The organism is Flavobacterium sp. (assembly GCF_043780635.1).
Taxonomy (GTDB): Bacteria; Bacteroidota; Bacteroidia; order Flavobacteriales; family Flavobacteriaceae; genus Flavobacterium.
Map to the genome: position 1 here is coordinate 1 of NZ_JAYWCK010000069.1, position 97,106 is coordinate 97,106.

Sequence of the window (97,106 nt, forward strand, 5' to 3'; positions counted from 1 at the left end):
GCAATAATCATTCGCGCCACCCAGAAAAACAAAATATCTGGACCGGTAACTAAATCATTCGTTGGATAATAATATTTGAAATCTTCGTTTTCAGGGTCCATAATTCCACCAAAAACAGACATTGGCCAAAGCCAAGACGAAAACCAAGTGTCGAGTGCGTCAACATCTTGTTTTAAGTCGGAAGTTAGAAGTTGGGAGTTAGAAGTTTTTTCTTTGGCTAATGCCAAAGCGTCTTCAATGTTCTCAGCGACAACGAAATCTTCCTTTCCATCGCCGTAGAAATAGGCAGGGATTTGTTGTCCCCACCACAATTGGCGCGAGATATTCCAGTCACGAATATTATTCAACCAGTGTGCATACGTATTTTCAAACCGTTTTGGATGCAATTTAATTTCTCCGTCAACCAAAACAGATTTTATAGCCGGTTTTACCAAATCTTCCATTTTCAAGAACCATTGGTCTGACAAACGAGGTTCGATTACGGCTTTGGTTCTTTCGGAAGTTCCTACTTTGTTTAAGTAAGCTTCCGTTTTTGCCAAAGCTCCACTGTTTTCCAATTCGTGAGCAATTTCGGCACGAACAACGAAACGATCTTTTCCTTGATAATGCAATCCAAAACTATTCAAAGTAGCGTCTTCATTGAAAATATCGACAATCTCCAAATTGTGTTTTTCGCCCAACGCTTTGTCGTTCATATCGTGAGCAGGAGTTACTTTCAAGCAACCGGTTCCAAATTCGATATCAACATATTCATCTTCGATAATTGGAATCACACGACCGCAAATGGGCACAATGGCGCTTTTGCCTTTTAAATGAGCAAAACGTTCGTCATTTGGATTAATACAAATAGCGGTGTCACCAAAAATAGTTTCGGGACGCGTTGTAGCTACTGTCAAAAAGTCTTCACTTCCTTCGATTTTATATTTTAGGAAATATAATTTTCCTTGTTGTTCTTCATAAATTACTTCTTCGTCAGACAAAGTAGTTTTGGCTTCCGGATCCCAGTTTACCATTCGATACCCGCGATAAATCAAGCCTTTGTTGTATAAATCCACAAAAGAACGAATCACGGAAGCTGACATATCAGGATCCATCGTGAATTTTGTTCTGTCCCAATCGCAAGAACAACCCAATTGTTTGAGTTGTTCCAGAATTACGCCACCATATTTGTCAGTCCACTCCCAAGCGTGTGCCAAAAACTCTTCGCGTGTTAAATCATTTTTGTTGATTCCTTCAGCTTTCAGTTTGGCGACTACTTTGGCTTCCGTTGCAATAGATGCGTGATCTGTTCCAGGAACCCAACAAGCGTTAAACCCTTTAAGACGTGCTCTTCTGATCAAAACATCTTGAATGGTGTTGTTCAACATATGCCCCATATGCAAAACTCCAGTTACATTAGGAGGAGGAATTACAATGGTAAATGGTGTTCTGTGGTCCGGTTCCGAATGAAAATAATTATTCTTCATCCAGTATTCATACCACTTATTTTCAATGGTTTTGGCGTCAAATTGAGCAGGAATTGTCATAAAAAGCAACTGTTACAACCAAAATTTAGCTTTGGTCTGATTTTTGTAATTCTAATTGGGAACAAAAGTAAATAATTAAGTACAGTATAAAAAGGGAAATAAAAATTTGTCTCTGTAATTAAAAAAAGTATATTTACTTATAAAAAATTTTGAAATGAAAAAGATAATTACTTTAATAGCAATTGTATTGTTAAGCAGTATTAGTTTTGCCCAAAATGGTCCTAAAATTGAATTTAAAGCAAAAGACAATACAATAGATTATGGTACCGTTACCAAGAAAAACGACAATGGTGTTCGCTCTTTTGAATTTACCAACACTGGAGATGCTCCTTTGATTATTAGCAACGTTCTTTCAACTTGTGGTTGTACAGTTCCAACAAAGCCAAATGAGCCAATTATGCCAGGGAAAACAGGGAAAATAGATATTAAATATAATATGCAAGCAGGTCCAATCAGAAAAACCATTACTGTCGAATCGAATGCAGTAAATTATGAAGGCGGAAGAATTCCTTTGAAAATAAAAGGTGACGTTATTGCTGAATAACACTAAATAAAGTTAAAAAACGCTTCTTGATTCACTTCTAGAAGCGTTTTTGTTATAATACATTTAGCAATTGAAATTTAAACTTTAGAATTTGGCTATCCCTTTCTACTTCAAAGTTTATCCAATTTTCTTCTTCAGATTTCAATAACGAATTTATTTTTTCCAAAGTAAATTCATATCCAGGCTTATCATTAATCTTGACGATTATATCTCCTTTTTGTAACCCACTTATTGCAGCCGGAGAATTCTTTCGAACATTTGCGATTATATAAATAGGTTTTAAAACAAATTTGTATTTAAAATTATTATCTGCATTATTTCTTCTAACTTCAACTGCATCACCTACTATTATTGGAACAGTTTCTAAATGCACCGTTTCCTGAACCCATTGCAAACCGTAATGTTGCAATTCGACACCGCTTTTATTATAACTAAATGGAGTATTGAAATTACCGTTTTTCCTTAAAAACATCTTTTGGTTTGGATAATCAAAAACTATGTAAAATCTTTTTAAAATTTCTGACCCTACGGAGCCTGCACGATCCTTCACCATCTTAACATTTTTTATCGAAGTCGAATCCGGGAAAGCAATAATGGGATTATGAAAATCGAATTTTGAAAGTGTAAATTTTGTTATCTGTGCTCTTTTTCCCTCAACGTCGCCGCTAAACCCTTTCCCAAGATAATCATCAAAATTTTTCGTTGGTATTTTTATTGATTTTTTAATATTTTCGAAGAGCCAAATTGCATCACTATTGCCTATGTCTATTAATAACTTTACCGGAATTTCGATGGAATTTACAACTATACTGCTAGCAATATAGGGTTTTGATCTTTCGATAGTGATAGGAACCGTTTGGAATTCTTTTTCTACTCTTTTTCTGTTTTTTTCATTATCCCTATAAACTGTAATTCGTTTTTTTATGTAATTGATTTCCACTAAATTATTTTTCAAAAAATTATACCCAATAATGCCATTCACGGGAATTCCTATGTGAGATGATAAGTTAAAACTTTGGTCTAAAACGATGTATAACAGGTGATTTGGAGATTTCAACCCTTTTACTTCCAATATATTGTTGGTAGATTTCAATCCCTCAATTGATTCTTCGCTTCCCAAACCTCTCAAGGCTATTTTTTCTACATTAGAAAAACTGACCTCTTTCTTGTCTTCCATACTAAAAAGAATCGTTTCTTCTACACCGGAATCCAATAAGAAGTTCAACTCAACTCCATTTACCTTTATGGGAACAAAAGCTAAATTATTGATGAATTTGAAAGGAATAATTACTTTATCAACCCCTTTTCCGAGCACGAAACCTTCCTGTCCCAAAACAGGAAAGCTAATTAGAAATAAGGAAAATAAAATAACTATTTTTTTCATTGTAAATCGTTCCTATAAAATTACTGAAAATATCAATTATAAATATTTATTTGACAATAATTACACCCTTTAGTTACATTAATTTTAAAAAAAATCGCAAATTTGCATCTCAATAAATGAAGCTATGCCAAAAATATCAAACAAAGGCAAACAAATGCCTGAATCTCCTATACGAAAACTAGTTCCCTATTCAGAAATTGCAAAGAAGAAAGGACACAAAGTATATCATTTAAACATTGGTCAACCTGATATAAAAACCCCTGAAGTTGCCCTAAATGCTGTGAAAAATAACAACGTTAAAGTATTGGAATACAGTCATTCTGCTGGTTTTGAAAGTTATAGAAGAAAATTGTCACAGTATTATATTGCTCATAATGTAGCCGTAAATTTAGAAAATATAATTATCACCACAGGAGGTTCTGAAGCTTTGTTATTTGCTATGGGAACTACAATGGACTATGGAGATGAAATCATTATTCCAGAGCCTTTTTATGCTAATTATCTAGGTTTTTCAACTGCCTCCGGTGTTACTGTAGTTCCGGTAATTTCAACCATTGAGACAGGGTTTGCTTTGCCTCCAATTGCTGCTTTTGAAAAATTAATTACCCCAAAAACTAAAGCTATTCTTATTTGCAATCCTGGAAATCCAACGGGATATTTATATTCGAAAGAAGAAATTATACAACTGGCCGCTTTGGTCAAAAAACACGATTTATTTTTGATTTCAGATGAAGTCTATCGTGAATTTACTTATGATGGTGATGTTCATTATTCTGTTATGAATATTGCCGGTCTTGAAGAACATACCATAATGATTGATTCCGTTTCTAAACGTTACAGCATGTGTGGTGCCAGAATTGGCTGTATTGTTTCAAAAAATAAGGAAGTAATGACGACCGCGATGAAATTTGCACAAGCGAGATTAAGTCCGCCAACATTTGAACAAATTGCCAGTGAAGCCGCTCTTGATACCCCACAAAGCTATTTTGATGAAGTAATTTCGGAATATCGAGAACGCAGAGACACGCTTATTGATGAGCTAAACAAAATTGATGGCGTAATAGTTTCTAAACCAAAAGGTGCTTTCTATTGTATCGCTCAACTTCCTGTTGACAATGCCGACGATTTTGCTCAATGGCTTTTAGAGAGTTATGATTTGAATGGCGAAACCGTAATGGTTGCTCCAGCAGCAGGGTTTTATTCGACTCCGGGAGTTGGAGTTAATCAAGTGCGAATTGCTTATGTTTTGAAAAAAGAAGATCTAATCAAGGCTGTACAAATCTTAAAAGTTGCAATTCCAGTTTATAATTCGAAATAGAAAAATTCAAAAAACCGAACTATACATCGATTACAATTTATCAGATTAATTATTAAACCCTTTAGAAATTCTTTAGCTTTAATTAATTATCTTTGCACCCTATATATTACACACAATAATTGTAACTTTTAATGATAAACAACGAAGAATTTCAGGACGAAATAGGAAACAATCATATTAGTTCCTCTGCAAAAAATCCTGTAAGAGACGATGCTTTTGATATTTCTGATGATGAAAAAATTGAAAGAATAAAAAAAGATGTTGAAAATATTCTGAAAACTCTTGGAATGGATTTGACAGACGACAGCTTAAAAGGAACTCCAAATCGAGTAGCAAAAATGTTTGTGAAAGAACTTTTTGGAGGGTTGAATCCTGCAAAAAAACCAGGTGCATCCACTTTTGAAAACAATTACAAATATGGTGAAATGCTTGTTGAAAAAAACATCACGGTATATTCAACTTGTGAGCACCATTTATTACCAATTATCGGAAGAGCTCATGTAGCCTATATATCTAGTGGTAGAGTTGTTGGTCTTTCAAAAATAAATCGAATTGTTGAATATTATTCTAAAAGACCTCAGGTTCAAGAGCGTTTAACAATGCAAATTGTTCAAGAGCTTCAAATCGCGCTTAACACCGAAGACGTTGCCTGCATCATCGATGCAAAACATCTATGTGTTAATTCGAGAGGAATAAAAGACATTGAAAGTAGTACTGTGACCTCAGAATTTGGAGGTAAATTTAAAAATGAGCAAACTCGCAGAGAACTTTTGGAATATATTAAGTTAGATACAAAATTCTAATTATTGTTTAATTGGTGATTTCCATAATCGTCAAAATTACAAATCATAAATTTTATGCCTTTATACAAATCCCAAACCTTAAAAATATACAATACTCTTTCGGGAGAAAAAGAAATTTTCAAGCCAATCCATGAAGGAAATGTCGGAATGTATGTTTGTGGCCCAACGGTTTATAGCAATGTACACCTTGGAAACGTAAGAACTTTTATGTCTTTTGATGTAATTTTCAGATATTTTTTACATTTAGGTTACAAAACACGTTATGTTAGAAACATCACAGATGCAGGACATTTAACTGATGACGGAAATGTAGAAAACGACCGTTTTGTAAAACAATCTCGGCTAGAAAAATTGGAGCCAATGGAAGTTGTGCAAAAATATACTGTCGATTTTCATCAGGTTTTAGAAAAATTTAATTTTTTAGCCCCTACAATCGAACCTACAGCTACTGGCCATATCATTGAACAAATAGAACTTATCCAAAAACTAATTGCCGATGGTTTCGCATACGAAACTCATGGTTCTGTATATTTTGATGTTTTTGAATACAATAAAAAAGGATTCAACTATGGTGAATTGAGTCATCGCAATATTGATGAATTGTTTGCCAATACCCGTGATTTAGACGGTCAAAACGAAAAGAAAAATCCTCAAGATTTTGCTTTATGGAAAAATGCTTCACCGGCACATATTATGCGTTGGAACTCTCCTTGGGGCGAAGGTTTTCCTGGATGGCATCTAGAATGTACTGCGATGAGTACAAAATATTTAGGAGAACGATTTGATATTCACGGAGGTGGAATGGATTTAAAATTTCCACATCACGAATGCGAAGTGGCTCAAGGGAAAGCATGCAATGGGACTTCTCCAGTAAATATTTGGATGCACACCAATATGCTTACAATGAATGGTTTGCGAATGAGCAAATCGACTGGAAATTACATATTACCAATGGAATTGCTTTCAGGAGAAAATTCTTTTTTTGAAAAGAAATTCCAACCTAATGTAGTCCGTTTTTGTTTCTTACAAGCTCATTATCGAAGTGTTTTAGATATTTCAAACGAGGCAATGTTAGCAAGTGAAAAAGGATTAAATCGATTGCTAGAAGGTGTAAATTTGCTTGCAACTATTCAGCCAAATACTACTTCTTCCTTTTCAGTATCTGAATGGATACAAAGTTGTTATGAAGCAATGAGCGATGATTTTAACACTCCTATTTTAATTGCCAATTTGTTTGAAGGCATTCGCTTTATTAATTTATTAAATGATAATTCGGCCGCACTTACATCTGAAGATTTGCAACTATTTAGCAATTTGATACAATCTTTTGTTTTTGATGTTTTGGGTCTAAAAGATGAAAAATCAGTAGAGAGCAACAACGAAAAACTAGAAGGTGTAGTCAATATGCTAATTGTCATGCGAAATGAAGCCAGAGCCAATAAAGACTTCGCAATGTCAGACCAAATAAGAAATCAATTGATTGCTTTGGGAATTCAATTGAAAGATGGTAAAGAGGGAACTACTTTTAGTGTTCAGTAATTCGATAGTGGATTGTTACTATAAAAATTATGTTATCAAAAATTCTTATATTCCCTTTTGTATTTTTGGTTCGGTTTTATCAAACTGCGATTTCCCCTTTTACACCATCAGCTTGCAGATTTGAACCTACTTGCTCGAGTTATATGATTGAAGCATTACAAAAACACGGTCTATTTTATGGTGGTTTTTTAGGAGTAAAAAGAATTTTGAGTTGCCATCCTTGGGGTAAAACAGGATATGATCCTGTTCCACCAAAGAAATGCAATCACAACCATCAATAAAAAATATTGAAACTCAAAACAAAAAATGTATTTTTACAATAAATATAAAAAATAATGACACACGCATTAAACATAGTTTGGAATCCATCAGAAGGAATTGATTTAGGTTTTTTTGTAATTCGTTTTTACAGCCTGATGTTTGTGATTGCTTTTGGACTGGGTTGGTACATTATGAAAAACATATTCGAACGTGAAAATGAACCTATAGATAAACTGGATTCATTATTTATTTGGATAGTTTTATCCACATTGATTGGTGCTCGATTGGGTCACGTTTTGTTTTATGATTGGGAATATTATCGCAATCATTTATTAGAAATATTTTTACCATTCCGCTTTACTCCAAATTTTGAATTTACAGGTTACCAAGGATTGGCAAGTCATGGAGCTGCAATATCCATAATAATCACAATGTATTATTTCAGCAAAAATATATTGAAGAAACCTCTGTTATGGATTTTAGACAGAATAGTTGTTCCAGTATCAAGTGGAGCTATTTTTGTGAGATTAGGAAATTTTTTCAATTCAGAAATTGTTGGAAAAGAAACTGATTCACAATTTGGAATAAAATTTATTAGAGACTATTTCACGCCAAAAGATGCCGTAAATGCAACCCAATTAACTACTCCAAAAGAAGCATATCACGCCATTGCCACTGACCCTAAATATGCTGAATTACTTTTTCAGGTTCCGGCTAAACATCCAGCGCAATTATATGAAGCTTTTTGCTATATTTTTGTATTTGCCATTTTGTTTTTCTTGTATTGGAAAACAAATGCTAGAGAAAAATCAGGTTATTTATTTGGTCTTTTTCTAGTGCTTTTATGGACCGTGCGCTTTGTTGTGGAGTATGTAAAAGAAAGTCAAGGTGGTTTTGAAAGTGCTTTGGGATTATTTTCAACAGGACAATGGCTTAGCATCCCATTTATATTAATCGGATTGTATTTTGTATTTACTGCTGAAAAACCTGTCCACTTATAGATTTACGATAACAAAACTCAATAAAAAAAGCTTCCAAAATTGGAAGCTTTTTTATTTTATCTCTTCAAAGAAAAATGTGATTTGTATTTTTTGACAATACTTTGTTCAACATATTCTACAGTAAACCAATAATCGTCTGCAGGCATTGGCTGACCAATATACGTTCCGTCCCAACCAGGGTCTTTAGGACTAATATCTTTCAATAATTTACCATATCGATCAAATATATAAATTCTTGCATTCAATTGATCGCTAAGAGTTGGAATATTCCACATTTCATTATGATTATCACCATTTGGAGTGAAATATTTAGGATAGCCAATCACCAAAACATTATTGTCAGTCAACTCACTACAACCATTTATATCCTTTACGGTAATAGAACGAATTCCTGAAGCTACATTTTCGAAAACTGGACTAGTTTGAAATGGTCCAGAATCCATTTGATATAAATAATTAGCCCCAACTGGATCTGTTACTGTGACTATTTGATTTTTTGCAAAAGCTTCTGTAACTGTCCAATTCAAGTTTAAAATTGCGTTTGAGGAATTTACAGTAACATTTATTGTTTTATTAGTTGGTGTACAAGGTTGACCTAGAGTTGGAATAAAAGTAAAAGGAAAAGTCCCTATCCCTAATATTGATGTATCAACTGTATTGGTGGGACTCCAAGTTCCAGTAATTCCATTATTTGATAAATTACTTAAAATAAGTACTGGATCTCCAGAACAGATTGAAAAATCGGTAAAATCAGGTTCTATGGGTTCTACCGATAGACTCAATTTTGTAGTCAATGCACAAGGAAATGAAATTGGGTCTGGAGTAAAAGTATATGTTGTTGTACCCATTGTTGAAGTATCAACTGGAAAGGGGCTCCAGGTTCCAGTTATAAAAGGACTATTAGTTGAAGTTGTGGGTAAAACTACAATATCATTTATGCAATAGGTTGTTGGTATTGCAAATGTTGGTGTAGTCATTGTAACACAAGGTAAACTACAAGTTTTGGAATTTACTGGGACGCAAGGAAATCCGACGACAGAAATAATAGTTACAGTAACAGATTGACCTGGTAATACATTAAATATTTCGACTGATGAATTGTTTGCATTTCCAAGAACTGATGGGCCTCCTTGGATAGAATAACTATAGTTATATGCATTAGCAGGATGATTTAGAATGTTTGCCCAATCAAAATATATCGAATTTAATTGAGTTTTGTTGTAAACGCAATCAATAAATGAAATAGTTTGATTATCATTAGCAACCACATCCACTTTAATTGGAGTTCGAGGAGTACTTTCAACACCCAAAAGAGGTGTTTCAGTAACATAATACGTTGTTGTTCCCACAGTCGTGGTGATTGGCGTAGGCGCTCCTGGTAATGCCACTCCCCCAGTTAATGCTGTATACCATTTCAGGGTTGCACCAACTACCGAAGGTGTAGCTGTTAATGGAACTGCAACACTAAATTGACATAAATATACTGGAGTAGTTACTATAGGAGCGGCAACAAGACTCATACTTGCATTACCGTTGATACTGCTTTTAGCTAAAACATTTGTATTCAAAAAAGCAGTTATCAAAAACAGAAAGACGAAAGACCTGAAAAAATTTTTCATAATTATAGGTTTTAGGTTGCTTTAAAATCTGGGGGAATTATAGCAATATTTCGTAAATATATAAAATTTGACTCTTCAACAAAACTAATTATATAATTATTGTCCACTTAGAAAAAAAATATCCTATAATAGAAAAGTTTTTGTACAAAAAAAAGACCCGAATAAAATTCGGGTCTTTCGTATAATTTATATAAAATCTAATCCATTTTAAACATTATGCTCACGTTCAATTTTTTTATGCTCTTCTTCAGACATTGTATCACACAAAACAGGAGTTGCAATAAACAATGAAGAGTAAGTTCCCACGATAATACCTATAAGCATTGCGAAGATAAATCCACGTATTGAATCACCACCAAAAATAAACATAATCAATAACACCATAATCATTGTTAATGACGTATTAATAGTTCTAGACATTGTGCTATTAATAGATTGGTTTACAATGCTATTGAAATTTCCTTTGGCTTTTTTACCATCCAAAAATTCACGAACCCTGTCAAATACAATTACGGTATCATTCATCGAATAACCTATAACAGTAAGAATCGCAGCAATAAAGTGTTGGTCTATTTCCATACCAAAAGGCATAAATTTATAACACAAAGAGTAAATTCCCAATACGAAAATAACGTCGTGTATTACAGCCGCAATCGCACCTAAACTGTATTGCCATTTTCTAAAACTGATTATCAAATATAAACCTACTATAAGCATTGCACCAAGTACTGCCCAGTATGCATTAGTTTTAATATCTTCGGCAATTGTTGGCCCTACTTTCGAGGCTAGTAAAACACCTAATGTTTTTCCGTCATAGGCATTTACAAATTTATCATACGTTAATCCTGCAGAATAGTATTTTTTTAAATTATCATACAACAATTTGTTCACTTCTTGATCTGCCTGTATTCCGTGCTCTTGTACTTTATATTTTGTAGTAATTTTTAATTGATTGTCTTTACCAAAAACCTTTACTTCGGCACTACCATCAAAAACTTTTGCTAATTCTGCTTTTACTACTTCAGCTTCAACAGGTTTTTCAAAACGAACTTGGAAGGTTCTTCCTCCAACAAAGTCGACACCTTGATCCAACCCATTTGTAGCTAATGAATAAATACTCACGATTGTTACAAGTGCAGAAAATGCATAGGTCCATTTCTTAATTTTCAAGAAATCGAAGTGGAAATTTGTAAAGAAATTTTTAGAAAAATTAGTTACAAATGACAATTTATTATTTTTGCTTATAGTCCAATCAATAAAGATTCTTGCAATAAAGATTGAGGTAAACAAAGAGGTAATGATACCAATTAACAATGTAGTTGCAAATCCTTTTATTGGTCCTGAACCAAAAATAAACAACACACCACCAGTTAAAATGTGGGTAACGTTTGCATCTACAATAGATCGCATAGCCCCTTTCCATCCGTAGGATGTTTTTACAGCCTCTTCAAGTGATTTTCCGGAACGTAGTTCTTCTTTTGCTCTTTCATAAATAATGATATTCGCATCTACAGCAGTACCCATTGTCAAAACAATACCAGCAATACCTGGCAAAGTCAACACAGCACCTAAACTTGCCAAAATTCCGAACAAGAATAATAAGTTGACTGCTAATGCAACATTTGCATACCAACCTGCTTTTCCATAATAAATCATCATCCAAAGTGACACTAACAACAACCCTAAAAGAGCTGAATTAGTGCCATTATCAATCGCTTCCTGACCCAAAGATGGCCCAACTACATCTGACTGAACAATATCGGCCGCTGCAGGAAGTTTACCCGCTCTCAATACATTGGCTAAATCTTTGGTTTCTGAAATTTCAAAAGAACCTGAAATTTCTGATCTTCCTCCTGAAATTGGACCGCTAGAAACACCTGGTGCAGAATACACAATATTATCCAAAACAATGGCAATATTGCTTTTTTGAGTAAAAGCTCTTCCAGTTAATTCTTCCCAAGCTTTTGCTCCTTGACCATTCATTTGCATCGTCACAGAAGGTTTTCCCAATTGGTCGAATGAATCTTTAGCATCAGTAACAACACCGCCACCCATTGATGCCATATTGTCTCTATTTCCTTTTAAGGCATATAATTCAACAGCATCGATTTCTTTTCCTTTAGGATCTTTAAGTGTGGTTGGTTTTCCCCAAACAAATTTTGCATAACGCTGATCTGCAGCCAATAAAACTCTTATGTCGGCTCTTCTTAAATAACCCCCAACAACTGCAGTATCTTTTGGTGAAAATAAACCCAAAACTGGTCCACCACCTTGTTGAATAATTTTATCAAGTATAGGATTGTTCCCTTTTTTAGTAGCAGATGAATCTTTTTTATCAGTTAATAAAGCACTCAAAGTATCTTTAACAACTGCTTTAACCTCTGGAGTTTTGATTTCGGTTTTTTTCAAGGCTTCATTTGCAGCCATCAAAAAATTACCAATTTCATCTATTTTGTAGGTTTCCCAAAATTGAAGTTGAGCCGTGCTTGATAATAATTTTTTAGCACGATCCACGTCTTTTGCACCTGGAAGTTCCACAAGGATACGACCTGAATTTCCTAATTTTTGAATATTAGGTTGAGTTACACCAAATTGATCTATACGTTTTCTTAAAACTCCAAAAGCACTATCAACTGATTCGTCTACTTTTTTACGAATTACTTTTTGAGCTTCAGCATCGGTCATTTGAAAATCAATTCCGCCTTCACCTTGCATAGTTCTGTTTGCAAAAATATCTGGAGAAGCAAGTTTTACAGTTCCTTTAGAATTGGCATCAAATGCTTCGAAAAAGGCATCAATATAGGCTTGATTTCCTCTTTGGTTTGCAGTTGCATCAGCTAACGATTTATTGAAAACCGGGTTTTTAGAATTATTAGCTAATCCTTTCAAAACATCTTTTACAGATATTTGCAATATCACGTTAATACCACCTTCTAAGTCAAGACCTTTATTGATTTGCTTGTCTTTTACTTCATTGAAAGTAAAATTGGTAAATCCAAGATTGAAAACATTTTCTTTTCCTATGGAATCCAAATATTTTAATTCTTTCTGAGGATTTCCATTAGCAAACGTTTTTGCATCGTTTTTGACTTTGCTAGAAACGAAAGTGAACGAAAGTTGGTAAATGCTTACCAATGCAAATAGAATTGCGAAAAATTTAATAAGTCCTTTATTCTGCATTATTACTAAAAATTAATTGTTTATTGTATTTTTTTTTGGTTTCAACCCTTGTAAAATAAGACATAACCTCTATTTTTGGCTAAAAATAAAACATTATGATTTATCTCATCATTTTTTGACCGAGCAAATATATAATTAACGCAAAGATTAACCAATTTATTTATTGATTAATGTCAAAAAAAAGACTGCAAAAGTGCAGTCTTCTCTATTTTATACCGAAATTATTATGCTAAAACCGATTTTAGGTCAGCATTCATATTTCGAACTGCATCTGCACTTTTGGCGAAAGCCGCTTTTTCAGCATCACTTAATTTAATATCAAGGATTTCTTCAATTCCGTTTTTACCGATGATACAGGGAACGCCGATACATATATCGCTTTGGCCATATTCACCTTCTAACATAACAGAACAAGCAATCATTTTCTTTTGGTCATTCAAGATACTATCCACTAAATATGCTACTGAAGCTCCTGGTGCATACCAAGCTGATGTTCCTAAAAGTCCAGTTAAAGTAGCTCCACCTACCATTGTGTCAGCAGCAACTTTAACTAATTCTTCTTCTGAAAGGAATTCAGAAACCGGAATACCATTATAAGAAGCCAATCTTGTCAATGGAATCATTGTTGTATCTCCGTGACCACCGATAACCATTGCAGAAATATCGTTAGGTGATTTGTCTAATGCTTTTGACAAATAATATCTAAAACGTGAGCTATCAAGTGCTCCTCCCATCCCTATAATTCTGTTTTTTGGCAAACCTGTAGCTTTCAATGTCAAGTATGTCATTGTATCCATAGGATTTGAAACTACAACAATAATTGCATTTGGAGAATGTGTCAAAACATTATCAGCAACTGTTTTTACAATTCCTGCGTTGATGCCAATTAATTCTTCACGAGTCATTCCTGGTTTTCTTGGAATCCCAGAAGTAATAACAACTACATCGCTATTCGCTGTTTTTGAATAATCATTGGTTACACCAGATACTTTGGTATTAAAACCTGTATTGGTAGCACATTGAGAAATATCCATTGCTTTACCTTCGGCAAAACCTTCTCTAATATCTAATAATACTACTTCACTCGCAATTCCTCTATAAGAAATCGCATCTGCGCAAGATGCTCCCACATTTCCCGCTCCTACTATTGTAACTTTCATTTTATGTTGTTTTGTTGTTGTTTTTTATTTAAAGCTAATCCCGCTATCCGTTACAATCCACGCAAAAAAGCGTGGGATTTTCACTACTATCGGGGCTAGGGCATTCTTTTTTAATTAAGCATCAATATTGGCATAAACTGCATTTTTCTCGATGAATTCTCTTCGTGGTGGTACTTCATCCCCCATTAGCATAGAGAAAACTCTGTCAGCTTCGGCAAGGCTATCAATATTTACCTGACGTAAAGTTCTGAAACCTGGATTCATTGTGGTTTCCCATAATTGCTCCGCGTTCATCTCTCCAAGACCTTTATAACGTTGAATTGCTGCGCTTCCGCCCATTCTTGCATTAGCTTGATCACGTTGATCTTCAGTCCAGGCGTATTCTTTTTTGGTTCCTTTTTTCACTAAATATAAAGGAGGAGCTGCAATATATACATGTCCTTCTTCAATCAATTCTTTCATAAAACGGAAGAAGAATGTTAAAATCAAAGTAGAAATGTGACTACCATCGACATCGGCATCACACATAATAATTACTTTATGGTAACGCAATTTTGAAATATTCAAGGCTTTACTATCTTCTTCTGTTCCAACAGTTACTCCAAGTGCCGTAAATATATTTCGAATCTCTTCGTTTTCAAACACTTTGTGATGCATCGCTTTCTCCACATTCAAAATCTTACCTCTTAAAGGCAAAATAGCTTGAAAAGCACGGTCACGACCTTGTTTTGCTGTTCCTCCAGCCGAATCTCCCTCGACAAGATAAACTTCACATTTTGAAGGATCTTGCTCAGAACAATCGGATAGTTTTCCTGGCAAACCGCCACCACCCATTACGGTTTTGCGTTGTACCATTTCGCGTGCTTTTTTGGCAGCGTGACGAGCCTGGGCAGCAAGAATCACTTTTTGAACAATTATTCGAGCATCATTTGGATTTTCTTCCAAATAATTTTCAATCATTTCGCTCACCGCTTGACTTACCGGTGCAACTACTTCCCTATTTCCTAATTTTGTTTTGGTCTGACCTTCGAATTGTGGTTCTGAAACTTTTACCGAAATAATAGCCGTAAGTCCTTCACGGAAGTCATCTCCGGCAATTTCGAATTTCAATTTATCCAACATTCCAGAAGCATCTGCATATTTCTTCAAGGCTCTGGTTAATCCAGTTCTAAAACCTTGTAAGTGCGTTCCTCCTTCGTGAGTATTGATGTTATTTACGTAGGCAAAAATATTCTCAGTATAACTCGTATTGTAAATTAAGGCAACCTCAACCGGAACTTCCCCTTTTTCAGAATTCATTGAGATTACGTGAGAAATAATTGGTTCCCGATTGGCATCCAAATAACGAACGTATTCTTTTAAACCTTCAGTAGAATGGAAAATTTCTGAAACAAAATTTCCATCTTTATCCAGTTCTCTTTTATCCGTAAAAGTAATTGTTATTCCTTTGTTAAGAAAAGACAATTCACGCATTCTTGACGATAAAGTATCGTAAGTAAAGTCAACTGTTTGAGTGAAAATAACTGGGTCTGGATAAAAAGTAACTATAGTTCCTCTTTTAGTAGTTTCGCCAATTTGTTTTACAGGATAAAGAGATTTTCCTCTTTCGTATTCTTGCTCATAGACTTTTCCGTCTCTGTGAACTGTAGCTCTCAAATGTTTAGACAGTGCATTCACTACAGATACCCCAACACCGTGCAATCCACCAGAAACTTTATAAGAATCTTTGTCGAATTTTCCTCCCGCACCAATCTTAGTCATTACAACTTCAAGTGCTGAAACACCTTCTTTTTTATGTATATCAACTGGAATTCCACGTCCGTTGTCTTCAACGGTAACTGATCCATCCTCATTAATATCCACTCTAATGGTATCACAATAACCACCCATTGCTTCATCAATGGAGTTATCTACAACCTCATAAACTAAATGATGTAGCCCACGAACACCTACATCTCCAATGTACATTGAAGGGCGCATTCTTACGTGCTCCATTCCTTCTAATGCCTGAATACTATCTGCTGAATAATTGTTCTTTTTAATTTCGTCGCTCATATGAATTTACTCTAAAAATGTATTTTTTGTATAACACGCAAATATATAAAAATGCGAGTGAATTTAAGGACAAAATAAGGTTATAAGTTGGTAAGTTATTAACAAAAGAGTGTCAATTTCGATAGTAATGACAATAGAAAAAATCAATTTCTAAAGAAGAGAAACTAACCTAAAAAAACAAATTCCCAAAATAAACATTTAAAATGCCGTTTTGGAAATTTGAAAAATGAAATAATTCCAATTATTATTTAAAATTTACAACTTACAAAGTGTATAAGTTAATTTTAAATACGGAATTGTTAGGCTGTTACTAGACTGAAAATAAGGAGTTTCCGAAGAAGTGTAAACTCCAGCTATTAATTTTAATTTATCCCTACTATAACCTACAGCATAAATCATCGGTTCATATTGAAATGTTCCAGAATTTATATAATGTCCAGCCACATTGCCATTTGAATCATAAACAAATGTTTCTCCAGAATAATTAGTCCCTCTGTTAAACAATGAAATACCAACTCTTGCAAAAAGTTGACTTTTTTCATTAATAGGAAAATAATAATCGACATAAAAATTATAGTCCATAATCATCGTTTTTTCAGCTTTTTTAGCTCCTCCAGAAATATCTCTATTGTACATCAAAAAATTATATCTAACAGAATGCTCAAAGTTTAAACTCAAGTTCTTTAATGCAAAATAACTTAAATTATAATTAAATGCAGCACCTGTATTTTGGATATCTATTTCAGTATAAACATTATTTAATGACGAAGCTGCTCCATTATATTTTGGTGTTATTCTGTATTCTGACCCAACCCCCAAAAACAGCTTTCCTTTTCTATTTTCCAAATGATATAAAGTAGAGTTATTATTTTCCTGTGCCAAAGCAAATAGAGTAAAAAACAACAAATAAATTTTAATAAGTTTCATAAGATAATAGTTTATATTTGGAATTTAAATCACATCAAAACTAAAAAAAAAAACACTTTTAATTAATTTTTTGTATAATTTTTCTTAGTTTATAATGAGAATAAATAAACGTATTGTAGTTTAAATCTTAAGATTTAAGACTAAAAAAAAAGCTCTCAAATTGAGAACGTTTTTAAATGGTTTAAGATAATATAATCCAATCTATTTTCTCATAATCCTCACATTCATTTCTTCCACCTTTTTATCTGATAAAAGAGACGGTGCGCCAAATAATAAATCTTCACTAGAACCTGTTTTTGGAAAAGCCATAACCTCTCTAATAGATGCTTTTTTCTCCAAAATCATCATCAAACGATCGATTCCCCAAGCAATTCCTCCGTGTGGTGGTGCGCCGTATTGAAAAGCTTTGTACATAGTTCCAACACTCTTCATCATTTCTTCTTTATTGTAACCCATATTTCTATAAGTTGCTTCCAGAATTTCCGATTTATGTGCACGAACTGAACCTCCACCAATTTCGTAACCGTTTAAGATTATGTCGTATTGTTGTGCGATAATCGTTCCTATTTCTTCATCAACACCATTCATATGCTTTTGCAAATCATAAATGGCTGGCATCGAGAAAGGATTGTGTGTAAAGGTCCATCTTCCTTCATCCGTTTTTTCAAACATTGGAAAATCAATAACCCAAGCCGGACGTAATTCCTTCGGATTAATTAAGTGCAATATTTTACCCATTTCTTGGCGAACGGCATCCAAAGCTTTGTTAGCCGTTGCATAATCTGCCGCCGAGAAGAAAACGATATCCCCTACTTGCGCATTGGTAACTTTTATAATTCCTGCAGCAATATCTTCCCCTAAAAACTTAATAATTGGAGATTGTAACTCATCTTCATTTACAATAATATAAGCCAATCCACCTAAACCGTGCTGTTGTGCAATTGCAGTAAGGTTTTCGATTTGACCTTTAGACATACGTTTGTTTCCTTGCTCTTTAGCAGAAACCTTGATACATTTTACAATTCCACCTTCTTCAATAGGTTTACTAAAAACTTGGAAAGTGGTTTCTTTTACAATATCTGTAATGTCTTGCATTTTTAAGCCATAACGCAAATCGGGTCTGTCACAACCATAGAAATCCATAGCATCTTTGTAGGTAATCACTTCAAACGGACGCAAAATCCATTTGTTGCCATATATTTTCTTAACCACTTCATTAAACATTTTTGTGTTTAAATCTATAATTTGTTGCATACTGGCGTAAGCCATTTCCATATCCAATTGAGTAAATTCGGGTTGACGATCTCCACGAGAGTCTTCATCTCTAAAACAACGCGCAATTTGGAAATACTTTTCATAACCACTTACCATCAACATCTGTTTGAACTGCTGTGGCGCTTGTGGAAGCGTATAAAACAAACCTGAACCTTTACGAGTAGGAACAATAAATTCACGTGCTCCTTCATCGGTTCCTGCACTTAAAATTGGGGTTTCAATTTCTAAAAACTCTTCCTCATCTAAAATGTCACGCAATAATTTAATTACTTTATGACGGTTTACAATCGCTCTTCGTACTTCTTCATTTCTATGATCTAAGAACTTGTATTGAAAACGAATTGCTTCGTTTGTTTTTGCCGCTCTTTTGATTTCAAAAGGCAATGTTTTCGATAAGTTTAAAATCTCCAATACCGAAGTTTCCAATTCAATTTTACCGGTACGTAAACCTGCATTATAATCATCCTCATGACGTCCAACAACAATTCCAGTTACGGAAATAACAGATTCTGGTTTCAATTTCACTAACTCATCAATGTTAGGAAATGATTCCCTACTGATTCGTACTTGAAAAATTTCATAACTTGAATCACGCAAATCAATAAACATTAATTCACCGTGGTCCCGAACACTAGCAACCCAACCCGACAACATCACTTCTTCTTGAATGGTTGAATCGGATAATTGTGAAATTTTATGCGTTCTATAGGTATCTTTTATAATAATAGGAATTTCAGGAAGTGATTCTTCTTGAATTTCTTTATTCTCTATAATTGTTTCTGTGGAAACCTTTTCAAATGATTGCTTATTTTCTAAAACAGCAGCAGCTCCTAATGTATCTAAAATAATTTGGCGAATTACTTTTCCATTGGCTCCTTTTCCAATTATTGCCAAAACCTTACCTACTAAAATACCAGCTTTTCCTTGGTCTCCAGCTTTAATATCATTGGCAACAGCCTCATTTTCTGAAATTACGGTTGCTATAACTTCTTGAATTTTATCTTCTGAAATAGTATTGTCTTCAAAGTACTTGTTGTAGTCAAAAGTTCGATCTTTTAAATAACCCGTAATTCCATTTTGAACCAGAACCGCTGTGATTTTCTCCGCTTTAAATAATTTGAAAATTTCTATTAAGTGATCAATATTATTGATTTTAGCATAGTCCTCAGCCTTTATATTGTTAGCCAATGTTTTAGCAACAAACGAAGGGTCTTTAATTTCTTTATTTATAGTTATAAATATTTGTGAACGCAACTTATCTGCAGTAAAAAATTTAGCGTCTTGAGGCAAAACACCGCCGTTTATCAAAATAGATTCCACAGCGTAAGGCAAGGCACTTGTATCGACTTTAATCGCTTCAATCTCCGCTTTTATGTTTACAAAAGGCAAATCCGGTTCCGAAATAAAACGATAATCCGCTTCAAATTCTTTTTTACGCATTACTTTGGTTTGCTTCAAATCAGCATCCCACAAAACCGTAGTCTGGTCAGGTCTAAATTCTTTATGCTCAATATAATAATTGAATTGTTTTTCTACTTCTTCTTTCAAAGCTTCGACCATAAACTTAAACGAATTCAAGTTTTTAATCTCCGTTCTTGGATTTAATTCATAATGATGTTTTTTGCGTAAAGACACAGAAACATCCGATTTGAATTCTCCTTTCTCCAAATTCGCTTCAGAGATTCCTAAGTTTTGAACAATCCGTTGAATGTATTGCGCGTAAGTTGAAGCGTCTTCAATATTTCTAATACAAGGATCTGTAACAATTTCGATCAATGGAACACCTGCTTTGTTAAAATCGACTAAAGAAATCTTCTTTTCGTGCATCAACTTTGCAGCATCTTCTTCAATATGAACCTGGGTTAAATTCACAGTAAATTGAGAACCATCATTTCTATAACAAGACACTTGTCCGTCGGGAATTATTGGATTGTGAAATTGCGTGATTTGTATATTTTTTGGATTGTCTGGATATTCGTAATGTTTTCTATCCCATGATATTACTTCATTACTAAATGATGAACCCACCGCTTTTCCAAAATAAATAGCCTTTACAATTGCTTCTTTATTTAATGCGGGTAAAACGCCCATTTGTCCAGTACAAACCGAACATATATTTTCGTTAGGTGTTTCAATTTCTTGATTTGGACAAGAACAAAACAACTTGGTTTTGGTATTCAATCGAACGTGAGTTTCCAGTCCGATTACCAATTCTAAATCGTGGGCTTTTATAGCCGCAGTTAATTGCTCCAATTCCATTATATTGTATCTTTTAAGAAGTTTGCAAATTGCAACACTAATTCATCATTATTTTTTGCTGCCGTAATCTGCAATCCTGTACTTGTTCCTTGTGGCACGGTTAAAGTTGGCAATTGCCCTAAACTAAAACCAACTGTGTAAGCATCTGATAAATACATAGCCAAAGGATCTTTTAAACTGTCTCCAATTTTAGGCGGAGTGCTTGGTGTAACTGGTGATAAAATAATATCAACTTCCTTAAAATCTTTACTGAAGTTCTCCGAAATTTGATCCCTTAAAGCTAATCCTTTTAAATATATTTCATCTGAAAAACCTTGTGATAATACTTGGTTTCCACCTACAATTCTACGTTTTGTTTCTTCTGAAAAGTTTTCAGAACGGGTAACAGCATAGGTTTCGATTAAATTCTCCGCTTCAATACGGTTTCCGTAGTTAGTTCCGTCTAAACGAGATAAATTAGAAGCAGTTTCCGCCATTGCCAACGTATAATAAGTTGAAACTAAAATATCCGATTTGAAAAAATCCAATTCTTTTACCGCAATTCCTTTGGTTTTCAGTTTTTCGATAGTGGCTAAGAAATCGGCTTTTATTTGACTATCAATTGCATCACTTTCAATAAAGTTTTTGAAATACCCAATTGTTTTCACAGCTGAAGCTGCAATTGCTTCTTCACTTATTTCTGTTGAAGTAATTGAAGTTTGATCTTTTAGATCTTTTCCACTTATTACATTTAACACAATTCGAATATCTTCAATCGATTTTGCCAATGGACCCACGCAATCTGTAGAAGACGCATAAGCCATCAATCCAAATCGAGAAATCCTTCCGTAAGTTGGTTTAAAACCGTAAATATGATTGTATCCAGCAGGCTGACGAATAGAACCGCCCGTATCGCCACCAATAGAAAACGCAGTATATTCTTTGGCAACATTAACCGCAGATCCACCGCTTGAACCTCCTGCAACTAATTCTGGATTGATAGCATTTTTTACAGCTCCAAAAATGGTGTTTTCACTTGAAGAACCGTGACCAAAACTATCACAGTTTTCTTTTGCTAACGGAATAGCACCCGCATCCAATAATTTTTGAATTGCAGTAGCCGTGTAAGGTGATTTATAGTTTTTTAACAAATCAGAACTTGCCGTAGCATAAGTTCCTTGCAACATATATACATCTTTAATTCCAAAAGGAATTCCTTCTAACAAACCTATTGTTTCCCCATTTGCAATTTTAGCATCCACTTTAGCAGCTAAATCAAGTGCCAAAGTATCTAACAAAGAATTTACAGAGTTGTAAGTGTTTTGCTTAAGTAAATCTAATTTTTCTTGTACCAAAGCGGTGCAAGTTATTTGTTTTGACACCAATTGTTGGTGTATTTTTTTTATTTGAGAATCCATTTTTTTATCCTTCTATAACTTTAGCAACAACTAAAAAACCATTTTTCTTGTTCGGGAAGTTTTCCAAAATTATTTGTTTCTCCATAGCCGAACTCTCTATCACAACATCATCTCTTAAATTACTCACAGACACACAATTATGATTGACATTATTTGCAGCATTATTATTTGTTGGAATTGCATTTTTAATCACCTCAAATAATTGGTTCACGGACTCTGAGGGCTGTGCTCCTTTAATACTCGACAAGATGTCGACTGTCATTGTTTTGTTCATAATTTCGTTTCGTTTTAAAGTCAAACTTTTAAGTCGGCAAAATTACGAAAGTTTTATGAGGGAATGATGTTTTATTTTAATGATTTCGACAGTATTTTGTGAAAGAAGATATCAATTTAACATTATGTTTGAATTGATTTTTGATATTGGAAAACTATTTTGAAATACTAGTCTGTTCAAGAAAAGAGGGCACAGATGATAGGGATTTCTATTCAATACTCTCAATCAAATACTTCGTTCCATTAATTTCAAACGAAAATCCAATTTCATTTCCCATTAATTTATTTCCCAAAGGAGATTGGGGAGAAAGTGCTATTACATTAATTTCTTCAACCGCAATTTTAGGAAGTGCTGCACTCAAATAAAGATAAATTCCATTGGCTTTGACCAAACTTCCGACGATGATGGTTTTGGCAATTGTGGTTGAGTCAATTTTATCTAAAATAGCTTTTTGAGTAAGAACTTCTTTCAATTTGTGATTGAGTTTTTCCTGCTCGATGTGCATCATAGACAAAGCCGTTTCGTGTTTGTCACCGGCCGAACCTTTGGCATCATTCTTTGAATCTTCGGTCAAAGCTACAATCATATCCTTGAAAACATCAATTCTGTCTTGGACTAGTTGGAGATAATGCTGGTGTATTTTTTGTTTGAAAGTCATATTTTTTTGCCACGAAGACGCTAAGTCGCAAAGAAAAAGAAAATAATATTTGTTTTATCACAAAAGAACAAATAAAACTTTGCGCCTTTGTGGCTTTGTGGCAAGATCTAAAAATCAAATTTATAATTCGCGCCTAAAACTACCTGAAATCCCTGAACCGGATAATCTAACCATTTTTGATACGATTTGTTCGTAATGTTATTGGCTCTTAAAAAAGCAGTTAATCTGTCACTGTATTTGAATCCTAAATGCGCATTTACATCAAAATAACTGTCTAATGTAATTGGACTTGGAGCCACAACATAAACTATATCCGTGTTCAATTTTTGATCTTTTCTTTCTCCAACATAAAACACATTTGCACCAGCATACCATTTTTTGGTGATATTGAAATCAATTTTTGCGTTCAACTTTATTGCCGGTAAATTCCAGGCTTCAGCTTGAAAATTATTTGCATAACTACTAAAAGTTCCATCAATTCCAAATGTCACATCATCTGAAAAATCGGCTTTTAATTCCCCATAAAAACTCACGGTTTTCATGTCATCATAAACCACTTGGAAGGAATTCCCAAAAGCATAATCTTCATTAGTGTTATTTTCGGTAAAATCATTGCTTTTAAACAGCGCTCTATTTCTTTCATTTACATAAGAACCACGAATATTATAACTCACACTATTGGTCAATTTTCCTTTCAAACCGGCAAAAATATCATATTGTTTATCTGTTGGCGTAATGTTCAATGTAGGTGATAAATAAGGATTTGCACTAACAAAATCCATATAGGTATTCTGTTCCAAATTCCCTTCTGCTCCAGCATAAAAAATCATCAAATCACCCACCACTTTATAGGAAGCATTAATCTGTGGATAAATTAAAAATTTATCGTTTTTACCTTCTTTATCCATACTGTAAAACAGGCCAACACCAATATTCAAAGTCAAATCGTCTTGTTGCATTGCAAAACTTGGAGCAATTCCAAAATTAGTATATCCGTATTTTATAGGATTTGTGTTCCAATATTCTTTTTTGAAGCTTCCGCCAACATAATCCACAATAATATTCGTTTTTATTGCCTTGTCGCTGATGTTGAATTCCAAAGAAGGTTTCACAAAAAATCTATTTTCTGAAGAGCCAAAAGCATCCGAAAAATGATTGAATTTCACACTCGCTTCTTTTATAATGTTTTCATTAAGCTCAATTTTACTGCCCAAATAAATGCTGTTATAGCTTTGCTGCGGATTTATTCCGTTTACCAAATTAGCTCTGTCATTTGACGTTAATGAGCTGCCAAAACCTACTGGCAATCCGAACCAATTGTAAATTTGATTTTGGTAACCCAAATCCAAATTCCAAGATAAATCATTTTCGTGAATTCCATAAGTCAAATCAATCGAAGTGTCATAAAAAGAATCGGTTAATTCTACCCCTTTGATTCCACCTTGTGACGAAAGATGACGAAACATTCCGCCCACATAATTAGTTGCACCGAGATCTTGATTCACGAATAGTTCCGCGTTGAATATTCCGTAGTTTCCACCTCCAAAAGTGGCGTAATTATTAAACAAATGAACTGGTTTTTCTTTTTCAACAACTTCAGCTTTTCCTTTAGATGGTGTAAAAGTAGATGCTACCGGAAAAGAAAAAATATTGTATTTTATGGTTTCTTTTTTGACATTTCCTTCGTCGTCAAGAACGGGAGTTTCTTTTACCTTGAAGGCATCAGAAATTGTTGGCGTGTATGGTTTTACCACATTTACGACTTCTGTTCCAATGTTTTCTCCCTTCTTTTGGGCGAAAGAAAATTGGAAAGTTAGAAATAAGGCAAAGGCAATTATGTTTCTGAAATTGATTTTCATATTTTGTTTTTTGGAACGCCGATAAACGCCGATTTGCTAAAGCAAAGACACGGATTTCAACGGATTTTTATTTAATTTGTTATCGATGAATTCGTTTTAGATTCTTCATTTTTAATGCTGTCCAATTCTATTTGTGCTTCTGAAACTACATCTGGGAAATCAGTGAAATTTTTTATTACATTGTCCAAAATATAAGTCGCTTGAAAGCTGTCTTTCAATCCATAGAAATTCTTCGCCATCAGAACCAATCCTTTGGCACCGAAATATTTATAACTGGAATAATTCTTAGCCAATTTCTGAACTACCGTGTTTGAAGCTTCAAATTTCCCATCCTTATTTTTGAAATAGGCATCATAATATAAGGCTTCCGCAGCTAACTCTCCTTTGGCAATGGTTTGCAATTTGGCATAAGCGGAACGAGCTTTGGTTTCATCACCCGTTTGAATAGCCGCTCGAGCAATGATAATTTGCGCATCACTTTTTACATTATCGTCGGTTTTAGGGTTAGTCAAAACTTTCTCGGCATATACAACTGAATTGTCGTAATCCTTTTTATCGTAATAACATTTCATCAAATTAGACTGTGCAAAAGTTTTGTTTTGAGGAAAATCAGCTTCGTTTTCCAAACGTGACAACACCGGAATCGCTTTGTCGTAGTTATCATTTTTCAAGAAAATTTGCGCCAATCTCGCCAAGGATTGCTCCGTAAATTCACTTCGAGGTTGATCAATTACAAATTCATAATTAGGAATTGATTTACTTTCCTGAGCATCAGAAAAATAAGATTGGGCAAGATAGAAATTAGCTTTTAAGGAGTGAATGCCATTCGGGAATTTGGAAACATAACCACTAAATCCAGAAATTGCTTGCTTGGTATTGTTTTGCAAATATTGTTTTTCGGCAGCTTCATAAGTGTCATTATCCAAATCTGCATCGGTAACGGCAACAAAATCAAGAGTTCGAACCCAATTCGCATATTCATCTACTTTACCATTGTCAACATAAATCAATCGAGCAGTTGCAACAGCTTCCAATGCCTCGGGAGTTTTGGGAAAATCAGCGGCGACTTTCTTGAATTTTGTCAAGGCTTGTTCGTCTTTATCTGCATTATAATACACCAATCCTTGACGCAAAATTGATTTAGAAGTGTATGAACCTTTCTTGAATTCGGTGTTTAAACGGTCGTAGGTTTTTATGGCTAGGTCTTGTTTATTATCGGCAACATAGGTATTTCCTAGCTCGAACAAAGCATCGTCTCTATATTCTGATTTTGGATACAATTGTAAAAAAGCATTGAGTTCTTCAATTTTTCTGTCATTTTTAGAGACGAATCCGTAACAAATTGCCTTTTGAAAATAAGCATAATCCGCATCTACACTTTTCAATTCGATTACCTTATTGTAAGCTTCTAAAGCTGAAGTATATTTAGAAGTAACAAACCTGCAATCTGCCAAACGCAAGTACGAATCATTCAATCGCACTTTGTCGTCTTTCACTTTTGCAATTTGATTGTCAAAATAATCTCCCGCTTGGTCGTATTCCTTCAATTTGAAATAGGCATAAGCAACGTTGTAATTGCTGTTTTTATATTCCGGTGTTTCTTTGGCTGCAGCCATACCCATAAATTGTTTGTAACTCAAAACCGCATTTTTAAAATCGTCCAAAACATATTCGGCTTCACCTTTCCAAAATGTGGCTCGTGCCGAAAATTTGGCATCCTTTTGTTCGTCTAAAGAATTCGAAAATAGCGTTGCTGCTTCCTGATATTTTCCATCGGTATATAATTCCAATCCTCTATAAAAAGTGACTTTTTGGTACGCCAATTTATTTTCGGGTGATTTATTCTTTTCCAATAAAACCAAGGCTTCCTTGTAGTTTTTTGATGAAATATAGGAATCTATCAATAGTTTTTCTACCTCGGATTTGCTGGCGTTATTTGGATATTTTTTTATAAAACCTATCAAAACTGCTGGAGTACTTTGGTAAGAATTTCCAATTTCGTAGCTCAATTTTGCATAATTCAAACTTGCATCTTCTTGGATGGCAGGGTCAAAACTCATTTCGGAAGCGTTTTTGAAAGCATTCAAAGCTTCTTGCTTTTTGTTTAAATTCAAATAACTTTCGCCCAAATGATAATAGGCATTTTGTGCCACAAAATCCTTACCGGCAATGATTTTATTGAATTGGGAAATGGCATTTTCGTAATCTTTTTGCATATAATAGGCATAACCCAATTGGTAGAAATCGGTATTGTTCCATCTGCCTTTTTTGCCTTTATATAATGTTAAATACGGAATGGATTTATCGTATTGTTTCAAATTAAAATAGCTTTCGCCAATAATTTTATTCAATTCCGACTTTTCAACAGGATTTGATTTGTCCATCGCTTTCAAGCCTAAATCAATCGCTTTTTGAAAATTACCTAGCTTGAAATTCATATCAGCTTGGTAATAGGACAATTTCTCTTTGTATTTTTCTTCACCTGAAACTTCGTCAAAATATTTGGTAGCTTGCTTGTAATCGTCTCCTTCATAAGCCATAAAACCCAAGTAATACTTGGCTTGCGAACCATATTCGACAGAATTTACCACTTTATTCAAATAGCCTGTGGCTTCTTTTTTATTTTTGGAAACAAAAAAACTATAGCCTTTCTGAAAGTTAAATTTATCTCTGTCGTTCCCACTCAAATTACCTTCATCCACTTTATCAAACCATTCCAAAGCTTGAGGATAATTTCCTTGAGCAAAGTAAAACTGCGCTACTCCAATATAAGCCTGGTTTTGTTTCCTGCTCGTGGGATAATCTGATACGAAACGCTCCATCAATACATCTGCACCGGCTTGATTAGTTCTAATAGCACAATTGGCGATATAAAAAGAACAATCTGAGAGCAGTTCTTCATTGGCCGTAGCCGATTTAACTTTTTCGAAAATAATTTGGGCTGAAGCATATTGGGCTTCATTATACAACGAAATTGCTTTGTCGAAATCTTTCGAATCGTGTGTATAAATTGCTGATTTTTGAGCCGAAATGGATAGGGATTGAACAAAAAATACTAAAAAGAAAAGCCAGAAAAATTTACGCATTGTAGTTTTGGTTTAATAATTCAAATGTATCATATTCTATAAGCTATAACGGAACGCTATTCGCTTTTATTATGAACATCTTTTTAAACAATTTAGAATTGGATTTTGTAATTTCATTTTGCAAGTAATTATTTAAGAATGATAATTTTAGTAATTCTCTTATATTTGGATAAAATTTATTTTGAATGCCGCCGTTATCTTGTTACTTTTACACCATAAACAAAATCTCAAATGTCACAATCTGTACTGTCTTTAAAAAACGCAACAATTTCTCAAGATGAAAAAATTATTTTATCAAATATAAATCTTGAAGTAAAGCACGGTGAATTCATTTATATCATTGGGAAAACAGGCTCTGGAAAAAGTACTTTTATGAAGGCTTTATATGCTGATTTGCCTTTGGCTGAAGGTGAAGGAAGGATTGTAGACTTTGATTTGGCCACTTTAAAAGAAGACGACATTCCGTTTTTGAGAAGAAAAATAGGTTTTGTTTTTCAAGATTTTAAATTACTTCCAGATCGTACCGTAAAAGACAATATGTTATTTGTTCTGAAAGCAACCGGATGGACAGAAAAGGAAGAAATACAACATAAAATTGATGAAGTTTTAGATAAAGTTGGGATGAAAGCCTATGCCGATAAAATGCCTCATCAACTTTCTGGTGGCGAACAACAACGAGTTGCCATTGCACGAGCTTTACTTAACAATCCCGAATTTATTCTTGCGGATGAACCAACAGGGAATCTTGATCCTCAAACCAGCGTTGAAGTTCTAGAGGTTTTGAAAAAAATAAATGAGTTGGGAAAAACAGTAATTATGGCCACTCACGATTATGCATTATTGATGAAGTTTCCATCCAAAACACTCAAGTGTGAAGATACCAAACTTTTTGAAGTGGTTCAAAAAACGATCTAATGATCTCGATACTCATTCCAATATATAACTATGATACTTTTCCTTTAGTTTCGGAATTATACAAACAATGTTTGGAATGTAAAATAAATTTTGAAATTTTATGTCAAGACGACGCCTCAAATCAATTCTTGAATGAAAATCAAAACATTAACAGTATTGAAAATTGTAATTTTTCAAGAAACAATTCAAATTTAGGAAGAGGAAAAAATATCAATTTTTTAGCAGAAAAAGCCAAATTTGAATGGCTGCTGATTATGGATTGTGACACTTTCCCAACCGAAAATGATTTTATCCGCAACTATATTTCCCAAATAAATGAAGACGAAAAGGTTGTTTATGGCGGAATCGAGTACCAAAAAGAAAAGCCAGCAAATGACAGATTATTGAGATGGATTTATGGCAATGCACGAGAATCGCTTTCGGCAGAAAAACGAAATACTAATCCTAACGGAAACGCACTGACATCTAATATTTTAATCTATAAAAATGTGTTTGTCTGCAATAAATTTGATGAATCAATCACTAAATATGGTTATGAAGATTTAGTTTTTTTGTCTGATTTGAAAAAAAAAGGGGTTTTAGTAAAACACATTGATAATCCAACCTATCATCTGGGTTTGGAAACCTCAAAACAGTTTTTAGATAAGACGAAAACAGCTTTGAAAAATTTGAAGTTAATAACCAAATCGAATCCTTTAGACAGCTCAGAAAGTAAAATTTTAAGGATATATCGTTTTTTAAAAAGATTTTATCTTGTTGGCTTTATCACATTTTTATTCAAAAAAACAGAAAGAAAAATAGAACAGAACTTGCTTTCCCAAAATCAATCATTATTACTATTTGATTTGTATAAACTGGGTTATTTTTGTTCTTTAAAGAATTAAATTATTTCTGATAAACACCAAAAATCGCATCGGAATGTGATTCCAGTTTTACGAATATATCTTCTTCTTCTAAAAGATTTTTAATAAGTGTCTTTGTTTCTGGCTCCTCATTTAAAAAATTATGAGAAATTCCTTTTAACAAAATATGCAGAATATTCCAACCCAAATTAGTTTGCTCTAAAATTTTAAATTTACTTTTCAAACCAGGAACTATTGCTTCTGAATCTATTGCTTCTGAAGGATCAACAAGGAACATCCGTATAATTCCAGGCTTATATACCTTCCTCTTCTTTGAAGAATTATTAATCAATAATTTGTACTTTTTTGGTAATTTTTCTAGCAATTGATTTGCTTTATCAAGTTGCTTTTTAGACCATTGCAATCTATTTGGGCCGACATATTCAAAAACAACTAAAATTCCATTTTCTGATAATAACGGTTTTACATAATTTTCTAGAGTATCCTCTACATTTTCAAAATGATGTAAACTTGACGAAAATAAGATTAAATCGTAGGAGTTGTTTTTGAACTCTATTTTTTTAAAGTCGCCAGATTGATAATTTATTTTGAAATTATTTTCTATAGCTAATCTCTGAGCATTTACAACACTTTGATTAGAAAAATCTATGGCGTCAATTTGCGAAAAACAGAAATGTTTTGCGAAATTTCTTTCATGTAACCCTTCGCCGCAGCCCACAGAAAGCATTCTTAAATCTTTTTTATCGGACAGGTATTTATTAAAAACATAATCTTCATAAATCATTTCTGGATTGCCGGATATTTTTAAATTCCAAGATTGCTGAATTTCCGGAATTAACCAAAAATCTGATGTCGATTCAAAAGCATCCCATTTAGATTCAATTCTCGATTTCGGGAGGATTTTAAATTTTTTAAAAAAATACGCAACACTTTTTTCCCGAACTTTATGATAAATATCCAAAAAATCGCCAAATGATATATAATGTTGCATAAAACTAATTAAGTTAGTGTTTGTTTGTGATTTCAAAAAACAACTTATTCCATTGCGCCATAATATCCTCCAAATTATATTTCTGAACAGATAAAACTGCGTTTTTTCCTAAACGTTTCATATTGTTATTGTCACTAATTAATTGGATAACACTTTCGGAAAACACATCTATATTGTGATTTTCAATTAACAATCCATTTTCATCATTGAATATTAATGATCTTGGCCCACAAGGACAATCAAAAGCTATACAGGGTAATCCACAGGTCATTGCTTCTAAAAGTGCCATCCCGAAACCTTCAAATCTTGATGTCATAAGACATAAACTTGCATTTTGATATTTTTCAACAATGTTTATAACTGGTTTGTGAAAATTTACCTTAGATTCAATATTTAATTCTTGAGCCATTATTTGATAACTCAAATTTGTTTCACTTTCTCCATAAATATCTATAGTCCATTCTGGATGAATTAATACTACTTTTTGCCAAATTAAAAGCAATCGGTCAATCCCTTTTTCATAGGAATGCCTTGCAACTGATATAGCTCTTTTAGTATTTAAGCCAGAGGTCTTATCAGTAGTAAACCATATTGGGTTGGGGATTATTTCACTATTTTTTAAATTCCATTCTTTAGCACTTTCTTCAGATAAAAAGATAATTTTCGTGAATTTTCTTGCTGCAAGTTTTTTGAATAATATTTCAATATTTTGTTTTATTCTACTTAAAAGAGTACTTCCTAGTTCATTCTCAATATTAAAAATAGAGCCGTGAACTTCAAATATAATTGGAATTTTAAAAGGTAATATCCATGGGATAAAAAAACCTTTTAAACCCTCACAAACAATAACTAAATCTGGGTCTATAATGTTTATTTGCTTTTTTAATTCCTTTCTGTAACTGAACAATAATTTTAATCCCTTTCCTTTCAAAAGCATATTATGCAAGCCAATTTTTTCATTGAATTCATAAAATAAAGAATGATTTTCATTTTGGGTTAAAATATGAATTTCGTGCCCAAAAATATTCGATGAATAATTGGCTTTCAAGGAAATTACCCGAACTAATCCTCCTTCACCTGAAATTTTTGGTGTTATATAAAGAATTTTCATTCTTTCGATTTCAAAAATTCATCATAATCCCGAATATAATCAGCTTCGTCAAAAACATCTGAAGCAATAACAAGACAGACTGCTCCGGATGAAAAGTTTTGCAATTCGCGCCAAATTCCTGTAGCTATTGGCAAGCCTATATTTGGTTTATTTAAAAGTATTGTCATTTTTTCCATTCCGTCATCAAGAACGACTTCAAAACTCCCACTCAAAGCTATTAAAATTTCATCCTGATTTATATGAGAATGCCCGCCTCTAAAAGCACTGCTAGGAACGTCAAAAAGATAATAAATTCGTTTGAATTCAAAAGGCAAAATATCATTTTGTATAAATGCTAAATTTCCCCGTACATCTTCTACTATTGGAAAATTTATGAATTGAATCTCGTTAAGCATTGTTTTTGTATTTTAATTTGTAATAATCTGTTTTTCCTTGATTAGCATTCTTTATAGCTTCTGGAATTTGATTAATTTTTAGTTTTTTTTGTTTCAAATCAAAAAAAAGTTTGGTGGCTAAACCAGAAAAATAGTTCGCTTTTAAAACTCTGGATAAAAAAGCTCCCTGAATGTAATAACGTTGTCCAAAATCAAATCTCTCAGTAGAGGAAATTTCTGGATGTGAGGCAATTACGCTTGGGACAAATGCAATTTGTTGATTTTGGTTTTTTATGTCAGATAAAAAAACAGCCTCCTCACCCATTTCAAATCTACTTCCAAGCCCAAAATTTTCATCAAATGTAACTCCTAATTTATCTAAAATCAACTTATTTATACTTATTTCAATTGACAAAACATTGAACAATTCCATCAAACTCAAATTCATTTTTGCGCCTGGCAAATACTTTTTAAACAGCAAACCATTAGGTTTTTCGATACTAAAACTAATCACGGCTTTGTTACCAAATTGATTATACGCTTGTATAATTTTAGCGTCAAAATCTTTTTTATAAACTACATCATCATCAGCAATTAAAACAATTTTACCTTTGGCATTTTTTAAAGCCAAATTTCTACTCAGGGACAAACCTTTTTCGAAAGAATTAATAACTCGAACATTAGAGAATTCTGAGACCAACAAATTATTTTCCTGAGTCTGATTGATAATTAAAATTGAAAAATTAGAAAAAGCAGAAAAAGGAAACATCGGAATTAAAAAGTCCAAAGTGTTTCGATTCATTGTCGAAACCAGAATTTCTAAATCTTGTTTTTTTAATTCGTTTGTCAATTTGTTAGTATATTTACACAAATATAGAAATTTATGTTTGGCAAATGAAAATACTTTTGATAGGAGAATACAGCCGATTGCATAATTCATTAAAAGAAGGTCTCGTCTCCCAAGGTCACGAGGTAATTATGGTGGCTAGTGGCGATGATTTCAAAAAATACGACACTGATTATTCTATCCATTCCGCTTTTTTTTCTCATTTTTGGTTAACCCAAAAGAGCAAAAGTCTGCTTTATAAAATCACAAAAATAGATTTGGAAAAACTCGAAAGAGCATTAAGATTTTATTTCTTGCTACCAAAGTTAAAAAAATACAATCACGTACAATTAATCAATTCCGATGCTGTTGAGACCTACTCTTTTTTGGCTCGTTTTCTTTATAAAAAATTGTTCAGGAATATTAAAAGTCGCAGTTTGTTAGTTTGTGGTGATGAAACTCCCGTTATCGATTATTTGTTTAAAAAGGAATTGAAATATTCTATTTTAACTCCTTATTTTGAAGATAATTCACTACAAAAACAGTTTCAATTTCCTTTAAAATACAGAACCAAAAGTTATAGAAAAACTTTTGATTGGCTGAAAATTAATTGTGCCACTTTAATTGCTTCCGATTTAGATTATAAAATCCCTTTGGAAGCTATGGAATATAAAGTGCATTTTATTCCAAACCCCGTAAACACTGATACAATTAAATTTGAAAAACTAGAAATTAATGATAAAGTCATTATTTTTTTAGGAATCAATCGAGGTAGTTATATAAAAAAAGGAATTCCTTTTTTCGAAAAAGCTTTAAAAATAATCAATGAAAAATACGACTCTAAAGTAGAAATAATAATTACTGAAAACATTCCTTACAATCAATATATCTCACTCTATAACAAAGCTCATATTTTACTCGATCAGGTTTATGCTTATGACCAAGGATATAATGCGCTCGAAGCTATGGCAAAAGGAAAAGTGGTTTTTACGGGTGCCGAAAATGAATTTACAAAATACTACAATTTGACCGAACGAGTTGCTGTAAATGCTTTACCAGATGTAGATTATCTTGTAAATGAATTGTCTATTTTAATTGAAAACCCAAATGAAATAATTGCCATTGGAAAACGAGCAAGGACATTTGTTGAAAAAGAGCACAATTACATAGAAATCGCCGGGAAATACTTGGAGGTTTGGAATTTAGAAACAACCTAATTAATTCTCAATTGCTTTATAAACTCTTGAAAAATCAGAAGCATCATAGCAGTTATAACTCGTGTTAGGTTGAAGATTATTTAAAAGCAATTTATCTTCACTTAAATAAGAGAATACTATTCTAAATAAATTTACTGATGTTTTTAATCTGGCATCATAAGCTGAATGCTGAGAGTCATTCCACTTAATCGCTAATTTAGCTCCAAAAATAGAATTCAAAAGTCTGCCATCCGTGATTTTGTTTTGGGCTTGAGAGGTATATTCAAACCCTACATATCCGCCGTGATCTGCACCGATGATGACAATTGCATTTGGGTCATTCTCTTCAATAATCGTAATGGTTTTCTTTAACCAGCCATTTGCAATTTGCAAGCCACTAATGTATTCAATTCTTTCCTTTTCGACATTACTTTTGGGATTTTTTGCATTAGAAATATGGCCAGGATTAAATTTTTCAATAAAGAAAAAATTACTGGTTTTCTTATTATTTACGATTTGATATTCAATTTCGTTTGATATCCCTTTATAACAAGACAAGCCGTCTTTAAAATAAGGGAGTTCGTCTGATTTATAATTACAATAATCAAAATAAACACGTGGTCTATTCATCAACAAATAGGGAATCTCTGTAATAAAAAATGTTTTGTAATTATTATTCTTGAAAATTTGTAAAACAGGATTTTTACCCACAATCAAATCTCGGGCATAATTGAATTTTGAAAATTCATTTGAAAAATGATGTTTCATAAAGAAACAAGACGAATTTGAATATAAAGTAGAACTATAATTACTCCTGTAATTATCATATAAAGTAAATTGCTTGTCTTTTAGCCAATTGTCAAATTCCGAATTATCAAATCTGTAAAGTGGCCCTTTCAAATTAATTCCGTTTGTGTAACCATCAGGTTGAATATAATAAATATTTGGAGTCTTTTTGAATTTGCTTTTTAAAATACCATCTGGCTGAAGTTTCCAATCCGCTGAATTTGAATAATTTAAGTATATTATTTTTCCTAATTTTACTATTGGCAAAACCGACATTAAAAAAACAAGAACTATAAAATATTTATAATTATAAATTTTGAACTTAATAAAAAAAATGAAGAGAATTATGATCAATCCCATTTTTTTATATGAAGTTAATAAGTTTGAAATTCCAAATAAATAAATTGGTAATAACACTAACATCATCATTAAAATGCTTTGTGTTGCAAAGGAAGAAAACTTGCTTTTTTTAATGATTTTAAATATTCCAAATACAATTGTAGTCGGAAAAACAATAAAGTTAATAATGAAAACAATTGTTTGTTGCCAAGAATTAACCAAATCAAAATTATTGGAACAATAAAAAACAAGGGCATAAAACCCAACACTAAAGCCAGCTAAAATTGGGTAGTCTTTTGAATTATTCAAAAAAATATTAAATTTTTCTTTGATATCGAATTTCACTTCTTAAATTTAAATTACTGTTAACGGCGTTTTAAACTGTATAAAATTCTTTCTGAAGATACGATTTTTTCTTTCTTTACAATTTCAAAATAAACCGCATATTCTTTTTCGAAATTCTCTTCATTATAAAAATCAAAATGGTTTTTGAATTCCCTTTTGCTATCCAGTAAAAACTGAACCCAGGAATCCGCTCTAGTCGGAAATTCAATCAATAAATTTGGAGCCATTTGAGAAAAAAACCTAGCTGAAAATGAAAATGGAATATTTCCGGATAAAGTAATATGATGAATCACCGCCAAAGCTAAACAACCATCAAGATTGGAATTTTTTACTCTCTCAATAAAAGAAAAACGTTCCACGTTATTAAAACCGTAATTTGCGGAAGGATTTAAAACATCGGCAACAATTGGCAGAATTGTTATTTCTTTATTTTTTAAAACCTTTTTGTAGTTTTGTTCGACGGCATTTGCATCAACATCGGCAACAATGATAAGTTTTGCAACATCTTTTAATTCTCGTGAAAAAGTACCGTCATTACCTCCAATATCAATTAAAGTTTCGCCTTTTATTGATGAGAACCAATCCTTGACAACCTCTTTCTTGTATTGATAAGCTGCATCATTATAGTTGATTTGGTTGTAATAATGATCCCATTCCGTATTTTCATTAACCGATAGATTGGAAATAAAATCATACAAACCATCTAATAATTTCACTTGGGAGACTTTCGTTAAATTGTTGTTTACGGTCTTTTTATCGGATTCATATTTCTTGTCATATTTGGCCAACAAATGAATATTAGTCAATATTGTGGGACTCAAAAAACTTTTTAATGGTAATAGTTTAGACAGTTTTTGCAAAGCAATACCTTCTAGATTTTGGGATAAGGTTTTCAGATGGTCTTGCCCGTAGTATTTTGCCAAAACCAATGGCCCTAAAAAATGCATTATAAATTGTTTGTAAGCCAGCCACGGATTATTTTCCTGATAAAAATCAAAAGATAAAGTATCTATAAAAATTGGTTTCCCTTCGTGAAAAGTAATATTAAAAGCAGAGGCGTCTTTCAGTATAAAGTTATTTTCTAAACACAATTTTTGAATCTTCAAAGTCAATAAAGCTGCGTGTTTGTACTGTAAAAAACTCCATTCATAAGGATAATTTATAAAAGGAATTTTTGAAGCTTCAACAATAATTTCCACATTACTTTTTGAAACTTCCTGATGTGGAATTAAATACTTTTTATCGAAAAGAGTCTTATAAAAACCGCTATCTGTTAAAGCTTTGTATTGCTCAAAATAGATTGGGTTTACAACTCTTTTTACCGTATTATCTTCGATAAAAACAAAACCCGATGGATCTCTAAAAGAGGAAGTATTTCTTTTTGATTCCATTTATTTTTGATCTTCCTTATCGTCAATTTCATCCATAAAATCGTCTTCTTTCTTGTCCTTTAGACCAAAAATAGATTTTATTTTCATCTTTATAGTTCTATAAAACAATAAGAAGCCAGCAACTGCTGCTGCTAAAAATTGAACAATTAAAGCACCTGTTCCAGGATCGAAGTATAATTGAATCATTTATTTTTTTTAATTATTTTTTCAAAAATACCTAAATTTTGAGCCAATTCAAATAAGAATCTTTATAATTTGTTTGGTGTTTATATTTGCTACTTTAACACAGGAATAAAAAATAATTTCCTAAACATCCATAAAATCAAAATAAACAAAATTAAATTCGCAAAAAAATAAGCTTGCAAAGCGCCTTCAAAAGAGAAAATTCGTACCAAATAATAAGATAAAGACAGATACAACAAATTGAATGTTATTTCGATAATAAAATATTTTTTAATCATTGACTTTACAACAATTTGGTAGCCAAAAGCCAAAGTCATTATTCTTAACAAATCTCCCAAAAGTTGCCTTATTAAGACTTCTTTTATTTTTGAAAATTCCGGTGAAATAATTGCAATTTGAAAACAAGTTACAACATTTATTGAAAAGGAGCTTAATTACATTATAATTGCGGAGGAGTATTTAGAAAACTAAATAAGGAGGATATTATCCTCCTTATTTTTAAAAACAATATTATTCTTTTATTAATTTCAATATTTCATTAAAATTTACGGATGTCAATTTTACAAAATATATACCCGAAGGAACATTAGGAATACTAATATCAAATGTGGTTTCATAGGAAACTGCATTGTAAACCGATTTTCCAAGAACATCATATACATTAACAGAAACACCTTTTAAATCATTGTTATTTAACATTATGGTAAATATTCCTTTGTTTGGGTTAGGGTAAAGAATAGTTGTATTGTAAGTTGTATCATTAAGAATATCTTTTTTCAACTTTGATTGTGGTGTAGATTGAGGTGTGTTGCAAACAACCAAATTAGCATCTATTTTTAAATCCACAAAACCATCAGAATTTGGCTTAAAATCGGAGTTCATAATTTCAATGATTTTTTTAGATGTGAAGTTTGATATATTTTTATCTCTCAAAATTTGATTAGAAATGGTCAATTTATTATTTATATGTCTTAAATCTAAATTAAACCTCCAAAAATCTTGACCATCAATTATAGCATTACCGTTAGGACTCATTGCTTCACTCACAAATTCAACGGCATCACCTGTTTCAAGTTTACCAGAACCTAATCGTCCTACAAACTTTAAATTATATGGATTAGCTTCAATGTTTTTAGATGTTAATTGTAATATATCCTCTACTTCATCTACAAGTAGACATGGATTTAATGATTGCATTAAGGCTACAGTTCCTGTAACATAAGGAGTTGCTGCAGAAGTAGCAGTTGCATATTCTCCTGAACATCCTAATAAAAAATTACCGAAAGAAGGGGCATAACCAGGTCCGCATATGTCGACTCTACTATTGGTTGTAGTTCCTTCCCATGGATAAAAAACACCTGCATTAAATGACCCAGCAAGTGCTATTAAATCTTCATTGTACCAAGAAGTTGGACCCCAAGTCTCATTTGTCACTTCGTCTGCAAAATTAGGGTTTTTTGATTGAACAACAGTAACCGATATAACATGATTATAGGATGCTGGATAACAATAGAGAGCATAATTTGGAGCCTGTGCTCCAAACTGAGAATTATTACCTGCCGCAGCTACCAATACTACACCCATGTTATATAATTGATCTATAATATCTTGTTGAGATTGTACATAACCTTGAGTATATGAAGGGTCATCATAATTATAACCATTAATCCAACTCATATTTATAACTTTAACTCCTGCATTAGCTAAATCAAGCAAACCATTATAAGTTAAAGTATATGGAACATTCAATATTTTACAATCATAACACACTCCTGTAATTCCATGTGCATTATTACCTTGAGCAGCTGCTATTGCACCCACACCTGTACCATGTCTTGAATCATTCCCATTATTTGAACAATCAAATGTTGGGTTAAAATAATTTTCACTTAAATAAGTTACTTTACTTCCAAAATCGGCATCTGAATTATTAACTTTACCATCTGAAATACCAATTGTTACATTACCTTTATTATTTGGGAAATAATCCCAAGCTTTTGGAGCGTTAATATAATCAAAACTTTTTAAACTTAAATTAACACCTAAATTAGTTACTGGACTTGTAGTACCATAATCATTAGGATAGGAATTAAGTAATTCTATTTTATCATCTGTTAAATCTTCAATTCTCAAATATTTTTTTGGAAAATTGCTTAATAAATCTTTCTTTAAATTGCTACTTTGAGTAACAAAAGTAAACATATTGAGGGATTTGTTAACTTTTGAAGAGGGATAAGTTTGATAAAATTTTATGATTGTATATTTTGAAAAAAAAGCTCTCTCTTTTACATCATTACCAATATATTTCATAACTCCTTTTACGTTCTCAACTTTTGGAACATTGTTATAATCGTTTAACTCAACATTAAAAATATATAATTTTTTACTTTGTGAGTATGTCAATATGAAAAACAAACCAAAAAAAATTAAAAAAAAATTTTTCATAATTATTCTTTTTTAATTTGACTTTTTACCACCTGTAATTCTTTGTTAAGCCCAATCACATAAAGTGTTAATTCCTCTATTTTTTGCAATAGTTTTTTGTTCATCTCTCCTAAATCAATACCATTTTGTTCCACTTCTTTAGCTGAGGGTATATCATTAAGATGTCCATTGATTTGAATATGTTTTTCAACTTCTGCTAATGTTGGCAATTTATAACCCTTCTCGAATACATAATCAGCCCAAGTAGTATAAACCTTAACCCTATCTGCTCTTATAGCTCCTTTTACTGACAATCTATAAGTATCCGCACCATCTACAAAACTTGATGATCCAATACCTATATTAGCATCTGTCAAAATATTACCTTCAATTTTTGCACTTCCTTTAACTACAAATTTATGTTCTGGTAGATAATCTCCATAAGCACCAATTACAATTCTAGAATTAGGCTTTGGTAAATCCATATACAAGTTATCAACTCCATCTTCATAAACTCTAAATAACACTTGCTGACTTTTATTAAGCATTTGCATTTGAGTATTCCCTCCTGTTTCAGCAGCAAATCTGTATCGTCCAACATCATTCCTATCTTCTATACCAAACCACAAACTTGGTTTTGTGTTTATATTTGATTGAGGGAAGTCAAAAAACTTTATCATCCTAGAACCATTAATTGGATTAACAATACTACCAGCATTAAAAATCCAACTCTTCTTATCTCTATCATCCACAGAAGTAAAATTTTGACCATTTGGCAAACCACCTGCAATTTCCAATTTAGCCACTGGATTAGTCGTCCCAATACCTATGTTGGTATTAGTGCTTGGCACATTAGGCAACACATTAGAAGCACCACCAGTTGAAGTGCTAATTTGAGCATTTGTAGTAATTGTTCCTAAAAGGAATAATCCCGATAATAAGCGTGTAACTTTTTTCATTATTTTTTTATGAGTTAATTCCTGTAAAAATAGAAAAAAATGAATATGGCAAGTTTTTTAACAAGAAATTGTTAAATAATTTCAAAATAAACTCTTCTTAAAATAAACTCCCAGAATCAACAAATAAATAAAATTATCAAAGGCTTGAGCCATCACAATTCCTTCAATCCCAAAAATTTTAATCAAATAATCACTCACAAAATACAAAACTCCAAGTGAAAATAGTTCAGAAATGATGAATGCAACGGTCATTTTTTTAGCAAAAAATTGATATCCTAAGATCAAAGAGGCAACTTTTAAAATATCCCCTAATAGTTGCCAGAAAAACAAGGAAGAAACTGGGAGAAATTCTTTAGTAAAAAGTAATTTAATAATAAAAAAACGAGAAAAATAAATTATTGTTAGAGTAATTATAAAAATAGGAAATACCGTTTTATAAAAACTGTGAAGTATTTTTTTTGTTTCTTGATTATTTTTTGCAACAGCCAATTTTGGCAAAAAATAAAGGGTCAATATTGATGAAACAAATAATAAATAGTAAGAAGATATTTTGCTAATAGCTTCCCAATATCCTGCTTGTTGAATTCCAATATTTAAAATAATGTTTTTTCTAATAGCAATATAAACAACTGAACCTATTACTCCCGATACTAATGCCATTAAAAAATAATGAGACAAGTTTTTTATAATTTTGAAGTCAAAAAAACGTAATCTAATTAAGTTAAATAGTGAAAGTTCTTTGTTTGTGTAATAAAACGAAACCAAAAAAAGAAGTGAAGGGGTAATAATAATTGACAACAACGCTCCTGCAATTTGAAATTTAGAAACAAAGAAGACCGAAACGAAAAGCCCAATAAAATTTCCAATTATATTGATGTAAAGTACTTTTTTAAATTTACCTAAACCATTAATTATTGAAACCAAAACAAGCGACAAAGCATACCAAGGAAGAGCAATTGCAAAAGCTCTGAAAATAAAACTATATTTAAAATCAATACCAAAAATCAGTTCATTACAAAAATCAGGGAATGAAAATAAAAACCCACTAAGCAACAATGAAACTGCTGAAATGCTTATTACAATTGTTGATACATATTTTTTTAATTCTGTTTCTTTTTCTTTGCTTTCAGCCACATATTTTACAATTCCGTTTTGAAAACCTAATGTCGAAACAGTTTCAAATGAGCCAACGAAATTTCTAAAATTCCCCAAAAGTGCTAATCCGCTTGGGCCTACAAAAATCGCAAGTACCTTAGAAGTAATTAACCCAATAAATAATCGTAAAACTATGCTCAAGCTATTTAAAGAAGTGATTTTAAATAGATTGGTTTGCGTTATCTTTTTTATCCTTTTCAATTGTATTGATTTAAAATTGAAATAATAAAATCTTCTTCTTCTTCTGTTAAAACTGGACTCATTGGCAAACTTAATACTTCATTGTGTATTTTTTCCGTAATTGGAAAAGACAAATGATTCCAATCCTTTAGAGCATTTTGTTTGTGTGGCGGAACTGGATAATGAATCATTGTTTGAATTCCTTTGTCTAATAAATACTGTTGCAATTCGTCTCTATTTTTGGTTCGAATGACAAACAAATGAAAGACATGATTAGATTGCTTCGTTCCTCGCAATGACACTGTTGGTAAAGTGATTTTATCGTTTATTATATTTGATAAATAGCGTTTGGCGATTACTTTCCTCTTATTATTATCTTCATCTAAATGGGGAAATTTTACATTCAAAAAGGCTGCTTGTAATTCATCTAACCTTGAATTTGTTCCAATAAAATCGTTGTAATATTTCGTTTCAGAACCATAATTTCTTAAGGAAAGAATAGTTTTTGTCAATTCAGAATCATTCGTAGTAACTGCGCCTGCATCGCCTAAAGAACCGAAATTTTTCCCGGGATAAAAGCTGAAAGCTGCAGCATCACTTAGATTTCCTGACATTCTATTTTCGGATAAAAAAGCTCCGTGGGCTTGTGCTGAATCTTCGACTACCAATAAGTTGTTTTCGTTAGCAATTTCATTAATGGCATCCATTTCAGCTAATTGACCATAAAGATGGACAGCAAGAATAGCTTTGGTTTTTGAAGTGATTTTTTCAGAAATCAAATCTGGATTGATGTTGTAAGTTTCTAATTTTGGCTCAACCAAAACCGGAACCAAATCAGCTTGCAAAATAGCTAGAATACTGGCAATATAGGTGTTCGCAGGAACAATCACTTCATCTCCTTTTTGTAGTTTCCCCAATTGAATATACCCTTTGAAAATCAAAACCAAAGCGTCAAGACCATTGCCTACACCTATACAATGTTTTGTCCCGCAGTAACTAGCAAAATTGGTTTCAAATGCTGCGACTTCATTTCCTAAAATATACCAACCACTTGCTAAAACTGCTTTCAACTTTTCTTGAAAAGCAACTTCATAAGGCTCATTTATTTTTTTTAAATCAAGGAATTTTATCATAGCAAAAAGTTGTCTAATAAATTATAATTTATTGATTTAACTTCATAAAAATCATGAACAATAATATTAGCTCCGAAACTTTCTTTCCAATACGACAAGCCATTATTTAACTTCCGACCTTGATTTTCATTGGAAATTCCAAAATCAAAAAAATGTTTATTTTTAAAAACTTCGGTAATTAAATGGTGAAATAAAAAATCGAGTCCTCCTAATTCATTTTTATCTTCTTTTCCAGAAATATACTGACAATGAACTACACTAGAACTTTCAAAAATTGTTGTTCCAGCAACAATAATTCCATTTTCATACACATTAAATTGCCGAATTCTTTCTGGAAACAAAGCTTTCAACCTAGTTATTTCTTGTAAACTATGAACTGGTTTTACTTGATATTTTTTGTTTAAATTTGGAATTAAAATATCTTTCCAAAAGGACTCAAAATCCTCCACTTCTTTTATTTCAAAATCATTCAAAATACCTTTTTGAATGCTCCTTTTTCTAAGTTTTGATAAAATATTTTTCTTTGACAAATCTATTACCGACATAGAATCTCTTCTGATTAATTGGGCTTCCGCCAAAAACAAAGCATAATTTAATTCTTCGGCAGGCTTTTGATGATAAATGGAAGGGATTAATTTTAACTGTAATTTTTCGATATTATTTTCATTCAAAAAAGATAGAATATCTTTAAAAACTTCAATAACTGAAGCCAATTTTATCTTCTCATTATAAACTAATCCGCCATAAGTCAACCCTTGATGAGAGAAAACCTCATTACCAACAATATTTGCCGGAAGCACGGCAACCCATTTTTCTTTGTCTAAAACAATCAAGGAAAAATCCAGGAATCTATCGTTGTGATATTCCATAAAATCACGATGAAATAGGAAGGTAGCATTTTTGGCTTGACCAATAAAGGCATTCCAGTTTTCAAAATCGTCTTTTTGGTATAATTTTACTTCGTAATTTCTCAAAATGTATCGCTAAAAGAATATATGCTTCAAAAATATGCAAAACCTTTGTAACTTTGACGCTTTACACATACTTTTCGAAAATGAAACAAATTACTTCTGCTCAAAATCCATATATAAAATCTTTAGCTCTTTTGCAGGAAAAAGCAAAAGCAAGAAAACAAACCGGAACTTTTTTGATTGAAGGAAAAAGAGAAATTGAAATATCCATTAAAGGAGGTTTCAAAATAGAAACGATTTTGTTCTTGGCAGAAATGATTTCTGAAAATGAAGCTAAAAAGTTACACAAAAATGCTGAGTTAATTGAAATCTCGAAAGAAGTTTATCAAAAACTGGCTTATCGAGATACAACCGAAGGAATTTTGGCTGTAGCCAAAACCAAATCTTTGCAATTATCAGATTTAAAATTATCCGAAAACCCATTGATTCTCGTTGCCGAAGCTCCTGAAAAACCTGGAAATATTGGTGCTATACTTCGAACTGCCGATGCCGCAAATCTTGATGCTGTGATTATTGCCAATCCAAAAAGTGATTTATATAATCCAAATATTGTTCGTTCAAGCGTAGGATGTTTGTTTACCAACCAAATTGCCACTGGAACAACATCTGAAATTATTGCTTTTTTGAAAGAACGAAAAATCAATATTTATTGCGCCACTTTGCAAAATTCGACTTCATATCATACTCAAAATTACACAACGCCAACAGCATTGGTTGTAGGCACAGAAGCAACCGGACTGACTGAAGAATGGCGAAATGCTGCCACACAAAACATCATTATTCCAATGCAAGGCGAAATTGACAGTATGAATGTTTCGGTTGCAGCGGCAATTTTGATTTTTGAAGCAAAAAGACAAAGAGGGTTTAATAAAATTACGAATTAAAAATTACGAATTATGAATTGTAAATTAATCATAGTGTTATTGTTATTTATCCATTTCAATACAAAAGCCCAGATAACTGAGCCACTATTGGATCAATTAGTAGAAAACACATTAAAAAATTTCAACGTTCCCGGAATTGCTGTGGCAATCGTCAAAGACGGAAAAGTCGTTATATCAAAAGGTTACGGAGTGAGATCAATTCTCACTCAAGAAAAGGTGGATGCAAATACATTATTTGGAATTGCATCTAATAGTAAAGCGTTTACAACGGCAGCTTTGGCAATGTTAGTCGATGAAAAAAAACTTAAATGGGATGATAAAGTAACCCAATATCTTCCCGAATTCAAAATGTATAATGATTATGTAACCAATGAATTTACCATTCGTGATTTAGTGACTCATAGGAGCGGACTCGGACTTGGCGCTGGAGATTTGATGATTTGGCCTGACGGAAGCCACTTCAAAGCGACTGATATTATCCATAATTTACAGTATTTAAAACCTGTTTCGGCTTTTAGAACAAAATATGATTACGACAACTTACTTTACATTGTGGCAGGCGAAGTCATTCAAAAAGTGAGTGGCAAATCTTGGTGCGATTTCATCGAACAGCGCATTATGAAACCATTGGAAATGAATAATAGTGCAGCTTCCTATTTACGATTGAAAGACACGACAAATATTATAGCACCACACGTCCCTACTGATGGAAAATTAAAAATAATTTCACGTTATAAAAACCATACTTTCGATGCTGCTGCCGGAATTTATTCGAGTGTAAACGATCTGAGTAAATGGATGATTCTGCAATTGCAAAACGGAAAATACGGTCCGGAAAAACAGAATCAATTATTTTCTAAAAAGGAACAAGATGAAATGTGGAGTCTTCAAACCATAATTCCTGCAAATACAAGACCTCCATATAGTACACACTTTAGCGGTTATGGGTTGGGTTGGTTTTTGAGTGATGTTAAAGGATACAAACAAGTTACTCACACTGGCGGACTAGAAGGAATTGTAACTCAAACTACTTTATTTCCAGAGTTAAATTTGGGAATTGTAGTATTAACAAATCAGCAATCTGGTGCCGCATTTACCGCCATTACAAATACTATTAAAGACACTTATCTAAATATTCCATATACCAATTATGTCGAATTGTATAGCAAACGGGAAAAAGATAACATATCAGAAGCCGATAAAACCACCGATGAAGTTTGGGCTGCCGTTGCCAAAAATCAAAAAGACAAAGTTAAAATCGATGGTAAAAAATACACCGGTTTTTATGTTGATAATTGGTTTGGCCAAATTGAACTTTCAGAAAAAAAAGGAAAATTATTTTTTAAATCCATTCGTTCACCTAAATTGGTTGGCGAAGTATTCTACTATAAAGACAATACTTTCGTAATAAAATGGGACAATCGAAGCTTTAATGCTGATGCTTTTTTGTTTTTTGAATTGGATCAAACAGGAAAATTAGATGCTATAAAAATGAAGCCCATTTCAGAATTAACAGACTTTAGTTATGATTTTCAAGATTTAGATTTTATCAGAGTTAGAGAATAGGTTTTTCGAAATTATTAATTGCAATCACTGTTTGCATATCTCATTCCTTTTTTCTATTTTTAGAAATTGAACCATTCTTTTATGTTAGAAATAGATTTTGAAAAAGAAAACAAGGCAATCCTCCAAGAATACAAAGAGTTACTTCGTATTAGTTACCAAACTTTAACTCCCGAAGATAAAAAACTTATTCGTAAAGCTTTTGATGTTGCTATGGATGCACATAAAGAACAACGAAGAAGATCTGGTGAAGCCTACTTTTTTCATCCTATTGCTGTGGCAAAAATTGTAGCTTCGGAAATAGGTTTGGGTGCAACCGCAATTGCAGCTGCATTATTGCACGATGTTGTCGAAGACACTCCAATAACAGTCGAGGATATCGAACGAATGTTTAATCCAAAAGTCGCCCAACTTGTTGAAGGATTGACCAAAATTTCGAAGGTTCAAAAAGAAATGAATGTTTCGATGCAAGCCGAGAATTTTCGAAAAATGTTACTGACACTCAATGATGATGTACGCGTAATTCTTATAAAAATCGCCGACAGATTGCACAATATGCAAACTTTGGACACGATGGAAGATTTTAAACAAGTCAAAATTGCCTCTGAAACATTATACATTTATGCACCACTGGCCCATCGATTAGGATTATATAAAATAAAAAACAAACTTGAAGATTTAGGACTAAAATATACAGAACCCGGAATTTATAATGATATTGTAAGCAAGTTAAAAGAGACCAAGGAAGAACAAGATTCCTATATAAAAGACATTTCTGATGTTCTTCAATCTGCATTAGATGAAGAAAAACTCGATTACATCATAAAAGGAAGACCAAAATCTATCTATTCCATTTATAGAAAAATGAAAGTTCAGGGAGTTGGCTTCGATGAAGTTTACGATAAATTTGCGTTGCGCATCGTTTACAAATCAAATCCACACGATGAAAAATTCCTTGCCTGGAAAATATATTCAATAGTAACTGATCATTACAGACCAAGCCCGAGCCGTTTGCGAGATTGGATTTCATCACCAAAAACCACTGGTTACGAAGCCTTGCACATTACGGTTATGGGACCAAAAGGGCGTTGGGTTGAAGTTCAGATTCGAAGCGAACGTATGGACGAAATTGCTGAAAAAGGATATGCTGCTCATTACAAATACAAACAAGGTGGATCCGAAGAAAGTGGTTTAGACATTTGGCTCAATTTGCTAAAGGAAGCCTTGGAAAATTCAGAAACAAATGCAGTAGATTTTGTAGAGGATTTCAAAATGAATTTATATTCCAAGGAAATCTTTGTATTTACTCCAAAAGGAGAAATAAAATCATTGCCAAAAGGCGCTACTTCACTTGATTTTGCTTTTAGTATTCACTCCGAAGTTGGAATTCGCACCAGAGGAACCCGTGTAAATGGGAAATTAGTCCCTTTAAATCACGAATTAAAAAGTGGTGATCAAATTGAAATTATTACTTCACAATATCAAAAACCAACCATCAACTGGCTTGATTATGTTACCACTTCGAGAGCAAAAAATAAAATAAAAAATGTACTAAACGAAAATACGAAGAAAATTGCCGAGGAAGGAAAAGAAATACTCACTCGAAAACTGAAACACTTAAAAATTACGTTAAGCGAATCTGTTGTAAATGAATTGGTCAATTTTTTCAAACTAAAAACTAGTTTGGATTTGTTTTACCGAGTGGGAGTTGGAGCTATCGAAAATCAGCAATTAAAAGATTATGCTGCTCAAAAAAGTAATACTTTTATTAATTTTTTCAAGAGTAAAATTAAACGTTCTGCAAGTACTGCCAACGAAGATATTCATAAACAAGTGTTGAACAGTAATTATGATATGTTGGTCTTTGGCGCTGACCAAGACAAACTAGATTATAAATTGTCCACTTGTTGCAATCCGATTCCCGGTGATGAGGTTTTTGGTTTTATCACCATCAATGAAGGAATAAAAGTTCACAAAAAAGATTGCCCAAATGCGATAAGCCTTCAATCGAATTATGCCTATCGTATTATTCTGGCAAAATGGATAGATTCCTCACAGCAGGAATTCAAAGCAATTTTGCATATCACTGGAATGGATACAATAGGACTTACGAATAAACTTACTAAAGTAATTTCGGATAATATGAATGTAAACATCCAAAGTATTTCTTTGAGTGGAGAGGCTGGAATTTTTAAAGGCCAAATAGCTGTAATCGTACAAAACAATAATATTCTTAAAAGATTAATTGATAATATCAAGCAAATTGATGGTATTGATAAAGTAAGTCGAGAATATAAAAATTAATATTTTTTAAATTGAATTATACAAATAAGAACGATAATTGATATACATTAAAATAATAATTTATCTTTGCATGATATGACACAAATTTCAACAGATAACAGCAAAAATCAAGAAATTGTAAAAAGTGTTTTTACGATGTATCTTGAGAACAAAGGACATCGCAAAACGCCTGAGCGCTATGCAATACTTCAAGAAATTTATGAAAGCGAAGAACATTTTGATATAGAGAATCTTTATATCAAAATGAAAAATAAAAACTACCGTGTGAGTAGAGCAACTCTTTATAACACAATAGAGCTTTTATTGGAATCAAGCTTGGTCCGCAAACATCAATTTGGGCAAAATCAGGCACATTACGAAAAATCATATTTCGATAAGCAGCACGATCACATCATCATGACTGATACAGGCGAAGTAATTGAGTTTTGTGACCCAAGAATTCAAATTATCAAAAAAACAATCGAAGAAATATTCGATATTGAAATTACAAACCACTCCTTATACTTATACGGAACAAAAAAACAAAAATAACACACACAAATTAACTACAAATAACACACAGAATGACCGTAGATTTATTATTAGGATTACAATGGGGTGACGAAGGAAAAGGAAAAATTGTTGATGTTCTTACTTCAAAATATGATATTATTGCTCGCTTTCAAGGTGGACCAAATGCGGGACACACATTAGAATTTGACGGAATCAAACACGTTTTAAGAACCATACCTTCAGGGATTTTTCATAAAACAGCCATAAACATTATCGGAAATGGAGTTGTAATCGACCCAGTTGTTTTTCAAAAAGAAATAGAAGGCTTAGCCAAATTTAATTTAGACATAAAAAATAAATTAATAATTTCCAGAAAAGCACATTTAATCTTACCAACACATCGTTTGCTTGATGCAGCATCTGAAGCTGCAAAAGGAAAAGCGAAAATTGGGTCTACACTTAAAGGAATTGGGCCTACTTACATGGACAAAACCGGTAGAAACGGAATTCGTGTTGGAGATATTGAGCTCGAAGATTTCAAAGAAAGATACCGCGCTTTGGCAAACAAACACGAAGAAATGATTAAATTCTACGATGTTGCCATTCAATACAATTTAGAAGAAATGGAAAAGGAATTCTTTGAAGCCATCGAAGAATTGAAAAAAATAGATTTTGTAGACAGCGAAGAATATTTACACCAAGCACAAAAAGCAGGAAAAGCAATATTATGCGAAGGTGCCCAAGGTTCATTATTGGACGTTGATTTTGGAACTTATCCATATGTAACCTCATCAAATACAACTGCGGCTGGTGCTTGTACCGGTTTAGGAATTGCTCCAAATAAAATAAAAGAAGTTTACGGTATATTTAAAGCATATGTAACACGCGTAGGAAGCGGACCATTCCCAACGGAACTTTTTGACGAAGATGGTGCAACAATGGCAAGAGTAGGAAATGAATTTGGTTCTGTTACAGGAAGACAAAGACGTTGTGGTTGGTTAGATCTAGTAGCATTGAAATATGCCGTTCAAATCAATGGCGTTACACAATTGATGATGATGAAAGGCGATATTCTTTCTGGATTTCCAACATTGAAAGTTTGTACCGAGTATAATTACAAAGGCAAGAATATATCTCATTTTCCATATAATATTGAACCTGAAAATGTAACTCCAGTTTTTAAAGAATTCAAAGGATGGCAAGCTGATTTGACTGGAATGACCACTTATGATCAATTACCAATTGAGTTAAAAGAATACATTGAATTTATAGAAAAGGAAGTTGAAGTTCCAATAAAAATTGTTTCTGTAGGACCTGATAGAAAGCAAACAATTCTTAAATAAATTATACAAACGCTCTGAAATTCAGGGCGTTTTTTATATCCTTTTATGAAGAAAATTTTTCTCCTTATTTTAGCTTTTCAAATTTTTTCTTCCTGTTCAAAATCGGAAGACGTTGTTACGCCAATTCCCCAAACCGTATATGCTATTTTGGGTACAAAAATTTTAAATTCTGGAAAACCAATTCAATTAATTGGAGCGAATGCGTTTCATTCTTTTGGCGCTAGTAGTACTGGAAATGATGATATAAAATCTTGGAATATGGATATCGCTAGAGAATTTATTGGAAACGTAAAAGAAAACCCCATTGACGGTAGTCCAATTCAAGATTTAAATGGTAGCTGGCTTCATTCATTACAAAAAATAGTCGACGGCAATAGATTAAATAATCGAATCACAATTCTTTGCCCTTTCGGTTGGGACGGCACTTCGGCAACATTATTTACAGGAACAATGCCTGCAAAAACTACTTGGTTTACTGATTATAAAATAAAGTTACAAAGTTGGGCAAATCAGTTTAAAAACCAACCCGATGTTTGGCTTGAAGTTTGGAACGAACCTTATCGATTTGATAGAGCTGATGGTTACACTGATGCCATTTGGATGAATGATATGAACGCAATGGTTGCCAATATTAGGAACACTGGCAATACAAATATCATCGTAGTTCCTTGTGCAGAGCAAGGCCAGGACGAAAGTGTATTGATAAATAAAGGGACGTCATTTTTAGTAAACAAAACTAATATTCTTTATGATATTCATGCTTATGAAAAATGGCTATTAACAAGCAACACGAATATTACAAGTCGATTAGATAATTTACAAACTAACAATTTACCTCTAATTTTTGGAGAAATAGCTCCAATGAATGCTGGCGAGCTTATGAATCCTCAGTTTTTATTAAATGAACTCTACAATCGTGGTAAATCCGTTTGCGCTTGGGTATGGAAATACAATGAAAATGATACCGATGCGTTACTTACTAAAACAGGATTGCCTAACGATACAAACAATAATAATTGGGGAACAATGTATAAAAACATTGTTATAAAACCTCGAAATCCGTAATTCAGTTCATTGATGAAAAATCCAAAAATAAAAATCCAACAAACTGATTTACTTTCAGACAATTGGTATATTTTAAATAAAGTAACATACGATTATCAAAAAGAAGACAATCCCATTGAAACTCATATTCGTGAGGTATATGATCGTGGAAATGGAGCTGCAATTTTGCTTTATAACTCGGCTAAAAAAACGGTGATTCTAACCCGTCAATTTCGGATGCCGACTTATCTCAACGGAAATGCATCAGGAATGATGATTGAAGTTTGCGCGGGTCTATTGGATAAAGATCATCCAGAGCAATGCATTATTCGAGAAACAGAAGAAGAAACAGGCTATCGACTTTCAACAGTTCATAAAGTTTTTGAAACCTATATGTCACCTGGCGCTGTTACCGAAATTTTATACCTATTTGTTGGTGAATATGATGCAACAATGAAAGTAAATGAAGGTGGAGGAATTGATACCGAACAAGAAAATATTGAAGTCCTAGAGTATACTTTTGACGAAGCATTTGCAATGATTGAAAATGGAGAAATAAAAGATGCCAAAACAATTATGCTGTTACAATATGCCAAAATAAACAACTTTACTTGATTCAATAAAACAAAAATTTCCTTTATGAAAATAAAAAAAAGTACAAAAAGAAAATTTCTCATTGTACTTTTTTTATTAGCTAAAACCTACAAAATCTATTTATTAGGTTGTGGTGTCATTCTTAAATAATATTTTATTCGTTTAAATCCTTTTGGAAATTTTGCAGGAATATCACTGTCAGGGATTGAAGGTGAAATAACAACATCTTCGCCGTCTTCCCAGTTTGCTGGTGTTGCCACACTATAATTTGCAGTTAATTGTAAACTATCAATCACACGAAGTAATTCATCAAAATTTCTACCAGTCGAGGCAGGATAAGTTAAGGTCAATTTTATTTTTTTGTCAGACCCAATTATAAAAACAGATCGAACTGTTAATTTATCATTCGCATTAGGATGAATCATATCATATAAAGTAGCAACTTTCTTGTCTTCGTCTGCAATAATAGGGAAATTTACTGTAGTGTTTTGAGTTTCATTAATGTCTTTTATCCACTCTAAATGCGACTCTACTCCATCAACGCTCAATGCAATAACTTTTGTATTCCGTTTTACAAATTCAGGGTAATAATTTGCCACTGTTCCTAATTCAGTGGTACAAACAGGTGTGAAATCTGCTGGATGCGAAAATAATACTCCCCAAGAATCTCCTAACCATTCGTGGAAATGAATTTTTCCTTGTGTAGTTTCCGCTTCAAAATCTGGAGCAAAGTCTCCTAATCGCAGTGTTGCCATAATAATCGTTTTTTATATTACCTAAAATTAAATAAAAAAATCATAATTCTAACAAGTAAAATCATAAATAAAATGCAAATTAGTTATTGGCTTTTTCCTTTTTCATATTCGGTAAAAAGTAAGTTATGATACCAATTAACGGAAGAAAAGAACTTATTTTATATACATATTCAATACTCGTTTGATCTGCGAAATAACCCAAAACTGCAGAACCCAATCCTCCCATTCCAAAGGCAAAGCCAAAAAACAACCCAGAAATCATTCCTACTTTTCCAGGCATTAATTCCTGCGCAAAAACTAAAATTGCCGAAAATGCCGAAGCTAGAATTACTCCAATAATTACGGATAAAGCTCCCGTCCAAAATAAATTAGCGTACGGCAACATTAAAGTAAAAGGTGCAGCTCCTAGAATCGAAATCCAAATAATATATTTTCTACCAAAACGATCTCCTAAAGGTCCGCCAATCAAAGTTCCCGCAGCCACTGAAGCCAAGAAAACAAATAGATGAAATTGAGATTGTTGTATAGTAAGCCCAAATTTATGCATCAAATAAAAAGTAAAATAACTTGACATACTTGCCATATAGAAAAACTTCGAAAAGATTAGCAGCAATAGAATCGCGATGGAGACATTTACTTTTCTTTTGGAAAAATGAATTGTTCCTTCTTCTAAAAATATTTTCTTTGAAGCACGTAAATCCAAATGATTTTGATACCAAAGTGCAATTCTTGAAGTAATAATCATTCCTAAAACACCAGCTATTACAAACCAAATTATATAGGATTGTCCGTGAGGAGCGACAATCAAAGCCACTAATAATGGACCAATTGCACTGCCCGTATTTCCTCCCAATTGAAAAATAGATTGGGCTAATCCACGCTTTCCACCTGAGCCTAAGAAAGCCACACGTGAAGCTTCGGGATGAAATATGGATGAACCGATTCCGACAAATGAAACAGACACCAACAACATCCAGAAAGAAGAAGATTGAGACAAAAATGCTAATCCTGAAATCGTGAAAATCATTCCAATTACTAATGAATAAGGTTTTGGATTTTTATCAGTATAAAACCCAATAAAAGGTTGCAATAAAGAAGCCGTAAGCTGAAAAACGAAAGTTATTAAACCAATTTGGGTGAATGAAAGACTGAAATTTTGCTTCAATAATGGATAAGTAGAAGGAATAATCACCTGCATCAAATCATTTAATAAATGGGCAAATGCTATCGAAAACAATACCGAATAAACTGTTTTTTGTGCGATTGAGTCTTGTTCTTTTTTGGACGTTGTTTCAGTAAAAGTGTTCATATTTGAATAATAAAATAGAATTCTTTGTAAATAGTAATTTGGATGCAAAAGTATATCTTAAATATAACGTAACACAAAATACCAAAAGATTAATGTGACAAAAGAAATTGGTATTCCAAAACCAATCATCATACTACTTAATTTTGGTTTCAAACCATAGGAAGATGCAAGAATACTAGCAGTAATCATTGGTGCCATAGCCGATTCCATAATAGATACTTGAATAATTTGTGAATGTTGATCCAAGATTACTACATACAACAAAAAAAACATCGCTGGGGTCAATACCAACTTGTACAAAAGCCCCAATCCTAAAAATTTCCAGTGCTGACTTTTTCTGTCAAAATGCAGTTGCAAACCAACAGAAAGCATTGCTAATGGAGTCATTGCACTTCCTGTTTTTTGCAACAAAAACTGGATTGTATCTTGGAAATCGAAGTTGAAAATATTCATCAAACAGGCAACAACAAAAGTAATAAATGGCGGAAAGAATAAAATCTTTTTTACAATATGAGTTCCGCTCGAACTTCCAGAAGAATATAAAATTGCAACCAGAATTCCCAAGGTAGAAAGCACGACAAAAGTTCCCGGCTGATCTACTAAAATGGTAGTTTTTAAAGCTTCCTCACCATATAAAGCTTCTATTATGGGAAAACCCAAGAACGAAGTATTTCCAAAACCTGCGGTAATAATTAAGCAACCTATAAGTTTTCTAGACCAACCCAATTTATTCCCAAGAATGCTAAAAAACAAATAAGAAACAGCGAAGCCAATCCAAGCTATACCAATTGGGAAAAATAACTGATTATCAAATTTAATTTTTGGAATATAATACAACGCTAATGCAGGAAGACAAAAATAAACTACAATATTATTTAGTAATTTAAAGCTATTAGTTGGGAAACGTTTTACTTTTTGCAGTACAATTCCAAGAACCAAAAAAACGAAGATTAAAATGAAGTTGTTCATATGCCCCCAAAGGTATTGACTAATTTGGTATTTCCGCAATGCATAAATATAAATGTGCTATTTTTGGAATAAATTAAGAACATACATCATCATATTAATTCTTGTTCAGAAAAATAAATTAATTCATATTTAAGCACTAATTTTACAAAAACCATTTTAGTTTTGGAAAGCAAAAAATCAAAACGATCTGCACTTATCGAGAAACCTGGAATTTCTCTACCGGAAATTGTCAGTTCGACTGCCGTTAACCTAGTTCAAAAATTCAGGAAAATACAACCTTCTTCTCAGGAATTGATTGATGGGATTTTATCAGGGGAAATTTCTGCGCTGAGTCGTGCGATTACTTTAGTTGAAAGTACCAATGCAAACCATTTGGCGAAAGCCAATGAAGTAATTAATGCTTGTTTGCATTACGCCAATAAATCGGTTAGAGTAGGAATCACAGGAGTTCCAGGTGTTGGGAAAAGTACGTTTATAGAAGCCTTTGGAAAACATTTGACTTCGTTAGGAAAAAAAGTAGCCGTTCTTGCAGTTGACCCTAGCAGCACAATTTCACACGGAAGTATTCTTGGAGATAAAACCCGAATGGAAGAATTGGTAAAAGACACGAATGCTTATATCAGACCTTCGGCTTCGGGAGAAACTCTTGGAGGAGTGGCTCGAAAAACACGTGAGGCAATAACGCTTTGCGAAGCAGCCGGATTTAACACTATACTCATAGAAACGGTTGGCGTTGGCCAAAGCGAAACTGCGGTTCACAGTATGGTAGATTTCTTTTTATTACTAAAAATTTCTGGTGCCGGCGACGAATTACAAGGAATCAAACGCGGCATTATGGAAATGGCAGATGCCATTGTCATCAACAAAGCTGATGGAGATAATGTTAAAAAAGCAAATTTAGCAAAAGTAGAATTCAACAGAGCTTTGCATTTATTTCCTGCCAAAAAATCGGGTTGGACACCAACAACTTCAACTTGTAGCGCTATAACCCACGTTGGAATTCCTGAAGTTTGGAAAACTATCGAGAAGTTCATAAAACTCACAAAAGAGAATCATTATTTCTTTGAAAAACGGGCAGCACAAAATCAATATTGGATGTTGGAAACTATTAACGAACAATTGAAAACCAACTTTTACAATCATACAGAAATTCAAAACCTTTTAGAATCAACTAAAAAAGCGGTGCAAAATGATGAAATATCCCCTTTTGCAGCCGCTCAATTATTATTGGAAAAATATTTTAAGAAATAAATTATTTCATTAAAGTTACGTGACCTACATATTCTTTCTTTTTTACAACATTATTTTCTACGGCAAATCCTATGCGAACTTGGGTTTTTAAAGTATCTTTTATACCAGAAGTTGCCTTCTCGACTATAACAAATGTTAATTCATATTCACCATCTTGCAATTCCAATATCGCATCATTTTCATCATCTTGAATTTTATGAACTTTTTTTCCAGTTTTCGCATATGAAGCTGCAGCCGCTCCACCTCCTGCTCCACCAGCTAAATTACCCACACTCGAAACTGCTGCCGAGATTATGGCGCCACCCGGCAAAGAACCACCCAATAAGGAAGCACCTTGAGCTAATGCACTACCAGCACTATGTAAACCTGCATTTATTTTTTCACCAAAAGCTTGGCATTCATTTTTAGACAATTCATTAATGCTTTTATCAGATGTATTGACTCTGTATCCTTCATTAGAAGGAAATAAAATTACACAACCACCTTCAACTAAAGTAACATTAATTTTTCCGGAATTTACTTTTTCTCCAAAAGTTGCTCCCTGAGTCTGTTTTGGAACGGTAACATTCATCGAAATTCTATTCGGCATTCCTCCATTTATGTTGTTGACACTTTTTCGATTGACCATTGTTTCGGCAATCGATTTTACTTCGGCATCAGAGGCAAGGTTTTCAATTTCATTTTTTTTCAATCCATTTTCTTGTATTCCTTTTTCGGCTATATTTCCCCCTTTTACAGTACCATCCCAACCTTTGTTCATTGACACCATATCGCCTTGATTACCATTATTTTTAAAATATGGGTTGTTTGTTGAACTACTTTTTTTAATATCTTTTTTATCAATTCCTCTATTCTCGGTTGTTGAATCAACCAATGGAACACATTCCCCATTTTTCATTACAAATCCTTCTGGACAACTTATTGAATTCTTCATAACGTCATCATTCCAACTCAATATTCCTGAAAGTGTTGCTCCGCCAACAGGAACAATAATTATAAAACTACTATTTTGTTCGTTAATGGTGTAAATATTCTCTCTTGTAGGTTTTGAATTTACACGTATTTGTGGATTATCTATAACCAATTCAACTCCAGAACCATCATATTGATAAGTACTTTTAGGGTAATTGATTTTTATTATTCTATTAATGGAAGATTGCAATTGGTCTTGCGGGAAAGAAAGTTCGTATTCACCTTCTTCCAATTGGGTAGAAAAACCTCCATTATTACCTGTTTTAATAATAGAGCCACCAGTTCCTGGATTCTTTTTAACTACAATACCAACTCCTGGAATTGGCTTATTTGCAAAACTATTTTGCGCAACTAAAAGGAAAACGATAAGAATTTTGAAAATTGTTTTTGAAAGTTTCATGTTGGTTTGAATTTAATGGTTTATAGTTATATATAAATAATGGTTCTTTTTTGCTACCCAAATTTCACTATAAAATTTAATCTAAATTGAAATACTCTGAAAATTAATTTGATAAAACTACAACTAAATTCTTTTGAATATAATTATTTTCAATAAACCAATAAAAAAATCGGATGCAAATAATGAAATTTCACCTTTTGCAGCCGCTCAATTATTTTTATAAAAATATAAAGAAATAAATTACTCTTTCTCGTAACGCTCCATTTCTCTGTCATAAAATTCATTGGCAAGAACTATTAATCCTTCCATTTCAGCATTGAGTTCACCTTCGTCAAGATCTTCGGCTTCTTCCATAAACTCGACTTCATCATCTTTAAGATTTATGATAAAACGAGGATAATCAAGGTGAATGATAAAAATATCTTCGGGAAAATCAGTATTGTCTCCAAGTAAAAATTTTGGTAATTCCATTTTTTAAAATTTAGATGTTAGAAAATAGAGAATAGAATAAAGACAAAAAAAATCCATTTACCACAGTCTTTTTTCTTTTTTCTATTCCCTAAAGGTCATTTTTTTATTTATCTGAAAGAATTACTGGTGCACTTCCTTTTCCCATAAAAATAATTTTGGTATTGGGAGAAACAGCAATTTCTTTTTGTGCCTTTATTTGTTCGTATTGCAATTGTTTGTCAGTTAATCCCATAGAAATAATCCTTTGATAGTCAGCAATACCTTGAGCTTCCACTCTTTTTCTTTCTGCTTCTTGTTTTTCTTTTTGAAGTACAAAAGTCATTTTTTGCGCATCTTGTTCAGCATTTATTTTACTTTCGATAGATGCTTTAACTGAAGGTGGAAGATTAATATTTCTAATCAATAATTGCTCTAAAACCAAACCTCTTGATTTAAAATCAGCCTCGATGTTTTTGAATATTCTGTCTTGAAACTCATTTCTTTTTGTAGAATACAAGGCTACGGCATCATAATAGACGGCGTTGTCCCGAATCCGGGTTCGCGTAATAGGACGCACAATTTTATCATTATAATTTAATCCAATTTGTTTAAAAATTTTTGGAGCATCTGCAGGAGTAATTCGATACAAAACGGTCAAATCTATCACAACTTCGAGTCCATCATTTGACAAAACTCGAATAGCATCATCACCTTCCTGTGCCCCCTCGCTATGAACTGCAGACATCGTATAATTTTGAGTTTGAATATCAAAATCGGTTACATCGAGAAGTGGGTTTATCAAATGCAAACCGCTTTCCAAAACATCAGGCTGAACGCTTCCGTAAAGTGATTTAACACCCACTTTTCCCGCATCAATTTGTTTGAACATCGACGAGAAAACTCCTAAAGCAATTATTAAAAGTCCAATGTTTCTGAGCGTACTCGAAAATTTCGAAAACGGACTACTTAAATTACTTTTTAATCCAAAACTTAAAATCAATAAGACAACCCCAATAATAATTAATAGTATCATTTTTTTTGAAAATTAATTTGTTCGATGATTATACGTATTACCGAATAGGAAGTTACATTTTTTCTTAAGAAAAAACTTTAATTTTTAGAGTTTTCCAATGCCAGCCTTTTTGTCAATCTCGCAAAGCGAATATACAAAAATAAAGCTGCCGCTGATAATCCAGCTAAAAGCCCAATCCAGATTCCTGTAGCTCCTAAATTTGTATGTTTTCCCAAATAATAGGATATTGGAAATCCCACAACCCAATAAGCCACAAAAGTGATATACATTGGAATTTTTACGTCTTGTAAACCACGCAAAGCGCCCAGAACTACTACTTGAATTCCATCTGAAATTTGAAAAACCGCAGCCACCAAAAGCAATTTGGATGCAATACTAATAATTTCTGCATTGTCAAAAACTTGAGAAGGATCAGACATATTCAAAAATAAATGTGGCAAGTAATTATGGAAAACCACAAAAATAAGCCCAAAAAACATCTCAAAAATTATAGTCAATAAAAATATAGAACGTGCTGAAATTATTAAGCTTTTAAAATCTTTCGACCCTTTATGAAAACCCATTCTAATCATTGCAGTAACACTAAATCCCATCGCAAACATAAAGGTTGTCGATGCCATAATAAGCGCAATTTGATTCGCAGCCTGACTGTTTTTTCCAAGAGAACCCGATAACCAAATAGCAGCTGTAAACAAGGTCACCTCAAACAACATTTGCATTGCCGAAGGAAAACCAAGATTGATAATTCTATTCAGTATTGATTTTCGAATTTCCTTAAAGCTAAAATTCTTGAAATAACGTTTGAAAGCAGCATTTTTTCGTAAAATAAAATGCATAAAAACCACCATCATAATTCTGGAAATCACGGTTCCTAAAGCTGCTCCCAGAATTCCCAATTTTGGAAAACCCCAAACACCGTAAATCAATACATAATTGAAAAATACGTGAACAACATTAGCCAAATAAATTGCATACATTGAATATTTGGTTTGTGACAAACCATCAGCGAATTGTTTATATCCTTGGAAAACAATAACCGGAATCAACGAAAACGCAACCCAATCAATATAAGGGGTAGCCAGTTTGACAACTGCTTCAGGTTGATTCATCAAGTTCATCATTGGTTTTGACAAAACGATTAAAATAAATACAGCAATTCCTAAAATAGTGCATAACAGTAATCCGTGATGAAAAGTAGTTCGGATTTTTTTATCATCTTTTTCGGCATCGGCTTCTGCAATCAAAGGAGTGATAGCAGTAGAAAATCCAATTCCCAATGACATTCCAATAAATATAAAACTATTTCCGAGTGAAACCGCTGCCAACTCAGTAGAACCAAGGTTTCCAACCATAAAATTGTCTACAATACCAATCAAGGTATGCCCTAGCATTCCCAAAATTACGGGATATGCCAATCTTAAATTATAGGAGAACTCTTTAGTATATTGTGATAAATTCAATTTCTTTTATTTTGGTTGGCAAATATAATTAGAACGAATCGATTCTATAATACTATTTCAATAATAAACCCATAATTATATAACAAACCCCAATAATTCTATAATAACCATTCTTACACACCGACCTACATTTGCAATGTTGTCTATAAATACAACACTAAAAATAAAATTATGAAAACTACAGAAAAAATTAAGGTCTTATTGGTATTTGCAATTTCGATACTATTTGCAAGCAATTCACAAGCACAAGACACACAAATCGCAAAAAACTATGATCAAGGATTTCGTTTAGGAATTGGACTAAATGCAGGTTATGCAATTCACGATCCTTATAAATTAGCTCTAGGCGCTGATGCAAGACTACAGTATGATCTTTCTAAAAGATATTCTGTTACGCTTACTACTGGATTTTCTAATCTATTTGTAAGCAAAGCCGATGGATCAGATCTAGGATTTATTCCTGCAAAAGCTGGTTTTAAAGCTTTCGTTTGGAATGACCAATTTTATGTAATGGGTGAAGGTGGGGCTGCTTTTGCAGTAACTAATGGTTATCACAAAACCTCATTGCTTTTAGCTCCTAGTATTGGTTATGCTTCAAAATACATTGACGTTTCTTTGCGTTACGAGCATTATAATGACTTTGCAAGATTAAACAATAATGGATCTCAAGGCAAAGGTGTTGGCCAAGTTGGCGTACGTGTAGCCTATGGTTTTGATTTGTAAAATCTAAAATTCTTAAAAAATGCGCTGTAATTCAGCGCATTTTTTTGTGAAAATTTTTCATTTTCAGTTCATGATGCAATAAAACCAAGTTTTCAACAATAAAATGTGTTTAAAGTTTATTCTTCCAACTGCTTTTTATATTCTGCAAAATTAGCTTTTATCTTTTCGTCTAATTCCGGTTCTTTTATATCAGTATGTTTTTGCATTTCCTCCCAAATAATTTTAGCCAAAATATATCGTGCCATTTCCTTGTCATCAGCAGGAATAATATACCAAGGTGCAATTTCAGATGAAGTTTTATTAATCGCTTCCTCATAATATTTCATATATTCATCCCAATGTTCCCGCTCTTTCAAATCACCGGGTGAAAATTTCCAATGATGTTTTTCTTCCTCTAATCTTCTCAACAAGCGCTTTCTTTGCTCTTCTTTGCTCAAATGAAAGTAGAATTTCATCACAATTATTCCGTTTTGCGAAATGTGTTTCTCGAAATTATTGATTTGTTCCATCCGATTTTCCCAAAACTGCGGTGTGATATCCTCCACTTTTTCAATTCCAGGCAAATTCTCATTCAAAATATATTCAGGATGTACTCTGGTCACCAAAACATTTTCATAATGCGTTCGATTAAAAACCGCAAACTTCCCCTTTTCTGGTAAAGCAAGGTAATGACGCCACAAATAATCGTGTTCTAATTCGGTGGAATTTGGAGTTTTAAAACTATGAACCACAACTCCACGTGGGTTAAATTCCTTAAAAACTTCCCGAATCAAACTGTCCTTTCCAGACGTATCCATTCCTTGCAAGCAAATCAAAACGCCATATTTATTGTGCGCATACATCACATCCTGCAACTCACTCAACTTAACTTGCACCTTGTCCAATTTCTCCTCTTTATCATCCTCACTTGCCTCGTTAAACAAATTCGTAGGGATTTTAGACAATTCAATTTTGCCAATTACTTTAAAATCATCAGGATTTATAGACTTCATAATGAAATATTTATATTTACAACTTCAAATATAATAATTATTTGGAGCTGTTTCCTGCTATTCGTTGCAATTCCCGATTAAGAAAAATTAGATTTGAAAATCTATTCTTCTAAAAATCGGGAGATTTCCACTTCTATCAGGGCTAGGTATTCCTTTTCAAAAAACGTCTATGCAAAATTTTACACTCGAATCGCAATTTCAAATCACAGGTATTGGTTCTGCTTCAGGATTAGTTTACAAAGACAACTCCTTGTTTATCATTTCAGACAACGGTCCATTTCTCTATCAATTTGACATTCCAGAGAATAAACTAACTCGAATTCCATTAGTAGAAAATGCCAAGGAAAACATTCCCAAAAAGGAAAAATTCGATTTTGAATCCATAACTTTAAAAGGAAATACATTTCATATTTTTGGTTCCGGTTCGACTTCCAAAAGAGAAAAACGAATAACATACAATCATGTAACCGCAGCAACAGAGGAGAAAGATTTGTCAAAATGGTACCAAAAACTAAAACTTGCAACGGGAATTTCTGATGAAGATTTAAACATCGAAGGCGCCTTATTTTATAATGAAAAATTGCTTTTGTTTCAAAGAGGAAACGGAGTCCATTCAAGAAACGGAATTGCGATATTAGATGGGGATTTTAATGAAAATGGTAAAATCGAGTTCATTCCAATCCAATTGCCAAAAATCAAACACGTCGAAACTTCATTCACCGATGCAATTCTAGTGAAAAACAAAATTTATTTTTTGGCAACAGCCGAAGACACGATTTCCACTTATGAAGACGGCGAAATATTGGGGAGTATCATTGGCCGAATAGATATTGATACAATGAAAATCGATTTCTCGCAAAAAATAACTGACACCAATAAATTCGAAGGATTGACTTTTTATAATAAAACAGAAGACAAAATAGAATTCCTACTTTGCGAAGACAATGATACTGAAGTTTTAGAAACGAATATTTACAAATTGACTTTATAAAAAAAGCTTCCAGCCTTTGAAAGACTGGAGGCTTGAGTATGTTTAGAGATGTTTTTAAACTTCAATATTCAAGAATTCCATTCGGACACTCCCATCCTCATCAATTTTAGTCAAATTAATTTCTTGTAAAGTATTCACTAATTCAGGATTCCAAGGAGTTTTTACTCGTACATAATTCTCGGTAAAACCATGAATGTATCCTTCTTTATTTTCGCTTTCAAAAAGCACGCTTCTGTTCGTTCCTATTTGGCTTTCATAGAAAGCACGGCGTTTTTTTACGGATAAACTACGTAACATTTTACTTCTTTTCGCACGAACATTAGCAGGAACAACACCTTCCATTTCGGCAGCTTCAGTATTATCACGCTCTGAATAAGTAAAAACATGCAAATACGAAATATCTAAATCATTCAAAAAATGATAGGTTTCCAAGAAATGTTCATCGGTTTCACCCGGAAAACCGACAATCACATCGACGCCAATACAAGCATCAAGCATTACTTCCCTGATTTTATTCACTCGCTCTGTATATATTTCTCGAAGGTAACGGCGTTTCATCAGCTTCAGGATTTCATTGCTTCCGGATTGCAAAGGAATGTGAAAATGCGGTACAAAAGTTCGACTTTTGGATACAAATTCAATGGTTTCGTTTTTTAATAAATTGGGTTCGATAGATGAAATTCTTAATCTTTCAATACCTTCCACTTTATCCAATTCCTGAACTAATTCCAAGAAAGTATGTTCGTGTTTTTTATTACCAAATTCTCCTTTTCCGTAATCACCAATGTTCACGCCAGTCAAGACTATTTCTTTAATTCCTTGTTCTGAAATTTCTTTGGCGTTTTTCAACACGTTTTCCAATTCATCACTTCGAGAAATTCCTCTCGCCAATGGAATCGTGCAATACGTACATTTGTAATCGCAACCATCTTGCACTTTCAAGAAAGCACGCGTTCTGTCACCGATGGAATAACTTCCCACATAAAAATCAGCTTCTTCGATTTCGCAGGAATGCACTTCGCCAAAATCATTTTTGGACAAATCGTTTATGTAATCAGTGATTTTAAATTTTTCGGTAGCACCAAGAACCAAATCTACGCCATCAACATTGGCCAATTCTTCGGGTTTCAATTGGGCATAACAACCAATAGCAGCTACAAAAGCTTTATCATTAAGTTTCATTGCTTTTCGCACGACTTGCTTGAATTGTTTATCGGCATTTTCCGTTACTGAACACGTATTAATGACATACATATCAGCCACTTCTTCAAAATCGACGCGGTCAAAACCTTCGTCTTGAAAATTTCGGGCAATTGTAGAGGTTTCCGAAAAATTCAATTTACAACCTAGTGTGTAGAACGCTACTTTTTTTCTATTTTCCATAAAATAACTCAATTAATGAAATCGTTGTCAAAAAATTGAGATTGCAAATTTACGAACAATATTTCTAAAAATGATACATTAGAAATCTATAAAATAAAATCGCAGATTCACAGATTAAAAGTATAATCTGTGAATCTGCGGTAAATAAAGTGTAAAGAGCTTTATTCCTTTCGCCACTTTTTAGTTTCCTCAAAAACGTGTTCTAAAATTGCGGCTTCCTTTTCATCGAAGTCAATATTTCTGCGACTCATTACCAAACGAGCAGTTTCAAAAGCTTTTTTGGTAATATAAGTGGTGAAACCTGAAGCGCCTCCCCAAGAAAAACTAGGCACAAAGTTTCGTGGAAATCCAGAACCAAAAATATTGGTACTCACTCCTACCACAGTTCCGGTATTGAACATTGTATTAATCCCACATTTACTGTGATCTCCCATCATTAATCCACAAAATTGAAGACCTGTTTTTTCAAAACCCTCAGTTTCATAACTCCAAAGTTTAACCTCTTCGTAGTTATTTTTCAGATTTGAATTATTACTATCGGCACCAACATTACACCATTCACCCAGAACAGAATTTCCTAAAAATCCATCGTGGCCTTTATTGGAATAACCGAATAATACGGAATTATTGACTTCTCCACCAATTCTGGAATGTGGTCCAACGGTCGATGCTCCATATATTTTAGCCCCCATTTTCACCGCAGCTCCTTCACACAAAGCAAAAGGGCCACGAATAACGGAACCTTCCATTATCTCGGTATCTTTTCCAATATAAATTGGACCCGAAGAAGCATTTAAGGTAATAAATTCAAGCTTTGCTCCTTCTTCAATAAATATATTTTCTTTGGCAATCGTATTGACGCTTTTAGGAATTGGTTGTGATTTTCGATCTTCGGTTAAAATTTCAAAATCCTCCCGAATCGCAGCATCGTTATGAGAAAAAATATCCCAAGTATGTTCAATTCTGATGCTGTCGCCTTCAAATTCGAAGATTTCATAAGTATTAAAATCTACTTCTTCTTGATTTTCACTTGTATAAAAAGCAATAACTTCATCACCTTTGAAAATGGCTTGATTTGACTCAAGATTAGTTACCATTTCGGCCAAAATTGTATTGGGAAGAAAAGAAGCATTTATCATTACGTTTTCTTCCATTTCTACCATCGGAAATTTTTCGGATAAATATTCCTCAGTTAAAGTTGATGTGGTAGAACCCAAACGCATTTCCCATTTTTGACGAATTGTCATTATCCCAACAAGTATATCGGCAACAGGACGTGTAAAAGTAAAGGGTAATAAAGCGGTTCTTGCAGGTCCGTCGAAAAGTATATAATTCATTTGATGAAGGTTCAGAGTTATGAAGGCTCAAAGTTACAAAGTTTTGAATAGTAATGAAAATAAAAAAACTCCCCAAAATTGGAGAGTTTTATATAATTTGAAAACCGATAATTATTATTTACCGTGTTTAGCGTATTTAGTTTTGAATTTATCAATACGTCCTGCAGTATCAATAAGTTTAGATTTACCTGTGTAAAAAGGGTGAGAAGTTCTGGAAATCTCCAATTTTACAACTGGATATTCAACACCATCAACTGTTAATGTTTCTCTTGTATCTGCAGTAGATTTAGTTATAAAAACGTCTTCGTTTGACATGTCTTTAAAAGCAACTAATCTGTAATTTTCTGGGTGAATTCCTTTTTTCATCTTTATTTTATTTATTTTTTTGAGCGTTTTAATTTTGAAGCTTTCTCTCTATTTTGAAAAAGGTGTAAATGCAACTACTCTTTTTGTTTAAAACTTTTAATTATTCTGAGTTTGCAAATTTACACTAATTTTTCAATAATCAAATCTTTAAATTACTTTTTTTTATAATCGTAAAAAACGAATTTTGCCCTTGAATAAATTGGGAATTGTTATATTTGTGGATTAATAAATAATCTAAGTATGGAAAAAAATACATCACCTGCAAAATCAGGAATATCATTTGGTGTTTTGTTTGGCGTTTTAATGGTTTTAGAATTTGTGATTATGTATGTCATTGGAATGAAATCATTGGCGAATACAAGTGTTGGACTAATTATTAGTATTGCCAATTATTTAGTGTTACCAATTTTATTTATATATTTAGGCTGTACAAATTACAAGAAGAATCTAAATAATGGATTTATATCTCTTGGTGAATGTTTGAAAATTGGTATTTCAATAGTTTTTGTGGCTGCACTTATTTACGCCATATTTAATGCATTTTTCAATCTTATATTTCCCGAATTTATAAATGAAACTCTATCCATTATAAAAGAAGCTATGCTTGCAAAAAAACCAGATATGACAAATGAACAATTAGATAAGGTTCTTTCTATGCAAAGAAAATTTATGAATCCTTTTATTGTTTTTCCTGCCACACTTGCAATGTATTCTTTCTTTGGGTTAATATATTCACTAATTATTGGTGCAATTGTAAAAAACGAAAACCCACAAAGCTCATAATTAAATGAATTTATCTATACTCATTCCCCTTCTCAACGAAGACGAATCGCTCAAAGAACTTTATACTTGGATTATTTCGGTTATGAAATCGAACAATTATTCCTATGAAATTATTTTTATAGATGATGGAAGTTCTGATAATTCTTGGTTAATAATCGAAGAATTAGCTGCCGAAAATCCAAATGTGAAAGGAATTCGTTTTATGAAAAACTTTGGAAAATCACAAGCCTTACATGCTGGTTTTGCAAAAGCTCAAGGTGATGTCATTATCACTATGGATGCTGACTTGCAAGATAGTCCAGAGGAAATTCCAGGATTGTTTCATATGATCACCACTCAAGATTTCGATTTAGTTTCCGGTTGGAAAAAGAAAAGATATGATTCTGTAGTTTCAAAAAATCTACCTTCAAAACTTTTCAATTGGGCTGCCAGAAAAACTTCGGGTGTAGAATTGAATGATTTTAATTGTGGATTGAAAGCCTACAAAAATATAGTAGTAAAAAACATTGAGGTTTCAGGAGAAATGCATCGTTACATTCCGGTTTTGGCAAAGAACGCCGGTTTTGGAAAAATTGGAGAAAAAGTAGTGCAACATCAAGCCAGAAAATATGGTGAAACTAAATTTGGGATGAATCGCTTCATCAATGGCTTCCTGGATTTAATTACCATTTGGTTTCTATCCAAATTCGGAAAAAGACCAATGCACTTATTTGGTGCGATGGGTTCAGTAATGTTTATTATTGGATTTTTATTGGCTGGTTATATTGGTGTAATGAAATTATACAATCTCTATAATGATTTACCTTATCATTTAGTCACAAGTAATCCTTGGTTTTATATTGCGCTAACCACGATGGTTTTAGGAACGCAATTGTTTTTGGCAGGATTTCTTGGTGAAATTATTTTGCGAACAAAAAACAACGAGGAAAGATACAAGGTTTCGAAGGAAATAAATTAATGGTGTCACAAATTGTGATACCATCTACTATTTAAGGACTCAATTTGTGATCTTAGAGAAAATAAAAACCATCTTGAGGAGAAAATTTGTGTCCTCAAATAGTGTAAAATTATGGAATTAGAAGTTATTCAAAATAAAATATTTGAAATTCGAGGCTGTAAAGTAATGCTAGACTTTGATTTGGCTCTACTTTATAATGTTGAGACAAAAGTCTTTAAGCAATCTGTCAGAAGAAATATCGTTAGATTTCCTGAAGACTTTATGTTTGAACTTACTGAAATTGAATTCAATAGTTTGAGGTCACAAATTGTGACCTCAAACAGAGGAGGTATAAGATATATGCCTTTTGCATTCACCGAACAAGGAATCGCAATGCTTTCGAGTGTGTTGAATAGTGAAAAAGCCATCGAAGTAAACATTTCTATCATTCGAGCTTTTGTAACTTTTAGACAATTTTCGTTGACTTATAGTGAATTGAAAGATAGAATTGCAACGATAGAAAAACAATTTCCCGATATTTACAAAGCTCTTAATTATCTGGTTGATAAAGATGCCGTTTCCAAAAACAATGAAGAAAGAAACAAAATAGGGTACAAAAAATAAAATTTAATTTTTAAAAATATATAAAATGGAAATCAAACAAAACATTTTAGACGCCGTAAATGAATGGCTTACACCAACATTTGACAATGAAACTCAAAAAGAAATAATAGAAATAATGACTTCTTCTCCAAAAGATTTAGAAGAAAGTTTTTATAAAAATCTAGAATTCGGAACTGGTGGAATGCGAGGAATTATGGGTGCAGGAAATAATCGCATCAATAAATATACACTTGGCAAAAGCACTCAAGGTCTTTCGGATTATATGCACAAATCATTTCCAAACCAATCTTTGAAAGCTGTAATTGCTTACGACTGTCGTAAAAACAGTAATACATTAGCAAAAACTGTTGCCGATGTTTTCTCAGCAAATGGAATTGCAGTTTATCTATTTTCTGATTTACGTCCAACACCTGAGTTGTCATTTGCACTAAAATATTTGGGCTGCCAATGCGGAATCGTTCTTACAGCTTCACACAATCCTCCAGAATACAATGGCTACAAAGTATATTGGGAAGATGGCGGACAAATTGTCCCTCCACAAGATGAAGGCATAATCAATACGATTGAAAAATTAAATTACAATCAAATTAAGTTTAATGCAAACGAAGATTTGATACATTATATAGATACTGAAGTTGATCAAGCCTTCATAAAATCTACTATTGAAAATGCCAGTTTTGGCACTTCGGCTGAAGCCAAAAAAAATCTAAATGTCGTTTTTACTTCATTACACGGAACTTCCATAAAATTAGTTCCTGATACATTATCGAAAGCGGGATATTCTAATGTGCACCTTGTTCCGGAACAGTCAGTACCAGACGGTAATTTTCCGACAGTGAAATCGCCAAATCCAGAAGAGCCGGAAGCATTGACTATGGCTTTGGCATTAGCAGACAAACTCAATGGGGATATTGTTATTGGAACTGATCCTGATTGTGATCGTTTAGGTGTTGCTGTTCGAAATAATGAAGGTGCAATGACCTTGTTGAATGGAAACCAAACGATGATTTTGATGACTGCTTTTTTATTGAAAGAGTGGAAAAAAGCTGGGAAAATCAACGGAAAACAGTTTGTAGGTTCCACCATTGTTTCTACTCCAATGATTATGGAATTGGCAACAGCTTATGGTGTGGAATGCAAAGTGGGATTGACTGGTTTCAAATGGATTGCCAAAATGATCAAGGATTTTCCTGAATTGGAATTCATTGGCGGTGGCGAAGAAAGTTTTGGATTTATGGTAGGCGATGCAGTTCGAGACAAAGACGCAGTTGCTGCTACATTATTAGTTTGCGAAATTGCAGCTCAAGCCAAAGCCAACGGAAGCACTGTTTACAAAGAATTATTACAATTATATGTAGAACACGGATTTTATAAAGAACATTTGATTTCAATTACTAAAAAAGGAATGGAAGGTTTGGCAGAAATTAATCAGATGATGGTTACCATGCGTAATAATCCAGTGAAAGAAATTAACGGACAAAGAGTAATTATGTTAGAAGATTACAAATCATCTGTTGCCAAAAACTTACTTACCGGCGAGGAAGAAACAATGAATATTCCCAAAGCTGACGTGTTGATTTATTATACTGAAGATGGTTCTAAAATTTGTGCCAGACCAAGCGGAACAGAGCCTAAAATTAAATTTTATATCAGCGTAAACACAGAACTTGACGCCTTAGAAAATTTCACGAAAGTGGAAACTATTTTAAATAATAAAATCAAAAATATCATTGTTTCAATGCAATTAAACTAATGGACAAGAATTTAATAAAACTATTTCCCTATACAAAACCGTATAAATCACACATCATTCGGAATGTGATATACAATATTTTGTATGCTTTATTTAGCACCATTTCAATGTTGACGCTACTTCCTGTCCTGCAAGTGCTTTTTGGCAAAACCAAAACTATTAACAAAGCGCCAATATATACGGGTATTGGGAATATAAAAGATTATGGAACTGATTTATTATATTTTAAAATCTCTGAATTAACTAAAGAAAATGGCCCACAACTCGCCCTTTTATTAGTGGTTTCTTTGGTTATAATCACTTTTTTATTCAAAAACTTATTCAATTATCTGGCTTCTCACCACATTATGCACTTAAAAAATGGCGTATTACGAGATTTAAGAAAATCAATGTATGATAAAATAATTGAGTTGCCGATTTCCTATTATTCTGAAAAAAGAAAAGGCGACATTATGGCTCGAATGCTTGGTGATGTAAATGAAGTTCAAAATTCATTCTTTTCGGTTTTAGAGCTTGTAGTCAAAGAACCTTTAACCATTGTTTTTGCAATAATTACAATGTTTTTTATAAGCGTAAAACTAACCTTGTTTGTTTTAGTTTTCATTCCTCTTTCGGGCTTAATAATTTCAAAAATTGCCAAAAATCTGAGAGCACAATCCCTGCAAGCTCAAAAAGAAAGTGGTTTTCTTATTTCTATTGTGGATGAAAGTTTGGGTGGTTTGAAAGTTATAAAAAGCTATAATGCGGAAGCTAATTTCAAAAGTAGATTTAACGATTCGGTAACTCGATTATTAAATTTATCAAATAGCATTGGAGACAAAAACAATTTAGCAACACCATTGAGTGAATTCTTAGGAATAACAACGATTGCCGCCTTGCTTTGGTATGGTGGAAATTTAGTGTTAATAGACAAAACCCTTGAAGGAGCTGCTTTTATTGTTTATCTTACTTTGGCTTTTAACATCCTTACTCCTGCAAAAGCTATTTCAAAAGCATCGTATGCAGTAAAAAATGGATTAGCCGCAGCAGAACGGGTTTTTGAAGTTCTTGAAGTAGAAAACGAAATTACTTCTAAGGAAAATGCTATCAGCAAAACAACTTTTGAAGACAAAATATACTTAAAAAAAATCAATTTCAAATACGAAGAAGAAGCAGTTTTAAAGGATTTCTCACTTGAAGTAATAAAAGGACAAACCGTCGCACTCGTTGGTCAATCCGGAAGCGGAAAAAGTACAATTGCCAACTTAATGACTCGCTTTTATGATGTAAATGACGGGACGATTTCAATTGATGGTCTTGACATAAAAGACCTCAGTTTACATTCACTTCGTGGCTTGATGGGATTGGTGACACAAGATAGTATTTTGTTTAATGACACCATAAAAGCCAATATTTCAATCGGGAAACTAGATGCATCCGATGATGAGATTATTGAAGCATTGAAAATTGCCAATGCCTATGAATTTGTCAAAGATTTACCACTTGGAATCTATACCAACATTGGCGACAGCGGAAACAAACTTTCGGGTGGTCAAAAACAAAGATTATCTATTGCCCGTGCAGTTTTGAAAAATCCACCGATAATGATATTAGACGAAGCCACTTCGGCTTTGGATACTGAAAGCGAAAAATTTGTACAAGTGGCGTTAGAAAATATGATGCAAAACAGAACTTCGATTGTGATTGCTCACCGTCTTTCTACCATTCAAAAAGCAGACAAAATTGTGGTCATGCAAAAAGGAGTAATTGTGGAGCAAGGAACTCACGATGAACTCATTGCCCTAAACGGAACGTATAATAAATTAGTGACAATGCAGTCATTTGAATAATATTATAGTTTTCTAGCACACAGATAAAACGGATTTGCTAAAGCAAAAATGCGAATTTTGACAGATTTTTTCAATATTTCAATTATACCGTTTATGCATATGTAACAATCCAATTGTAACTGCGCCAAAGACCAACTAACTATTCCAATTGTCACGCTGGAAGAGTCTCACTCAATGCACGAGCACTTAATCTAGACGCTTCCAGCGTGACAAATAGCAAGAATAAAGTATAGTCAGCAAACATTTTAATTAGATATAAATATAATTGGTATTACTAAATCTTTAAACTTTTCCACTAAAATGTACGTCAATAACAAAAATATCAAGCTTCCGGAAGATCCAGACACCATTGTTTGGAAGTACCTTGACTTGTCAAAGTTTCTTGAATTGTTGTTATCGCAAAAACTATTTATGTCGCGTTCGGATAAATTTGAAGACCAATACGAAGGCACTTTTAGCGAACCTACTTTTGAAGAAATCAAAAGACTTTCGGTCAACAATCCAGAATTTCTAGATTATTACAAATCGCATCGCGAGAAAGTGATTGTTAGCAGCTGGCATATCAATGAATATGAATCGTTTGCTATGTGGCAAATTTTCACGCAAAATAGTGAAGGCTTGGCTATACAATCTACTATTGGAAGATTACAAAAAGCTGTTATTCCCGAAAAAAAATACGAGCAATACATTGGCGAAGTAAACTACATTGATTACAAAAAGGAGTATATTCCGTTTGAAGATGTATTTTTTCCATTTTTATTCAAGCGAAAAAGTTTTCAATACGAAAGAGAAGTTCGAATCATTTCTGATGTTACCCAAAGCAACATAAAATTAAATGATGGTCTAAAAATTGACGTGGACATCAACCAGCTAATAGAAAAAATCTACATTCACCCAAAATCAGAAAACTGGTATAAAAACCTCGTTATTGAATTAGTTTCAAAATTAGGGTTTGATTTCACTATTGAAAAATCAGATTTGGAAAGTGATATTTTGATATAAGATCAAAACCTCATATTCACCTTCACATTAAAAACTCGTGTGGTCATATAATTAGGAATCGCGTATTGATTTTTGGAATACACATCGCGAACCCAAGTATTGGTAATCGCATTTTGATTGTCGAAAAGGTTGAAAATTTCTAATCCAATTGCCAATTCCTTGAAACTTTGCAACCATCTTTTAGAGGAAGGATTTTGGGCATCTATCAAAACTTTAGAAAAACCAACATCGGCACGACGGTAATCTCTCAATCGGTTTTGATATAAATAAGGATCGGCATACGATGGCGAACCTCCTGGTAATCCTGTGTTGTAAACCAAATTCAGATATAATTTAATGCTGGGAATTCTGGGCATATAATCCTGAAACAAAAGTGCAAATTTCAACCTTTGGTCGGTTGGTCTGGAAATATATCCTTTGTTATCGATGTTTTCTTCAGTTTTCAAATACCCAAAACTAAACCAAGATTCGGTTCCGGGAACAAATTCTCCGTTCAATCTAAAATCAAAACCTTCGGCATACGCTTTGGCATTATTGGCGGCTGCATACCGAATTCGGACATTGTCCAAAGTATATGGATTTACGTCAGTTAAGGATTTATAATACAATTCGGAAACCATTTTGAAAGGGCGATTCCACATTTTGAAACTATAATCATTACTCAAAACGATATGAATCGCTTGTTGCGCCTTGACATCGGGTTGCACTACTCCATCGGCATCTCTCAACTCTCGATACGACGGCGGTTGATGGTACAATCCTCCTGAAAGTCTAAAAAACATATCCTTGTTCCAATTGGGTTTCAACGAAAATTGCGCTCTTGGACTAAAAGTGATTTGGGTTGTACTCGTAATATTATCGCCAGAAACCGTCCAATTTTGAGAACGAACTCCTGCATTCACCCAAATTTCGTTGTTGCCTATATATCCTTTTCGACTCCATTGCACATAACCTGAAAATCGGTTGATGTCAACAAAATTAGTAGCTCTGACATTGTTATAAGGAACTAATGGTCCAGTGTAAGGAGAATATGGTTGATCATTTTTTGGCAAAATAACAATGGGAGGATTTAAAGAAAACCCTGCCGAATCAATCACTTCCCATTCTATAACTCTGTCTCGAATGGATTCACGGGTAAATTTTGCTCCCCATTCTAATTGGTTTTTTTTGAAATTATGAATCCCTTTTAGTTCTGTGTTAACGATTAGGGCATCCAAATCATTTCGAGCGTGATTAAGTTGCGAACCAATTCCTCTCGTAAATGCTACATTTCCAAAATTTTCAGACCCAAAATTAGAATCGACTTCGCCCAAACGATATTGCGCCAAAATATCAAAATATTCTTGTTCTTGTGTATGATAAGCTGAAGCAATTAACTTATAAGTTGAGTTTTTCGAAGCATTAAAAGTAGATTTTACCGCTCCAAAAACAGTGGTATATTTGTCTTTCTCCTGACCTTCGTAGTAAATCAACAACGCCATTGGATCATCGATTGTCCCAAAATTTGTTTGGCGTGTCAAAGGCTGGTATTGATAATCATTTTGCGAAATATTGCCTAGAAAACTCCACTCCCATTTATCTGAAGATTTGAAGTTTACATTGGTTTGAAAATCGACAAATGTTGGTGTATAATTAGTTTGTGTTTCTTGACTATTTACCAAAAGTGAATTGTTTCTATAGCGAATTCCGTTAACTGCAGACCATTTACCATTCTTCGAAACTGCATCAACAGCAAGGCTTGCACCAAGAAGACTCATTTCGGCAACTGCTCCAAATTTTGTTGGTTTTCGATAAGTAATATCCAAAACAGAAGATAATTTATCTCCAAATTTAGCCTGAAAACCACCTGCAGAAAAATCCACATTTTGCACCAAATCGGTATTGGTAAAACTCAAACCTTCTTGCTGGCCAGAACGAATCAAGAAAGGACGATAGACTTCGATTTCGTTTACATAAACCAAATTTTCGTCATAGTTTCCGCCACGAACGGCATATTGTGTACTTAATTCATTATTGGAATTTACGCCTGGCAAAGATTTCAGAATATTTTCGACACCGGCATTGGCACCAGGAATTTTCCGAATCAATTCTGGTTCGATAATTGTAATTCCCTGAACTCTTTTTTTATTATTTACAGTAATTACAACTTCGCCCATTTGCTCATCTTGATCATTCATTACCAAGTCGAACTCATAGTCTTCATCTGGTCTTAAAGTAACTGCAACCGTAACTTTTTTCAGAGAAACGTGCGAAAAAACTACTATTACTTTTTGATTAGTGGGAACATCTAAACTATAAAACCCATTTTCGTTTGATTTTGTTCCTTTACCAGAACTTGATACGTTCACGTTATCAACAGGTTGATTCTTTTTATCAAGAATAATTCCTTTTATGTGGGCTGATTGGGCAAAAGTTGCAGATCCAAAACAAAAAAAGAAGAAAACAAGTATTATTTTATATACACTCAAGGAATTTAATTTTTATTATTTTTGACTTCTAAAAAACCGAGTTTCAAAGATAGTAGAATTTCCTAAATTATCGACCACTATAATTTTTAATTCATTTGCGCCTTCGTCAACAATACCATCACTAAAATTGTGAGTGATTTTCTTGGTTTTATTGTCGTATTCGAATAATATCCATTTGCCGTTCAAATATCCATTATAAGATTTTATACCTGATAATCCATCGCTTATATTGAATTGTATAAACTTTTTATCACTTAACCACTTTCCTTCGATTGATTTTGCTATGGAAATTTTTGGTGGAATTGTATCCAAAATCAAGGCAAACTTTCCTAAAGTTTTTACTTTGGCAGTGAAAATATTTTCTTTTCGAAATGTATAATTATATTTTATTTTATTGTCGTCAATTGAGGCTATGAACAATTTTTCTCTTTGAGCTTCAGAAAATTTATTGTCTTCTATCTCAATAGTAAAATTTGTATGAACGGGAACTGTATCATCGTGAAGAAACAAAGTGCCGTTATTCACATCGAAATTCAAATAGAAATCTTCATAAAAAGTACCTGCAGGAAAGGAAACTGAAACATTGTCTTTGGTGAAATTACTGTCATTATTTGCTTTTACAAAATATTTTGATAAAATAGGTTCCGGAACAATAATTGTAGGTTGTACTTCATATTTTATAGGGATGGAAACTGAAGTCAGATTGCCATAAAAATCAGAAACTTCAATACGATAAACCGAAGCCAAATTAGGAACTACTGTAAGAACTCCGTTAGTTTCATCCGTATTGATTATACTGAGTTTATAGGGATTTCGCATAAATAATTTTTGAATTCTTTGCTGCGTTTTTTTATACCTTGAATAGTCAATTAAGGCATTAATATAACGCATTTCATCAAAGGAATAAGTGTCAAATTGATATCCAAAATTTGGTGTTCCGTTATAAAAACTCTGAACTTTATAGACGCCATTTTTATTGAACGAAACATCATCATAGTCGAATGTGCTAATCCCAAAACCAATTTTACCATTTGCAATCACTTGATCCGCTAAATAGGTTCCGTTTTTTTGCAATACCAAGTTGAGTAATAAAGGGCGTTTTGATTGATTCACAATAGTCTGGTTATCTAATGGATAAACATAAATACTTGAAATAAGAGGTTTTTTAGTGTCCTTCAAATATTTATCAAATCCAAAAAGCATCGGATTTATGATATATTCAGTGATATTATCCCGAAATTCAAAATGCAAATGAGGCCCTTCTGAAGCACCGGTATTTCCTGAAAGAGCAATAATCTGTCCTTTCTTAACCTCTAATTCGCCAGGTTTCAGATACATTTCTATTTCAAAAGATTGCTCAACATAATGCGTTTTTTTGATGAAAGCTTCGATAGAATCAGTAGCTCTTTGTAAATGCCCATAAACTGAAGTATAGCCATTAGAATGCGTAATATAAATAGTTTTTCCATTCCCGAAAGTAGAAATTTTTATTCTTGAAACATAACCATCTGCAACCGAATGAACCTCCAATCCTTCCTTTTGCATTGTTTTCAAATCAAAACCTGCGTGAAAATGATTGGGTCTCAACTCTCCAAAATTCCCCGATAACTGCATTGGAATACTAAGCGGTGGACTAAAATAATCTTTCGGATAATTGACTTGGGCAAAAATGGAACTATAAAATAACAGAATATACAGGTATGATTTCATGGAATACATTTTTGCTAAGATAAAAAAAAGTAGTTTACAAAATTTATAAAAAGAACTAAAACCATAATAAGCTGTTAAACAGATGATTGATTTTTTTAAGATAAAAAAGCCTCTAAAATATTGTAAAAAGAAAAAGGAATACTAACTTTGTAAGATTAAGTAATACGTAGGATATAATATGAGTGTAATTGCAGAAATAATTGATACTCTTGAAAATAAGATTGAAAAGCTATTTATGAAAATAAATAGTTTGGAGAAAAAATCTCAAGATTTGAAAATTGAATTAACAAAATCTGCAACTATCATACAAACTCAATCTCAAGAGATTGAAGCCTTAAAAGCACAGTATGAAACACTTAAAGTAGCTAACGCACTACTTGGCAGTGAGGATAATAAAAGAGAAACAAAGCTTAAAATAAATTCATTAATTCGTGAAATTGATTACTGCATAGCTCAGCTATCAGATTAGTAAAAGATATGGACGAAAAGCTTAAAATTAAGATATCGATTGCGGACAGAGTTTATCCATTAACCGTGGAACTCTCTCAGGAAGAAGGGCTAAGAAGTGCTTCAAAAAAAATTGATATTATGATAAAGCAATTTGAAGAAAATTATGCCGTTCGTGATAAGCAAGATGTATTAGCAATGTGTGCTTTGCAATTTGCCTCGCAGACAGAACAAAAACAAATTGATAATGCCATCGATGGTGTAGCAACTATCGAAAGAATTAAAAAAATCAATTCGCTTTTAGATCAATATCTCAGCGATTAAATACGTTCTTTACAGAAACTAAGACACTGCCTACATTAGTTCATATTTGGTAAACTCAACACTAACAAATTAGAATGAGCAAATCATCGTTACTATAGCAAGCCAATTAAGTTTGGAAGCTTGAACAACGAGTTAGCTCAAAACTTGTATTTCCGAGTTTATTCAAGCAACCTAATGTAGGCTTTTTTATATACTAAATTTAGATAAACATGGACATTTTAACAATAATTATTTCAGCAATAGCTGGTATCGCAGGAGGTTTTGGCATCGCCAAAACAATAGAGAAAAGCAACAACTCTAATTTGATTAAAAGAGCAAAAAAAGAGGCTACTTCGATATTAAAAGATGCAAATCTTGAAGCCGAAAACATCAAAAAAGATAAAATTCTTCAAGCAAAAGAAAAATTTATCGAATTAAAGTCAGATCACGAACAAGTAATTCTTTCTCGTGACCAAAAGATGGCTGAAGTCGAAAAAAGGATTAGAGACAAAGAATCCCAAATTTCAAACGAATTATCAAAAGCCAAAAAGGTAAACGATGATTATGAGACTAAAACTTTAGAATACAATTCTAAAATAGAAGTTTTAGACAAAAAACAAGCAGAAGTTGACAAATTACACAAAAGTCAACTACAACAACTAGAGGTTATTTCTGGTTTATCTACTGAAGATGCCAAAAATCAATTGATTGAAGGCTTGAAAGCTGAAGCAAAAACTGAAGCTATGTCTCACATTCAGGATACAATTGAAGAAGCGAAATTAACGGCACAACAAGAAGCCAAAAAAATCATCATCAATACCATTCAAAGAGTTGGAACAGAGGAAGCAGTAGAAAACTGTGTGTCTGTATTCAACATAGAATCTGACGATGTAAAAGGAAGAATTATTGGTCGTGAAGGCCGAAACATTAGAGCTATCGAAGCTGCAACCGGAGTAGAAATCATTGTTGACGACACGCCTGAAGCTATTATTCTTTCTTGTTTTGATCCTGTTCGAAGAGAAATTGCACGTTTGGCTTTACATAAATTAGTTACTGACGGACGTATTCACCCGGCTCGAATTGAAGAAGTGGTTGCTAAAACTACCAAACAAATTGACGACGAAATTATAGAAGTTGGTAAACGTACCGTAATCGATTTAGGTATTCACGGTTTACATCCTGAATTAATTAAAGTCGTGGGACGAATGAAATATCGATCTTCTTATGGTCAAAATTTATTGCAACACTCCCGCGAAGTTTCTAAACTTTGTGGTATTATGGCTGCTGAATTAGGATTGAATGTAAAGCTTGCCAAAAGAGCTGGTTTATTGCACGATATTGGAAAAGTTCCTGATGCCGAAAGTGATTTACCTCACGCTTTATTAGGAATGCAATGGGCTGAAAAATATGGCGAAAAAGAAGAAGTTTGCAATGCTATTGGAGCGCACCACGATGAAATTGAAATGAAATCTCTATTATCACCAATTGTTCAAGTTTGTGATGCGATTTCAGGTGCAAGACCAGGCGCAAGAAGACAAGTTTTGGATTCTTACATACAACGCTTAAAAGATCTAGAAGAAGTGGCTTATGGATTCAGCGGAGTGAAAAACGCATATGCAATTCAAGCTGGTAGAGAACTTCGTGTTATTGTAGAAAGCGAAAAAGTTTCTGATGATAATGCAGCTACTTTATCTTTCGAAATTTCACAAAAAATACAAACTGAAATGACTTATCCAGGTCAGGTAAAAGTCACTGTAATTAGAGAAACCAGAGCAGTAAATATTGCGAAATAAGTTTGCAGATGGCAGATTTCAGTTGCCAGCATAAATTCATTTAAAAAAAATGACTTGTTTTCAACAAGTCATTTTTTTTTTGCCATCTGCCATCTAAAATCTGCAACTGAACTCTATTTCCTAGGATGAAAAGTATTCATAACTTCTGTCAAAAATTTCCTGTCCAGATGCACATAAATTTCTGTAGTTGTAATTGATTCGTGTCCAAGCATTAGCTGTATTGAGCGTAAATCAGCTCCATTCTCAAGAAGATGAGTAGCAAAGGAATGCCTCAAAGTATGAGGACTGATACTTTTATTCAAATCTATTTTTGTTGCCAAATCTTTGATTATTGTAAATATCATCGCTCTGGAAAGTTGATTTCCTCTTCTATTTAAAAACAAAGTGTCTTCGTGTCCTTTCTTTATATTCAAATGATTTCGAATTGTATCTTTATAGATAAGAATGTATTTTTGGGTTAAATTCCCAACAGGAACGAAACGTTGTTTATTTCCTTTACCCGTAATTTTGATAAATCCTTCGTCAAAAAACAAATCTGAAATTTTAAGCGAAACTAATTCTGAAACCCGAAGTCCACAACCATAAAGAGTTTCTAACATCGCACGATTTCTTTCACCTTCATTAGAAGCCAAATCAATTGCAGCAATTAAAGAATCAATTTCATCAACTGATAAAGTATCGGGAAGTTTTCTACCTATTTTAGGAGTTTCAATCAATTCTAAAGGATTGTCTACGCGATAATCTTCGAAAATTAAATAGCTAAAAAAACTTTTTAATCCCGAAATTATTCTGGCTTGCGATCGAGGATTCACTTCTTTTGAAACACTATAAATGAACTGCTGAATGGTTTCTTCACTTATTTTTATTGGCGAAACTGATATTGAATTTTCTTCTAGAAAAAGACACAAACGTTCTATATCAAAGGAATAATTGTCGATCGTATTTTTCGACAAACCCCTTTCAATTCTTAGATAAGACTGATAGCTTTTGATATAAGTATTCCAATTCATTTTACAAAGTAACACAATTTTTAGGCATAAAAAAACCACGACAATATCGTGGGTTCAAGTGTTTTCAAAAGAAAATTATTTTTTACCCCATTTTCCTCCACCTACAAAAAATCCTATATGTATTCCTAGATATGAATTTTTTGCAGTTCCGTAAAAATTACCATTTAAATCTTCCATATCAGAATCCGAAATAAAATTATATTCCAAACCCATTCTAAAACCCGCCCATTCTATACCACCGCGGATTAATCCACCTACTAGACCAGTTACAGCAGGTGATATTTCGTCAGATGAAGACGTATCGTCAACTTTAACATTAGCAAGAGAATAATACCCTACTCCCCCTCCAATATATGGGGCAAAAGAACTTCCTGATCCTGATTTATGAAAATAATAGTCATAAGTCCCCACCAAAGAACCATTAGCCGATATTTCTGCACTTGTTGCAGTACTATTTTCCTGAATATCTTTAGCAATACCCGCTCCGCCCAATCGCAGTCCAACATTCATATTATCTTTTATATTGTATTTTGGTTCAATTGATAACATTCCTCCACCACCACCGCCTGTTGGAACATAACCCAAGTCTAACCCAACTCTAAAACCTCCTTTTTTTTGTGAATAACCATTGGCAACAGCCAAAGCTATAATTACTAATAAAATAATTTTTCTCATAATTTTTTTGTTTAAGATTAATAGTTATAATTTCTTATTAAAATTAGAAATTTATAACAAGAGGACTTTCTTCATTGTACATATTTATGAACAAATTTATAAACAAAAATGAAGTAATACTTTGACTATTAGATACTTAAAATAAACTTCATTACGAATACTTTCATTATTATATATTTATTTCTTCAAAGAATATTATCAGAAAATATAAATTACAATAATTAATAGATTTAAGAGTTTTAACTGTAGATCCAAATCTTTAAACAATTTTAAAAAAAAACACATTATGAAAAAAACAATTTTAGTTACCGTATTACTTCTTGCTCTATCAATAAATGTCCAGGCTCAAATATTACAATTAGGCGTAAAAGCGGGAATAAATTACGCAAACTATTCTGGTTCTTCAATCCAAACCGATGCTATTACAAGCTATCACGGAGGATTAGTGGCAGAAATTAAACTATTGGATAAATTTGCTATACAACCGGAGTTATTATACACCACACAAGGGGCAACATACAAAACTGCTTTGGGGGATTTTAAAAATGAATTGGGATATATTGCTATTCCTGTTTTGGCAAAAATATATTTAGGCAAATCATTAAGCCTTGAATTCGGTCCACAAGCTTCATTTTTATTGAGCGAAAAAAACAATTTTGACGCTAGTAATTCTAATACATTTGACTTTGCTGTTGATGGCGGATTGGGTTTAAAACTCACCAAACATATCTTTATTGAAGGACGTTATGTTTTAGGATTGACTGAAGTTTCGACAAATGCACAATCAAAAAATTCAGTTCTTCAACTTTCAGCGGGACTAATGTTCTAATAAATTAAAAAATAATAAGTATATCAAAACCGTTCTTTATTCGAACGGTTTTTTTATTTTTACAAAAATATGAATTATGAAAATCATCATCATCAACGGTCCAAACCTCAACTTATTAGGAAAAAGAGAGCCAGAAGTTTATGGTTCTCAAACTTTTGAAGATTATCTAGAAACCTTAAAACGCAAATTTCAAAAATTAGAATTGACTTATTTCCAAAGCAATATCGAAGGAGAATTAATTGGTAAAATTCAGGAATTTGGTTTTTCTTATGATGGTATTATTTTGAATGCAGGTGCTTATACTCATACTTCCATTGGTATTGGCGATGCAATAAAAGCCATCTCAACTCCTGTGGTTGAAGTGCATATTTCGAATACTTTTTCGCGTGAAAGTTTCCGTCATCAATCTTATATTTCTGGTAATGCAAAAGGTGTTATACTTGGTTTTGGAATGAAAAGCTACGAATTGGCGATATTGTCATTTTTGTAGAAAGCATTATTTTTCTTTCTTTTTTAATTTGTAACGATTTATAGGTTTATTCGTCTTACTTGAAACAAAACCATTAGATGAAAAAAATTTACATTCTTATTTTATACCTAATTCACTTTTCAAACTTTGCACAAATTAGAGGAACTATTACTGATAACAAAGGGAATCCTCTTTCTCTCGTTACAATCTTAGAAGAGAATACTTATAACGGAACTTCATCAAACGAGCAAGGGAATTATGAATTGAATATCAAAAAATTAGGGAAACACACCATTATTTTTCAATATTTAGGTTTTAAAACACAGAAAATAACAATCATAATTGACAAGTTTCCCTACACTCAAAACATAAAATTAGCCGAAGAAAGTTTATCTCTTTCTGAAATTGTAATCAACACAAAAGATAATCCGGCCAATGGCGTAATCAGACATGCCATTGCCAGCAAAAAAGAAAATTCCGAAAAAACGGCACATTTCAAAGCTGATTTTTATTCTCGAGGAATTTTTAAAGTTAAAGATTTACCAAAGAAGATACTAGGACAAAAAATTGGTGATTTAGATGGTGCTGTGGATTCTAGTGGAACTGGAATTATCTATTTATCAGAAACGGTTTCAAAAATTGTTTTTGAAAAACCAGACAATTTAAAAGAAAGAATTATCGCTTCAAAAGTAAGTGGCGACAACAAAGGCTTCAGCTACAATACTGCGCAAGCAACTATTTATGATTTTTATGACAACACATTGGACTTTGGCAGCAAAATGATTTCGCCAATTGCCAATAATGCTTTCAATTATTATAAATTTAAATTGGAAGGTACTTTTCAAGACGAAAACAATTTGATGATTAACAAAATAAAAGTTATTGCAAAACGAGATGCTGAACCCGTTTTTGAAGGCTATATCTATATAGTTGAAGATTCTTGGGCAATTTACGCAGTAGATTTAGACATAAAAGGTTATCGGATGCATCAGGAATTTTTAGATAAAATGAATTTAAAACAAAATTTCAGTTATAATAAAAACAATCATATTTGGGCAAAAAACACTCAAAGTCTTGATTTTGCAGCGGGTATTTTTGGAACAAAATTCAACGGAAAATTTTCTTATGTTTACAGTAATTATGAGTTTCAAGAAGCGTTTGCCAAAAAGACTTTTACCAATGAAATCGTAAGTTTTGAAAATAATTCTAACAAAAAAGACACTCTTTTTTGGAATAAAATCAGACCAATTCCTCTCACCATCGAAGAGAATACTGATTACATAAAAAAAGATAGTATCCACACCGTTCGAAACTCCAAAAAGTATTTGGATTCGATTGATAAGAAAGGAAATAAATTCAAATTTCACAGTCCAATAACTGGTTATCATTGGAAAAATAGTGTCAAAAAACAATCCTTTAGCTATGATGGCTTACTAAAGCTGTCGTCATTAAGTTTTAACACGGTTCAGGGTTGGAATCTTGATTCGGGATTTTCTTTCAGAAATTGGAAAGAGGAAGAAGAAAAAGGAAAATCGACTTCTATAAGCACTAAGTTTAATTATGGATTTTCTGATGTCAGATTGCGCCTTACCGGAGATTATTATCATCGTTTTAATAACCAAAATTATGCGACACTAACCGTTTCAGGAGGAACTAAAGTAAATCAATTCAATCCGGAAGAACCCATTACAAAATTCATAAACACAGTGAGTACCTTATTTTTCGTGGATAATTATATGAAATTGTACAACAAGGAATTTGCTAGTGTCACTTATGGTCAAGATGTAAGCAATAGTTTGTATCTTAAAGGTAACTTAGAATATCAGCAACGAAAGCCTTTATTCAATACCACAAATCAGACATATGTTAAAAGTGATGCTATTTATAGTTCTAATAATCCGTTGTTGCCCGATGATAATTTGACTCCAGCATTTGATCAACATCATCTCACAAAAGCCACGATTTTGGCAAGAATAAATTTTGGAAACAAATACATTTCCAGACCTGACGGAAAAATAAATATAAAAAACGACAACTATCCTACTTTGTATTTTGGTTATGAAAATGCTTTTGCATCCAATGAAAGGAATAACGAATACCAATTGATAACTAGTCAAATCAAATATGATTTTAATGCTGGAAATAAAGGAACATTAGGTATTAATTTGAAGGCTGGAACATTTATTCACGGCGATAACATCTCCTTTGTTGACTACAAACATTTCAATGGAAACAGAACTCACGTAGGAACCAGCGAACGCTATTTGAATGTTTTCAACCTAATGCCCTATTATTCGAACAGCACAAACGATGCTTATTTCGAAGCACATTTAGAGCATAACGACAAAGGTTATATTATGAATAAAATTCCATTATTGAATAAATTAAATTCCACTTTGGTTTTAGGATTTCACGCTCTTGCTGTTCCAAACAAAAACCCATATTCAGAGTTTACTGTTGGTTTAGACAACCTAGGTTTTGGCAAATTTAAGTTGTTTCGTTTTGATTATGTCCATTCTTTTCAAAACGGTGTTCAGGAAGATGGAGTTGTTTTTGGTTTGAAAATTTTAAATGTTTTGGAGTAAAATATTTTAATTTTCAATAATTGGAAGGTTCAATATGAATCAAAACTTGACCTAATTCAGGAATTTCTTTTCGCAAAGTATCCTTCAATAAATGAGAGATGTAATGTCCTTCTTTTACGGTAATATTCCCATTTACGACGGCATGTAAGTCAACGTGGTATTTCATTCCCGCTTTACGAATAAAGCATTTTTCGGTATATACTATTCCATCGACTTGAAGGGAGACTTTCCTGATTTCAATAATTAATTCATCATAGAGATGTTCATCCATTATTTCTCCAAGTGCTGGTCTGAATATTTTATAACTATTATATAAAATAAATCCTGCTGCAAAAAGAGCAGCCCAATCATCGGCAGATTCGTATCCTTTTCCAAGAATCAACGCTATAGAAATTCCAACAAATGCTGCAACCGAAGTAATTGCATCGCTTCTATGATGCCAAGCATCAGCTTTTAATGAAGAACTATTTGATTCTTTGCTTCGTTTCATTACCAAACGAAATGAATATTCTTTCCATAAGATTATTATTCCAAGAACAATTAACGTCCAAGGCTTCGGTAATTCGTGGGGTGTTCCAATATTGTTGATGCTTTCATATGCAATAATTGTGGCTGAAGTAATTAAAAAACCTACAACTAAAAAAGTAACTAACGGCTCTGCGCGACCGTGACCATAAGGATGATTATCGTCTGCTGGTTTGTTTGAATATTTGATTCCGAACAAAACTAATAATGAAGAAAAAATATCAGTTGTAGATTCGATTGCATCTGCTGTCAAAGCATATGAATTTCCAAAAAAACCAGCCAATCCCTTAATCGCTGCCAATGTTGCATTACTTAATATACTAAAATAAGTTGCATTTACTGCAGTTTCTTCGTTTGTCATTTAGATATTCTCTTTTACTAGGCTCTTACAATCTTAGCTCCAATAGCTCTTAATCGTTCATCAATTCGTTCGTAACCTCTATCAATTTGTTCGATATTTTGAATGGTGCTTGTGCCTTTAGCAGAAAGTGCCGCAATCAATAATGAAATTCCTGCGCGAATATCTGGCGAAGACATCGTTGTGGCTTTCAGTTGAGATTTGAAGTCGTGACCAATAACAACAGCTCTGTGTGGATCACATAAAATTATTTTGGCGCCCATATCAATCAATTTATCTACGAAAAACAATCTACTTTCGAACATTTTTTGATGAATAAGAACATCCCCCTTGCATTGTGTTGCCACAACAAGAATAATACTCAATAAATCTGGTGTAAATCCAGGCCAAGGCGCATCAGAAACGGTAAGAATAGAACCGTCAATATCGGTTTTTACCTGATAACCGTCTTTGTGTGCGGGAATATGAATATCGTCGCCTTTCTTTTCTAAAGTAATTCCCAGTTTTCTAAAGACATTTGGAATAAGTCCAAGGTTTTCCCAACTCACATCTTTAATAGTGATTTCACTTCTGGTCATTGCAGCAAGTCCGATCCAGCTTCCAATTTCTATCATATCAGGGAGGATTCTGTGCACACAACCTCCAAGACTTTTAACGCCTTCGATAGCCAATAAATTTGACCCAACTCCAGTGATTTTCGCTCCCATCTCGTTCAACATTTTACACAATTGTTGCAAATATGGTTCGCAAGCTGCATTGTAAACTGTAGTTTTTCCTTTGGCTAAAACTGCTGCCATAACAATATTTGCTGTTCCTGTTACTGAAGCTTCGTCAAGCAACATATCCGCACCTTTCAAACCACTTGGAGCTTCAACTCCATAAAAATGGTCTTCTCTGTTGTAGCGGAATTTTGCTCCAAGATTGATGAATCCTTCAAAATGTGTATCTAGTCTTCTTCGTCCAATTTTATCGCCACCAGGTTTTGGAATATATCCTTTTCCGAATCGTGCCAAAAGTGGTCCGACAATCATAATTGAACCTCTTAGCGAACCACCTTCTTTTTTAAAAGCCTCAGTTTCAAGATAATCTACATTTACTTCATCAGCTTGAAAAGTATAGGAACCGGATCCAATTTTTTGAATTTTTACCCCTAAATTTCCCAAAAGGGCAATCAGTTTATTGACGTCAATTATGTCTGGAATATTATTGATAGTCACCTTTTCAGGAGTCAATAATATAGCGCATAAAATTTGTAACGCCTCGTTTTTTGCTCCTTGTGGAGTGATTTCACCTTTAAGTGCAACACCTCCTTCTATTTTGAAAATTCCCATATGTGATTTATGATTTACGAATTACGAATTACGAATCAATTGTCTTTGAATAAAAACTAATAATTCATTAACTCATAACTAATTTTACAAAGGTTTTCTGTTTTGGTTTTTATGCGTAGGATTTGGCTTCCCTGCTTTTATATTCTTATTGCTTTGAATTTTTGGCTGTCCGGCAGGAGTTATTTTATTGGATACTCGCTTGTTTGTTCGCAATAAATCTGTAGTAGTCAAAAGTTCTTCGGTACTTTGAAGCATATTCAATTTTCCGTCTGACAATTCATATAAATGTTCGAAAATTACATCGTCTTTAACTGTGTCTTTATTCCAACTTAAATAAGACTTTTTCATATGATTGGCGATAACTTTTACCAAGGCATTTTTCATTTCGCCTTCCTCCCATTTATTAGCAACATCAATCATATACTTAATATTATTGCCGTAATATCTGTATTTTGGAAAATTTTGAGGGTATTTTAAAACATCTGGTTTTAGTTGCAAAACTTCACGAGTTGGAACAGGATAAGGCGAATCTACATTCAATTTAAAATCCGACATTATGAAGATTTGATCCCATAACTTATGTTGGAAATCTGGCACATCACGCAAATGAGGATTCAAACTTCCCATAACTTGAATAATGTATTTTGCCGCTTTGTTTCGCTCTTCACTATCTTCAATTGCAGTTGCCTGGTCAATCAATTTTTGCAAATGACGTCCGTATTCCGGAATAATCAGATGATCTCTCTCTGCATTATATTCCAAATGATGAACAACATCATTTGCGTTTTCTTTAATATATTTTGAATTCATAATCGAATTTATAATTTTTGATATTTAAAGGGAAATTATGCCTTTAATTGTAGAAACTTCAATGTATTTATCAATTATTTCTTGAGAATCTTTCATCATAACATCAACAGATATACTTGTGAATTTCCCAGTTTTAGATTTTGTCGTTTTTATTACAGCTCCCATACAATCAAAAGCCTCCTCGACACGTACAATATTGTCCGGATCAGTCGGTACAATAAATTTATACAAATATAAAGCTGGCCATGAATTGCTTAAATCCAACTCTACTTTTAATCTGTCATAAAACTCTCTGGTCTCTTTTTCTTTTTCGTTGTCCATTTTTTATAAAAAATAAAAGCAAATATACAGTTTTGAAATTACATTTTAGAGTTTAGATTGCAGATTTTAGATTGAAGAGTTTAGAAATTTTAAATTTGAAATTATAGTTTTATGTTTTTAAAAATAAAGAACCTTATAAGTCTAAATAATCTTCCGAAATCCGGATAACTTTAGGTAAATTTGCGCCATATTTGGAAAACGTGAACAAAGAAATTATAGTCATCATTGGCGGACCAGGAACTGGCAAAAGCACTATCATCGATGGATTGGCAGACAAAGGATTTTGCTGCTATCCGGAAATTTCCAGACAAGTTACTTTAGAAGCAAAAAAACAAGGCATCGAGCAATTGTTTCTTGAGAATCCATTGCTTTTCAGCGAATTATTATTGGAAGGAAGAAAAAAACAATTCAAAAGCGCTTTAGAGGAAACTCACGAAGTCATTTTTATTGACCGGGGAATTCCTGATGTTTTGGCTTATATGCATTACATTGGCGACAGTTATCCTACTCATTTTGATTTGGCTTGCCGTGAAAATTTATACACAAAAATCTTTATCCTTCCGCCCTGGGAGGAAATATATGTGAGCGATGAAGCCCGTTACGAGAACTTCGAACAAGCAAAACTAATTCACAACCACCTTACAGAAACCTATCAAAATTATGGTTACGAACTCATAGAAGTTCCAAAAGACACGCTTGATAATAGAATTTTATTTATCTTAGGCCAAATTTAGTAAATTGTTTAAAGTTTAAGGTTATTTAACTTAAATTAGAACCCGAACTTTAAACTTTAAACTTTAAACTGAAAGATGCAAGAAGCGTTAGCAATTCTTCAAAAATACTGGAAACACGACGAATTTAGGTCGCCGCAAAACGAAATTATCAATTCGGTTTTGGAGGGAAAAGACACTTTTGGACTGATGCCAACAGGTGGCGGTAAATCGATTTGTTTTCAAATTCCAGCACTAATGCAAGACGGAATTTGTTTGGTAATTTCGCCATTGGTAGCTCTGATGAAAGACCAAGTGCAACGGTTGCAAAAACTGGACATCAAAGCCATTGCTTTGACTGGCGGAATTCAGTCCGACGAAATGATTACGCTTTTGGACAATTGCGAATTTGGCAATTATAAATTCTTGTATTTATCGCCAGAACGTTTGCAATCGGACTGGATTTTGGAACGCATAAAAAACCTGCCCATTAATTTAATCGCCATCGATGAAGCGCATTGTGTATCGCAATGGGGACACGATTTTCGTCCTGCTTATTTAAAAATCTCCAATTTAAAAACACATTTTCCCAAAGTTCCCTTCTTAGCACTTACCGCTTCGGCGACGAATCGGGTTCTTGAAGATGTAATTCTTCAATTAGGATTAGAGAAACCAGCGATTTTCAAGAAATCATTTGCCAGAAAAAATATTGCATATATGGTTTTTGAAGTGGAAGACAAATTGTATCGAATGGAGCAAATCCTGAAGAAGAATCCGCAGCCTTCTATAATATATGTGAGAAATAGGAAATCGTGCTCTGAAACAGCTTCGCAATTGCAATCCTTGGGATTCAAGGCCACTTATTATCACGGCGGGTTATCGGTTAAGGAAAAAGAGAAGAATATGAGTCAGTGGATGAATGAAGAAGTGCAGATAATGGTTGCGACCAATGCCTTTGGAATGGGAATTGACAAATCGAATGTAAAAACGGTGATTCACATTCATCTTCCCGAAAGTATCGAAAGCTATTATCAGGAAGCTGGTCGCGCTGGAAGAGATGAGGAAAAGGCCTTTGCCATACTATTAACCAGTCCATCTGACAAGGCTCAAGCCCAAAGTCAATTCATTAACGTTCTTCCGGATAAACAAATTCTTACCCAGATTTACATCAAATTGTGTACGTATTTCCAAATCGCTTATGGGGAAGGAATCAACGAACAATTTTCATTCAATTTGAATCATTTTTGCCAGAAATATGGATTTCCGACCTTGAAAACTTTTAACGCTATCCAGTTTTTAGACAGACAGGGAATTGTGAGTTTGTCACAGGAATATTCGGAGAAAATAACGATGCAATTTATGATTCCGTCCAAAGAAGTGATTCGGTATATGAGTTTGAATCCAAATGAAGAACCCGTTGTTTTATCGATACTCAGAACTTATCCCGGGATTTATGAATCTCAAACAGCAATAAATATATCGTTGATTGCGAAAAAATCAAATTGTGACGAAACCTTAATTCATTCTATTTTAGAAAAACTAAGAGGACTTGACATTATTGATTATCATAAAAAAAACAATGATGCCACTATCATTTTCAATGAAGTTCGCGAAGATGAAAGAACTATAAACCGAGTTTCGAAGTATCTTGAAACCCAAAATAAACAAAAAGTTACCCAATTCGAATCGGTTTTACATTATATAAATGAAAAGAAAGTTTGCAAAAGCAAGTTGATTCTAGATTATTTTGGAGAAAAAACTGAAAAAAATTGCGGAATTTGTTCGTATTGCATTTCCAAAAAAACCAAGGTTAGCGATACCTCCTCAATTTCGGAAAAAATTATTGGATTATTAAATATACAAGACTTGAATTCAAGAGAAATTCAAAAACTATCAAAATACAGCGAAGACGATGTTATCTTTGCCTTGCAAAACTTATTGGAAAGCAATAAAATCGCAGTAAAACCAAACAATAAATATTCACTTAAATAACGAGATTGCTTCGTGCCTCGCAATGACAATGGAAAAATTACGAATCGTATTTATGGGAACTCCTGAATTTGCCGTTGGCATTCTGGACACCATAATCAAGAACAACTATAATATAGTAGGCGTTATTACAGCAGCTGATAAACCGGCAGGTCGTGGCCAAAAAATAAAATATTCGGCAGTAAAAGAATATGCTTTGGAAAACAATCTTATTTTATTACAACCAACGAATTTGAAAGACGAAAGCTTTTTGGAGAAATTGAAAGTGCTAAATGCCAATTTACAAATTGTTGTCGCTTTCCGAATGTTGCCAGAAGTGGTTTGGAAAATGCCAAAATTTGGGACTTTCAATTTACATGCTTCCTTATTACCCAATTATCGCGGTGCCGCTCCTATTAACTGGGCAATTATAAACGGCGATACAAAAACCGGAGTTACCACTTTCTTTATAGATGACAAAATAGATACAGGAGCGATGATTCTTAGTTCTGAAACAGCGATTGCATCAGATGAAAATGCGGGACAGTTGCACGACAGACTAATGCAATTAGGAAGTGAAACCGTCTTGGAGACTTTGGCGTTGATAGAAAAGGGAAAGGTAACCACAATCATCCAGAAAGAAAATATCAAAATAAAAACAGCGTACAAGCTAAACAAAGAAAATTGCAAAATAGATTGGACAAAATCGGCTATTGAAATATACAATTTAATAAGAGGTTTAAGTCCATATCCTTCGGCTTGGTGTTTTATTAGTGACAAAAACGAAGAGTGGAATGTAAAAATTCACGAAGCAATAATGACATTAGAAGAGCATAATTATGCTATTGGAAGCCTGATTTGCAGCAAAAAAGAAATAAAAATCGCGGTGAAAGATGGGTTTATTCAGGTGTTAACCATACAATTTCCAGGTAAAAAGAAGATGAGTATAGGCGAATTATTGAATGGAATCAACTTTTCTGATGAAGCCAGAGCGTATTAACCTCAACAAAATGGGTATTTTTTAGAGTTTTTTAAGGAATTTTCCTTGCTTTATGAACAAAAAAAACAAGTTATCAACAAATCAGATTAAAATTAAACAAATCGTTTGTAAGGGAAGTAAATCCTACTAAATTTGTTATTATTAACAAAGTTTTTTTAACCAACATTTAATAACTAAACATTATGAACAAATCAGAATTAATCGACGCTATCGCTGCTGATGCAGGAATTACAAAAGCTGCTGCAAAACTAGCTTTAGAATCATTTTTAGGAAACGTAGGTAGTACTTTGAAAAAAGGTGGAAGAGTATCTTTAGTAGGTTTCGGATCTTGGTCAGTTTCCGCAAGAGCTGCAAGAGATGGTAGAAATCCTCAAACAGGAAAAACTATTAAAATTGCTGCTAAAAATGTAGTAAAATTTAAAGCTGGTGCTGATTTAGACGGTGCTGTAAACTAATTTAAGATTTCTTAAGTATAATTAAAACCTTCCATTGGAAGGTTTTTTTGTGCAGTTTATCGATTAAATTTGGTTTATTTTCATCTTTCTTCTTAAATTTAATTAAAAATATAACCATGATATCAGAAAAATTAGAAAAAGGGCATCTACTCATAGCAGAGCCCTCGATAATTGGAGATTTATCTTTCAATAGATCTGTTATTCTGTTGGCCGATCACAACAAAAAAGGTTCTGTAGGTTTTATCATCAATAAACCCTTAAAATATACAATTAATGATCTGGTTCCTGATATCAAAGCATCCTTTAAGATATACAATGGTGGCCCAGTTGAGCAGGACAATCTTTATTTCATACACAATGTACCAGATTTGATTCCAAATAGTATAGAAATATCCAATGGCATATATTGGGGTGGCGAATATGAAACCACAAAAAAACTTATCAATAGTGGCAAAATAAACAAAGATAATATTAGATTCTTTTTAGGTTATACAGGATGGGAAGAAGACCAATTAGAAACTGAGATGGAGGAAAGTTCTTGGATCATTACTAAAAACAACTATGAAAAAAAAATAATTGGAAAATCTGCCTCCCACTTTTGGAAAAAACAAATTATGGAATTAGGTGGAGAATACCCTATATGGTCAAATGCACCTGAAAACCCTTCTCTTAATTAATTACTGCTTATAGACTCGTTTAGTTTTTGCATCAATGTCTTAGATAAATTGAGTGAAAAATCTTTTTTACGGTATTTGGTAATGGGCTGAATCCCTTTAATCACATTTGTAATAAACAATTCATCGGCTTTTTGAAGGTCAAATGGAGAAATTACTTCTTCAACAACTTCTAAATTTTCTATATTCCGAGCTAAACTCAAGATTTGTTTTCGCATAACACCATTCAAACATCCTTCTGAAACAGGAGGTGTGATTAGTCGATTTCCTGTCAGCATAAAAATATTTCCTTGCAATGCTTCAATAACATTCTTACTGTCATTAAGCAATAAGCAATTATCCAAATCATTTTCTTTGGCAAAAATACTCGCCGTAATATTTATCAACTTATTGGTGGTTTTTATAGAAGACAGCAACTGTTTTGTAACATAAAAATCAGTGTATAAATCAACTTTGTATTCTTTATGATCAATTGAATACAAAGTATTATCAAGAGATTCAACATTAATTAAGAAAGAAACGGTATTGTTTTGTGGCAAATAATAACCACCATCATTCCTATACACAGTAATTCTGGCACGAGAGGAATCTTCTAAATTTTTGGCTTTAGCTAAAGTAATGATTTGTTCTTCAAAATATTCCATAGTAAAATTCATAGGAATTTCCATTCGAATAATCCTCATAGAAGACATCAATCTAAAATAATGATCCTCTAAAAAAAGAATTTTTGAGTTTACTATTTTGACTGTTTCGAAAACAGCATCACCATACAAAAAAGCACGATTTTGAGTCAATAAACTAGTGTCGTGAGACACAATTGTACCATTAAAATTAATCATAATATTTCAAAAAAAAGTCCCGATTAAATCGGGACAAATATAAGTTTTAAAACACAATATTACTATACAGAGCCTATTACATGTTTAAGATCTGAAATTTGATTTTCCCACAAAAGTGTAGCTTCTTCAATTTCATCTTTATCGGCAAAATCAATGACCATCAATGACACGTCTTTTGTAATTTCGTCTACCAAAATATTTAACTCAAAAAAGTATTCTGTATCTTTATTGTTGCCATCTACCCATTTGAATCTTACTTTTTCACCAGATTTCTTGGAACACAACCTAGCATTCTCTTCTGAATCATTCCAAATGAAAGTAAAAAATTCTCCACGGGAATTAACATTATCAGCAAACCATTCTGATAAACCCGACGGAGTCGAAATGTATTGGTATAACAATTGAGGTGACGAATTTATGGGGAACTCTATTTCGTAACGTATTTTTGAATCCATGGGCTGCAATTAATTTTTGTGAAATGTATTGAATATATGGCCAATAAAAAAGCCTTTTTAAAAATATTTTTTTTTCTTCATTATATACTTGTAACCTCTAATATAATTTTTATATTTGCACCCGCATTGAAAGATGGTTTTCATCTGAAAATATGGCGAGATAGCTCAGTCGGTTAGAGCGCAGGATTCATAACCCTGAGGTCCCGAGTTCAAATCTCGGTCTCGCTACAAATTAAAATAACACTTAAGCCCACTCCCAACAAGGGTTTAAGTGTTTTAATAAAAAATCTTACGGCTTGTAATTACTTAAATCGGCAACCCTACCGACAACCCTAAAGTAATTACATTATGGCAAAAAATTTATTATTCGATTGTGCGTACTCTGACCTATGGGTACATCCAGAGAACTGGAAAACATTGACATCTCAGAAGTCTTTAAAGCTTGATTGGCGTATAGAATGCAAATTCTACGATCCATTGTTCAAAGAGAAATATCCAAAAGGGTTTCTTTTCAGAAGAAAACTAAACCGTTTCCGATCACTGGAGGAACGCAAAGCCGTTGTCGAAACTTGGTTAAAGGAAATCCCGAAACTTTTCGAAGACAAGGGTTATAATCCAATTACTAAAAAGTATATGATTCCAGAACTTAAACCAGTTCCAGGATCATTGCATCCAAAATTAAACTTTGTCGAAGCTCTCAAAATTGCATATCCTATGCTATCCGTTTCTGAAGGTGTGAAAAAGGAACTTCGACGAATAGTTGCTAAAGTTGAAAAGTCGGCTGTTGCATTAAAAATGGAGTTTTCTATTTGTGAAATTCATAGCGGCCACATCCGTGATTTATTGGATCCTTTAGGTTTGACGAATAATGAATATAATAAGTTCCTCACCCATTTGTCAATTGTGCTTTCTGACTTGGTGGAAAAAAGAATGGTTTTTCATAACCCAATTCGTGATATCAAAAAGAAAAAAACAGTTAAAAAAATCCGTGAAACTTTAGAACTGGATGAACTAAATAAAATATTTAAAATTTTGAAAAATGATAATTATACCTTTTATAGATATGGTATGATTTTTTTTCACTCTGGAGCAAGAACCGCTGAATTATTTCGTGTCCAGAAAAAAGATGTCAATCTGGCCAAGCAAGAATATAAAGTCACAATATTGAAAGGTAGTGTTAGTAAGGAGGTCATTAAGGTAATTTTACCAAACGTTTTATCTTTTTGGACAGAAATTATCCAAGAGTGTACCGATGATAATGACTTCTTATTTACAAGAAGATTAAAGCCTTCATTAATTCCAATACAACCGTGTCAGATTAGCATAAGATGGAGGCGGTGGGTAAAGAAAAAATTAAATGTAACGGCTGATTTCTATGCTTTAAAACATTTGTTCCTTGACGAACTGGACAAAGCTTCAGATGCTACTTTGAATCTATCTAAAGGAATGGCATCTCATACCACAAATGTTACTGAAACTGTATATTTGGTTGGTAGAAATAAACGAAAAAATGAAGCTTTGAAAAAAATAAACATTCAATTTTTAAATTTATAAATTTGCA

General features: G+C 33.0%; 83 protein-coding genes, 1 tRNA gene and 1 other RNA gene. 39 read left to right on the forward strand and 46 right to left on the reverse strand.

The annotated features are described in order from the left end of the window. Positions 1-1,526: valine--tRNA ligase (locus ACH2BV_RS06125; protein WP_395049845.1), on the reverse strand; the 1,526-nt coding region annotated here is incomplete at its 3' end. Positions 1,527-1,680: 154 nt separating this feature from the next. On the opposite strand from ACH2BV_RS06125, the gene ACH2BV_RS06130 reads away from it, so the two are divergent. Then, positions 1,681-2,070 carry a DUF1573 domain-containing protein gene (locus ACH2BV_RS06130; protein ID WP_395049846.1) on the forward strand — a complete coding sequence of 130 codons (390 nt, stop codon included), beginning with the start codon at positions 1,681-1,683 and terminating at the stop codon, positions 2,068-2,070. A 52-nt stretch (positions 2,071-2,122) separates the two neighbouring features. Here the strand turns inward: ACH2BV_RS06130 and ACH2BV_RS06135 are convergent, their stop codons facing one another. Further along, positions 2,123-3,454 (reverse strand): aspartyl protease family protein, encoded by a 1,332-nt coding sequence (locus tag ACH2BV_RS06135; RefSeq protein ID WP_395049847.1) that lies wholly within the window; start codon positions 3,452-3,454, stop codon positions 2,123-2,125. 124 nt (positions 3,455-3,578) lie between these two features. Between ACH2BV_RS06135 and ACH2BV_RS06140 the strand changes: the two genes are divergently transcribed. The 5 genes from ACH2BV_RS06140 (at position 3,579) to lgt (ending at position 8,376) form a co-directional block, all read left to right on the forward strand. Further along, positions 3,579-4,772, forward strand: a complete 1,194-nt coding sequence (locus tag ACH2BV_RS06140; protein WP_395049848.1) for a pyridoxal phosphate-dependent aminotransferase — start codon at positions 3,579-3,581, stop codon at positions 4,770-4,772. Positions 4,773-4,903: 131 nt separating this feature from the next. Then, positions 4,904-5,575: a GTP cyclohydrolase I FolE gene (gene folE, locus ACH2BV_RS06145; RefSeq protein ID WP_395049849.1), complete on the forward strand. Its 672-nt coding sequence runs from the start codon at positions 4,904-4,906 to the stop codon at positions 5,573-5,575. Between the two features lie 54 nt (positions 5,576-5,629). Then, complete coding sequence (gene cysS, locus ACH2BV_RS06150; protein ID WP_395049850.1) at positions 5,630-7,114, forward strand: cysteine--tRNA ligase; 1,485 nt, start codon at positions 5,630-5,632, stop codon at positions 7,112-7,114. 29 nt (positions 7,115-7,143) lie between these two features. Continuing rightward, a complete protein-coding gene (yidD, locus tag ACH2BV_RS06155) occupies positions 7,144-7,395 on the forward strand; it encodes a membrane protein insertion efficiency factor YidD (protein ID WP_395049851.1) in 252 nt (83 codons plus the stop codon). A gap of 54 nt (positions 7,396-7,449) precedes the next feature. After that, complete coding sequence (lgt, locus tag ACH2BV_RS06160) at positions 7,450-8,376, forward strand: prolipoprotein diacylglyceryl transferase (protein ID WP_395049852.1); 927 nt, start codon at positions 7,450-7,452, stop codon at positions 8,374-8,376. Between the two features lie 56 nt (positions 8,377-8,432). Here lgt and ACH2BV_RS06165 read toward each other — a convergent pair whose 3' ends face one another. From ACH2BV_RS06165 to ACH2BV_RS06215, 11 genes are all read right to left on the reverse strand, one after another. After that, on the reverse strand, positions 8,433-9,995 hold the full coding sequence (locus ACH2BV_RS06165; protein WP_395049853.1) for a T9SS type B sorting domain-containing protein: 1,563 nt from the start codon (positions 9,993-9,995) through the stop codon (positions 8,433-8,435). A gap of 207 nt (positions 9,996-10,202) precedes the next feature. Next, entirely contained in the window at positions 10,203-13,175 is a 2,973-nt protein-coding gene (gene secDF, locus ACH2BV_RS06170) for a protein translocase subunit SecDF (protein ID WP_395049854.1), read from the reverse strand. Between the two features lie 224 nt (positions 13,176-13,399). Then, positions 13,400-14,335, reverse strand: a complete 936-nt coding sequence (locus ACH2BV_RS06175) for a malate dehydrogenase (RefSeq protein ID WP_395049855.1) — start codon at positions 14,333-14,335, stop codon at positions 13,400-13,402. 114 nt (positions 14,336-14,449) lie between these two features. Then, positions 14,450-16,390: a DNA topoisomerase (ATP-hydrolyzing) subunit B gene (gene gyrB / locus ACH2BV_RS06180; protein WP_395049856.1), complete on the reverse strand. Its 1,941-nt coding sequence runs from the start codon at positions 16,388-16,390 to the stop codon at positions 14,450-14,452. Between the two features lie 255 nt (positions 16,391-16,645). Next, a complete protein-coding gene (locus tag ACH2BV_RS06185; protein WP_395049857.1) occupies positions 16,646-17,317 on the reverse strand; it encodes a hypothetical protein in 672 nt (223 codons plus the stop codon). Between the two features lie 201 nt (positions 17,318-17,518). Next, positions 17,519-20,851 (reverse strand): bifunctional amidotransferase subunit GatB/aspartate--tRNA ligase AspS, encoded by a 3,333-nt coding sequence (gene gatB/aspS / locus ACH2BV_RS06190; protein WP_395049858.1) that lies wholly within the window; start codon positions 20,849-20,851, stop codon positions 17,519-17,521. Then, a complete protein-coding gene (locus ACH2BV_RS06195; RefSeq protein WP_395049859.1) occupies positions 20,851-22,248 on the reverse strand; it encodes an amidase family protein in 1,398 nt (465 codons plus the stop codon). The genes gatB/aspS and ACH2BV_RS06195 overlap by 1 nt, the downstream gene beginning before the upstream one ends. A gap of 4 nt (positions 22,249-22,252) precedes the next feature. Beyond that, positions 22,253-22,522 carry a hypothetical protein gene (locus ACH2BV_RS06200; RefSeq protein ID WP_395049860.1) on the reverse strand — a complete coding sequence of 90 codons (270 nt, stop codon included), beginning with the start codon at positions 22,520-22,522 and terminating at the stop codon, positions 22,253-22,255. Positions 22,523-22,730: 208 nt separating this feature from the next. Further along, complete coding sequence (locus tag ACH2BV_RS06205; RefSeq protein ID WP_395049861.1) at positions 22,731-23,180, reverse strand: hypothetical protein; 450 nt, start codon at positions 23,178-23,180, stop codon at positions 22,731-22,733. A 107-nt stretch (positions 23,181-23,287) separates the two neighbouring features. Then, positions 23,288-25,039 carry a TonB-dependent receptor gene (locus ACH2BV_RS06210; protein WP_395049862.1) on the reverse strand — a complete coding sequence of 584 codons (1,752 nt, stop codon included), beginning with the start codon at positions 25,037-25,039 and terminating at the stop codon, positions 23,288-23,290. 71 nt (positions 25,040-25,110) lie between these two features. Beyond that, positions 25,111-28,125 carry a tetratricopeptide repeat protein gene (locus ACH2BV_RS06215; RefSeq protein ID WP_395049863.1) on the reverse strand — a complete coding sequence of 1,005 codons (3,015 nt, stop codon included), beginning with the start codon at positions 28,123-28,125 and terminating at the stop codon, positions 25,111-25,113. Between the two features lie 231 nt (positions 28,126-28,356). On the opposite strand from ACH2BV_RS06215, the gene ACH2BV_RS06220 reads away from it, so the two are divergent. Both ACH2BV_RS06220 and ACH2BV_RS06225 read left to right on the forward strand, forming a co-directional pair. Then, the gene (locus ACH2BV_RS06220) at positions 28,357-29,040 is read left to right on the forward strand and encodes a cell division ATP-binding protein FtsE (RefSeq protein ID WP_395049864.1); all 684 of its coding nucleotides are present in this window, start codon (positions 28,357-28,359) and stop codon (positions 29,038-29,040) included. Continuing rightward, positions 29,040-29,924 carry a glycosyltransferase family 2 protein gene (locus ACH2BV_RS06225; protein ID WP_395049865.1) on the forward strand — a complete coding sequence of 295 codons (885 nt, stop codon included), beginning with the start codon at positions 29,040-29,042 and terminating at the stop codon, positions 29,922-29,924. Before ACH2BV_RS06220 ends, ACH2BV_RS06225 begins: the two co-directional genes overlap by 1 nt. Before the next feature lies 1 nt (position 29,925). On the opposite strand, the gene ACH2BV_RS06230 is transcribed toward ACH2BV_RS06225, so the two are convergent. The 4 genes from ACH2BV_RS06230 to ACH2BV_RS06245 are packed head-to-tail and all read right to left on the reverse strand — an operon-like array spanning position 29,926 to position 33,229. Then, positions 29,926-30,894 carry a class I SAM-dependent methyltransferase gene (locus ACH2BV_RS06230; RefSeq protein ID WP_395049866.1) on the reverse strand — a complete coding sequence of 323 codons (969 nt, stop codon included), beginning with the start codon at positions 30,892-30,894 and terminating at the stop codon, positions 29,926-29,928. 13 nt (positions 30,895-30,907) lie between these two features. Continuing rightward, positions 30,908-32,005 carry a glycosyltransferase gene (locus ACH2BV_RS06235; RefSeq protein WP_395049867.1) on the reverse strand — a complete coding sequence of 366 codons (1,098 nt, stop codon included), beginning with the start codon at positions 32,003-32,005 and terminating at the stop codon, positions 30,908-30,910. After that, positions 32,002-32,400 carry a sugar 3,4-ketoisomerase gene (locus ACH2BV_RS06240; RefSeq protein WP_395049868.1) on the reverse strand — a complete coding sequence of 133 codons (399 nt, stop codon included), beginning with the start codon at positions 32,398-32,400 and terminating at the stop codon, positions 32,002-32,004. The genes ACH2BV_RS06235 and ACH2BV_RS06240 overlap by 4 nt, the downstream gene beginning before the upstream one ends. Beyond that, positions 32,393-33,229: a glycosyltransferase gene (locus tag ACH2BV_RS06245; RefSeq protein ID WP_395049869.1), complete on the reverse strand. Its 837-nt coding sequence runs from the start codon at positions 33,227-33,229 to the stop codon at positions 32,393-32,395. The genes ACH2BV_RS06240 and ACH2BV_RS06245 overlap by 8 nt, the downstream gene beginning before the upstream one ends. A gap of 44 nt (positions 33,230-33,273) precedes the next feature. On the opposite strand from ACH2BV_RS06245, the gene ACH2BV_RS06250 reads away from it, so the two are divergent. Next, a complete protein-coding gene (locus ACH2BV_RS06250; RefSeq protein ID WP_395049870.1) occupies positions 33,274-34,422 on the forward strand; it encodes a glycosyltransferase in 1,149 nt (382 codons plus the stop codon). On the opposite strand, the gene ACH2BV_RS06255 is transcribed toward ACH2BV_RS06250, so the two are convergent. From ACH2BV_RS06255 to ACH2BV_RS06290, 8 genes are all read right to left on the reverse strand, one after another. Continuing rightward, the gene (locus tag ACH2BV_RS06255; protein WP_395049871.1) at positions 34,423-35,454 is read right to left on the reverse strand and encodes a hypothetical protein; all 1,032 of its coding nucleotides are present in this window, start codon (positions 35,452-35,454) and stop codon (positions 34,423-34,425) included. It abuts the gene before it with no gap. 437 nt (positions 35,455-35,891) lie between these two features. Continuing rightward, on the reverse strand, positions 35,892-37,262 hold the full coding sequence (locus ACH2BV_RS06260; RefSeq protein WP_395049872.1) for a class I SAM-dependent methyltransferase: 1,371 nt from the start codon (positions 37,260-37,262) through the stop codon (positions 35,892-35,894). After that, a complete protein-coding gene (locus ACH2BV_RS06265; RefSeq protein ID WP_395049873.1) occupies positions 37,263-37,448 on the reverse strand; it encodes a hypothetical protein in 186 nt (61 codons plus the stop codon). A gap of 507 nt (positions 37,449-37,955) precedes the next feature. After that, positions 37,956-39,890, reverse strand: a complete 1,935-nt coding sequence (locus ACH2BV_RS06270; RefSeq protein WP_395049874.1) for a S8 family serine peptidase — start codon at positions 39,888-39,890, stop codon at positions 37,956-37,958. A 2-nt stretch (positions 39,891-39,892) separates the two neighbouring features. Then, positions 39,893-40,828 (reverse strand): hypothetical protein, encoded by a 936-nt coding sequence (locus tag ACH2BV_RS06275; RefSeq protein ID WP_395049875.1) that lies wholly within the window; start codon positions 40,826-40,828, stop codon positions 39,893-39,895. Between the two features lie 81 nt (positions 40,829-40,909). Then, entirely contained in the window at positions 40,910-42,184 is a 1,275-nt protein-coding gene (locus tag ACH2BV_RS06280) for an O-antigen translocase (RefSeq protein ID WP_395049876.1), read from the reverse strand. Next, the gene (locus tag ACH2BV_RS06285) at positions 42,181-43,296 is read right to left on the reverse strand and encodes a DegT/DnrJ/EryC1/StrS family aminotransferase (protein WP_395049877.1); all 1,116 of its coding nucleotides are present in this window, start codon (positions 43,294-43,296) and stop codon (positions 42,181-42,183) included. Before ACH2BV_RS06285 ends, ACH2BV_RS06280 begins: the two co-directional genes overlap by 4 nt. Continuing rightward, a complete protein-coding gene (locus tag ACH2BV_RS06290) occupies positions 43,293-44,270 on the reverse strand; it encodes a GNAT family N-acetyltransferase (RefSeq protein ID WP_395049878.1) in 978 nt (325 codons plus the stop codon). The genes ACH2BV_RS06285 and ACH2BV_RS06290 overlap by 4 nt, the downstream gene beginning before the upstream one ends. Before the next feature lie 80 nt (positions 44,271-44,350). On the opposite strand from ACH2BV_RS06290, the gene ACH2BV_RS06295 reads away from it, so the two are divergent. The 7 genes from ACH2BV_RS06295 (at position 44,351) to nudK (ending at position 52,512) form a co-directional block, all read left to right on the forward strand. Next, positions 44,351-45,151, forward strand: coding sequence for a TrmH family RNA methyltransferase (locus ACH2BV_RS06295; protein ID WP_395049879.1), 801 nt, complete (start codon positions 44,351-44,353; stop codon positions 45,149-45,151). Between the two features lie 12 nt (positions 45,152-45,163). Then, the gene (locus ACH2BV_RS06300) at positions 45,164-46,717 is read left to right on the forward strand and encodes a serine hydrolase (protein ID WP_395049880.1); all 1,554 of its coding nucleotides are present in this window, start codon (positions 45,164-45,166) and stop codon (positions 46,715-46,717) included. A gap of 81 nt (positions 46,718-46,798) precedes the next feature. After that, complete coding sequence (locus ACH2BV_RS06305) at positions 46,799-49,018, forward strand: RelA/SpoT family protein (RefSeq protein WP_395049881.1); 2,220 nt, start codon at positions 46,799-46,801, stop codon at positions 49,016-49,018. A gap of 75 nt (positions 49,019-49,093) precedes the next feature. Beyond that, positions 49,094-49,549: a Fur family transcriptional regulator gene (locus ACH2BV_RS06310; protein ID WP_395049882.1), complete on the forward strand. Its 456-nt coding sequence runs from the start codon at positions 49,094-49,096 to the stop codon at positions 49,547-49,549. Between the two features lie 32 nt (positions 49,550-49,581). Continuing rightward, the gene (locus ACH2BV_RS06315; RefSeq protein WP_395049883.1) at positions 49,582-50,853 is read left to right on the forward strand and encodes an adenylosuccinate synthase; all 1,272 of its coding nucleotides are present in this window, start codon (positions 49,582-49,584) and stop codon (positions 50,851-50,853) included. A gap of 45 nt (positions 50,854-50,898) precedes the next feature. Continuing rightward, complete coding sequence (locus tag ACH2BV_RS06320) at positions 50,899-51,918, forward strand: cellulase family glycosylhydrolase (RefSeq protein ID WP_395049884.1); 1,020 nt, start codon at positions 50,899-50,901, stop codon at positions 51,916-51,918. Between the two features lie 12 nt (positions 51,919-51,930). Next, complete coding sequence (gene nudK / locus ACH2BV_RS06325) at positions 51,931-52,512, forward strand: GDP-mannose pyrophosphatase NudK (protein ID WP_395049885.1); 582 nt, start codon at positions 51,931-51,933, stop codon at positions 52,510-52,512. Positions 52,513-52,607: 95 nt separating this feature from the next. On the opposite strand, the gene ACH2BV_RS06330 is transcribed toward nudK, so the two are convergent. The 3 genes from ACH2BV_RS06330 to ACH2BV_RS06340 all read right to left on the reverse strand — a co-directional run bounded on the left by ACH2BV_RS06330 (position 52,608) and on the right by ACH2BV_RS06340 (position 55,524). Continuing rightward, entirely contained in the window at positions 52,608-53,246 is a 639-nt protein-coding gene (locus tag ACH2BV_RS06330; protein ID WP_395049886.1) for a peroxiredoxin, read from the reverse strand. A gap of 79 nt (positions 53,247-53,325) precedes the next feature. Beyond that, a complete protein-coding gene (locus ACH2BV_RS06335; RefSeq protein ID WP_395049887.1) occupies positions 53,326-54,555 on the reverse strand; it encodes an MFS transporter in 1,230 nt (409 codons plus the stop codon). Positions 54,556-54,612: 57 nt separating this feature from the next. Continuing rightward, a complete protein-coding gene (locus tag ACH2BV_RS06340) occupies positions 54,613-55,524 on the reverse strand; it encodes an AEC family transporter (protein ID WP_395049888.1) in 912 nt (303 codons plus the stop codon). Positions 55,525-55,686: 162 nt separating this feature from the next. Here ACH2BV_RS06340 and meaB point away from each other — a divergent pair, with 162 nt between their 5' ends. Next, positions 55,687-56,775: a methylmalonyl Co-A mutase-associated GTPase MeaB gene (gene meaB, locus ACH2BV_RS06345; RefSeq protein ID WP_395049889.1), complete on the forward strand. Its 1,089-nt coding sequence runs from the start codon at positions 55,687-55,689 to the stop codon at positions 56,773-56,775. A gap of 1 nt (position 56,776) precedes the next feature. On the opposite strand, the gene ACH2BV_RS06350 is transcribed toward meaB, so the two are convergent. From ACH2BV_RS06350 to ACH2BV_RS06365, 4 genes are all read right to left on the reverse strand, one after another. After that, a complete protein-coding gene (locus ACH2BV_RS06350) occupies positions 56,777-58,147 on the reverse strand; it encodes a hypothetical protein (RefSeq protein WP_395049890.1) in 1,371 nt (456 codons plus the stop codon). A gap of 240 nt (positions 58,148-58,387) precedes the next feature. Then, entirely contained in the window at positions 58,388-58,618 is a 231-nt protein-coding gene (locus ACH2BV_RS06355) for a hypothetical protein (protein WP_039110009.1), read from the reverse strand. A 103-nt stretch (positions 58,619-58,721) separates the two neighbouring features. Then, entirely contained in the window at positions 58,722-59,630 is a 909-nt protein-coding gene (locus ACH2BV_RS06360) for a prohibitin family protein (protein ID WP_395049891.1), read from the reverse strand. Between the two features lie 77 nt (positions 59,631-59,707). After that, positions 59,708-61,090, reverse strand: coding sequence for an MATE family efflux transporter (locus ACH2BV_RS06365; RefSeq protein WP_395049892.1), 1,383 nt, complete (start codon positions 61,088-61,090; stop codon positions 59,708-59,710). 171 nt (positions 61,091-61,261) lie between these two features. On the opposite strand from ACH2BV_RS06365, the gene ACH2BV_RS06370 reads away from it, so the two are divergent. Further along, positions 61,262-61,813, forward strand: coding sequence for a hypothetical protein (locus ACH2BV_RS06370; protein WP_395049893.1), 552 nt, complete (start codon positions 61,262-61,264; stop codon positions 61,811-61,813). A 116-nt stretch (positions 61,814-61,929) separates the two neighbouring features. On the opposite strand, the gene ACH2BV_RS06375 is transcribed toward ACH2BV_RS06370, so the two are convergent. Beyond that, positions 61,930-62,805 carry a PPK2 family polyphosphate kinase gene (locus tag ACH2BV_RS06375; RefSeq protein WP_395049894.1) on the reverse strand — a complete coding sequence of 292 codons (876 nt, stop codon included), beginning with the start codon at positions 62,803-62,805 and terminating at the stop codon, positions 61,930-61,932. 169 nt (positions 62,806-62,974) lie between these two features. Here ACH2BV_RS06375 and ACH2BV_RS06380 point away from each other — a divergent pair, with 169 nt between their 5' ends. Further along, the gene (locus ACH2BV_RS06380) at positions 62,975-63,796 is read left to right on the forward strand and encodes a DUF6929 family protein (RefSeq protein WP_395049895.1); all 822 of its coding nucleotides are present in this window, start codon (positions 62,975-62,977) and stop codon (positions 63,794-63,796) included. 54 nt (positions 63,797-63,850) lie between these two features. Here the strand turns inward: ACH2BV_RS06380 and mtaB are convergent, their stop codons facing one another. The 3 genes from mtaB to ACH2BV_RS06395 all read right to left on the reverse strand — a co-directional run bounded on the left by mtaB (position 63,851) and on the right by ACH2BV_RS06395 (position 66,882). Continuing rightward, positions 63,851-65,179 (reverse strand): tRNA (N(6)-L-threonylcarbamoyladenosine(37)-C(2))-methylthiotransferase MtaB, encoded by a 1,329-nt coding sequence (mtaB, locus tag ACH2BV_RS06385; RefSeq protein ID WP_395049896.1) that lies wholly within the window; start codon positions 65,177-65,179, stop codon positions 63,851-63,853. Positions 65,180-65,340: 161 nt separating this feature from the next. After that, positions 65,341-66,516: a GlmU family protein gene (locus ACH2BV_RS06390; protein ID WP_395049897.1), complete on the reverse strand. Its 1,176-nt coding sequence runs from the start codon at positions 66,514-66,516 to the stop codon at positions 65,341-65,343. Positions 66,517-66,630: 114 nt separating this feature from the next. After that, positions 66,631-66,882, reverse strand: coding sequence for a type B 50S ribosomal protein L31 (locus tag ACH2BV_RS06395; RefSeq protein WP_395049898.1), 252 nt, complete (start codon positions 66,880-66,882; stop codon positions 66,631-66,633). A 240-nt stretch (positions 66,883-67,122) separates the two neighbouring features. Between ACH2BV_RS06395 and ACH2BV_RS06400 the strand changes: the two genes are divergently transcribed. From ACH2BV_RS06400 to ACH2BV_RS06425, 6 genes are all read left to right on the forward strand, one after another. Next, complete coding sequence (locus ACH2BV_RS06400; protein WP_395049899.1) at positions 67,123-67,665, forward strand: DUF4199 domain-containing protein; 543 nt, start codon at positions 67,123-67,125, stop codon at positions 67,663-67,665. A gap of 4 nt (positions 67,666-67,669) precedes the next feature. Then, positions 67,670-68,623: a glycosyltransferase family 2 protein gene (locus ACH2BV_RS06405; RefSeq protein WP_395049900.1), complete on the forward strand. Its 954-nt coding sequence runs from the start codon at positions 67,670-67,672 to the stop codon at positions 68,621-68,623. A gap of 111 nt (positions 68,624-68,734) precedes the next feature. Next, the gene (locus tag ACH2BV_RS06410; protein WP_395049901.1) at positions 68,735-69,226 is read left to right on the forward strand and encodes an ORF6N domain-containing protein; all 492 of its coding nucleotides are present in this window, start codon (positions 68,735-68,737) and stop codon (positions 69,224-69,226) included. A gap of 25 nt (positions 69,227-69,251) precedes the next feature. After that, positions 69,252-70,979 carry a phospho-sugar mutase gene (locus ACH2BV_RS06415; protein WP_395049902.1) on the forward strand — a complete coding sequence of 576 codons (1,728 nt, stop codon included), beginning with the start codon at positions 69,252-69,254 and terminating at the stop codon, positions 70,977-70,979. Continuing rightward, positions 70,979-72,808, forward strand: a complete 1,830-nt coding sequence (locus tag ACH2BV_RS06420) for an ABC transporter ATP-binding protein (RefSeq protein WP_395049903.1) — start codon at positions 70,979-70,981, stop codon at positions 72,806-72,808. Before ACH2BV_RS06415 ends, ACH2BV_RS06420 begins: the two co-directional genes overlap by 1 nt. Positions 72,809-73,108: 300 nt before the next feature. Beyond that, positions 73,109-73,810 carry a hypothetical protein gene (locus ACH2BV_RS06425; protein WP_395049904.1) on the forward strand — a complete coding sequence of 234 codons (702 nt, stop codon included), beginning with the start codon at positions 73,109-73,111 and terminating at the stop codon, positions 73,808-73,810. Between the two features lie 2 nt (positions 73,811-73,812). Here the strand turns inward: ACH2BV_RS06425 and ACH2BV_RS06430 are convergent, their stop codons facing one another. Together ACH2BV_RS06430 and ACH2BV_RS06435 are read right to left on the reverse strand one after the other, a co-directional pair. Then, on the reverse strand, positions 73,813-76,278 hold the full coding sequence (locus ACH2BV_RS06430) for a carboxypeptidase-like regulatory domain-containing protein (RefSeq protein ID WP_395049905.1): 2,466 nt from the start codon (positions 76,276-76,278) through the stop codon (positions 73,813-73,815). Between the two features lie 15 nt (positions 76,279-76,293). Then, positions 76,294-77,988, reverse strand: coding sequence for a M23 family metallopeptidase (locus tag ACH2BV_RS06435; RefSeq protein WP_395049906.1), 1,695 nt, complete (start codon positions 77,986-77,988; stop codon positions 76,294-76,296). Positions 77,989-78,166: 178 nt separating this feature from the next. Here ACH2BV_RS06435 and ACH2BV_RS06440 point away from each other — a divergent pair, with 178 nt between their 5' ends. From ACH2BV_RS06440 to rny, 4 genes are all read left to right on the forward strand, one after another. Further along, a complete protein-coding gene (locus ACH2BV_RS06440; protein WP_395049907.1) occupies positions 78,167-78,457 on the forward strand; it encodes a hypothetical protein in 291 nt (96 codons plus the stop codon). Positions 78,458-78,465: 8 nt separating this feature from the next. Further along, complete coding sequence (locus ACH2BV_RS06445) at positions 78,466-78,759, forward strand: cell division protein ZapA (protein ID WP_395049908.1); 294 nt, start codon at positions 78,466-78,468, stop codon at positions 78,757-78,759. A 53-nt stretch (positions 78,760-78,812) separates the two neighbouring features. Continuing rightward, positions 78,813-78,919, forward strand: a non-coding RNA gene (gene ssrS / locus ACH2BV_RS06450) — 6S RNA. Between the two features lie 49 nt (positions 78,920-78,968). After that, positions 78,969-80,531 (forward strand): ribonuclease Y, encoded by a 1,563-nt coding sequence (gene rny, locus ACH2BV_RS06455; protein ID WP_395049909.1) that lies wholly within the window; start codon positions 78,969-78,971, stop codon positions 80,529-80,531. A 113-nt stretch (positions 80,532-80,644) separates the two neighbouring features. On the opposite strand, the gene xerD is transcribed toward rny, so the two are convergent. Continuing rightward, complete coding sequence (gene xerD, locus ACH2BV_RS06460; RefSeq protein WP_395049910.1) at positions 80,645-81,541, reverse strand: site-specific tyrosine recombinase XerD; 897 nt, start codon at positions 81,539-81,541, stop codon at positions 80,645-80,647. Positions 81,542-81,616: 75 nt separating this feature from the next. Continuing rightward, positions 81,617-82,216: a hypothetical protein gene (locus ACH2BV_RS06465; RefSeq protein ID WP_395049911.1), complete on the reverse strand. Its 600-nt coding sequence runs from the start codon at positions 82,214-82,216 to the stop codon at positions 81,617-81,619. A 286-nt stretch (positions 82,217-82,502) separates the two neighbouring features. Between ACH2BV_RS06465 and ACH2BV_RS06470 the strand changes: the two genes are divergently transcribed. The 3 genes from ACH2BV_RS06470 (at position 82,503) to ACH2BV_RS06480 (ending at position 86,099) form a co-directional block, all read left to right on the forward strand. Continuing rightward, positions 82,503-83,045: a porin family protein gene (locus tag ACH2BV_RS06470; RefSeq protein ID WP_395049912.1), complete on the forward strand. Its 543-nt coding sequence runs from the start codon at positions 82,503-82,505 to the stop codon at positions 83,043-83,045. Positions 83,046-83,121: 76 nt separating this feature from the next. Further along, positions 83,122-83,535, forward strand: a complete 414-nt coding sequence (aroQ, locus tag ACH2BV_RS06475) for a type II 3-dehydroquinate dehydratase (RefSeq protein ID WP_395049913.1) — start codon at positions 83,122-83,124, stop codon at positions 83,533-83,535. A gap of 77 nt (positions 83,536-83,612) precedes the next feature. Continuing rightward, on the forward strand, positions 83,613-86,099 hold the full coding sequence (locus ACH2BV_RS06480) for a DUF5686 and carboxypeptidase regulatory-like domain-containing protein (protein ID WP_395049914.1): 2,487 nt from the start codon (positions 83,613-83,615) through the stop codon (positions 86,097-86,099). Between the two features lie 13 nt (positions 86,100-86,112). Here the strand turns inward: ACH2BV_RS06480 and ACH2BV_RS06485 are convergent, their stop codons facing one another. The 4 genes from ACH2BV_RS06485 to ACH2BV_RS06500 all read right to left on the reverse strand — a co-directional run bounded on the left by ACH2BV_RS06485 (position 86,113) and on the right by ACH2BV_RS06500 (position 89,444). Continuing rightward, the gene (locus ACH2BV_RS06485) at positions 86,113-86,985 is read right to left on the reverse strand and encodes a cation diffusion facilitator family transporter (protein ID WP_395049915.1); all 873 of its coding nucleotides are present in this window, start codon (positions 86,983-86,985) and stop codon (positions 86,113-86,115) included. Between the two features lie 17 nt (positions 86,986-87,002). Then, entirely contained in the window at positions 87,003-88,313 is a 1,311-nt protein-coding gene (gene murA, locus ACH2BV_RS06490) for a UDP-N-acetylglucosamine 1-carboxyvinyltransferase (RefSeq protein WP_395049916.1), read from the reverse strand. A gap of 84 nt (positions 88,314-88,397) precedes the next feature. After that, positions 88,398-89,123: a DUF4290 domain-containing protein gene (locus ACH2BV_RS06495; RefSeq protein WP_395049917.1), complete on the reverse strand. Its 726-nt coding sequence runs from the start codon at positions 89,121-89,123 to the stop codon at positions 88,398-88,400. 24 nt (positions 89,124-89,147) lie between these two features. Beyond that, entirely contained in the window at positions 89,148-89,444 is a 297-nt protein-coding gene (locus tag ACH2BV_RS06500) for a DUF493 domain-containing protein (RefSeq protein WP_395049918.1), read from the reverse strand. Positions 89,445-89,644: 200 nt separating this feature from the next. On the opposite strand from ACH2BV_RS06500, the gene ACH2BV_RS06505 reads away from it, so the two are divergent. From ACH2BV_RS06505 to ACH2BV_RS06525, 5 genes are all read left to right on the forward strand, one after another. Next, complete coding sequence (locus ACH2BV_RS06505; RefSeq protein ID WP_395049926.1) at positions 89,645-90,178, forward strand: AAA family ATPase; 534 nt, start codon at positions 89,645-89,647, stop codon at positions 90,176-90,178. Between the two features lie 75 nt (positions 90,179-90,253). After that, positions 90,254-92,146, forward strand: coding sequence for an ATP-dependent DNA helicase RecQ (locus ACH2BV_RS06510; RefSeq protein ID WP_395049919.1), 1,893 nt, complete (start codon positions 90,254-90,256; stop codon positions 92,144-92,146). Positions 92,147-92,174: 28 nt separating this feature from the next. After that, complete coding sequence (gene fmt / locus ACH2BV_RS06515; RefSeq protein WP_395049920.1) at positions 92,175-93,122, forward strand: methionyl-tRNA formyltransferase; 948 nt, start codon at positions 92,175-92,177, stop codon at positions 93,120-93,122. A 182-nt stretch (positions 93,123-93,304) separates the two neighbouring features. Then, complete coding sequence (locus tag ACH2BV_RS06520) at positions 93,305-93,577, forward strand: HU family DNA-binding protein (protein ID WP_395049921.1); 273 nt, start codon at positions 93,305-93,307, stop codon at positions 93,575-93,577. Between the two features lie 116 nt (positions 93,578-93,693). Then, complete coding sequence (locus ACH2BV_RS06525) at positions 93,694-94,254, forward strand: YqgE/AlgH family protein (RefSeq protein WP_395049922.1); 561 nt, start codon at positions 93,694-93,696, stop codon at positions 94,252-94,254. On the opposite strand, the gene ACH2BV_RS06530 is transcribed toward ACH2BV_RS06525, so the two are convergent. Both ACH2BV_RS06530 and ACH2BV_RS06535 read right to left on the reverse strand, forming a co-directional pair. After that, positions 94,251-95,090, reverse strand: coding sequence for an aminotransferase class IV (locus ACH2BV_RS06530; RefSeq protein ID WP_395049923.1), 840 nt, complete (start codon positions 95,088-95,090; stop codon positions 94,251-94,253). The two genes, ACH2BV_RS06525 and ACH2BV_RS06530, sit on opposite strands and share 4 nt — an antisense overlap. A 62-nt stretch (positions 95,091-95,152) precedes the next feature. Next, the gene (locus ACH2BV_RS06535) at positions 95,153-95,545 is read right to left on the reverse strand and encodes an START-like domain-containing protein (RefSeq protein ID WP_395049924.1); all 393 of its coding nucleotides are present in this window, start codon (positions 95,543-95,545) and stop codon (positions 95,153-95,155) included. Between the two features lie 154 nt (positions 95,546-95,699). Between ACH2BV_RS06535 and ACH2BV_RS06540 the strand changes: the two genes are divergently transcribed. After that, positions 95,700-95,773, forward strand: a tRNA-Met gene (locus ACH2BV_RS06540). Between the two features lie 120 nt (positions 95,774-95,893). Further along, complete coding sequence (gene xerC / locus ACH2BV_RS06545; RefSeq protein ID WP_395049925.1) at positions 95,894-97,099, forward strand: tyrosine recombinase XerC; 1,206 nt, start codon at positions 95,894-95,896, stop codon at positions 97,097-97,099. The last annotated feature ends 7 nt before the right edge of the window (positions 97,100-97,106 follow it).

Bases quoted from the DNA above. Each gene is read 5' to 3' on its own strand.
- ACH2BV_RS06130 (WP_395049846.1), top strand. From the start codon at position 1,681: ATGAAAAAGATAATTACTTTAATAGCAATTGTATTGTTAAGCAGTATT.
- ACH2BV_RS06135 (WP_395049847.1), bottom strand. From the start codon at position 3,454: ATGAAAAAAATAGTTATTTTATTTTCCTTATTTCTAATTAGCTTTCCT.
- ACH2BV_RS06140 (WP_395049848.1), top strand. From the start codon at position 3,579: ATGCCAAAAATATCAAACAAAGGCAAACAAATGCCTGAATCTCCTATA.
- folE (WP_395049849.1), top strand. From the start codon at position 4,904: ATGATAAACAACGAAGAATTTCAGGACGAAATAGGAAACAATCATATT.
- cysS (WP_395049850.1), top strand. From the start codon at position 5,630: ATGCCTTTATACAAATCCCAAACCTTAAAAATATACAATACTCTTTCG.
- yidD (WP_395049851.1), top strand. From the start codon at position 7,144: ATGTTATCAAAAATTCTTATATTCCCTTTTGTATTTTTGGTTCGGTTT.
- lgt (WP_395049852.1), top strand. From the start codon at position 7,450: ATGACACACGCATTAAACATAGTTTGGAATCCATCAGAAGGAATTGAT.
- ACH2BV_RS06165 (WP_395049853.1), bottom strand. From the start codon at position 9,995: ATGAAAAATTTTTTCAGGTCTTTCGTCTTTCTGTTTTTGATAACTGCT.
- secDF (WP_395049854.1), bottom strand. From the start codon at position 13,175: ATGCAGAATAAAGGACTTATTAAATTTTTCGCAATTCTATTTGCATTG.
- ACH2BV_RS06175 (WP_395049855.1), bottom strand. From the start codon at position 14,335: ATGAAAGTTACAATAGTAGGAGCGGGAAATGTGGGAGCATCTTGCGCA.
- gyrB (WP_395049856.1), bottom strand. From the start codon at position 16,390: ATGAGCGACGAAATTAAAAAGAACAATTATTCAGCAGATAGTATTCAG.
- ACH2BV_RS06185 (WP_395049857.1), bottom strand. From the start codon at position 17,317: ATGAAACTTATTAAAATTTATTTGTTGTTTTTTACTCTATTTGCTTTG.
- gatB/aspS (WP_395049858.1), bottom strand. From the start codon at position 20,851: ATGGAATTGGAGCAATTAACTGCGGCTATAAAAGCCCACGATTTAGAA.
- ACH2BV_RS06195 (WP_395049859.1), bottom strand. From the start codon at position 22,248: ATGGATTCTCAAATAAAAAAAATACACCAACAATTGGTGTCAAAACAA.
- ACH2BV_RS06200 (WP_395049860.1), bottom strand. From the start codon at position 22,522: ATGAACAAAACAATGACAGTCGACATCTTGTCGAGTATTAAAGGAGCA.
- ACH2BV_RS06205 (WP_395049861.1), bottom strand. From the start codon at position 23,180: ATGACTTTCAAACAAAAAATACACCAGCATTATCTCCAACTAGTCCAA.
- ACH2BV_RS06210 (WP_395049862.1), bottom strand. From the start codon at position 25,039: ATGAAAATCAATTTCAGAAACATAATTGCCTTTGCCTTATTTCTAACT.
- ACH2BV_RS06215 (WP_395049863.1), bottom strand. From the start codon at position 28,125: ATGCGTAAATTTTTCTGGCTTTTCTTTTTAGTATTTTTTGTTCAATCC.
- ACH2BV_RS06220 (WP_395049864.1), top strand. From the start codon at position 28,357: ATGTCACAATCTGTACTGTCTTTAAAAAACGCAACAATTTCTCAAGAT.
- ACH2BV_RS06225 (WP_395049865.1), top strand. From the start codon at position 29,040: ATGATCTCGATACTCATTCCAATATATAACTATGATACTTTTCCTTTA.
- ACH2BV_RS06230 (WP_395049866.1), bottom strand. From the start codon at position 30,894: ATGCAACATTATATATCATTTGGCGATTTTTTGGATATTTATCATAAA.
- ACH2BV_RS06235 (WP_395049867.1), bottom strand. From the start codon at position 32,005: ATGAAAATTCTTTATATAACACCAAAAATTTCAGGTGAAGGAGGATTA.
- ACH2BV_RS06240 (WP_395049868.1), bottom strand. From the start codon at position 32,400: ATGCTTAACGAGATTCAATTCATAAATTTTCCAATAGTAGAAGATGTA.
- ACH2BV_RS06250 (WP_395049870.1), top strand. From the start codon at position 33,274: ATGAAAATACTTTTGATAGGAGAATACAGCCGATTGCATAATTCATTA.
- ACH2BV_RS06260 (WP_395049872.1), bottom strand. From the start codon at position 37,262: ATGGAATCAAAAAGAAATACTTCCTCTTTTAGAGATCCATCGGGTTTT.
- ACH2BV_RS06265 (WP_395049873.1), bottom strand. From the start codon at position 37,448: ATGATTCAATTATACTTCGATCCTGGAACAGGTGCTTTAATTGTTCAA.
- ACH2BV_RS06270 (WP_395049874.1), bottom strand. From the start codon at position 39,890: ATGAAAAATTTTTTTTTAATTTTTTTTGGTTTGTTTTTCATATTGACA.
- ACH2BV_RS06275 (WP_395049875.1), bottom strand. From the start codon at position 40,828: ATGAAAAAAGTTACACGCTTATTATCGGGATTATTCCTTTTAGGAACA.
- ACH2BV_RS06285 (WP_395049877.1), bottom strand. From the start codon at position 43,296: ATGATAAAATTCCTTGATTTAAAAAAAATAAATGAGCCTTATGAAGTT.
- ACH2BV_RS06295 (WP_395049879.1), top strand. From the start codon at position 44,351: ATGAAACAAATTACTTCTGCTCAAAATCCATATATAAAATCTTTAGCT.
- ACH2BV_RS06300 (WP_395049880.1), top strand. From the start codon at position 45,164: ATGAATTGTAAATTAATCATAGTGTTATTGTTATTTATCCATTTCAAT.
- ACH2BV_RS06305 (WP_395049881.1), top strand. From the start codon at position 46,799: ATGTTAGAAATAGATTTTGAAAAAGAAAACAAGGCAATCCTCCAAGAA.
- ACH2BV_RS06310 (WP_395049882.1), top strand. From the start codon at position 49,094: ATGACACAAATTTCAACAGATAACAGCAAAAATCAAGAAATTGTAAAA.
- ACH2BV_RS06315 (WP_395049883.1), top strand. From the start codon at position 49,582: ATGACCGTAGATTTATTATTAGGATTACAATGGGGTGACGAAGGAAAA.
- ACH2BV_RS06320 (WP_395049884.1), top strand. From the start codon at position 50,899: ATGAAGAAAATTTTTCTCCTTATTTTAGCTTTTCAAATTTTTTCTTCC.
- nudK (WP_395049885.1), top strand. From the start codon at position 51,931: ATGAAAAATCCAAAAATAAAAATCCAACAAACTGATTTACTTTCAGAC.
- ACH2BV_RS06330 (WP_395049886.1), bottom strand. From the start codon at position 53,246: ATGGCAACACTGCGATTAGGAGACTTTGCTCCAGATTTTGAAGCGGAA.
- ACH2BV_RS06335 (WP_395049887.1), bottom strand. From the start codon at position 54,555: ATGAACACTTTTACTGAAACAACGTCCAAAAAAGAACAAGACTCAATC.
- ACH2BV_RS06340 (WP_395049888.1), bottom strand. From the start codon at position 55,524: ATGAACAACTTCATTTTAATCTTCGTTTTTTTGGTTCTTGGAATTGTA.
- ACH2BV_RS06350 (WP_395049890.1), bottom strand. From the start codon at position 58,147: ATGAAACTTTCAAAAACAATTTTCAAAATTCTTATCGTTTTCCTTTTA.
- ACH2BV_RS06355 (WP_039110009.1), bottom strand. From the start codon at position 58,618: ATGGAATTACCAAAATTTTTACTTGGAGACAATACTGATTTTCCCGAA.
- ACH2BV_RS06360 (WP_395049891.1), bottom strand. From the start codon at position 59,630: ATGATACTATTAATTATTATTGGGGTTGTCTTATTGATTTTAAGTTTT.
- ACH2BV_RS06370 (WP_395049893.1), top strand. From the start codon at position 61,262: ATGAAAACTACAGAAAAAATTAAGGTCTTATTGGTATTTGCAATTTCG.
- ACH2BV_RS06375 (WP_395049894.1), bottom strand. From the start codon at position 62,805: ATGAAGTCTATAAATCCTGATGATTTTAAAGTAATTGGCAAAATTGAA.
- ACH2BV_RS06380 (WP_395049895.1), top strand. From the start codon at position 62,975: ATGCAAAATTTTACACTCGAATCGCAATTTCAAATCACAGGTATTGGT.
- mtaB (WP_395049896.1), bottom strand. From the start codon at position 65,179: ATGGAAAATAGAAAAAAAGTAGCGTTCTACACACTAGGTTGTAAATTG.
- ACH2BV_RS06390 (WP_395049897.1), bottom strand. From the start codon at position 66,516: ATGAATTATATACTTTTCGACGGACCTGCAAGAACCGCTTTATTACCC.
- ACH2BV_RS06395 (WP_395049898.1), bottom strand. From the start codon at position 66,882: ATGAAAAAAGGAATTCACCCAGAAAATTACAGATTAGTTGCTTTTAAA.
- ACH2BV_RS06400 (WP_395049899.1), top strand. From the start codon at position 67,123: ATGGAAAAAAATACATCACCTGCAAAATCAGGAATATCATTTGGTGTT.
- ACH2BV_RS06405 (WP_395049900.1), top strand. From the start codon at position 67,670: ATGAATTTATCTATACTCATTCCCCTTCTCAACGAAGACGAATCGCTC.
- ACH2BV_RS06410 (WP_395049901.1), top strand. From the start codon at position 68,735: ATGGAATTAGAAGTTATTCAAAATAAAATATTTGAAATTCGAGGCTGT.
- ACH2BV_RS06415 (WP_395049902.1), top strand. From the start codon at position 69,252: ATGGAAATCAAACAAAACATTTTAGACGCCGTAAATGAATGGCTTACA.
- ACH2BV_RS06420 (WP_395049903.1), top strand. From the start codon at position 70,979: ATGGACAAGAATTTAATAAAACTATTTCCCTATACAAAACCGTATAAA.
- ACH2BV_RS06425 (WP_395049904.1), top strand. From the start codon at position 73,109: ATGTACGTCAATAACAAAAATATCAAGCTTCCGGAAGATCCAGACACC.
- ACH2BV_RS06435 (WP_395049906.1), bottom strand. From the start codon at position 77,988: ATGAAATCATACCTGTATATTCTGTTATTTTATAGTTCCATTTTTGCC.
- ACH2BV_RS06440 (WP_395049907.1), top strand. From the start codon at position 78,167: ATGAGTGTAATTGCAGAAATAATTGATACTCTTGAAAATAAGATTGAA.
- ACH2BV_RS06445 (WP_395049908.1), top strand. From the start codon at position 78,466: ATGGACGAAAAGCTTAAAATTAAGATATCGATTGCGGACAGAGTTTAT.
- rny (WP_395049909.1), top strand. From the start codon at position 78,969: ATGGACATTTTAACAATAATTATTTCAGCAATAGCTGGTATCGCAGGA.
- xerD (WP_395049910.1), bottom strand. From the start codon at position 81,541: ATGAATTGGAATACTTATATCAAAAGCTATCAGTCTTATCTAAGAATT.
- ACH2BV_RS06465 (WP_395049911.1), bottom strand. From the start codon at position 82,216: ATGAGAAAAATTATTTTATTAGTAATTATAGCTTTGGCTGTTGCCAAT.
- ACH2BV_RS06470 (WP_395049912.1), top strand. From the start codon at position 82,503: ATGAAAAAAACAATTTTAGTTACCGTATTACTTCTTGCTCTATCAATA.
- aroQ (WP_395049913.1), top strand. From the start codon at position 83,122: ATGAAAATCATCATCATCAACGGTCCAAACCTCAACTTATTAGGAAAA.
- ACH2BV_RS06480 (WP_395049914.1), top strand. From the start codon at position 83,613: ATGAAAAAAATTTACATTCTTATTTTATACCTAATTCACTTTTCAAAC.
- ACH2BV_RS06485 (WP_395049915.1), bottom strand. From the start codon at position 86,985: ATGACAAACGAAGAAACTGCAGTAAATGCAACTTATTTTAGTATATTA.
- murA (WP_395049916.1), bottom strand. From the start codon at position 88,313: ATGGGAATTTTCAAAATAGAAGGAGGTGTTGCACTTAAAGGTGAAATC.
- ACH2BV_RS06495 (WP_395049917.1), bottom strand. From the start codon at position 89,123: ATGAATTCAAAATATATTAAAGAAAACGCAAATGATGTTGTTCATCAT.
- ACH2BV_RS06500 (WP_395049918.1), bottom strand. From the start codon at position 89,444: ATGGACAACGAAAAAGAAAAAGAGACCAGAGAGTTTTATGACAGATTA.
- ACH2BV_RS06510 (WP_395049919.1), top strand. From the start codon at position 90,254: ATGCAAGAAGCGTTAGCAATTCTTCAAAAATACTGGAAACACGACGAA.
- fmt (WP_395049920.1), top strand. From the start codon at position 92,175: ATGGAAAAATTACGAATCGTATTTATGGGAACTCCTGAATTTGCCGTT.
- ACH2BV_RS06520 (WP_395049921.1), top strand. From the start codon at position 93,305: ATGAACAAATCAGAATTAATCGACGCTATCGCTGCTGATGCAGGAATT.
- ACH2BV_RS06525 (WP_395049922.1), top strand. From the start codon at position 93,694: ATGATATCAGAAAAATTAGAAAAAGGGCATCTACTCATAGCAGAGCCC.
- ACH2BV_RS06530 (WP_395049923.1), bottom strand. From the start codon at position 95,090: ATGATTAATTTTAATGGTACAATTGTGTCTCACGACACTAGTTTATTG.
- ACH2BV_RS06535 (WP_395049924.1), bottom strand. From the start codon at position 95,545: ATGGATTCAAAAATACGTTACGAAATAGAGTTCCCCATAAATTCGTCA.
- xerC (WP_395049925.1), top strand. From the start codon at position 95,894: ATGGCAAAAAATTTATTATTCGATTGTGCGTACTCTGACCTATGGGTA.